Annotated in this window: 90 protein-coding genes (1 of these 90 cut by a window edge); 50 read left to right on the forward strand and 40 right to left on the reverse strand. The window is 35.7% G+C overall.

Going from position 1 to position 104,173, the window contains the following annotated elements; translation table 11 throughout:
- On the reverse strand, positions 1-462 hold the start of the coding sequence (locus ACHRV5_RS06225; RefSeq protein WP_230001745.1) for a PLP-dependent aminotransferase family protein. Its footprint begins 957 nt before the window's first position; 462 of the gene's 1,419 nt are visible here — the first part of the coding sequence; it begins with the start codon at positions 460-462; its stop codon lies off the left edge, out of view.
- Positions 463-564: 102 nt separating this feature from the next.
- Here ACHRV5_RS06225 and ACHRV5_RS06230 point away from each other — a divergent pair, with 102 nt between their 5' ends.
- The 7 genes from ACHRV5_RS06230 (at position 565) to ACHRV5_RS06260 (ending at position 11,795) form a co-directional block, all read left to right on the forward strand.
- Complete coding sequence (locus ACHRV5_RS06230; protein ID WP_395426139.1) at positions 565-1,479, forward strand: EamA family transporter; 915 nt, start codon at positions 565-567, stop codon at positions 1,477-1,479.
- Positions 1,480-2,007: 528 nt separating this feature from the next.
- Positions 2,008-4,272: an acyl-CoA dehydrogenase gene (locus ACHRV5_RS06235; protein WP_395426140.1), complete on the forward strand. Its 2,265-nt coding sequence runs from the start codon at positions 2,008-2,010 to the stop codon at positions 4,270-4,272.
- 393 nt (positions 4,273-4,665) lie between these two features.
- A complete protein-coding gene (locus ACHRV5_RS06240) occupies positions 4,666-6,309 on the forward strand; it encodes a DUF6377 domain-containing protein (protein ID WP_395426141.1) in 1,644 nt (547 codons plus the stop codon).
- Positions 6,310-6,713: 404 nt separating this feature from the next.
- On the forward strand, positions 6,714-8,930 hold the full coding sequence (locus tag ACHRV5_RS06245; RefSeq protein ID WP_395426142.1) for a glycoside hydrolase family 3 C-terminal domain-containing protein: 2,217 nt from the start codon (positions 6,714-6,716) through the stop codon (positions 8,928-8,930).
- Between the two features lie 138 nt (positions 8,931-9,068).
- Positions 9,069-9,725 carry a DUF1349 domain-containing protein gene (locus ACHRV5_RS06250; RefSeq protein ID WP_395426143.1) on the forward strand — a complete coding sequence of 219 codons (657 nt, stop codon included), beginning with the start codon at positions 9,069-9,071 and terminating at the stop codon, positions 9,723-9,725.
- 309 nt (positions 9,726-10,034) lie between these two features.
- Positions 10,035-11,177, forward strand: a complete 1,143-nt coding sequence (locus tag ACHRV5_RS06255) for an acyltransferase family protein (protein ID WP_395426144.1) — start codon at positions 10,035-10,037, stop codon at positions 11,175-11,177.
- 123 nt (positions 11,178-11,300) lie between these two features.
- On the forward strand, positions 11,301-11,795 hold the full coding sequence (locus ACHRV5_RS06260; RefSeq protein ID WP_395426145.1) for a hypothetical protein: 495 nt from the start codon (positions 11,301-11,303) through the stop codon (positions 11,793-11,795).
- 472 nt (positions 11,796-12,267) lie between these two features.
- Here the strand turns inward: ACHRV5_RS06260 and ACHRV5_RS06265 are convergent, their stop codons facing one another.
- The gene (locus tag ACHRV5_RS06265; protein ID WP_395426146.1) at positions 12,268-13,374 is read right to left on the reverse strand and encodes an NADH:flavin oxidoreductase; all 1,107 of its coding nucleotides are present in this window, start codon (positions 13,372-13,374) and stop codon (positions 12,268-12,270) included.
- 6 nt (positions 13,375-13,380) lie between these two features.
- A complete protein-coding gene (locus tag ACHRV5_RS06270) occupies positions 13,381-13,680 on the reverse strand; it encodes a helix-turn-helix transcriptional regulator (RefSeq protein WP_047776431.1) in 300 nt (99 codons plus the stop codon).
- Positions 13,681-14,151: 471 nt separating this feature from the next.
- Here ACHRV5_RS06270 and ACHRV5_RS06275 point away from each other — a divergent pair, with 471 nt between their 5' ends.
- Complete coding sequence (locus ACHRV5_RS06275; protein WP_395426147.1) at positions 14,152-14,646, forward strand: TlpA family protein disulfide reductase; 495 nt, start codon at positions 14,152-14,154, stop codon at positions 14,644-14,646.
- An 84-nt stretch (positions 14,647-14,730) separates the two neighbouring features.
- Here the strand turns inward: ACHRV5_RS06275 and ACHRV5_RS06280 are convergent, their stop codons facing one another.
- Positions 14,731-15,108, reverse strand: coding sequence for a hypothetical protein (locus ACHRV5_RS06280; RefSeq protein ID WP_395426148.1), 378 nt, complete (start codon positions 15,106-15,108; stop codon positions 14,731-14,733).
- 314 nt (positions 15,109-15,422) lie between these two features.
- Here ACHRV5_RS06280 and ACHRV5_RS06285 point away from each other — a divergent pair, with 314 nt between their 5' ends.
- Both ACHRV5_RS06285 and ACHRV5_RS06290 read left to right on the forward strand, forming a co-directional pair.
- A complete protein-coding gene (locus ACHRV5_RS06285; protein WP_230001755.1) occupies positions 15,423-16,295 on the forward strand; it encodes an AraC family transcriptional regulator in 873 nt (290 codons plus the stop codon).
- A 243-nt stretch (positions 16,296-16,538) separates the two neighbouring features.
- Positions 16,539-16,940 carry a cupin domain-containing protein gene (locus tag ACHRV5_RS06290; RefSeq protein WP_395426149.1) on the forward strand — a complete coding sequence of 134 codons (402 nt, stop codon included), beginning with the start codon at positions 16,539-16,541 and terminating at the stop codon, positions 16,938-16,940.
- A 306-nt stretch (positions 16,941-17,246) separates the two neighbouring features.
- Here ACHRV5_RS06290 and ACHRV5_RS06295 read toward each other — a convergent pair whose 3' ends face one another.
- The 15 genes from ACHRV5_RS06295 to ACHRV5_RS06365 form a co-directional block, all read right to left on the reverse strand.
- Positions 17,247-17,834, reverse strand: a complete 588-nt coding sequence (locus tag ACHRV5_RS06295; protein WP_395426150.1) for a DUF4142 domain-containing protein — start codon at positions 17,832-17,834, stop codon at positions 17,247-17,249.
- Positions 17,835-18,145: 311 nt separating this feature from the next.
- Entirely contained in the window at positions 18,146-18,910 is a 765-nt protein-coding gene (locus ACHRV5_RS06300; RefSeq protein ID WP_395426151.1) for a porin family protein, read from the reverse strand.
- Positions 18,911-18,920: 10 nt separating this feature from the next.
- Positions 18,921-20,042, reverse strand: a complete 1,122-nt coding sequence (locus ACHRV5_RS06305; RefSeq protein ID WP_395426152.1) for a hypothetical protein — start codon at positions 20,040-20,042, stop codon at positions 18,921-18,923.
- 303 nt (positions 20,043-20,345) lie between these two features.
- Positions 20,346-20,555, reverse strand: a complete 210-nt coding sequence (locus ACHRV5_RS06310; RefSeq protein WP_395426153.1) for a hypothetical protein — start codon at positions 20,553-20,555, stop codon at positions 20,346-20,348.
- Positions 20,556-20,579: 24 nt separating this feature from the next.
- Entirely contained in the window at positions 20,580-20,981 is a 402-nt protein-coding gene (locus ACHRV5_RS06315) for a hypothetical protein (protein ID WP_395426154.1), read from the reverse strand.
- 14 nt (positions 20,982-20,995) lie between these two features.
- Positions 20,996-22,054, reverse strand: a complete 1,059-nt coding sequence (locus tag ACHRV5_RS06320; protein ID WP_395426155.1) for a type I restriction endonuclease — start codon at positions 22,052-22,054, stop codon at positions 20,996-20,998.
- Between the two features lie 187 nt (positions 22,055-22,241).
- Positions 22,242-23,141 carry a hypothetical protein gene (locus ACHRV5_RS06325; RefSeq protein ID WP_395426156.1) on the reverse strand — a complete coding sequence of 300 codons (900 nt, stop codon included), beginning with the start codon at positions 23,139-23,141 and terminating at the stop codon, positions 22,242-22,244.
- Between the two features lie 4 nt (positions 23,142-23,145).
- On the reverse strand, positions 23,146-24,414 hold the full coding sequence (locus ACHRV5_RS06330; protein ID WP_047776446.1) for an ABC transporter permease: 1,269 nt from the start codon (positions 24,412-24,414) through the stop codon (positions 23,146-23,148).
- Positions 24,415-24,417: 3 nt separating this feature from the next.
- Positions 24,418-24,813: a hypothetical protein gene (locus ACHRV5_RS06335; RefSeq protein ID WP_230001764.1), complete on the reverse strand. Its 396-nt coding sequence runs from the start codon at positions 24,811-24,813 to the stop codon at positions 24,418-24,420.
- Between the two features lie 12 nt (positions 24,814-24,825).
- Positions 24,826-25,155: an excalibur calcium-binding domain-containing protein gene (locus tag ACHRV5_RS06340; protein WP_117610309.1), complete on the reverse strand. Its 330-nt coding sequence runs from the start codon at positions 25,153-25,155 to the stop codon at positions 24,826-24,828.
- Positions 25,156-25,157: 2 nt separating this feature from the next.
- Positions 25,158-25,388 carry a DUF4236 domain-containing protein gene (locus ACHRV5_RS06345; RefSeq protein ID WP_047776450.1) on the reverse strand — a complete coding sequence of 77 codons (231 nt, stop codon included), beginning with the start codon at positions 25,386-25,388 and terminating at the stop codon, positions 25,158-25,160.
- Positions 25,389-25,394: 6 nt separating this feature from the next.
- Positions 25,395-25,601 carry a hypothetical protein gene (locus ACHRV5_RS06350; protein ID WP_395426157.1) on the reverse strand — a complete coding sequence of 69 codons (207 nt, stop codon included), beginning with the start codon at positions 25,599-25,601 and terminating at the stop codon, positions 25,395-25,397.
- Positions 25,602-25,766: 165 nt separating this feature from the next.
- Positions 25,767-26,432: a response regulator gene (locus tag ACHRV5_RS06355; protein ID WP_395426158.1), complete on the reverse strand. Its 666-nt coding sequence runs from the start codon at positions 26,430-26,432 to the stop codon at positions 25,767-25,769.
- Positions 26,433-26,439: 7 nt separating this feature from the next.
- Positions 26,440-28,140, reverse strand: a complete 1,701-nt coding sequence (locus ACHRV5_RS06360) for an ATP-binding protein (protein WP_395426159.1) — start codon at positions 28,138-28,140, stop codon at positions 26,440-26,442.
- A 57-nt stretch (positions 28,141-28,197) separates the two neighbouring features.
- Positions 28,198-28,386, reverse strand: coding sequence for a hypothetical protein (locus ACHRV5_RS06365; protein WP_395426160.1), 189 nt, complete (start codon positions 28,384-28,386; stop codon positions 28,198-28,200).
- Positions 28,387-28,698: 312 nt separating this feature from the next.
- Between ACHRV5_RS06365 and ACHRV5_RS06370 the strand changes: the two genes are divergently transcribed.
- Positions 28,699-29,637, forward strand: coding sequence for a hypothetical protein (locus ACHRV5_RS06370; protein WP_395426161.1), 939 nt, complete (start codon positions 28,699-28,701; stop codon positions 29,635-29,637).
- Positions 29,638-29,727: 90 nt separating this feature from the next.
- On the opposite strand, the gene ACHRV5_RS06375 is transcribed toward ACHRV5_RS06370, so the two are convergent.
- Positions 29,728-29,997 (reverse strand): hypothetical protein, encoded by a 270-nt coding sequence (locus ACHRV5_RS06375; RefSeq protein WP_047776456.1) that lies wholly within the window; start codon positions 29,995-29,997, stop codon positions 29,728-29,730.
- Between the two features lie 138 nt (positions 29,998-30,135).
- Positions 30,136-30,330, reverse strand: a complete 195-nt coding sequence (locus tag ACHRV5_RS06380) for a hypothetical protein (protein WP_230001771.1) — start codon at positions 30,328-30,330, stop codon at positions 30,136-30,138.
- Between the two features lie 487 nt (positions 30,331-30,817).
- On the opposite strand from ACHRV5_RS06380, the gene ACHRV5_RS06385 reads away from it, so the two are divergent.
- Positions 30,818-31,654 carry a sulfite exporter TauE/SafE family protein gene (locus ACHRV5_RS06385; RefSeq protein ID WP_395426162.1) on the forward strand — a complete coding sequence of 279 codons (837 nt, stop codon included), beginning with the start codon at positions 30,818-30,820 and terminating at the stop codon, positions 31,652-31,654.
- Between the two features lie 4 nt (positions 31,655-31,658).
- Entirely contained in the window at positions 31,659-32,048 is a 390-nt protein-coding gene (locus ACHRV5_RS06390; protein ID WP_047776596.1) for a DUF1634 domain-containing protein, read from the forward strand.
- A gap of 354 nt (positions 32,049-32,402) precedes the next feature.
- Here the strand turns inward: ACHRV5_RS06390 and ACHRV5_RS06395 are convergent, their stop codons facing one another.
- Positions 32,403-33,683, reverse strand: coding sequence for an acetyl-CoA C-acetyltransferase (locus ACHRV5_RS06395; RefSeq protein WP_395426163.1), 1,281 nt, complete (start codon positions 33,681-33,683; stop codon positions 32,403-32,405).
- Positions 33,684-33,790: 107 nt separating this feature from the next.
- Positions 33,791-34,156 (reverse strand): winged helix-turn-helix transcriptional regulator, encoded by a 366-nt coding sequence (locus ACHRV5_RS06400; RefSeq protein ID WP_395426164.1) that lies wholly within the window; start codon positions 34,154-34,156, stop codon positions 33,791-33,793.
- 81 nt (positions 34,157-34,237) lie between these two features.
- Between ACHRV5_RS06400 and ACHRV5_RS06405 the strand changes: the two genes are divergently transcribed.
- Positions 34,238-35,116: an NAD(P)H-binding protein gene (locus ACHRV5_RS06405; protein WP_395426165.1), complete on the forward strand. Its 879-nt coding sequence runs from the start codon at positions 34,238-34,240 to the stop codon at positions 35,114-35,116.
- A 74-nt stretch (positions 35,117-35,190) separates the two neighbouring features.
- On the opposite strand, the gene ACHRV5_RS06410 is transcribed toward ACHRV5_RS06405, so the two are convergent.
- The 4 genes from ACHRV5_RS06410 to ACHRV5_RS06425 form a co-directional block, all read right to left on the reverse strand.
- The gene (locus ACHRV5_RS06410; RefSeq protein ID WP_395426166.1) at positions 35,191-37,539 is read right to left on the reverse strand and encodes a mechanosensitive ion channel family protein; all 2,349 of its coding nucleotides are present in this window, start codon (positions 37,537-37,539) and stop codon (positions 35,191-35,193) included.
- 317 nt (positions 37,540-37,856) lie between these two features.
- Positions 37,857-38,252, reverse strand: a complete 396-nt coding sequence (locus tag ACHRV5_RS06415) for a DUF5367 family protein (RefSeq protein ID WP_395426167.1) — start codon at positions 38,250-38,252, stop codon at positions 37,857-37,859.
- A gap of 10 nt (positions 38,253-38,262) precedes the next feature.
- On the reverse strand, positions 38,263-39,099 hold the full coding sequence (locus tag ACHRV5_RS06420; protein ID WP_395426168.1) for an SDR family oxidoreductase: 837 nt from the start codon (positions 39,097-39,099) through the stop codon (positions 38,263-38,265).
- A 71-nt stretch (positions 39,100-39,170) separates the two neighbouring features.
- Complete coding sequence (locus ACHRV5_RS06425; protein WP_395426169.1) at positions 39,171-40,049, reverse strand: helix-turn-helix domain-containing protein; 879 nt, start codon at positions 40,047-40,049, stop codon at positions 39,171-39,173.
- Positions 40,050-40,699: 650 nt separating this feature from the next.
- Between ACHRV5_RS06425 and ACHRV5_RS06430 the strand changes: the two genes are divergently transcribed.
- Complete coding sequence (locus ACHRV5_RS06430; protein ID WP_047776469.1) at positions 40,700-40,939, forward strand: hypothetical protein; 240 nt, start codon at positions 40,700-40,702, stop codon at positions 40,937-40,939.
- 79 nt (positions 40,940-41,018) lie between these two features.
- Here ACHRV5_RS06430 and ACHRV5_RS06435 read toward each other — a convergent pair whose 3' ends face one another.
- The gene (locus tag ACHRV5_RS06435) at positions 41,019-41,741 is read right to left on the reverse strand and encodes an AAA family ATPase (protein ID WP_395426170.1); all 723 of its coding nucleotides are present in this window, start codon (positions 41,739-41,741) and stop codon (positions 41,019-41,021) included.
- A gap of 390 nt (positions 41,742-42,131) precedes the next feature.
- Between ACHRV5_RS06435 and ACHRV5_RS06440 the strand changes: the two genes are divergently transcribed.
- Together ACHRV5_RS06440 and ACHRV5_RS06445 are read left to right on the forward strand one after the other, a co-directional pair.
- The gene (locus tag ACHRV5_RS06440) at positions 42,132-42,611 is read left to right on the forward strand and encodes a TlpA family protein disulfide reductase (RefSeq protein ID WP_395426171.1); all 480 of its coding nucleotides are present in this window, start codon (positions 42,132-42,134) and stop codon (positions 42,609-42,611) included.
- A 3-nt stretch (positions 42,612-42,614) separates the two neighbouring features.
- Positions 42,615-43,223, forward strand: a complete 609-nt coding sequence (locus tag ACHRV5_RS06445) for a thioredoxin family protein (RefSeq protein WP_047776475.1) — start codon at positions 42,615-42,617, stop codon at positions 43,221-43,223.
- A 98-nt stretch (positions 43,224-43,321) separates the two neighbouring features.
- Here ACHRV5_RS06445 and ACHRV5_RS06450 read toward each other — a convergent pair whose 3' ends face one another.
- Positions 43,322-43,564, reverse strand: a complete 243-nt coding sequence (locus ACHRV5_RS06450) for a hypothetical protein (RefSeq protein ID WP_082210621.1) — start codon at positions 43,562-43,564, stop codon at positions 43,322-43,324.
- A 346-nt stretch (positions 43,565-43,910) separates the two neighbouring features.
- Between ACHRV5_RS06450 and ACHRV5_RS06455 the strand changes: the two genes are divergently transcribed.
- Positions 43,911-44,255 carry a hypothetical protein gene (locus ACHRV5_RS06455; protein ID WP_047776477.1) on the forward strand — a complete coding sequence of 115 codons (345 nt, stop codon included), beginning with the start codon at positions 43,911-43,913 and terminating at the stop codon, positions 44,253-44,255.
- A 48-nt stretch (positions 44,256-44,303) separates the two neighbouring features.
- On the opposite strand, the gene ACHRV5_RS06460 is transcribed toward ACHRV5_RS06455, so the two are convergent.
- The 3 genes from ACHRV5_RS06460 to ACHRV5_RS06470 all read right to left on the reverse strand — a co-directional run bounded on the left by ACHRV5_RS06460 (position 44,304) and on the right by ACHRV5_RS06470 (position 46,520).
- Positions 44,304-45,551: an RNA polymerase sigma factor gene (locus ACHRV5_RS06460; protein ID WP_395426172.1), complete on the reverse strand. Its 1,248-nt coding sequence runs from the start codon at positions 45,549-45,551 to the stop codon at positions 44,304-44,306.
- 64 nt (positions 45,552-45,615) lie between these two features.
- Complete coding sequence (locus tag ACHRV5_RS06465; RefSeq protein WP_047776481.1) at positions 45,616-45,954, reverse strand: YciI family protein; 339 nt, start codon at positions 45,952-45,954, stop codon at positions 45,616-45,618.
- A 113-nt stretch (positions 45,955-46,067) separates the two neighbouring features.
- A complete protein-coding gene (locus tag ACHRV5_RS06470; protein ID WP_230001783.1) occupies positions 46,068-46,520 on the reverse strand; it encodes a carboxymuconolactone decarboxylase family protein in 453 nt (150 codons plus the stop codon).
- Between the two features lie 362 nt (positions 46,521-46,882).
- On the opposite strand from ACHRV5_RS06470, the gene ACHRV5_RS06475 reads away from it, so the two are divergent.
- Entirely contained in the window at positions 46,883-47,317 is a 435-nt protein-coding gene (locus ACHRV5_RS06475; RefSeq protein ID WP_230001784.1) for a PepSY-like domain-containing protein, read from the forward strand.
- A 465-nt stretch (positions 47,318-47,782) separates the two neighbouring features.
- A complete protein-coding gene (locus ACHRV5_RS06480) occupies positions 47,783-49,243 on the forward strand; it encodes a glycosyltransferase (protein WP_395426173.1) in 1,461 nt (486 codons plus the stop codon).
- A gap of 364 nt (positions 49,244-49,607) precedes the next feature.
- Here the strand turns inward: ACHRV5_RS06480 and ACHRV5_RS06485 are convergent, their stop codons facing one another.
- A complete protein-coding gene (locus ACHRV5_RS06485; protein ID WP_395426174.1) occupies positions 49,608-51,698 on the reverse strand; it encodes a M43 family zinc metalloprotease in 2,091 nt (696 codons plus the stop codon).
- Between the two features lie 616 nt (positions 51,699-52,314).
- Between ACHRV5_RS06485 and ACHRV5_RS06490 the strand changes: the two genes are divergently transcribed.
- The 6 genes from ACHRV5_RS06490 to ACHRV5_RS06515 all read left to right on the forward strand — a co-directional run bounded on the left by ACHRV5_RS06490 (position 52,315) and on the right by ACHRV5_RS06515 (position 61,615).
- The gene (locus ACHRV5_RS06490) at positions 52,315-54,699 is read left to right on the forward strand and encodes a TonB-dependent receptor (protein WP_395426175.1); all 2,385 of its coding nucleotides are present in this window, start codon (positions 52,315-52,317) and stop codon (positions 54,697-54,699) included.
- Between the two features lie 25 nt (positions 54,700-54,724).
- Positions 54,725-56,056 (forward strand): hypothetical protein, encoded by a 1,332-nt coding sequence (locus tag ACHRV5_RS06495; RefSeq protein ID WP_395426176.1) that lies wholly within the window; start codon positions 54,725-54,727, stop codon positions 56,054-56,056.
- A 135-nt stretch (positions 56,057-56,191) separates the two neighbouring features.
- Entirely contained in the window at positions 56,192-57,673 is a 1,482-nt protein-coding gene (locus ACHRV5_RS06500; protein WP_395426177.1) for an ankyrin repeat domain-containing protein, read from the forward strand.
- 13 nt (positions 57,674-57,686) lie between these two features.
- Positions 57,687-58,166: a DUF2271 domain-containing protein gene (locus ACHRV5_RS06505; RefSeq protein ID WP_047776494.1), complete on the forward strand. Its 480-nt coding sequence runs from the start codon at positions 57,687-57,689 to the stop codon at positions 58,164-58,166.
- A 5-nt stretch (positions 58,167-58,171) separates the two neighbouring features.
- On the forward strand, positions 58,172-60,373 hold the full coding sequence (locus ACHRV5_RS06510) for a PepSY domain-containing protein (RefSeq protein WP_395426178.1): 2,202 nt from the start codon (positions 58,172-58,174) through the stop codon (positions 60,371-60,373).
- A 261-nt stretch (positions 60,374-60,634) separates the two neighbouring features.
- Positions 60,635-61,615, forward strand: a complete 981-nt coding sequence (locus tag ACHRV5_RS06515) for an FAD:protein FMN transferase (protein WP_395426179.1) — start codon at positions 60,635-60,637, stop codon at positions 61,613-61,615.
- Between the two features lie 274 nt (positions 61,616-61,889).
- Here the strand turns inward: ACHRV5_RS06515 and ACHRV5_RS06520 are convergent, their stop codons facing one another.
- Positions 61,890-62,921, reverse strand: coding sequence for a LacI family DNA-binding transcriptional regulator (locus ACHRV5_RS06520; RefSeq protein ID WP_047776499.1), 1,032 nt, complete (start codon positions 62,919-62,921; stop codon positions 61,890-61,892).
- 735 nt (positions 62,922-63,656) lie between these two features.
- On the opposite strand from ACHRV5_RS06520, the gene ACHRV5_RS06525 reads away from it, so the two are divergent.
- The 3 genes from ACHRV5_RS06525 to ACHRV5_RS06535 all read left to right on the forward strand — a co-directional run bounded on the left by ACHRV5_RS06525 (position 63,657) and on the right by ACHRV5_RS06535 (position 69,792).
- A complete protein-coding gene (locus ACHRV5_RS06525; protein WP_395426180.1) occupies positions 63,657-66,296 on the forward strand; it encodes a TonB-dependent receptor in 2,640 nt (879 codons plus the stop codon).
- 420 nt (positions 66,297-66,716) lie between these two features.
- Positions 66,717-67,937 carry an MFS transporter gene (locus ACHRV5_RS06530; RefSeq protein ID WP_395426181.1) on the forward strand — a complete coding sequence of 407 codons (1,221 nt, stop codon included), beginning with the start codon at positions 66,717-66,719 and terminating at the stop codon, positions 67,935-67,937.
- A complete protein-coding gene (locus ACHRV5_RS06535) occupies positions 67,927-69,792 on the forward strand; it encodes a trehalase family glycosidase (protein ID WP_395426182.1) in 1,866 nt (621 codons plus the stop codon). The genes ACHRV5_RS06530 and ACHRV5_RS06535 overlap by 11 nt, the downstream gene beginning before the upstream one ends.
- A 42-nt stretch (positions 69,793-69,834) precedes the next feature.
- Here the strand turns inward: ACHRV5_RS06535 and ACHRV5_RS06540 are convergent, their stop codons facing one another.
- A complete protein-coding gene (locus ACHRV5_RS06540; RefSeq protein WP_395426183.1) occupies positions 69,835-70,650 on the reverse strand; it encodes a helix-turn-helix domain-containing protein in 816 nt (271 codons plus the stop codon).
- A 223-nt stretch (positions 70,651-70,873) separates the two neighbouring features.
- The gene (locus ACHRV5_RS06545; RefSeq protein ID WP_395426184.1) at positions 70,874-71,893 is read right to left on the reverse strand and encodes an SDR family NAD(P)-dependent oxidoreductase; all 1,020 of its coding nucleotides are present in this window, start codon (positions 71,891-71,893) and stop codon (positions 70,874-70,876) included.
- Positions 71,894-72,101: 208 nt separating this feature from the next.
- Between ACHRV5_RS06545 and ACHRV5_RS06550 the strand changes: the two genes are divergently transcribed.
- Together ACHRV5_RS06550 and ACHRV5_RS06555 are read left to right on the forward strand one after the other, a co-directional pair.
- Positions 72,102-72,662 (forward strand): Crp/Fnr family transcriptional regulator, encoded by a 561-nt coding sequence (locus ACHRV5_RS06550; protein WP_230001805.1) that lies wholly within the window; start codon positions 72,102-72,104, stop codon positions 72,660-72,662.
- Between the two features lie 69 nt (positions 72,663-72,731).
- Positions 72,732-73,061, forward strand: coding sequence for a multidrug efflux SMR transporter (locus tag ACHRV5_RS06555; protein WP_047776512.1), 330 nt, complete (start codon positions 72,732-72,734; stop codon positions 73,059-73,061).
- 80 nt (positions 73,062-73,141) lie between these two features.
- Here ACHRV5_RS06555 and ACHRV5_RS06560 read toward each other — a convergent pair whose 3' ends face one another.
- Complete coding sequence (locus tag ACHRV5_RS06560; protein ID WP_395426185.1) at positions 73,142-74,167, reverse strand: hypothetical protein; 1,026 nt, start codon at positions 74,165-74,167, stop codon at positions 73,142-73,144.
- Positions 74,158-75,390: a hypothetical protein gene (locus ACHRV5_RS06565; protein WP_395426186.1), complete on the reverse strand. Its 1,233-nt coding sequence runs from the start codon at positions 75,388-75,390 to the stop codon at positions 74,158-74,160. The genes ACHRV5_RS06560 and ACHRV5_RS06565 overlap by 10 nt, the downstream gene beginning before the upstream one ends.
- A gap of 347 nt (positions 75,391-75,737) precedes the next feature.
- Between ACHRV5_RS06565 and ACHRV5_RS06570 the strand changes: the two genes are divergently transcribed.
- From ACHRV5_RS06570 to ACHRV5_RS06620, 11 genes are all read left to right on the forward strand, one after another.
- Positions 75,738-76,334 carry a TetR/AcrR family transcriptional regulator gene (locus ACHRV5_RS06570; RefSeq protein ID WP_395426187.1) on the forward strand — a complete coding sequence of 199 codons (597 nt, stop codon included), beginning with the start codon at positions 75,738-75,740 and terminating at the stop codon, positions 76,332-76,334.
- A gap of 6 nt (positions 76,335-76,340) precedes the next feature.
- The gene (locus tag ACHRV5_RS06575) at positions 76,341-76,568 is read left to right on the forward strand and encodes a hypothetical protein (protein WP_395426188.1); all 228 of its coding nucleotides are present in this window, start codon (positions 76,341-76,343) and stop codon (positions 76,566-76,568) included.
- A 21-nt stretch (positions 76,569-76,589) separates the two neighbouring features.
- Entirely contained in the window at positions 76,590-77,828 is a 1,239-nt protein-coding gene (locus ACHRV5_RS06580; RefSeq protein ID WP_117610311.1) for an MFS transporter, read from the forward strand.
- 476 nt (positions 77,829-78,304) lie between these two features.
- Positions 78,305-79,315, forward strand: coding sequence for a LacI family DNA-binding transcriptional regulator (locus tag ACHRV5_RS06585; protein ID WP_047776518.1), 1,011 nt, complete (start codon positions 78,305-78,307; stop codon positions 79,313-79,315).
- Between the two features lie 305 nt (positions 79,316-79,620).
- Entirely contained in the window at positions 79,621-82,710 is a 3,090-nt protein-coding gene (locus ACHRV5_RS06590; protein ID WP_395426189.1) for a SusC/RagA family TonB-linked outer membrane protein, read from the forward strand.
- A gap of 16 nt (positions 82,711-82,726) precedes the next feature.
- The gene (locus ACHRV5_RS06595) at positions 82,727-84,241 is read left to right on the forward strand and encodes a SusD/RagB family nutrient-binding outer membrane lipoprotein (RefSeq protein ID WP_230001811.1); all 1,515 of its coding nucleotides are present in this window, start codon (positions 82,727-82,729) and stop codon (positions 84,239-84,241) included.
- A 463-nt stretch (positions 84,242-84,704) separates the two neighbouring features.
- Positions 84,705-86,696, forward strand: a complete 1,992-nt coding sequence (locus tag ACHRV5_RS06600; protein WP_395426190.1) for a glycosyl hydrolase 2 galactose-binding domain-containing protein — start codon at positions 84,705-84,707, stop codon at positions 86,694-86,696.
- A gap of 92 nt (positions 86,697-86,788) precedes the next feature.
- On the forward strand, positions 86,789-89,059 hold the full coding sequence (locus ACHRV5_RS06605) for a GH92 family glycosyl hydrolase (RefSeq protein WP_395426191.1): 2,271 nt from the start codon (positions 86,789-86,791) through the stop codon (positions 89,057-89,059).
- Positions 89,060-89,248: 189 nt separating this feature from the next.
- Positions 89,249-91,534, forward strand: coding sequence for a GH92 family glycosyl hydrolase (locus ACHRV5_RS06610; RefSeq protein WP_395426192.1), 2,286 nt, complete (start codon positions 89,249-89,251; stop codon positions 91,532-91,534).
- Positions 91,535-91,539: 5 nt separating this feature from the next.
- Complete coding sequence (locus ACHRV5_RS06615) at positions 91,540-93,003, forward strand: glycoside hydrolase family 125 protein (RefSeq protein WP_395426193.1); 1,464 nt, start codon at positions 91,540-91,542, stop codon at positions 93,001-93,003.
- 23 nt (positions 93,004-93,026) lie between these two features.
- Complete coding sequence (locus tag ACHRV5_RS06620) at positions 93,027-93,938, forward strand: ROK family protein (protein WP_395426194.1); 912 nt, start codon at positions 93,027-93,029, stop codon at positions 93,936-93,938.
- Positions 93,939-94,484: 546 nt separating this feature from the next.
- On the opposite strand, the gene ACHRV5_RS06625 is transcribed toward ACHRV5_RS06620, so the two are convergent.
- Positions 94,485-95,387: a DUF6268 family outer membrane beta-barrel protein gene (locus ACHRV5_RS06625; protein WP_395426195.1), complete on the reverse strand. Its 903-nt coding sequence runs from the start codon at positions 95,385-95,387 to the stop codon at positions 94,485-94,487.
- Between the two features lie 144 nt (positions 95,388-95,531).
- Between ACHRV5_RS06625 and ACHRV5_RS06630 the strand changes: the two genes are divergently transcribed.
- The 6 genes from ACHRV5_RS06630 to ACHRV5_RS06655 all read left to right on the forward strand — a co-directional run bounded on the left by ACHRV5_RS06630 (position 95,532) and on the right by ACHRV5_RS06655 (position 99,721).
- Positions 95,532-96,560 carry a sensor histidine kinase gene (locus tag ACHRV5_RS06630; protein WP_395426196.1) on the forward strand — a complete coding sequence of 343 codons (1,029 nt, stop codon included), beginning with the start codon at positions 95,532-95,534 and terminating at the stop codon, positions 96,558-96,560.
- A complete protein-coding gene (locus ACHRV5_RS06635) occupies positions 96,557-97,249 on the forward strand; it encodes a LytR/AlgR family response regulator transcription factor (RefSeq protein WP_395426197.1) in 693 nt (230 codons plus the stop codon). Before ACHRV5_RS06630 ends, ACHRV5_RS06635 begins: the two co-directional genes overlap by 4 nt.
- Positions 97,250-97,584: 335 nt before the next feature.
- Positions 97,585-98,379, forward strand: a complete 795-nt coding sequence (locus ACHRV5_RS06640) for a polysaccharide deacetylase family protein (protein WP_395426198.1) — start codon at positions 97,585-97,587, stop codon at positions 98,377-98,379.
- 88 nt (positions 98,380-98,467) lie between these two features.
- Complete coding sequence (locus ACHRV5_RS06645) at positions 98,468-98,791, forward strand: hypothetical protein (RefSeq protein ID WP_395426199.1); 324 nt, start codon at positions 98,468-98,470, stop codon at positions 98,789-98,791.
- 78 nt (positions 98,792-98,869) lie between these two features.
- Complete coding sequence (locus ACHRV5_RS06650; protein WP_395426200.1) at positions 98,870-99,385, forward strand: hypothetical protein; 516 nt, start codon at positions 98,870-98,872, stop codon at positions 99,383-99,385.
- Entirely contained in the window at positions 99,386-99,721 is a 336-nt protein-coding gene (locus ACHRV5_RS06655) for a DUF2085 domain-containing protein (RefSeq protein WP_395426201.1), read from the forward strand.
- A gap of 44 nt (positions 99,722-99,765) precedes the next feature.
- Here ACHRV5_RS06655 and ACHRV5_RS06660 read toward each other — a convergent pair whose 3' ends face one another.
- Positions 99,766-100,611 (reverse strand): AraC family transcriptional regulator, encoded by an 846-nt coding sequence (locus ACHRV5_RS06660; RefSeq protein WP_047776535.1) that lies wholly within the window; start codon positions 100,609-100,611, stop codon positions 99,766-99,768.
- A 180-nt stretch (positions 100,612-100,791) separates the two neighbouring features.
- Between ACHRV5_RS06660 and ACHRV5_RS06665 the strand changes: the two genes are divergently transcribed.
- Both ACHRV5_RS06665 and ACHRV5_RS06670 read left to right on the forward strand, forming a co-directional pair.
- Positions 100,792-101,706 carry a dihydrodipicolinate synthase family protein gene (locus ACHRV5_RS06665; RefSeq protein WP_047776536.1) on the forward strand — a complete coding sequence of 305 codons (915 nt, stop codon included), beginning with the start codon at positions 100,792-100,794 and terminating at the stop codon, positions 101,704-101,706.
- Positions 101,707-101,977: 271 nt separating this feature from the next.
- Positions 101,978-103,564, forward strand: coding sequence for an aldehyde dehydrogenase (NADP(+)) (locus ACHRV5_RS06670; protein WP_395426202.1), 1,587 nt, complete (start codon positions 101,978-101,980; stop codon positions 103,562-103,564).
- Positions 103,565-104,173 lie beyond the last annotated feature (609 nt).

Raw genomic sequence — 104,173 nt, forward strand, 5'->3', positions numbered from 1 at the left:
TAGATTTCCCTGTAGATCTTCATAACTGGTTCCACTATTGGGTAAAGACCGCATGGCTTGAATCATGCCTTTGTTCAGTTTAGCAATAGGAAGAAGTTCATTTGATGGAAAACCTAATGAAAACATCGTAACTCCTTTTGCTCTCATATCATTATAAACCAAATCGATTAAATCTTCACGCTCTACATTTTTTACGCTTAAAATAGGAGAACTGGCTGAAGGCTCAGGAACCGTTCGGGCAGAAATATTACTTACATAATAACCCGATTGCGGCCTTGATTCGATCAAAGAGCGACTTTCAACTTCATAGTAGGCCTTGCTCACCGTACTCATGCTGTAGCCGGTTTCTGAGCAGACTTCCCGAATCGAAGGTAATTTGTCTCCAACACTCAAAACGCCCGATTTTATTTGCTTTTCAATTCGATCAGCAAACTGTAGATATAAGTAATTTGAATTTTTCATAAAAGAAACTGTTATGGTGCAATTTACAAAAACTGTATCTGTATTGCTGTATTATTTTTAAGAAATTTGCTTCATCAGAAATCAAGCAAAAAAGAAGATTCCGTGAAAACAACAAAATATTACTTAGCAGCCATTACAGCTTATACGATTTGGGGATTTTTTAGCTTAGCGCTAAAGCCAATTCATGACTATCCTTCTTTAGATATTTTATTCAATCGCGTTTTTAGTTGTAGCATTCTAATGTTATTGATTGTCTTTATTTTTAAAAGAAAAAGAGTAAAAGAGACGATAGAAATTTTTAAAGCATTATCAAAAGCAGAAAAAAGAAAGACTATTTTGTTAAACTTCGGCGGTAGTACTTTTCTAATGGCCAACTGGTTTACGTTTATCTATGTAATGAATCATGTTAGTGTAAAAGCAACTTCGCTGGCGTATTTGGTGTGTCCGATTCTAACCACGTTGTTGGCTTATTTTCTTTTGCATGAAAAACTTTCTAAAGTACAGTGGGTTTCTGTTGGGCTAAGCGTTTCAGGCTGTTTGTTATTGTCTTATGCCGACATAATGGACATGTTTTTTAGTATTATAATTGGTTTGACCTATGCGGGCTATTTAGTAAGCCAACGAGTAAATAAAGGTTTTGATAAATTTATTACACTTACATTTCACATTACTTTTGCAGCAATTGTTTTACTGCCTTTCTACCCGTTTTACAGCGGACCGGTTCCAACAGAGTTTAAATTTTATTTGTGTATAGAGACAATAGCAGTTCTGTTTACCATTTTTCCGTTATTCTTAAATCTGTATGCGCTTTCCGGGATCAATTCCTCTACGGTTGGAATGCTTTTAAATATCAATCCAATGATTGCTTTTGGTCTGGCAAATTTTGTGTACCACGAAAAAATAAGCAGTTTACAGATTGGTGCGTACGGGATTATTTTTATGGCAGTATTGGTATTTAATTCACATCACCTTTTTGCAATGAGACAAAAATGGATTCTTGCATCGAAAAACACATAAGAAATAGTAGTTCAATAAAATTACCAGAATCTTAACAGGATTTATAAACAGGAATGAGTATTTTTCATTTCTGTTTTTTTGTTTACGGACAATTCAAAATCAGAAAATATTGTGCCACGAATTTGCACAAATTAAGGATTGAAATTTTTTGCCACGAAATAATGCCACAGATTAAAGGATTAAAATGATTTAGTCATGCAACATGCACAAATAATTCGCGAAAATTAGTGCAATTCGCGGCAAAAAAATCAGTGCAAATCCTTTGAATCTGTGGCAAAAAAAGATTTTCTGCTTTAGAATAAAATTAGCACAAGAAAAATGTTGCCACGAATTACACGAATTTACACAAATTAAGGATTGATTTTTTTGTGGAGAAATAATGCCACAGATTAAAAGGATTAAAATGATTTAGTGATGCACGATCAACAAATAATTCGCGAAAATTAGTGCAATTCGCGGCAAAAAAATAAGTGCAAATCCTTTGAATCTGTGGCAGAAAAATAAATACACTAACTGATTTAAGATGTTATGAAAAACACCAAGCTCCAAGCCTTTATACCGTTATTTTATCTAGTATGGTCCGATGATCTTTTGACCCAAAAAGAGTTTGCCACTTTAAAAGAATTTATAGTTGCAAAAACAGGAATTTCGCCCGAAGACCAAGAGTATCTTTTGTCTAAAATTGATATTTCAAATCCGCCTTCGCGAAATGAATTGGAACAATGGAAATCAGATATAGCGAAAACCATTCAAAACAAACCTGCCATTAAAACTATTTTTGAACTTGCCGGAGCGCTTTCAGAAAAAGATTCTACGATCTATGTAGCGGAGGCTGATTTTTTAAAATTAGAAAATGATCTTGGAATTTTGGGAGAAGAAGTAATTCAGAACTTTAAAACCAGAACAGGTTCTTTTACCGCCAGTTCTCAAACCACTTCTAATTTTGACATCCAAAAAATAACAACACTTCTGGATGGTAAAGAAGCGGCAATTATTAAAAAGGTAAAATCGATTATTTCAAAATCCGAATTTGCTTATGAAACTTCGACTGATATCAATGTTTATCGCGAAACCGTATACAATTGGTGTAAAATTTTAGCCGGTGAAAATCTCGGAAACATGGCCTATCCAAAACAATATGGAGGAGGAGAAAACATAGCCGACTATTTTGCCATAATGGAAACACTCAGTTATCACGATTTGAGTCTCGTAATTAAGTTTGGAGTCCAATTTGGACTTTGGGGGATGAGTGTTCAGTCGCTGGGAACAGAGAAACATTACGCAAAATATTTAAAAGATATCGGTTCCTTAAAGCTTCCGGGCTGTTTTGCCATGACCGAAACACATCACGGTTCCAATGTAAAAGGACTTGAAACTACAGCAACTTACCAGCATAATAATCAAACTTTTATCATTCATACGCCAAACAAAAATGCTCAAAAAGAATATATTGGTAACGCCGCAGTTCACGGTCAAATGGCAACCGTTTTCGCTAAACTGATTATTGACGATCATGATTATGGTGTAAATGCTTTTATAGTTCCTTTACGCGACACAAACGGAAATACCTTAAAAGGAGTTACCATCGGAGATTGCGGGCACAAAATGGGACTGAATGGTGTCGATAACGGAACAATTAGTTTTGATCAGGTTGAAATTCCAAAAGAAAATATGCTCGATCGTTTTGCCTCTGTAAATGACAAAGGCGAATTCGAAAGCCCGATTCCAAGTGATAACAGACGTTTTTTTACGATGTTGGGAACTTTGGTCGGAGGACGAATTGGTATTCCACGTTCGGCTTTGGCTGCTGCTAAATCGGGGCTCACGATTGCAATTCGGTATAGCGATCAACGTCGACAATTTGGTCCGGAAGGCGGTTCTGAAGTGCCGATTCTGAATTACCGTATGCACCAACGCAGGTTATTGCCTCATTTAGCCAAAACATACGCCGTGCATTTTGCTTTGCAATACCTGACCAGTCGTTTTCTGAACCGAACCGAATCAGAAATGCAGGAAATAGAAGCTTTAGCAGCGGGAATGAAATCCTATTCGACTTGGAGCACCAGAGATATTTTGCAGGAATGCCGCGAAGCTTGCGGTGGAAAAGGTTATTTATCTGAAAACAGAATTAATGCCTTAAAAAACGATACCGAAATTTACACCACTTTCGAAGGAGATAATACCGTCTTAATGCAATTGGTAGCTAAAAACCGTTTGTCTGAATTCAGAAAGGCATTTGGCGAAATGGGTTCTTTAGGAATCATTAATTATGTGTATGAAAATGCAAAATCAGCCATTGCCGAGAAAAATCCGATCGCAACGCGTAAAACAGATGAGGAGCATTTACTGGATGGAACCTTTCACTTACTGGCCTTTCAGCACAGAGAAAAAACAATTCTGGCATCGGCAGCAAAAAGGATCAAAAAATTGGTTGAAGAAGGCTTAGAAGCTTATGATGCTTTTAATGTCGTACAACATCAAATGATAGATGTAGCGCAAGCCTATTTGGAACGAGTAGTTTTGGAGCAATTTCAAACAGCGATTCAAACGGTAGAAGATGAAAATTCTAAAGCTATCCTGATAAAACTAAATCAATTGTATGCACTTTCACAAATAGAAAAAAATAAAGCCTGGTATCTTGAAGACGGTTATATGGAAGCAGTAAAAACGAAAGCAATTCGTAAAATGGTCAATCAGCTTTGCTGGGATATTCGTCCCGATGCTGTTGCTCTGGTAAATGCTTTTGATATTCCTGAGAGCTGTCTGGCTGCGCCAATTGCAGTAAAAAAGTAATTAATTAGAAGTACATTTCGATGCGGCTTTTTTGAATTGCCGTTGGTTTTAACCAACGGATTAAAAAAGGAGATGATAAAGGCTTTAGCCAAAATGCGATTCGTAAGGTTTTTGGCTAAAGCCTATCGACTCAAACATACACAACCATTGGTTAGGACCAACGATTATTCAAATTTGGTGTAATACCAAGACAAAGTTTTAGAAGCGATAAACGGTATCTGGAATAAAAAATTCTCGTAAACCAAATTAGAAATGAAATCAAAAACAGATTCCAATATAATAGTTTTCCTTAGGTTTGTCGCCCTAAAATTTTGATGTTTGTCACTCTTTTAATTTATCCTTTTATACTATCACTTTACTTATATTTGTAATTCTGTTTTATCTTTTATTAGTTTGAAAAAATATTTTCTGTTTGTTTTCACCCTTCTCATTTGTTTTCCGGTTTACTCATCGGATAGTACAGCTACTATTTTGAATAAACTGAATGATGCTCTGAAAAAGAAGCAGTATTACGTTAAACTTAAGGAAGAACGAATTCTGAACTTCAAAAAAATTAAGTCAGCTGATTTAACCAAAGAACAGGAGTACAATTATAATAAAGCTTTGTATGCAGAGTACCAGAAATTCAATTCAGATTCGGCTATTTTTTATGTGAAAAAGAACCTGCGAATAGCGGCTGAACTTCAAAATAAAGAACTTTCCGATTTGGCCAACCTGCAATTGGTATCGCTTTATTCCTCTTCCGGAAAATACCGTGAATCGGAAGGGATTTTAAAAAGTATCGACAAAAGAAAATTGTCGGTTACGTTGCTTCCGACCTATTACATTGCATATCGCGAGTTTTTTGAACATTATGCAGCCAACAGTTACAACAAAAGATACATAGAACAAATACAGCAGTACCGGGACTCTTTGTTGACTGTTTTAGATCCGAGCTCTTTAAATTATAAGATTAACAAAATTCAACAGGAGATTTACCAAAAAAAATATGCTGTTGCCCAAAAGAAATTAGTTGATCTATTGCAACATCAAAAAGAAGATAATCCTCAGTATGCTATGATTGCGTATCTTTTGGGGAGTATTTATGAAGGAACACATCAATTAGAATTAAGAAAAAAATACTACGCCCTTTCGGCTACCTCAGACATAAAAAATGCAAATAAAGACAATGCTTCCCTTCAGGAATTGGCATTGGTTTTTTATGAAGTAGGGGATGTAGATATGGCTTATAAACTAACACAATCGGCCATTGAAGATGCCTTGTATTGCAATGTGCAGTTTCGTACACTTTTGATGTCAGAAGTATATTCGATAATCAATACGGTTTATTTAGAAAAAGAAGCCAAGAGAAAAACAGAACTGCAACTTTATCTTTTATGCATCAGTTTACTCTCGGTATTTTTGATTGTCGCGGTGATTTACGTGTACAAACAAATGAAAAAAGTATCCAAAATCCGTGGAGAACTTTATGAAAGCGGTCAGAAATTAGCCGAATTAAACAAAGATATTACCGAAACCAACAATCAGTTGCAGGAACGTAATGCACAATTATCAGAATCAAATCATATTAAAGAAGAATATATTGCGCATTTTTTTAGTCTTTGTTCTACTTACATCAACAAATTAGAGAATTATCGAATCATTTTGAATAAAAAAGCTACGGCCAAACAATTTGATGAGATCTACAAAATGCTAAAATCGACCACATTGGTTGATACAGAATTGGAGGAATTATACAAAAACTTCGATAGTATTTTCTTAAACCTCTACCCAACCTTCGTAAAAGATTTTAATGAACTGCTTATTAAAGAGGAGCAAATTGTTTTAAAACAAGGAGAATTACTCAATACAGAACTCAGAATTTTTGCCTTAATCCGTCTTGGGATTACCGACAGTGTAAAAATTGCTGCTTTCCTGCGTTACTCTTTAAGCACGATTTATAATTACCGCACCAGAGCCCGAAATAAAGCCGCTGTTTCGCGAAATGATTTCGAAGAAATGGTCATGAAAATCGGTTTAATTTCCTTGAAAACCTAAGGATTTATTTTAAAAGTACTACTTTTTTTTGGCTTATTAATTTGTTAACTTGTTGTTTGTTAGTATTTTAATTTTTTAAATCACTACTTTTTTTCGTTTAGAAATGTAACGTGTACTATAACGTTTTAGCTTTACAATAGTATTAAAAGACACTTTTTAAAAGAATGCGTTGGGTATAATGGTGTCGCATACTATCTTATCACATAGAAAGATAAATTTAGAATTGACCATCTAAGACGCTTCAAGAAAATCACAATTTTTCCAAACAGCCTTATGCGATTTATTCGGAATAAAATGTCTTTTTTAAGCTTAGTAAGTCTATGCCTTGATGTGTTAAAACAACAATAAGCGGTAGACCAAAAGAGCCTCCTGACCAAAGTAAATGCTTTAATAAATTAATAATTATGTTTAAAAACGTTAAGACAATTGTTGTTTTAGTTTTATGGAGTTCGTTAGGACTTCAAGCGCAAAATAAAGTTCCGGTTTATCTGGATGATAAAAAGCCAATTCAGGAACGCGTAGAAGATGCGCTTCTGCGAATGACTACCGACGAGAAAATTGCCATGATTCATGCACAGTCTAAGTTTAGTTCGCCCGGCGTTCCTCGTTTGGGAATTCCTGAAAACTGGATGACAGACGGACCACACGGAATTCGTACAGAGGTTTTATGGGACGAGTGGGATCAAGCCGGCTGGACAAATGACTCCTGTATTGCTTTTCCTGCGCTTACCGCTCTTTCAGCTACCTGGAATAAGGAATTAGCTGCATTATACGGGAAATCAATAGGAGAAGAAGCCCGTTTTCGTAATAAAAATGTATTGTTAGGACCAGGTGTAAACATCTACAGAACGCCATTAAACGGTCGTAACTTCGAATACATGGGAGAAGATCCTTTTCTGACTTCAAAAATGGTAGTTCCTTATATCAAAGGAGTTCAGTCTAATGGAGTTGCTGCTTGTGTCAAACATTTCGCCCTAAACAATCAGGAAACCAACCGTAATGCGGTAAACGTAATTGTTGATGATCGTGCTTTATATGAAATTTATTTACCCGCTTTTAAAGCTGCCGTTCAAGAAGGTGATGCCTGGGCAATAATGGGCTCTTACAATAAATACAAAGGGCAACATTGCTGTCATAATGAGTTTTTATTGAATGATATTCTTCGCGGAGAATGGGGTTTCAAGGGTGTTGTAATTTCCGATTGGGGAGGAGTTCATGACACCAAACAAGCCATTCACAATGGTTTGGATATGGAGTTTGGCTCGTGGACAAACGGACTTTCGTGGGGAACAAGTAATGCTTACGACAACTATTATTTAGGGAAACCTTACTCAAACATGATTAAAAATGGTGAAGTAGGAACTAAAGAACTGGACGATAAAGTACGTCGTATTTTACGTTTATCTTTCTTAACTACTATGAATAAAGAAAGACCTTTCGGCTCTTTCGGAACCAAAGAACATGCTGATGCCGGATTAAAAATTGCCGAAGAAGGAATTGTATTACTTCAAAACAAAAATAATGTTTTGCCAATCGATCTTTCTAAAACCAAAAAAATTGCGGTAATCGGAGAAAATGCGATCAAAATGATGACCGTTGGCGGGGGAAGTTCTTCGCTTAAAGCGAAATACGAAGTTTTACCTTTAGACGGTTTGAAGAAGAGAGTAGGTTCACAAGCCGAAATTGTATACGCTCGTGGTTATGTGGGAGACCCAACCAGTAAGTACAACGGCGTAGTTGCAAAAGTTAGCTTAGAGGACAAACGTTCCCAGGAAGAGTTGACTGCCGAAGCTTTGAAGATAGCAAAAGACGCCGATATCGTATTGTTTTTTGGAGGATTGAACAAAAGTGATCATCAGGATGCAGAAGGACATGATCGAACAGAACTAGGACTTCCGTACCATCAGGATCAATTGATTTCTGAATTGCTTAAAGTGAATAAAAAAATCGTTTTTATAAATATTTCAGGTAATGCTGTAGCGATGCCGTGGGTAAAAGAAGTTCCCGGAATTGTTCAGGGATGGTTTTTAGGTACCGAGGCCGGAAATGCTTTGGCAGCTGTTTTAGTAGGAGATGTAAATCCTTCGGGAAAACTGACTTTTACTTTTCCTGTAAAATTATCGGATAACGGTGCTCATGCTTTAGGAGAATTTCCGGGTGGCGATGAGGTAACCTATAAAGAAAGCATTTTTGTCGGATACCGTTGGGCAGACAAGCAAAAAGCAAAACCCTTATTTGCTTTCGGACATGGTTTAAGCTACACTACTTTTGAATACGGAAAAGTTACAGCCGACAAAAAACAAATGACAGCCGGAGATCAGATCACGTTTTCTGTAAAAGTAAAAAATACAGGAAGCAGAGAAGGATCTGAAGTCGTTCAGCTGTATATCAGTGATTTGAAATCGTCTTTACCTCGTCCGATTAAGGAATTGAAAGGTTTCGAGAAAATTTCGCTTAAAGCGGGAGAAGAGAAAACAGTAACGTTTACAGTAGATAAAACAGCTTTAAGCTTTTTTGATGATAAAAAACACGACTGGGTGGCTGAACCCGGAGCTTTCGAAGCTATAATTGGAGCCTCGGCAGTAGATATAAAATCTAAAGTGAGTTTCTCGCTTCAATAATTTCTATTAATTTCTAAACTTTGGTTGGTTTGTAAAGCTGCAATGGTAAAAAGTTGCAGCTTTTTTTTAATCGACTACTTATGGAATGTGAAATAGGAGAGGTTTTATTTAAAATAATAATAATTTAAAAAGTATAGCATGAAACGAATAGTATTACTGACAGGAGTTTTTCTTTTGTTGCAAAATCTTTCTGCGCAAAGTCTTAACAAAATGCAATGGTTTAATGAACCTGAAAAATGGGAAATTAAGAATAATGCTTTGCTAATGAATGTTACGGCCAATAGTGATTACTGGCGTATTTCGCATTACGGATTTACGGTAGACGATGCCCCGTTTTATTATGCGAATTATGGTGGGGAATTTGAGGCAAAAGTAAAACTTACCGGAGATTATAAAGCCCGTTTTGACCAAATGGGATTAATGATTCGCGTTGATGAAAAAAACTACATCAAAACCGGAGTTGAATTTGTGGACGGAAAATTTAATATCAGCACCGTTGTAACACATGATAAAAGCGATTGGAGTGTTACAACTTTAGACAAGGCACCACCTTTTGTTTGGATAAAAGTAGTACGTCGTTTAGACGCGATTGAAGTGTTTTTCTCGTACGATGATAAAACCTATACCATGACCCGAAATGCACCGCTACAAGACAATACACCTGTGATGGTAGGTTTGATGGCAGCATCACCTGACGGAAAAGGATTTGAAGCTAAATTCGAAAATTTTACGGTAAAACAGCTGCCGGATCAGCGCAGGACGGAATGGCTTAACAGGCAAAATTCTAATAAATAAAAGGTTAAAATTCAAAATCCAAATTCCAAAATCCAAATTCCAAAATCCAAATTCCAAAATCCAAATTCCAAAATCCAAAATCCAAAATCCAAATTTCAAAACCTAAATTCCAAATGGGTTTTGTTTTATTTTTTGGATGTGGAATTTTAACGCGAAACTTTGTTTCGTTCTGATTGTTTAAGTTATTGAGATGTTTTTTTGAGTTGTAAAACAATGTCTTGATGTGTTAAAAAGATAAAATCGCTCTACTTGAAATTTTTAGTATTTTAGATTAAACCAAAACTAACCTTTTAACCACCAAAATATTTTATGAGTTCAGATTCATCAGTTATCAAACCTAAAAAGCATTACGAGATTCTTGACGGATTGCGCGGTGTTGCGGCAATTTTAGTAGTTGCTTTTCACATTTTTGAAACTTTCTCAGGCGGGAATCGTTTTATACAAATGATCAATCACGGTTATCTGGCTGTGGATTTCTTTTTTCTCTTATCGGGCTTTGTCGTTGCCTATGCGTACGACGATCGCTGGGAAAAGATGACCCAATGGGAGTTTTACAAACGACGTTTAATTCGTTTGCAACCTATGGTCATTATGGGAATGATCATTGGAGCCGCATTGTATTATTTTCAGGCTTCAGATGTTTTATTTCCGCAAATTGCAACTATGCCGGTTTGGAAACTGATTCTGGTGATGTTTGTTGGATTTACCTTAATTCCGTTGACACCATCAGCAGAGATTAGAGGTTGGGGCGAAATGCATCCGCTCAACGGGCCGGCCTGGTCTTTGTTTTTTGAATATATTGCCAATATACTCTACGCGGTACTCTTTCGCAGATTTTCAAATAAAGTGATGACACTATTTGTTGTGATATTTGCCGGAATGTTTATCAATTATACTGTTTTTGGACCAAAAGGGGATGTGATTGGGGGCTGGTCTTTAAACCTGGAACAAATGAATGTTGGTTTTACGCGTTTATTGTATCCGTTTTTTGCCGGAGTTTTACTTTCCCGTTTAGGAAAATTAATTCACATAAAAGGAGCATTCTGGATCTGTAGTTTGTTGATCACGATAGTATTAGCCATCCCAAGAATTGGAGACGAAAATACTTTATGGATGAATGGGATCTATGAATCCGTTTGTGTTATTTTATTATTTCCTTTAATTGTCTCTATTGGAGCCGGAGGAGAATTGAAAAATCCGTTTTCATTGAAAATCTGTAAACTTTTGGGAGCTATTTCATACCCAATTTACATTACACATTATCCGCTTATTTATTGGTATACAGCTTGGGTTGTAGATAATAAAGTTGCTTTAAAAGACGGTTATATGTTGGGAATCGGAGTTTTGATTGCCAGTATCGTATTGGCTTATGCCTGTTTGAAACTATACGATGAGCCGGTTAGGAATTGGTTGCAGAAGAAATTTCAAAAAAGAAGTGTGCCTGTTTTATAAAAGATAAAAATTTCATTTGTGATTTTGTTAGTTACAGATAAGTAAAAGGGATGAAAATTTAAGTTTTGTCCCTTTTTTAGTTTATATCTTTGATGAAAGTAGAACATACAAAGGATATCAGATATGGATGAAATTCATGAATTACCCATTTTTCAAAAAGCAGAACAAATTTTAAAACTTACCGAAGGATTTGTGCATATTGTGCCAGCTGAAAATGTTTTTTTACAGGAAACAACAGTTTGTTTTATGCTGGAAAATGCAATGCTTATTCCAGCTAAAATAGCAGCTGCGGAAGGTGGTGATCTATATGATTTACGCATGGAAAATGCTGCAATTATTCGAAAAGCTGCCAGAGAATTATATGTTCAGGCAGGGAGTTTGCGTTATGAAAAAGATATTACAGCTCTTGAGTATATTACGTTATTAAGAAATACAATTGATGAATTTCGTTTTTTATTTGTTGATTGGGTAGCAAGTTTTGATGTTTGGAATTATATCAAAGATGATTGGGGGCTATTTAATCCACCCGGAGTTAATGCCCATGATAAAGATCCCGACGATGATATTCCTTTTGATTCAAGTGACTTTTTTGAAACAGATGGAGATGATGATGAGTAATTTGTTGGAGTTAACCCATTTCCTGCAAGGCCTTTTTTTGACCTTGTAGGTATAATTTGAGTTATTAGTTATTAAAAACCTACAAGGTCAAAAAGACCTTGCAGGAGTATATAAGATGCTTTAATTAACTGTAAAAGAGATGTCTTTTTTAGATAGTAGAAAGAAAAATTATTCTAAAATCAAATTGTCATAGAGAAGGTAGTAAGCTACAACTAAACCTTGCTACTCTTGCACAAATCCTTGTGTACCTTGTTTTTACTTTGTGATTAAATAAAGTAAGGGTTCGCAAAGATTTTCTTTTGCACGCAGATTTAGCAGATTAGGCTGATCTTTTACCTCTTAAAAATCTGTTTAATCTGCTAAATCTGCGTGCAAAAAAAATTAGATGTGAAATTAAAAAGGAGTCATACTGCTATAATTAAACTTTGCGCTCCTTGTGGTTAAAATTGCCGCCATAAATCCGGAAAATAAATTACTCCAAAACCAATTGTCCTAAAGCTTCTTTACTAAAACCTTTTAATTGGTCTGTTTTTCCTGCTTTGATTTTCGCCACCCAATTCGGGTCAGATAAAAGAGGTCTTCCAACCGCAACCAAATCAAAATCGCCTCTGTCGAAACGTCTGTTTAATTCTTCTAATGAAGTTGGTTGAGAACTTTCGCCGGCAAAAGCACCAAAGAAATCTCCCGATAATCCAACAGAACCTACCGTAATAGTTGGTTTACCTGTAATTTTCTTAGCCCAACCCGCAAAATTCAAATCAGAATTTTCAAACTCAGGTTCCCAGAAACGGCGTTGTGAACAGTGTAAGATATCTACACCGGCATCCACAAGAGGAGTAAGCCAGGCTTCCATTTCCTGCGGATTTTTAGCCAGTTTATAATTGTAATCAGAAGGTTTAAATTGAGAAAATCTCATTATAACAGCGAAATCTTCTCCAACTTGCTTTCTGATTTCTTTAATTACTTCTATAGCAAAACGGTTACGTTCCGGCAATGTTTTTCCACCATAACCATCGGTACGCAAATTGGTTTCGGCTCTAAAGAATTGATCGATTAAATAACCGTGAGCGCCGTGAATTTCGATAGTATCAAAACCTAATCTTTTTGCATCTGCAGCGGCTTTTCCAAAAGCGATTATTGTATCCTCAATATCTTTTTCAGACATTGCATTTCCGTTACTAAAATCAGGTCGGTTTAATCCGGATGGCCCTTCAAAAGGAGTAGGAGGAACCCATCCCGAATGGTGGTTGTCCATAATTCCCATATGCCAGATTTGTGGCCCCATTTGTCCTCCGGCTGCATGAACTTCATCGATGACCTTTTTCCAGCCTTGCAGCGCTGCGTCTCCATGAAAACGAGGTACATTGGCATCATTCGAAGAAGAAGCTCTGTTGATTACGGTTCCTTCAGACAATATTAATCCAACTTCGCCTTCCGCTCTTTTTTGGTAGTAAGAAGCTACGTCGTTAGTTGGGATTCCGTTAGGAGAAAAAGAGCGCGTCATTGGCGCCATTACGATTCTATTTTTAAGACTTAAAGTTTTTAAGTGAAAGGGAGTAAATAAACTATTTGTACTCATAGTAATTTATAAATTAGATTTAATTATTTTACTGAGTGCTTCAAAGGCACCTTCGTTGCGTTTGTAGTATGTCCATTGTCCAACGCGTTTAGATTCGATAAAACCCGCACGTTGCAAAATCGACAAATATTCAGAAACTGTTGATTGTGTCAGGCCTGCCTTGGCTTGTATCTGCCCAACACAAACGCCATGTTCAAATCCTGCAGTGATTTGGCCTGGGAAGTTTATTTCAGGTTCTTTTAACCATTCCAGCATTTGTAATCTGGATTTATTAGACAATGCCTTGAATATTTCGATATGTTCCATGTGGCAAAGATATCGACTTTTCCCGATATACCTATTTAACGAAAAATATTTAGCATAACTTTAAGATGGAGCAGGGGGATATTAGAAGCTTAAATTTTGAAGGAGGTATTGAAATATTTCAGGAAGTCATTATATTTGTTTTGATTTAGGTCTTTTATTGCTATTTCCGGCAAGCCGCCAGAATACAGGTTTTTTGACTTACTTTGATGTGAATTTATCACGCAGATTTAACAGATTTATTTGGATTATTTTGACAATAGAATAAGAGAATAGATAGATAAGTGAGCGTTCCAATCATAAAGTTTAGTTTAAATGGACTTATATAACTTATAGGATTAAAAATTTCACACCCAGAAATGCAAAATAGCTAATTCTTTTACTAAGCCAATTAGTATGGAATACGAAAGATTTTGAATTAAAAATGATACAAAAGAAGATAGTCCCAAATTTATCTGATAAACACAATTACCTATGAAAAAAAGCTACTTTATTTTAGCCTTCGTATTCTTTGCTCTAATCCATGTCAACGCACAAGTTGTTGGAACTGATGTAGGAGATATTGCACCCGAAATAGACCTTCCGGACACCAAAGGAACGACAATTGCGCTTTCGTCTTTAAGAGGCGGATTGGTTTTAGTTGACTTTTGGGCAACCTGGTGTGGACCATGTCTAAAAGAACAACCGGAATTACTAAAACTTTATAATACGTATCCGGATAAACTTTCTATCTATGGTGTTTCATTAGACAATAAAAAAGCGAATTGGGTGGCAATGGTTGCAAAATTAAAACAACCTTGGTCTCAGGTTAGTGACATAAGGTATTGGAGCTCTCCTGTTGTGGGTGATTATATGATTCAAGCTTTACCATTTAATGTTTTACTGGATAAAAACGGAGTCGTATTAGCGAAGAACATTCACGGAAATGCATTGAATGAAATGGTCAAAAGCCTGGTAACAACAAAATAGGCGGGGAAATTCCAATAAAAAAAAATCCAAATTCCAATCTTATACGATAAAATTGGAATTTGGAATTTGAGATTTGGAATTTAATTAATCGTTCGGCGTTTTTTTAACCCCTCCAAAATTGGTTTTCAGCATTTCTCTGATTTGAAACTGTGTTTTACTTCGGGTACTGTTTTTCCATTCCTGAAAATCAAGAATATGAATCTGGCTGGCATACGGGTTGGTAACGAAGGCAAGCCTTGAAATCGAGTACTTATAGGATTTTAATTCATTAGACACATGGCGGTCGGGTACAATGATAAGTATGGTTTCCCATTGGAGGAAATTTTTAGGAATATCTTCTCTTTCATTTAGACCAAGCGACTCAAAAAAAGCAACTATTTTTTCATCATTCAGCGTATTAATCTTCTGATCAATGCTTTTCAGGGTGCTATGAAACGTGTCTACATCTTTTATAACACTCATAATTCATACAATTTATCTATTTGTAAGTAAAATTAAGTTAATTGAATAAGATTTGACAAATAAGAGCAGATAGAATGATTCTAAATTTTTTAAAACCCAATGATGATAGATGCAACTTTAAGAATGCTAGTGACTTAAGGGGGGTAAATCCCAATTCTCAAATTCCAAATTCCAAATTCCAAATTAAAAAAACAAATCCCAAAATCTACAATCTGCAATCTACAATCTACAATCTAAAATCTAAGATCTACAATCTAAAATCTTTTCACCTTTCCAAGAAGCAAATATCTGTTTGAATTTCATAACTTTGACGCATGAAGGAAACCCTTATTTCTGAAACTGTTGATTTTGCTGCTTCCGACTTGAAACTGAAGGGGTTTAAAGTGTATGAGGTGGGGAGTGATTGTAGTACCATACCCATTTATAATCGAAGAGATTTTTATAAGATCTGTATTACTACCGGCCAGAATATCATACAATACGCCGACAGAGGGATTGAAACGGACGGAACTATTTTGTTTTTCGGGAATCCGCATATTCCTTATTCCTGGGAAGTATTGTCTCCTTCTTATCATGGTTTTGCCTGTGTTTTTACAGAGGAGTTTCTAAAGGTAAACGATCGTTCTGAAAGTCTTCATGAATGTCCGTTGTTTAAAATCAGCGGAACTCCGATTTTTTATTTATCAGCTGAACAAAAGGTATTTGTAACGTCTCTTTTTCAGAAAATGATTGAAGAACAGGATACGGATTATGTTTTTAAAGACGACTTAATCCGAAATTATATCAATCTGATTATTCATGAATCCATGAAAATGCAGCCTTCGGAAAATTTTTATAAGCATAAAAATGCCTCTTCCAGAATAACGGCCTTATTTTTAGAGCTTTTAGAAAGACAATTTCCGATTGAGACTAAAAACCAGCCGCTTATCTTAAAGACACCGCAAGATTATGCGCAAAATTTGGCTGTTCACGTAAATCATTTAAATCGTTCGGTAAAGGAAATCACGGGAAAACCTACCACAGCCCATATTACAGAACGAATTATCAGTGAGGCAAAAGCATTACTGCAACACACCGATTGGAGTATTGCAGATATCGGATATTCGTTAGGATTTGAATACCCGAGTTACTTCAATAATTATTTTAAAAGACTTACTGGAACGATTCCGAAATCACTTAGGGGGTAAATTGTTTGATATTCTTAATTTTTTGTTTGATTTTTATTATTCGGAGTGACTTTACTAAAGTAAATTTGTGTTCGATTAATCGTAATACTCATTTACAAGTCCTTAGTGGTCGGTTAAAGCGCAGTTTTCAATAACGGATTGCTTTTTAATGATAACACCGCGGATAAATCGGGACTGAAGAGTGACACACCAGCATCCAACAGTTTTTGAATACTTAAAAAGAAACCCTTTAATACCTAATTTATGTCAACAAAATATAGTACCGTCACGGAAGAAGGAAAAGTTTCCAATATTTATATGACTGGTGATGTTTCTTATAAAAAACAAACCAGCGCTATTCACCCAAGAAATACAATGATAAAAGATGTTGCTTTTGAACCGGGTTCAAGATCCAATTGGCATATCAATTCAAGTTTGCAGCTGTTTATAGCTACAGCCGGAGTTGGTTATTATCAGGAAAGGGGTAAAGGAATACAAACGATTCAGAAAGGTCAGGTCATTACCGTATTGCCGGGAGTAGAGCATTGGTACGGTGCAACGCCGAATAGCCGATATTCTCATATCACAATTATCACAGAAATTGATAAAGGCAAAGGAGTCTGGTTAGCAAGTGTAACCGATGAAGAATACAATAGTTTTGAATAAAGTTTCTAAGGCACTAAGTTTCTAAGAAAAAACAGCAAACGTTAAACTTAGAAACTTAGCATCTCAGTACCTTAGAAACTCATCATATTTTTTATCTAAACCTTGTTTAAGCATTTTGGCATGCTTCAAATGTACCGTTAAACCGGCAATACTTTTAGATGGCCAAAGTTTTGAGTCTGGTTAGCAAGTGTAACCGACGAAGAATACAATAGTTTTGAATAAAGTTTCTAAGGCACTAAGTTTCTAAGAAAAAACAGCAAACGTTAAACTTAGAAACTTAGCATCTTAGTACCTTAGAAACTTACCTTATTTTTTATCTAAACCTTGTTTAAGCATTTTGGCATGCTCCAAATGTACCGTTAAACCGGCAATATTTTTAGAAGCCCAAAGTTTTATGTCTTGATCTTTTGCACTCTCAGAGGCTTTTCGTAGTTCATTAATTGCTTTTTCATGACCATCGATCATCATATCTGCGAATTTTTTATCAAAATCAACACCAGATTTTTCGTTTAATTTATTGTATGCTTCCTGACCCTCTTCGGTTAAAGAAGTTGGGATAGTGAAGTTTTTGGTTTTAGCCAAAGCGCTTACTTCAGAAGCAGATTTGGTATGTTGGTCAACAAGCATTTTTCCCAGTTTTTTTACTTCTGCATTGGTACTTTTGGTTTGAGCCAGTTTTCCGATTTCAATTTCAGCCAAATTTACCTCCGTGATATCTACTAAAAATTCAGAGTCATCTTGTTTATCTTCAATGGAGTCAAATTTGGCTTCATTTGTATCTTCAGCGGCCTCTTTAGGGTCTTCTTGTTTCGGTTCATTTTTGCAGGAATTTAGAAATATCAGAATTAATCCCGCGCCAAAAATTACTTTTACTGCCAGTGCTAACTTTTTCATAATGGTATGTTTTAAATGTTATAGTGTAAAACTATTCAGAATCTTAAAAAATATCTTACAGCATTTATAGATAATGTTACAGGATTTCTCTTTTTAGTAGTTTTATGGATCAATCGTATAAAAGCAAGAGTTATGCTTTCAATGTTAATTATGAAAAAAGAGGGGTGAAATGTTTAATCGATTAATTTTGGCCTTTCAATATAAAAATCCGTTTTTGTCAGCGTTTTTGCTATTGTAAATCCGCATAATCCGCGTCCAATGCTACATGATATTTATAGATGGATGGTTGGCCTGAATTTAATTTGGAAAGATTAAGGTTTTACTTCTTCAGGAAGCGGAATTTTGTTTAATTCTTCCTCTTTTTGAGCTCTTTTTTGAGCTGCTTTTCCTTTCCCGATAGGTATTCCGGCTGTTACATACAGCGATCTGTTGTATGAATTTGGGTTGATATCATTTTTCATAACCGGAACCAATCCGTAGTAATATTGAACGGTTAGGTTTAAACCATTTCCAACCTTCATATGATAACCGGTGCCAATAGCGATGCCGGCGTCAATGACGTGAATCTGGTCGCGGATGTTTTTTTTGTAGACAACATCCTCTTTGTCGTATTCCTGATGGAATTTATCAAAGGCTTTTGCTAATAAACCCAATTGTGGTCCGGCTTTGAAATAGATGCCGTTTTTAAGTTGGTACTTGATTAAAATAGGAACATTAAAATACCGAATTTCCCGATCAACACTTCCATTAGCAAAAGTTTTATCCAGGTTTTCATCGTTTAAAGAATAGACCGGCAATCCGTGTGCGCCCATGGGAGATTTTACAATTACTCCGGTATTGATCATCCAGGCCGGATTTTTTTTGGATCGGATATCAAAATAAAAACCTAGATTAAAACCGGGCTCTGTTCCTGAAGTATCCAGGTTAGAGATTGTCGAAAAATTGACACCTCCTTCTAAACCGAACTCCAGAAAAGGGGAGTTGAGTTTGTCTCCAAAGATTAGAGAGATTAAAACCTGAGAATGTACCGGAGCCATACTAAATAATAAAACGAGTAGTACTAATCCTTTTTTCATACAGTTGAAGTTAAAGTCCAAAACGATATTGCAGACCGCATAAAACCTGTGTGCGGCTGCCTAAAAAGCCAGTCTCTAATCGGAGCATAAAGTGTTTATTATATTGAAATTGAGTTCCAACAATAAAGTTCCACATATCTTTTGGGGCTTTCTGAAGCGAGTATTGCACAGTTGAAGAACCTGCGGTACTTAAAGCGCCGTCCAGGGTTGTCAAAATGTTCCCGGCAGATTCTAAGGCTCTGTTTGCGGTATTGTGTTTGGCAATATTGGCTGGATTTTTTTGTTGCGCAGGCGTTAATGCCCCCCACCAATTATCTACTTTTGTTTGATTTTCGGACACTTTTGCCAAACCGTTATCTACTTTTTCCTGAGCACCTTCCAGCGGGATTACATCAGATAAAGCTAAGTTTCCATTGGTATCACCGGAAATATGTACTCTAAATCCGCCAACCCATACCGCAATGTTTTGATCTTCTTTGTGAAATTTGAAAGTTTTACCCAATCGCGGTCCAAAAATATAGGAGAAGGCAGGTTTATCTAAAGCACTAATATCGGTCCAGGCCATATTCATATCAAGAGCCAGCCAGCCACCACCAATTCCTATTGTGGGAGTCATACCGATTCCAAATGTAGTGGCGTTAAAATGCTGTTGGGTTTTAAAACTGACAACTTCAGACCAGTTATTATCGGCATCCGGAACCCAGACACCGGCATTTATTTTGGTCGCTGTATTGGCTTTCCCAAAGATACCATATACATTCAGAAAGGGAAGCAGCCATACATCTGGTCGAATCGTAACAGAACTGGCCACAACAGAAGATTTATCAAAACGTATAATCTCGTCCAGATTGTATAAGGGACCATTATTAAATCCCACTTCTAAGCTATTGATGATAATATCAGACTCCTGCCAGAAGTAATTTACAGAAAGCCCTGCAGAATAAGGTAGTTTATACCCTTTTTGGGCTACTTTTTCTCCCCATATGGGTAGAGCGTACGGGTATTTTTCGACTTTGAGACTGTCTTTAAGTTCCTGGTTTTTTTCTCCAACAATTTTATCAGTATATACCTGTCCGAAAATTTGAATGCTAAAGAATAATAAAAAAGCGGATAGTAGTGTATTGCATTTCATTGGCTTAGTGTTTTTAAAATTAATTAATCAAACTGCGTAAAATAAATAGGTACTAATATTCTTTGTGGTTCTTTTTTAGAATTGTGGTAGTATAGATGGATTATTTTAAAGGATTGAATGGGGCTAATATGTTAATTAGTGTTAAAGTTAAATAATTTTTCTTACCAATTTTATATTATTTTCAATAAGATGAGTTTTTATAATAGGAATAATGTATTGAAAATGAATAGGATGTGGAGTTTAAAGCAAAAAAGACAAAAGAGAAAGCTTCTTTTGTCCTTATGGGGTAATAACGTTGAAAAATTAATCTTCCCAACCGCAAAGTGTTAATCCGTAGCCCTGAGCTTTAGAAACAGGTACTTTTGTAATTTCATGCCGACAGGCGGTTAATCCACGGCAATTTTCGGTGTAATGGTATTTTTTTGCTCCTACAGGCCCACAGATATAAACTTTGGTTTCCAGCGGACGAAAAGAAGCAAAAATGACAAAGAGCAGGATAATGACATGTTTCATTTGATGAGATTTGGGGTTAGGGTTTTAATCGACTAGTAAGAGGTATTCATTTTTTTGATTGTCAGTTGCTTTTAGTCTTCCACGGGAAATCCACTCTGTTTTAATTTCAATATCCGCGATGGTATCAAAAAGGAGTATTCCGGCTCCGTATTTTCCTTGAACATTAATATTCCCATGTACGGAATCTCCTTTAGAATTTACCCCTTTTACATCATAGTTATACTCGTAATGAGTCGGCGTACCCGTTCGGTATTCGTACTGATGTCCGGTATTTACCTGATAGGTTTTTGCTTCTTCGGGCGTAATAGTTTTTCGATCATCGGCTGTAACGACTTCTTGATAGAAGGAATTTATTTTTTGTGGGGGAGCGACTTTTTTGCAACTGACTAGTGTTGATAGCAATACTAAGAGTATATTTTTAATCATAGTTATACCTGAATTTAAGCCAGTTCGTAACTCTCAATAGTTTCTAACAGTTCTTTTTCAAATAAATATACATCATCTATAGTTTGTATGGGTTGACGAATTTCGCTTTTATTGTCATTAAAAAGACTGATGTATTTTTTACCTCCGTTAAGATGCAATCTGCAAATAGGTTTACGGTTATTATCATCAAGCAGTACTCCAAAATAGGATTGCGTATCACGATAGACAATGCGGTTTGTGGGAAGTTTTCGTCTCAGTATGGCCACAACAATTCTGTAACCTTCCAGTTCTTCCTCGCTGGTGATAATTTTGGTATCTTCGGGAATGACAATTTCTTCGGATTCTTCTTTTTGCTTTTGGTTTTCTTTATTAATTGCGGCGTTTAGACGGTCGTTTATCTTTTCGCTGATAAATTGATTAAACCCTTTTTGAACAAGATCTTTAAATTCATCCACCACTTTTTCGGTTAATCTTCCGGCATATACTTTATTAGCAAATAGTTTTATAAATTCATTGGAAGGGTTTTGTAATTCATTGTCGATTTGTTTTTTGATTTCGGTGGTGTATTTAAGTAAACTGGCATTGTTTACGATTTTATTCACATCAAAATTGGACTTGTGAAATTTAATGATCTCGTTTATTACATTCTCTTTTAAACTTGTGATATCAAATTCCAGAAATGGTTTTTCATCCATTTTATTTTTTTCATCCAAATCGGTAAAAAACTGATAGGTAATTCCATTCGTTAAAAGGGCAAATCGTGTTTTAGTAACATGAAAATAGCGGAATAACTGAGAATTATGAATCGTTAGTTTTTCTTTCCAGCTCTTGCATTCGATGATAAGAATGGGAGCACCATCCTGAAAAATCGCATAATCTACTTTTTCTCCCTTTTTCAAGCCCAGATCGGCAGTAAATTCAGGGACAACTTCCATCGGATTAAAAGTGTCATAACCCAATATGTTTATAAAAGGTAAAACAAAAGCATGTTTGGTTGACTCTTCTGTTTCAATTTTATCTTTTAGCAATATAATTTTATCTGCTAATGCTTTAAGTTGAATGTTAATTTCCATAATTGTGTAGTTTAGTAATACTTTGATTGTTTATTCAAATGTAAACCCAATAAAAATCAGTAGTTTATGGAAAACCGTAAACTGATTTTTTTTATATTTAGGGGAGTGTTAAATAGCAAAAAGAGGATCGATAAAATCCTCTTTGCGAAACGAATTAATAATTTTCTTTTAGTTGGAAGTAAAAAGACTACTGCTTTTCCAGTATAAAGTTTTTGATGATTTTTTCCATATTCGATGGTAAATCGGCATTTTTAATTTCAAAACGTTTTACTTTCATTTCAGTAAACCATTTGGTCCAATAGGCTTTTATGACTTTTTCTTCGTAAGGATTCGCACGACTGGGATTAATTCCTAAAACCAAAACTTCCAAATTTAACAGGTCATCATTGGCTTTGATAAAACCAAAATCGCCATTTTGTACTTTTTCCTCCCAGTCTTTTGTGTTCAGACTATTTTTTTTGATCAGTTCCGGTGTAATAAAAGAAGTTCGATTGCCTTCTTTCATTTTAGTACTTTCATAATACATATAACCATCGGTTAATATCACCAGTATATTACGGTCTCCATTTTCAATACACTGATCTTTCACTTTGGAATCAAAAAAACTCCATATATCCGAGCCAATAAAATTGTTGTCTTTTATAGCCGAATTATAAATTTTTGAGGTTTGTAAAGCGTAATTTGAGTTTATTGAATTTAATAACTCCTTTGAAGCATTATTTTTATCAATCGTAATTTTTAGCTTTTGAGAAATTGAATTAATTTCCGGATCTTGAGGCTCAGGATTAAAAAACAATTGCATTTTGTCCTTAATCTGTCTTATTCTTTTGGATTTTAAATGTTGGGTAAAAGCTTCTGAAACCCATTTTATGTATCCCAAATCTCTTTGATAGTATTCCATTGTTGGATTTGGATTCTTCTGAAGACTAATTCTGTCAGACAAGTCCAAAAGTATACTAATGTTATAATTTTCTGCGACTGTGTTTTTAGATAGTATTTCTTCATGAGTTGTATCAGAATCCTGTTTGCACGAAAATGTGGAAATCAATACTAGTAACAGGACGAATGTTTTTGTAAGGTTGTTCATAGAATTAGTTTTTAGAATAGACCAAATGCTGAAAGTCAGGATCTACTAAGTTTAATTTACTAAGATGTTCTTCGGAATGAAGTTCACAGTTTTCCAGCAGTTCTGTTTTTTCTTTATGAGCCAAAGCGATTTCGGTATTTATTGCTTGAAACCACCCTTCTTTGTACTGATGATGGTAGTGCAGGTATTCTTTGACAGGGAATACAAATCCATCGATTTTAGACTGTAGTTCTGAGATTTTCCCGGTTATGGCAATTAGCTGTTGTTTGAAATCATTTGTTTTATTGATGTAGTCTGTTTTTAGTTTTTCTAAATCAATAAGTTTTTCCTTTTTACCTCTTACGAAAGCTCTGATTTTATCTATGTTTTCAAACTCCTTCATGACAAAATCAAAAACAAGTCCCCAGATAATGTACACTACAAATCCGGCGAATATGATCATCCAGAATTCGGCTTCTCCCAATGCAATATTTAGATTATAAGGAGCAGAATCTGTTGTTTTATTAAACTCGTAAATCTTTTTCTCGATTTGGTAAGCCAATAAGGCATCAAATAAAAAGGTGGTAAGGAATAAAGCAATCATCCTGAAGGTATTTTTAATGCCTTTTCCTTTTTGTACCATATGAATTACATAACCTAACCCCATAAAAACAAAGGGTATAGTGACAACCAAAACGCCTTCTAACCAGCTTGCTTTAAAGGAATTGGTCAACGCATCGGCATCAAAAATGGCTGCAGTTAAACTATCATTTGAAAATTCTTTAAAAAAGGCAGAATAAGAAGCAGAAATGTAAAAAACCAGTACATAAAGTGTAATAGGCAGGAGCAAAAATAATCCGATGTAAAACTGGGCTTTCAAGCCCTTTCCATCCTCAATACCGTATTTATCAGGATTGCGTTTTACTTCGATAATTTCATTTTTTATTTGATCAACAGTAGCATCGATATCCAGTTCTTTTTTTTCATAAATGCCAATTGCCGCCTCGCATTTTTTAAGTTCTGTTCTGTTTTTCTCCTGTTCTTCGCGATAAGGCTGTTTTAGTTTATCTTGTTCGAGTTTTTGTTTCCGGCATTGATCTTCAAAACTCATATAAAGATTTTGTAAACATGCTTTTAGAACGATTGGTTTGCCAGTCGCTTTTATAGATGCTGCAAACCCGCTTTGATAATACGTAATTCTGATTTGTTCTCTGTCTTCTTCGTTTTCATCAATAGTTTCGACTGAAGAATCTTCCGTTTTTTTTATGCTGAACAGTTGGGTAAGTGATTTCATGATCTAAGTGTTTAATTGACTAATGATTTCTTCTTTTTGAATGTTTTTCTGAACGCAATCAATAAGGTAACTAGAGAGTTCCTCAATGTTTTCGTCCAGAAAATGAAATTTCCTGCAATACTTTTTCAGCATATTTAGTTCGTCATCGGTAACTTTTCCGTCAGCCCATATGATTCGTGCAAGATCATATAAGTACTCTATGCGTGTGTTTAGTGCCTCTGGTATAATTAGTTCAGAATTGATCGGGTTCAGGAAAAGTTTATCTAATTCCTCTCGTGGAATTCCTCGTTCATCAGCAAAATGATATAGCATTTGAAGTTCTAATACGTCAAATTGATCATCGGATAATGCCATTTGATACAATCTCAAAAAATGGCTTTTTAGTTCTAGTGTCATCATGTTTTGTACTGTTTATTTAGATAAGTTTTCGCAGGCAATTCCGTCTCCGTCCGCATCGAGATTCTTGTAACAGCTTTTATTACTATTAAAAGTTGCTTGTGCTTGTGCCTGAGTTGTAAAATCACCACAAGTTTTAGTTGGACAGTTGTTTTTTGCTGTTGTATCTGTTTTTTCTGATGAGGACGAATCTGAACATGCCATTGGCAATCCTAATAGCAATAGTGCTAAAAATAATATCAGACATCCGTTATTTTTATTCGAAAAAGATTTGGATCTGTTATTAGTATAATGTCCTTGAACATAAGTTCCATCTTTTTTAAAATATGCTTTTCTATATCCCATAGTTATAAATGTTTTAGTGTGTAAATTAAAAGTGTTGTAAATCCTGTAAAAGCAATAAGTACCATACAACCGCTATTTTGATATCTTAGCCCAGGTATTCCCGTCTTAACCGAATAGCTATTCTTGCTAAACGTCCCCATTTTTGTTCTTAAACTTGGAGAAATACCGGATTGACTTAGGTTTATGCCGAGCCCACCTCCGAGTTTTATTCTCTTTTGAAATCGAAATCCCATGGCAGTTTAATTGGTATGACAATCAGGACAGCAGATTTTGCAGCCATTGGATTGAGAATAGGTTTTCTTTGCTTCGATAATGGCAGGTTCACAGGAAGCATATTCACCTAAGTATTTTCTATTGGCAGAAATTGGTAAATGGCTGCAATCGCTTGTATGGACTTCATGATCTTTACTTTCTTGTGCATTTTTGTTTACGTAATAAATTTTCATAATTTTTCAGGTTTAATTAATAGTTTGATTTTTTAATTATTCAAATGTAAACCCAATAGAAACCAGTATTTTATGGAAAACCGTAAACCATAAGAATTTAAAATCGAACCATAAAAAAAGCTCCCGAAGGAGCTTGATAAATGATGGTGCGGACTATTAAAAGACTTAAATAATCCCCATATCTTTGGCAATAGAAACCAGATGAATCGTATTATTGGCCTTAAAAAAGTCTTTTAGTTTTGAGATTCTTTTTTCGATGGTGCTTTTGCTGTTTGGCTTTATCCCCAATTCTTTAAAAGTTTCAGTAAAATCGTCTTGTGGGGTTCCCAAAGACAAATGTTTTATGATTAACACATCAAAATCATCTATTTCGTAATTGTTATTTTCCTTAATTGCAGAAGCAATATCCGGCGAAATGTACTGTTGGTTGGACAGCACTAAATGAATTGCTTTCTTTAACTCTTCAATACTATTTCTGCCTTTCAATACAAAACCATCGATTCCGGATTTATCAAAAAGTGATTTTATGCGATAGCCTTTGTCTTCGACAGAGTAGGCAATGATCTTAATAGGTGGTTGTAAATTGCGAACCTCTTGTATGAGTTCATCTCCATTGGCAATTTTTACCTCGCGATGATCAGTTTTGAAAGACAAATCGCTAATTAGTAAATCATAAGGTTCGTTGTCCTGAACCGCTTTTCGTATTTTTAGAAAAGCATCATCACAATATTTAGCATGTTGATAATTGATAATGCCTAAATCATCAAGGGCTTGCTCGATTCCTAAATTGATGCTATCCAAATCCTCAGCAATTATTACTTTTTTAAACATATAAAGTTTATTTTGGCGTTGATATTTTAACTCTGAATCCATTGTCAGGTTCAGTGTCAAAAATAATAGTTCCTTTTATAGTCAGAATACGGTTTTCCATATTCTGCAAACCATTTTTGATGATTTTTTCTTTTGTGCATCCTTTTCCTTTATCTACATAATCAATAAGCAGTGCTTTTGCGTTACTGTCAAATTTTACCATCACCACAGGGGCCTGACTGTGTTTTTTCATATTGACCATCAATTCCTGTAAAACGCGATAAATAGTAACTTTTTTAATTTCGTCAACCGCTTCCCAGTTTATTTTTTCGATATTGTTTACGATGACGTTTGTGGTACTGCTGTTATAAGTAGAGAGCATCTCTTTTAAGGTTACCGAATAATTTGCACCTGTGTCGATATCATTATTTTCTCTCGAAATCCCTCTCACACGGGCATAAATATCGTCTAATTTTTGGAGTAGGTTTTCTTTGGTGTTTGCTGTAGCTAAAGGTTGTGTTTCTGCAAAAGTGATGGCATGAAAGACATCATTCGCTAATTCGTCATGGATTTTCTTCGAAATTCGTTTCTCCGTATCATAAGAAGTCTGAATTTTTTCTATTCTGTGTTTGTTCAGATAGTACCTTCTGTATACGATCACAAGTGGTATGAGAAGAGCAAAAATGATCAGGAGTACAAATTTTTGATATTCTGCTTTTTGTAAGGACACTAAATCCTCTGCTTTTTCTAAACGAAGTTTCTGGTTTTCGTCTTTTTCTTTTTTGGAATCGTATTTGATTTTGGCAAACTTATTTTTAAAGTTGTTTCGGATCTTGATGATACTATCGTTTAATGTAATATACTTTTGAGCATATTTTGTATCGGCATCATTTGATATTAGTAAGGATAAAGCTTTGAGACGCTCATCAATACTATTAAATTTTGTCGCTATCGCATAAGCACTTTGGGCATATTGATTAGATTTTTGACGATCAGTTTCAGCAAAATATTCCGCTAAATGAAGGTAACTTTCAATACTCCCATAAGAATCATCGATTTGTTTTCGGAGTTCCAGACTTTTATTCATTAGCAGAAGCCCTTTGTCATTGACTCCTTTTTTAAAATAGGCGTATCCCAGATTGTCAAGAACTCTGGCTTTTCCTTTTAGAAGTTCAGAATCGTCTAATATTTTTGAATCCAGAATTGACTTTAAAATAGTAATTGCCTGATCGTATTTCTTTTGTTTAATGTAAACAACCGCAATATTATTCAATGGGGATTGCTTTGATATGGAATCTTTGGCCTCTTTTATTGCTTCGTTATAATAGGAAGCAGCATCATCGTATAAGGAGAGTTCTTTGTCTGCAATTCCAAAAAAGTTATTTACAGCTACGATATAATTGTTGTCCTTTTTAATATAGGGGAGTGCCTCGGTTAAGGTTTCTTTGCTTCCGTAATAATCGCCATTTACCTGTTGGATATACGCCATCTGAATCAAGTTGAAAGTAACGTTAGCACTGTCTTTATAGGCTTCAAATGTTATTTTCGATTTGTTAAAGTAGTAAAAGGCACTATTAAAGTGGTTTTTCTCAAGATTTGCAGTAGCTTTTTTTTGCAAAATTTTGGCTTCTTTTTGCAGGGAATCAGATTTAACAGCTGTTGTTGTTTTCTCTTTGCAGGAAAGAAAAAACATAAAAAGAAGTAAACTAAAAAACGGGGAACGTAGCATAAAAGTTACTTTCCCCGAAAATACTGATTAATTTTTCATTATCAGACTATTACCGTATTATTTTTTTGGTGGTTTAATTGGAACCGGATCATCTCCGGGACCTTCATCAGTTGCTTGTGTTTCATATTTCAGATTTTCTTTTTTTAGATCTGTTTTTTTGTCGGCTGTTTCATAGTCGTCAGCTGTGCAAGAAAATAATGTAGTAGTCAATAGTGCAAATGTTCCCAAGTATATTAATTTTTTCATGATATTAAATTTTAAAAAATGACATGGGTATGGCCGTCCGGATTCTGTCCGGATCTTGTTAAAGCGATACCAATTGAGGTAGGGAAGTGGAGTGCGTAGAACAGTATGATTTTATTTATACTTCCCGGATAAAGTCCGTCTTACGGTTTTCCGCACTCTTTAATTGAACTAGTTTTGTACATTTGTTTTTGACCTGCAGATCAAATCGATAACTAATCTGAGGACAAAGGAATGGCAGTTTTACTTTTGAATTTATAGAAGATTCTTATATTTCCGATCATTCCAGTTTTTCTAATAATTCCGCAGAAACTTATGAGCAACATTACTATTGAAGATTATAAAAGAGCAATTAGAGCTAAGTATAAAATTGCTATTGCAGAAGATGTGTCCGGTATTTTGTCTAATCCAAAACCAGCTGAGATTAGAAATTTTTATTTTCGAATTTTTGAAAAAGGTGTGGGGAAAATTGATACGGAAATTATGGAAATATTTTTCGAAACCAGGGAAAGTTTTCCATTGAAAAGAGCCATTGAAAACTGTAACACTGGAAAGTTAAAGCCTATTATCTCTTTCTTGCAAGGTGGAAATACAGAGAATGGACCTAGAATAGAAATGGCAGCTATTTTAGTTGATTTTAGACCGCGTCCTTTCAGAAATTTTGAAGATAATAAAGGGATAAGTGAAGAAAATAAAACAATTGAAGATCTGAATGGATCAGAGCAATTTATTTTAGAAGTAGAAAAAGCGGAAGAAGTGGAAAAAGCGGAAGAAGGTGAAGATCAAAATGGAAAGCAAGTTTTATCAAAAGATAATTTAGTTAATACTGTACCATCTGGAAAAAGTATTAGAGAACGATTTAACAACAAAGTAAAATTGACGATAGCAGGAATTTCAATAGTTTTCTGTTTAGGTTTTTTAATAAGTTATTATTTATATCCTAAGAAGCAGTGCATGCAATGGACAGGAGATCATTATGAAAAAGTAGATTGCGTTCAGGAAGTAAAAAGTTTAGTAGGGTTTAATAGTATCAAATCTTTTGAAGAGCAGCAGTTTGAGCTAAAGAAAATTGAAGTTTGCGATACAACAACGTATCTTAAGAATGGCCAGCCGATTATCTGGTACGGAAAAATTAATAATAAAGTTGATTTCTTTAATATAGACGGGTGGAACCCCATAAATGGTAAACAATTAAGACCAGTAACAGATCATATATTTAATAAGTACAAAGAAGATTGTCAGTCCAAGAATTGAAAAAAATAGTTTGATGGACTTTGGTGAAACAAGGGCATAAAAAAAGCACTTCTTAATTACGGAAGTGCTTTTTTTATTGGGGATGACAGATTAATAATAATTTCCGGTAATGTCGGTACTCTTATTAAAATTCTCTGATTTTTTTTCCTTGATTTTTTTATAACAAGCAGATGTCAGCATTGGTATAGCCAGACCTGCAATAAAAGCCCCTGCTTTGTCATGTCCGGTTTTCTTTAAAGCTGCACCAACTAAAAGCGAACCTACTCCTGCACAAATCAATTGTTTGACAGAGATTTTCGATGTGTTATCTTCTAATAAAGGGGTATTTCCTGCTAGTAATGGATTAATGAAATTTGCCATATTCTGTTTTGTTTTTTTAATTAGACATTTTTAAAATCTGAAAATCAGTTCAGATTCGGTTTTCAGCTATAAACCTGTAATTGTAGAGGTTTATAGCTTTTTTATTAGTTCTTTTTAGTAAATCTTCTTTTTAGGATATTAATCTCTTGTGCGATCCGTATCCTTTTTTTGCCCGGATTCTTTCTCTTTGTCTTTAGAAAAATTTGGATGATCATTTATAAATTCTTCTACAGTCTGAGTATTACCATTATTTAGCTTCGATTTATGAAGATTTTCTACGGTGTCTTTTTCCGGACAATGATCGTTGTCGGGATCATAATTCTTTTCTACCATAACGCTTTTGATTTAAAAATTAACCTCAATAGGTTGTATGTATCAAAATTAAGGCCATAAACCGTTTTTACTTTATAGAATTTAGATTTCTAATTACATAATTTTCAGCGAAAAACGGTTACTGTTTTGGATATAACAGCTAAACCGGAAATTAGCGTAATACAATGACTGTAATAAGATGTTTTTGAAAAGGAATTGATAAAACGTAGACCCTTCATTAGAGCAGCTGTAGTTGGATTGTTTTAAAACAGGATACAAATAATGCAATTTGAGATTTCCAGTTATGACATAAAAATACTCAGTTGTGTGTAAAAAGTAAACCATTTTTGAGGAATAGAATTTTTAAGGTCTTTTTAAGTTTAGTATTAATTTATTGGTAGTTAATGTTTTATGTCCGTAAAAGTGGTTTCTGCCTGTTTGTCATAAAATATAATGTTCCAATAGCAGAATTGTATTTGTAAATTAGCTGTCAAATAAATAAATCCAAATGACAGTACTTACATTTACCCTGATTATGATTCTGGGTGCATTTTTAGCTGGTTTTATAGGTTCTTTATCAGGATTAGGCGGCGGGATCATTATCATACCCCTTTTGACGATTGTTCTTGGAGTCGATATTCATTATGCCATCGGTGCTGCTTTGGTTTCTGTAATTGCCACTTCATCGGGTTCGGCTGCTGCTTATGTAAAAGAAGGGATCACCAATATGCGTTTGGGGATTTTTCTTGAAATCGCAACCACAATCGGAGCGGTTTGTGGAGCATTACTCTCTACAATTGCGCCAACTTCCTTTATTGCAGTCTTATTTGGACTGACCTTAATTTTCTCTGCCATAAATTCATTAAGAAAAAAGACAGAACATATTGTTTTGGAATCAAGTCCATTAGCCAAAAAGTTAAAATTAGAAGGAAACTATCCCACGCACAATGGAGAGTTAGTGACTTACGGAACAAAAAATGTATTGGGAGGATTCAGTATGATGGGAATTGCGGGAATGATGTCAGGGTTATTAGGAATTGGTTCTGGCGCCTTTAAAGTAATTGCAATGGACAATATCATGCGGGTTCCATTTAAAGTGTCTACCACAACCAGTAATTTTATGATGGGCGTAACCGCAATGGCAAGTTCTGTTATTTACATTCAAAAAGGATATATCGAGCCGGGAATCTGTATGCCAGTTGTTATAGGAGTACTGTTTGGAGCCATGGCGGGAGCTAAAATTCTGGTGAGAACAGATCCTAAAAAACTACGTATCTTTTTTGCTTGTCTTATTTTTGTACTGGCCTTAAACATGATCTACAGTGGACTTAATGGAAAAATCTAAGACTATGACACAGGAAAAATTTGGAGAAAAAGATTTTCAGACTATTATAGGTAATTTATTGCGTTATGGGGTTTGGACTTCGTTATCCGTAGCATTTATTGGAGGTATTGTATATCTGTTGCATCACGGCAACGAGCTTGAAGACTACTCTGTTTTTAAAGAAAATGACCGAAATATTTTCGAAGTAATTACCGCAGTATACCAAGGTGTAATTCAGGGAAGGGGAGAATCGATAATATTTCTGGGCATTGTATTGCTTTTCCTGACGCCGGTTTTCAGAGTATTATTGTCATTGTTTTCATTCTTTTTAGAGAAAGATTACCTATATGTTGTCATTACCACAATCGTTATTGGAATAATTGTACTGAGTATTTCATTCGGTTTCTCGCACTAAAGAGGTTCAGAGATGCTGAGATGCTGAGATAATGAGATAATGAGGTTGTGGTAATGAGGTGCTGAGATAATGCGGTAATTACCACAATCGTTATTGTAATGATTGTACTGAGTATTTTATTTGGTTTCTCGCATTAAAGAGGTTTAAAGTTGCTGAAGTAATGAGATAATTAGATAATTAGATAATGAGGTTGTGGTAATGAGATAGTGAGATACAAAGGCGCACAGCTTTTTTGAATAGCCTCCAGCTTCAGCTGGAGGTATAAAAGAGGATATAAAAGGCTTTAGCCAAATCTCAGCATCTCAGTACCTTAGTGCCTTAGTACCTCAGAACCTTTTCAACTTTGAGCTAGAACTACTTCTCTAAAATCATTGTAATTCCTTGTCCACCTGCGGCACAAATAGAAATGAACCCTCTTCCGGAGCCTTTTTCGTTTAGTAATTTGGCCATTACACCAATTATTCTTCCTCCTGTAGCTGCAAACGGGTGAGCGGCAGCCAGACTGCTTCCTTTTACATTAAGTTTGCTCCGGTCTATGGCACCTAGATGTTTTTTAAGACCAATTTCTTTGCTTAGTTCGGGGCTCTCCCAAATTTTGAGCGTGGCTAAAACCTGAGCAGCAAAAGCTTCGTGAATTTCATAATAATCAAAATCCTGCAAAGTAAGATTGGCTTTCTCCAACATTCGCGATGCAGCAAATAAAGGAGCTAACAATAAATTTTGTTGGTTTTTGACATATTCAATAGCAGCTACTTCTGCGTGGGTGATGTAAGCCAAAATCGGTAAGCCGTGTTCTTTTGCCCATTCTTCACTGGCCAAGAGTATACTCGAAGCACCATCAGTAAGTGGAGTAGAGTTACCTGCCGTGAGCGTTCCGTTGATTTTATCAAAAGCAGGAGCTAATTTGGAGAGTTTCTCCAGTGTGCTGTCTTTTCTTAAATTGTTGTCTCTGTCAAGTCCGTTAAAAGGACTAATCATATCGGTAAAAAAGCCTTCATCATAAGCTTTTGCCATATTCAGATGACTTTGTAAGGCCAGTTTGTCCTGATCTTCTCTTGTGATTTGGTAATATTTAGCCGTGATTTCTGTGTGTCCACCCATAGAAAGTCCGGTTTGTGATTCTTCGTTTTTTGGTACTAAGGGCGTCAGATCCTTTGGTCGGATTTTCAGAAACAACTTGATTTTTTCCCCTAATGATTTTGCTTTTCTTGCCTGGAGCAATATTTTTCTGAGCTTTTCGCTCACCGCAATTGGCATGTCGCTGATTGAATCAACACCACAAGCAATTCCGGATTCTATTTGTCCAAGGGCAATTTTGTTGGCGATGTAGATGGCGCTTTCAATTCCTGTATCACAAGCTTGTTGCAAATCACAGGCAGGTGTTGCAGGATCAAGCGCAGTCTTCATCACACATTCTCTTATTAGATTATTATCTGCTGTGTGTTTAATTACAGCACCACCAACCACTTCTCCAAGTAATTGACCTTGTAGTTTGTATTTCTCGATAAGACCATCAAGTGTAGCCGTCATCATTTGTAAATTACTTACATCCGAATAGAAAGTATTAGCCCTGGCAAACGGAATTCGGTTATATCCAACAATGGCTACTTTTCTAATTTTATCCTGATTTTCCATAGTGATTGTATTAAGTTCTTATTGAGTAATAAAAGTACGACGATCTTGTTGTAAATCATAGGTAAGGTTTTGCAATTTAGTATCGAGATTTTTTTCGAGGAATCTTATTACTTTTTATAAACCCCATCTTTTTCTTTAAAAGCCCATTCTGCCATGGCATGAATTACAGGAATCAAACCATTTCCGGCATTGCTTAATTTGTAGGTTACAAACGGAGGTACAACCGGCTTGGCTTCTCTGATTATCAAACCATCGGCTTCCAGTTGTTTCAGGTGTTGAATAAGCATCTTTTCGGTTATGGCCGGGATCGCTCTTTTTAATTCGCTGTAACGCTTATTACCGGTTGATAAGTGGTAAAGGATTATGGGTTTCCAATATCCGCCAATTTTTTCCATTACATAAGTCACAGGACAGGTGTCTAATGCGTATTGTTTGTTTTCCTGTATTGTAGAGGCTTCTTTGATTGCTGTCATGATACATACTTTAGGGTAAGTACTTGTATAAAAGTAAGTACAAATATACCTTTGTTTTTATAAATTTAAAACAAATTAAAGATGAAAATTATACTTTCAGGTTCTTTAGGAAACATAGGAAAGCCATTGGCAAACAAACTGGTAGCTGCCGGACATGATATAACGGTAATCAGCAGTAATGCCGATAAAAAAGAAGCAATCGAAAAAATAGGGGCAAAAGCGGCTATTGGTTCGGTTAGTGACGTTGTTTTTTTGACTGATACTTTTATCGGAGCGGACGCTATTTTTGCAATGACACCACCCAATTTAGGAGGAAAAAATGTGATTTCTAATACCGTTGAAGCTGGAGAAGCTTTCGCGAAAGCAATACAAACCGCAAATATTAAGCGTGTGGTAATGCTAAGCAGTATCGGTGCAGATTTACCAGGTGGAACGGGGCCAATTGCAGGACTTCATCACATAGAGGCAGTTTACAATAAATTAGAAAGTGCAGCGGTTACCTTTCTGCGTGCCGGATTTTTCTATACCAATTTGTACAATGATGTTCCGATGATTAAAGGTGCCGGAATTATGGGCGCTAATTATCCTGTTGGTATTAAAATGCCGTTAGTACATCCCGAAGACATTGCAACCGCAGTGGCGGAAGAGTTGTTAAAAGAAGCTACAGGTAAAAATATCCGTTATATCATTAGCGATGTACGAACTCCAGGTGAAATCGCAAAAGCAATAGGATTAGCCATTGATAAAACCGATTTACCTTGGGTTGAGTTTACAGATGAACAATCTTTGCAGGGAATGATACAGGCGGGATTGCCCGAAGAAATTGCCGGTTTGTATACCGAAATGGGTTCAGGTTTGCGAAGTGGTAAAATTACAGAAGATTTTATAAAAGGAAATTTCTCTGTGGATGGAGAAATCAAATTGGAGGATTTTGCAAAAGAATTTGCTGAGAAATTTTAAGTCCAATAGAATATAAATTAAAAGCCGTCAAATGTATACTTGACGGCTTTTGGTTTTTTGAATCAGAACTGATTTTAGGCTGAAAAAGTCAGACCTTTTGCTTTAAAGTTGCTAAACAATACCTGACGGGCATTGCTGACAGTTTCCTCGGTTTTGTAAATGCTGCACCAGAATTTAATCTGGATTTTAAATTTCCCTTCAGAAATGGCGGTGTAATAAATTTGCGAAGGTTTTGTGTCGTTAACCAAAGGAATCGTTTGCAGGGATTCGTTTATGATGCTATTAATGGCTTCTGGAGAACTATCTCCTGTAATTTCAATAGAAACCTCGACCAACTTAAAATTGTCCGTGTACGTCCAGTTGGTGATGTTTTGAGACAATAAGTTTCCGTTTGGAATAATGATCTCGGCTCCATTTGAGGCATTAATTTTTGTGGTACGCAATCCCATAGATTTTACGCGGCCTGATTCAGAGCTGATATCTACTACATCTCCAATCTGTATCGGTTTATCGAAGATCAGGATAATACCCGAAACGAAGTTACTGACGATGTTTTGCAATCCAAGTCCGACTCCTACACCTAAAGCACCTAAAAGAATGCTTAACTTGTCTAAAGGCATACCCGAAGCTGCTACCGCCAGAAGATATCCCACAATTAAAACAACAAGTCGGGTGATCAGTAATCTGGAATGTTGCCTTTTGTTGATGTTTTCTTCGTTTTCATCATCAATCTCTCCAAAAAAGTAAGCGACGTATTTTTGCAGCAAATGCGCAACCCAGATAATGATAAAAAACAATAGAATGTTGCCTAAGGTAAAGGTAATACTACCAATGGTGTTAGGATGGCTAAGTAGCGATCCGAACGAAGCCCGAAGTGATTCCCAGATATTCAAATTAGAAGCGATCACAACCAGCCACATATAACTGATAATTATAATAAAGGGCTTTTTTAAAGTATCTGATAAACTTTCGTGATCGAAAATCTTCTCAATTCCGCGCTTAACCCTTGTCGTGTAGATTTGTAGAATAATAACTTCTAAGATTATTTTCAAAAGAACACTTAGGGCAATAATTTGAGTAAGGGAAATAAAAGCCGTTAAACTTAGCATATTAGAAAGCGAAACGCGTCCGAAAATATTGTAAAGTATCGACAAACCATTAAACCCAACAAAAAGAATACTGGCCCATTTAAAGAACCCTTTAATGTACAATTCGTCTTTCACACTTTTGATCTGAACCAGTCCATAGCGTATTCCACATAGGTTTATGATAATAAAGCAACAACGTTGCAATAGCCCGACACTGATAAATAAATCGAGGAAACAGAGAGCAAAAAACAGTCCCAAAAGAAAGGTCCAGTTTCTCATCGCATTTGTAGACCACTTGTTTTTGAAAAGGATAGTAAGAATTCCGAGTAGGATCAGCTGAAGTATTTCAATAAATAAAGCCGGAGCATACAGATTGCTCACCACAGCAATATTAAGGCCTATTACAGCTACAGGAATCAGAATGCCTCTGTTGAGGTATTTAAAATTAAAAAGAGACAAGTTCTCGGCATGGCCGTTGCTTTTCAGGTATTTAATATTGCGAGAGATGTACCAGCCCAATAAACCTATGAAAAAAGCTAAGGTAAATAAGCCACCGGCACAATAACCCAGATAGTAGATTGCGACATGTTCTTCGACAATTATTTTTGATTTGATGGTCTGGGCTACTTTCTTTTTGGGTACAGAATCGGTTACATTCCATAAAAAAGGATATTCTTTTTTAAGGATACTGATTCCGGTTTTTTCAAGTTTGCTTTCTACGGCGATAAGCGCATTAGAAACGGCAATTTTTCTTTGTACCGTCAGCCTTTTGTATTTGTTTAAAACCCCTTGGTTTTTAGTCATCAGACTGTCCGTGTTTTTGTATTTTTTTCTAAGATTGGCAAATTCATTCTTAAAATTTTTACGACGGATCGTATCTTTTAAAAGTCCTATTAATGTTTTGTCTTTGCGCAATTCGATAAATCGGTCTTTGATTTTTTCAAGATTTTTATTGCGTAAGTTGATGGCGTTATTCTGTTCGTCCAATTGTTGTTGGATTTCTTTTAAAACAACCCGATACATTTGTTGGTTGCGTACATTTGGATTGGCGTCTTTGAGACTTTCTAAAATTAAATCCAGTTTGCTTTGGGTTCCTTTAATCTCTCCAAAAAGGTGATGACTGGCTCCGTCAAAATCGGCATCGTTGTATGCTGTTTCCATCACCGTGCTGGCCTTTTCAATTGCCATCAGATAATCGCTGTCGGTTGCGGTTTCTTCAAATAATTTAGAACGGCCTTCTGTTTTTTTAGCCGGAGTTTGCGAGTAGGTAAGTGTGGTAAAAAACAACAACGTCAATAAACTCAGAAAACGCGTAAAACTTCTTTTTTGAATCATAAAATTTGGGAATGAATTAAGGGCTCAAATTTAATTTTTTTTGAGGAACTTTCGTTAAAATCAGTCATGATTTAAGAGAAAGTTTTGGTTAGAAAACTAAAATTTAAACGCCATAGCGGTTCGGAAATAAAAAGAGGCTTTTTTAGAGGTGTAAGACTTGCTTTTTTACTGAAATTATATTTTGTAGGAATTGATTTAATTATATTGTAATTCAGTTTGTTATGTTTTTTTATTTGAATTAATTGTTTATGCTTTTATACAGAAAACTCCAATTGTGATAAATTGGAGTTTTTGCCATTTTGTCATTAAATTTTGTGTTAAAAAGAGTGTTTTTTAGCTTTAATTTTCACCTTCCAATAACCATAAACGGTTATCGAATTTATGCAAGCCGATAGCCAAAGAACCGGACTTGCAAAAAAACTTTGATAGGTTCTTCCGTTTGGAATTTCGACCAAAGGAACCGTAATTAAAACATCTAGTAATAATGCTGTGACGGACATAATTAAACCAAGAGTTAAACCGTGCATTTTTGAACTGTTTTTATAGTGAAAAGAAGCTCCGATTATAGCATATAAAACAATCAGCATCATTACGATTAGGGCTTGCAGGTTAAAGTAATCTTTCACTATCGGAATTAGACCTAAAAGTGAAAAGGACAGACTAACACAAATCCACACAAAAATACCGGGCAGCAGAATTTTTGAATAAGCCATGATCTTTGTTTTAGACATTTACAGCATTCCAAATTCCGGTTTTTGCGATCTCTTTTGCATAAGTGCTAAAATCAGTGGCTTTGCGGTTCAGTACTTTTTCGATGTCGTTGGTGATACTTGAATTTCTGCCGTCCAATACGTGTTCAAAAAGGTAATTGATCAACCAGATATGGTCTTCCGGAACTTGATATTCCCGTAGTTGCTGCGTGTATTTTTCCAGAGTTAAAGATTGAAATTGAATCTCTCGGTCAGTTGCTTTGGCAATTTCTTTAACCGCTTCGGGGAAGGTTAACAATCTTGGTCCGGTAAGTTCATAGGTTTGACTGTTGTGTTTGTCATTCAAAAGACATGCTGTAACGACATCGGCAATATCATCAGCGTCGGTAAAAGGTTCGAGAGCCTCTGCTCGGGGTAAGGCAACAAAGCCAGCTAAAATGGGCTCTAGAAAGAAGCTTTCGCTAAAATTTTGATTGAACCAGCTCGCTCTTATAATAGTCCAGCTTTTTGCAGTAGATTGTACTATTTCTTCGCATACCTGTGCTTCTTTTTCGCCTCTTCCGGATAAGAGAACCATTTTTTCAACGCCATATTTATTTGCAAGACGTGTAAATTCGGTGATAATTTCCGGAGCGGAGGGAACTGCCAGGTCGGGTTGAAAAGTGATGTAAACCGAATGAACTCCTTCAATAACTGCTGGCCAGGTTTCAGGATTCTCCCAATCAAAAGGATGCTCCGCAGTACGCGATCCGATGATGATTTCTATATCGTTTAGGTGTTGTAAACGTTCTACGACTCTTCGTCCGGTTTTTCCGTTAGCACCAAGTACTAAAATTTTCTTTTTGCTCATATCAATATTTTTTAAGTGAATACTGATACAAAGGTGCCCGGTTTAAGGCTAAATCATTTGTTGCAAAAGAATTATGATTTGTTTGAAAAGTACTTTTGCTTTACATCATTCGGGCGGGTTGCGAATTTTTTATAAAAGGCATTCGAGAAAGAACTGATGCTTTCGTAACCCACTTCCCAAGCGGCTTCCTGAACCGTTTTATCCTCGTTTTGTAACAGCTCATAAGCTTTGTTTAGTCGTTCTTCCTGAACAAATTTGAATACCGGTATGCCGAATATTTCCTTAAAGTTCTTTTTTAACTTGTTGCTGTTAAGGCCAACCATTTTAGATAGTTGGGTGATAGAAGGAGGTTGGGAGTAATTGTGTGTGACAATTTCTTTGGCCTGAAAAATTTTGTCTTTGTCCTTATCAGAAAAGGCTTGTTTTTGATCACTTGCTAATAGCCCGAAAAAGTGCGCTAATAGTTCGTTGATCTGACTTTTCAGGAATAACAATCGGGTATTGTCGGTATAGTTGGTATTGAAAATTTTCTGAACGGCCAGTTGCATGTCCAAGGTCATATAAAAAGACGGGCCTTTTACAAAATGCTCCTGAGGATTGAGCAATTGAGGCAGGTATTTTTCAAAAACTTCTTTTTCTGCTTGCGGTAAAGAAGGCAGATTTTTTAGTTTAGTAAAGATGCTAATGGATTGTAAAGGTTTATCAGGTTCAATTTTATGCGCAAATTCTACTTTCTGATTTCCAAAAAAGCAAATGGCCAAACCCGTGGTGTTGGTTAAGTATTTCGTTTGACTGTTGTGTTTTATTTCCAGTTCAACATTGCCTGAACCATAAAAGGCAAATCCTACAGCGTCACCATCAATTTCACATTTCTGAACAAATGTTTTTGTTGCGTTGGATTGTTCAATCAAAACAATAAAGTCGTTTAATTCGATGATATCTGTTGTCATTGGTTTTTGCTTTAGAATTGGTTGGGGCAGGATGTCTTTTTCTGTTTTTTAATGAGTCAGTGTTATGAAATTTTGTTACGTCAAGATAGAAAAAGTTTTAGAATAAAGTGAATCAAGTTCAAAAGTTGTAGAATTTCTCTTTTGTTAGAAGTAGCAGATGTTATACTTTTTTTGCCATCGATTTTCAAAGGGGCATTTTCCAAATTTTCGCGTTGAGGGTCTCGCAAAGACACAAAGACGTCAAATTTTTCTTCTTATTTTTTAAGCTTTACTATTTTGTTTTCTAATTTCTCATTTTGGCTTTCTCGAAATGATAAGGGCTTTAAAGGTTTTTTACTTTTTTATTAAAACTTTGCGATTTTGCGACTTTGCGAGATTTTACTTCTTCACAACTTTTGGAATTGACTCAATAAAGGCTCAAAATTAGTTCAAAGAGAAAGACTTTTTTAATTTTTATGTGTTTCAAAACCGTATTATGTAGGATGTTCATGTTTCATTTTATAGAATGAAACCTCTTTGCAAGTTATTGTTTAATACTTCTTGTTAATTTAGTAGGTATCAAAACAATAGTAACGATTGATTATTAAAAAACGATTTCATTAAACAGCTGCTTATTTTTTTAATTTATTGTTTTATTTAAAAAGAGAAATATGTCCCTTCCCAACGAATTGTACAATACAAAATTTGCTGAATACATTGAATCGCTTAAGATTTTGTATTTGGTAGATGATAAATTTAAAACAATCTGTGATGAGTATTCGAAGAGTAGAATCAAAACAGAGAAGTACAGAAAGAAATTTGAAAAGGATTTTCGCAACCAGTTGGAGTTTGAAAACTTATCAAAAGAACTGGAAGAAGAGATATTGATTTATCTGATCCGGAAGGAATAAATAGCCCCTTGGACGCATTTTTTAACACATAGACTCAGATAACAAAGCCTAAAACAGGGCTGGGTTTAGCTTAATGGTTCTAAACCCTGTCTTTTTTGTGAGCAAGCTCTAATGCTGCAATAATTTGCTTTTTCATCAGCGTATGAATGTAATCTTTGGCCTCAGCATAAGAAATCTGATATTTTCGTAGAATATCCCGGAATTGAACAGGGAAAGTTTCTAAGATCGTATCGTAATAACGATCAAGTTCGTTTTCTTGAGGCATTTCAAATTTCAATTGCAACTGAAATCTTCTCAATAAAGCAGTGTCAATACTGTGGTAATGATTGGTGGCACAAATCAGTAAACTGTCTGCAGGAAAGTAATCAATTAACTGAATGATGGTATTTACGAGACGCCTCATTTCTCCCACATCTTTGTCTTCGCTATCGCGACTTTTTCCAATCTGATCAAATTCGTCCAAAAACAGCACTGCTTTTTCGCGAATCGCCTTGTCAAATAAGGCTTTTACATTTTTGGATGTCTCGCCAATGCGGGCATTTATTAAAGTACTAAGATTTAAAATGACAATGTTTTTTCCCAAAGCCGTCGCAATTGCTTTTGCAGTCGTGGTTTTACCGCAGCCCGAATGACCGTAAAGCAGTATTTTATGATCCACTTTTAGATTGTATTTTTTTAATTCCTCCAGATAGTAATGCTCTTTGATCGTCTGCGCTAAGGCAGCTTTATTCTCGGGGCTAAAAAACAGATCTTTCAACGCAATTTTTTCAGTATCATTTACGATAAGCTCGGACAAATTCATTTGCAGTTTTTATTTGGTGCAAAAATAAAGCTTATTCTGTAATATAACAGCTTAAAATTTACTTGAGGTATATTTTGATGTCAAGATCGCAATAAGGCTTCTATCGGGCTTAAAATACTGCGTTTAGGATAGGGATGATCTGTTGGGTGTGATTTTTTTAACACATAGAGACATAGCTAGCAAAGCCGCAAAAAAGACGTTTCACTTAAAATAATTTACATTAAGACTATGTGAAAAAAATGTAATTTTCTTAAAAAACTCTGGGAAAAGAACAACTCTAAATCTATGTTTCTATGTGTTAAAAAAAATATGCTCAACAGGTTAGATATAATATTTATATTTGTTACAGAGAATCCAAATAGTATAAAAGAAACCCAATTAGGTACTTAGATGAAGAAAATCAGCATTTTTATAATTTTCGCTTTTTTACTGACGTATTCAGCAACGTTTTACGGTCAGCAAGTCAAACTCATTACGGTTGATCAGCTTCAGGAAAGAATAAAAAAAGGAAATGACAGTACTTATGTGGTGAATTTCTGGGCGACCTGGTGTGCACCCTGTATTAAAGAATTACCGCATTTTGAAAAATTAAGTCAGGAGTATCAATCAGAAAAACTGGTTGTATTGTTGATTAGCGTGGATTTTAAATCGAAATTGAATTCGGCAGTCATTCCTTTTGTGAAAAGAAAAAAGATAAAAAATGAGGTTTTTCTTCTCAACGAAAGCAATCCACAGGAATATATCGATCGTATCGAACCATCGTGGTCGGGGAGTATTCCGGCAACACTATTTATTAAAAAGGAGAAACGAAAATTCACCGAAAGTGAACTTACCTACGAACAATTATTAACCGAGTATAAAAAACTATAAATTATGAAAAAGTACATCACCATTATGTTGTTTTTGACTGCCTTTCTTTCTCAGGCACAAAGCAAAACGTTAAAGGCCGGAGAGACGGCACCGGATTTTAAACTTAAAAATGTAGACAACAAAGACGTTTCTTTTGAAAGTTTTCCAAAAGCAAAAGGCTTTATTGTGGTTTTTACGTGCAATACCTGTCCGTACGCCAAAGCATATGAGCAAAGAATAATTGACTTGGACAAAAAATTTAAACCCGAAGGATATCCTGTAATTGCCATTAATCCAAATGATCCGGAAGCGTCAAAAGCTGATACGTTTGATAAAATGCAGGATTTGGCTAAAGATAAAAAATACGCTTTCCCTTATTTATTTGATAAAGGACAGCTAGTAACCGATCAATATGGAGCCAAACATACACCACATCTTTTTGTGGTGTCTAAAAGTGCAAAGGGGACTTTCGTAGAGTATACCGGTGCGATTGACAATGATCCAGAAGGAGACAAAGCAGAAAAAACAAAGTATGTCGAAGACGTAATTTCGGCCTTACAAAAGAATCAAAAGCCAACTATAACAGAAACGAAAGAAATTGGTTGTACCGTGAAAAGAAAAGCGAAAGCATAATTGGATTAATGCCACTAAAATAGTGTAAAAACGCCTCAAATTTTGAGGCGTTTTTTTATTTCACATTTTGTGTTTTTGGTCAGATCTTAAACACACCCCTAGGAGTTGGTCTCTATAATGTTTTTTACGATACTGATGAAAGTATCCGTATTTTCGATTTCCTGCTTGATATAAGAGTCAAAATCCAATAAATTGAACCGCTCTATCATATCCTTTTTTGTATATTTTATTATTGATTCGAGACTTCGGCTATCTGTTTCGTGCAGTCGGTTTAATTGACGCTGTTTGCTTTCCAGATAATTTAAAGATTCTTTTAATGTTTGAATGTTTATTTTTTCCACCTGTTACTTTGTTTAATGGCGAATAATCAGGAATGAGGTAAAGTTCAATAGCTCCAAAAAACGTATTATTCATTTGAATTCACCTCATTCAAGAGTATCCTTTCTTACAAATACGCTCAAATAGGTAATTTGGTTTTAGTAGAATTCTATTTTTTTTTTCGAATAGGGTTCAAGTCCAAAAGTTTTGTGGAAGTAAAAATCTTGCCAATTCGCAAAACCGAAAAGTATTTTTCAAATATAAGATGAAAACACTCAAATATCGATTTAAATCTATTTTACTGAGGGTTTGGTTGTTATTTTAATCGCGTGTAGTTTTTATGGAGCACAAAAAATAAGGACAGTATATATGGAAGTATTTGAAATCATTTCGTTTGCACCATCAGAAGGCCCGATTGGGACAATAATTAGATTGGTGTCTTCCGATAATAAGAATGTTGAACCGGAGTCTTTGGTATTGGAAGGTGTTGAGTTTGCCTGTAGTAACAATAGAAGATTAAATTCTGCTTTTACTACTTCCGGTGTAGTAAATGAATCCTATACTCATTTTTCAGTTAAAGTTCCCCCTGATGTTTCTGAGGGAGAATCGTATGTCATCATTTTCAGGTTTAAGAAAAAATCAGAATATGGAAGTAAAGTTTATTTTATTACCTATCCTTTTAACGATCTTTTCGTCGTTAAAGAAAAAGACTAAGGTATTCGTGCGATGCAATTTAATATTTTAGGAATAAGCATCGGGCCATTAGTGGTTGTTTTTTAAGTTCAATTTCTCGATATTTTTACTAATAACGTTTTGATCCGCTGTCGTTTTGGCTAACTCCAAAGCTGTTTCAAATTGTTTCAAGGCTTTTTTTGTGTCAAAATCCGCATATAGATTTCCAAGCAAAGAATAATAAAAATGATTGTCGGTCAAATTGAGTTTCTCGGCTTCTGCAATGGCTTCTTTTTTGCTTTTTACTTTTGATAAAGCATAGGTTCTGTTAAGTGCGACAATAGGAGAATATTCTAAAATAATCAGATTGTTGTATAATTCCAGAATATGTTGCCATTTTTCGGTTGTATCTTCTTTAATTGTATGCCAATAGGCAATTCCGGCTTCAAGATGGTATTTTGAAAGAGTATTCCCGGTAGAAGATTGGCTCAGAAAATACATTCCGCGCTCTATTAATTCCTGATTCCAAAGCGATTGATCCTGATCGACGTATAAGATAATTTCTCCATTTTCAGTTGTTCTGGCCTCAAATCGGGAAGAATGGAAACACATCAGAGCCATTAAAGCATTCGTTTCCGGTAAATTAGTGTTTTTGTTACTAATTAATAGATAAGTAAGACGCATGGCTTCGGCACACAGGTCTTCGCGTAGAGTTTTATTTTGTGAAGTAGAGTAGTAGCCTTCCGAGTAAAGCAGGTAAATGGTTTTCAAAACGGTACTTATTCGTTCCTTTATTTCCGAAATACTTGGGTTTTGAATTTTAATATCTTCTTCTTTAAGCTTTTCTTTGGCGCGGTTGATCCTCTTATAAATGACTTCTTTATTGGAAAGAAAAGCATCGGAAATTTCATTGATTCCAAAACCACACAGTAGATTTAGTGCCAGTGCAATCTGTGCTTCGTTGGAATTACAAGGATTGCAAACCGTAAAAATCATTGCCAATTGACTGTCGGCAATATTCTGATCCGATAAATCAATGTCGACTTCGGGATTGTTTAGTGGGGTGTTGTATTTTATTTCAGCGGCTACTTTGGTTTCAAAAAGACTGTTTCTTTTCAAATAGTTCTTGGTTTTGTTTTTGGCAACGGTATAAAGCCAGGCGGCCGGGTTTTCAGGTATTCCTTTTATAGCCCAGGTCTCTGAAGCAGACAAAAAGGTATCACTCACGATATCTTCGGCAATTTCGATATGATGAATACCAAACAGGTTACAAAGAACAGAAACAATTTTTTGATATTCGGTTCTGAATAAATGAGGTATAAGTTCTTTGTTCTCCATAGTGTAAAGTAAAAATGCCCAAGTAAAGATACAAAGGCATTTTTAATAGTTGTCATTTAAAAGTTTAAACGCCCATACGAATTTCAACGTTTCCACCGAAATTTAAAACCGGACATCCCTGTGCGATTTCGGCTGCTTCCTCATAATCTTTGGCTTTGATTATAATTAACCCTCCAATTGATTCTTTGATTTCTACAAAGGGACCATCGGTGATTCCTTTATTAGAAGAAACCAATTTACCTTGTCCGTCCCAACGTTGTAAGGGTCTTGCTAATTTGTCTTGTGCTGCAAGGCTGCCAAACCAGTTTTGCCATTGTTGTAAATGTTGTTGCAATTCTTCGGGTGAAGGCTGTGTCTCTTTGGTTATAAAATCTCTTCTGAAAATCAATAAAAATTCATTCATTTTTGTACGTTTTATAAGTTGTCAATTTGCGTTTGTAAAATAGTTTTGGCTATACACTGCTTTTATTCAAACAATAAAAATAGTGTTTTGCGGGATTAAAAAATCCAATTTAATTATCCAAATTGCCCTACTCTGTAAGTTCCTGGGGTATTAGCAAAAGCAATGTTAATGCGATTCCAGGTGTTTATTGTCGTGATGGCAAGCGTAAGATCTATTAATTCTTCTTCCGTAAATTCCTCTTGTGCAATATTGTAAATTTCATCGGGAACATCGCAGGCATTTACGGCTTCTGCGTAGGCAAGAGCAATTCTTTCACGTTTTGTAAAGTAAGGAGTTTCTTTCCAGGCGCTTAATCCAAATAAACGTTGTGTAGTTTCGCCATTGGCCAATGCTTCTTTGGAGTGCATATCTAAACAATAAGCACAATTGTTAATTTGAGATATTCTAAAATCGATTAGTTCCATAAGAGATCTATCGAGGCTTGATTTTTTCAAATAACCGGTAATTGCAAATAAAGTTCCGATTGCTTTTTGACCTTTTTCAAATACGTTAATTCTAGTTTCCATGTAGTGTGATTTTTAAATGTTTATACTCTAATAACAATTGAACTTTCAAAATTGGACAAAAAAAATAAAAAAAATGTAAAAAAAAATGAACGTGAGCGTAAAAGTGAATGTTTACGGGACTTACGAACTGAAATAAAAAGAATTATTTGCTGTGTGTTTTTATTTGAAAGTATTCCGGAAGACGAAATCGTGTTGGAAATGGAGTTAGTAATGAGCTGTAAACACATTTAGAAAAGTAAAAAAATACAAGATTAGCATTTTTAAAGAGACATTTTATAAGTGATAAAGGTTTCTTAAATTGATTTGGAAACATTTTTGCTTGTAGTAAATTAGTAAGGCAATAACCTTAAAACAGTTGAATCATGAAAATAAAAATCATTTTTGCCACAGTATTGCTGGGGTTTGCAATATCGGCTAACGCGCAAAAGAGAATCAAAATTACCGAGCTTCCCGAAGCATCACAAGATTTTCTAAAAAAACATTTTAGTTATACCACTGTTGAAGTAGTCAAAAAAGACGCGGAACACGGTGAAAAAGGATATGAAGTCATACTGAAAGACGGAACCGAAGTTGAGTTCTGGAAAGACGGTTCCTATCGGGAGGTTGACGGAGGTAAGAAGCCAATTCCGACTGCATTTATCCCGGCAGCTGTTAAAGACTATGTGGCAAAAAACTATCCGAACGAAAAAATAACCCACATTGATTACGGTCACAAAGACCTCGATGTAGATTTAACGAACAAAATTGATCTTGAGTTTACTAAAGAGGGCAAACTTCTAAAAGGAAAAAAAGAATAAATTAAACCGTGGAGTGTGATTCAGGGAAATTGCAATTTTTTCAGATGGTTTGATGTGACTTGTTTGTTGTGAAAGGTGGAATGTAAAACATGAAGCATAAAACATGAAACATGAAACATGAAAAGAGGAGTAGATAAATACTATTCCTCTTTTTTTTGCGTTAATACAGGAGCATTTTAAAATTCATTTTGAAGTACTTTTCAAAATTGATAGAATTGACGGTTGCAACACTTCAAAGCAATTGTATTTACTCGTAATCTTAGCTTCCGGATACACAAAACCTGTATAAACATTGTACAAGTGTATAAACTTTATACACACTAAATCGTATTGAATTATCGTAAATCCCTCAGAATCCATTTTATAGGATAATGGCACATGCATTGCTAAATGTGTTACTGTGAATTCCTGTTTTCGGGAAAATTTATTTAAAAGCCATAGGATAGAAATCAATAGAAGTACAATATGAAGAGTGAAACAATTATTTCAGAACAATTTTATACTACAAGCGACAATACAAACAATAACGAACATTCTGTAAGCAGTTCCATTTTTCGTTTTAAGAGTAAAACAGCAACCAATAACAGTGAAGAAAAGGCAAGTCCATTAGGTTTAATAGTCCTTGCAAGTACTTTTATACTGATGTTAACGGGCGCTTTTATGGTGCATCAATTTCAAACCGATTTTGATCAGTTTCAAATTGACCGAATAAATTCCAGTTGGGGATTTCCTTTTTTAATTTTAGCGATTGCTTTATTTGTCTTTCAAAGTGGTGTTTTTGCTTATAATTTATTTCTTTACCTGCGCTACAAACCAATCGAGTCCGTTTCGGATGATTTATTGCCAACCTGTACCGTTATCGTTCCTGCGTATAATGAAGGGAAATTGGTTTGGGATACTTTATTGAGTTTAGCCGAAAGTGATTTTCCGGAGCAAAAACTACAAATACTTGCTATTGATGATGGGAGTAAAGATGATACCTGGTACTGGATGCAACAGGCAAAAATAAAGTTAGGAGATCGTTTGACTATTTTTCAGCAACCTGAAAATGCCGGAAAACGACACGCACTTCACCGTGGATTTGAACTTGGTACGGGAGAAATTTTTGTAACGGTAGATAGCGATTCGATTGTAAAAAAGGATACTTTGAGAAATTTATTGAGTCCTTTTATAGTTGACGAAAAATGTGGTGCAGTTGCCGGGAATGTTCTTGTTTTGAACAATAAAAAAGCATTGCTTCCTAAAATGTTAAACGTAAGTTTTGTAATGAGTTTTGAATTTATGCGTTCTGCTGAAAGTAGTCTGGGATCGGTGCTTTGTACTCCGGGTGCAGCAGCGGCATACCGTAGAGATGCTGTTTTGGAGTGTCTTCCGGAATGGATCAATCAAACCTTTATGGGACAACCTTCTGACATTGGAGAAGATCGTGCGATGACCAATATGATTTTAAAACAAGGACTTCATGTGTTGTTTCAGCGAAATGCTTTAGTGTTAACAAATGTACCGGAAGAATATACCGGTTTATACAAAATGTTTATCAGATGGAGCAGGAGTAATGTGCGTGAGAATCTTATGATGGCACAATATGTTTTTAAAGATTTTAGAAAAGGATCTAAGTTTGGTACAAGACTTTTGTTTGTGAACCAATCTTTGCAAATCATTTTAGCATATCCGTTTCTGATTTTTATGCTGTTTTTTATACTGACACATCCGTTGTTGTTTTTAAGCTCGACTTTGTTAAGTATCTTGATAGTGTCTACTTTTCCGGTTTTGTTTTACGCCAAAAGATACAATTTTGCTGAGTCCCTATGGGCATATTCCTATAGTATATTCTACACCTTTAGTTTGTTCTGGATAACGCCTTATGCAATTGTTACAGCAAATAAAAGAGGATGGTTAACCCGTGGACTGTCGGATAAAAATTAAAAGTGAAAATTGAAGAGTAAAAAGTGAAAATTGTAATTTTGAATTGATTGAGATTAATTTGTTTGAAAAGCTCCTGTTCGACTGAACAGGAGCTTTCTTGTTTTATAACTTATTTAAATGGCAAACCTCTAAAAAGCTAAATTCTAATTAATTCAAGTTGCTAGCTAATTGTTTTTTTTTCAATCTGAATAGCCTCGAGCTTTAGCTCAATGTCATTAAGTTAAGAGCTTTTTCACGCAGATTTTGCAGATTTTGCGGATTTTTTTTATTACATCCTGCTAAAATCTGCAGATTTTGCGTGAGATTTTTTTAGACAATCTTATAACTTGTTTCATTTTAGTGATAAGAGAACTGGCAACTTGAATTAATTGATGACCTTTTTAGAATAAACAGTACCATTTGTATCTTTTAGTTTAATAATATACATCTGGTGATTGTTTAATACGGGTAAATCATAGTGGGCTGAATTTATTTTATCGAAATGAAATAAAACTTTACCGGTAATATCGTAAACATAGATTTCCTGTAATAGTATCTTATTGGCTTCAACCCTGAAAGAACCGCTGTTTTTATAGATAACATAAGATGGTAGCTCGCTTTCGAAATTTTCAACACCCAATGTTCCACTTTTGATTATTATACCATAGTCTTCAACATCAAAAACATTTGATGAACTTGGATAACAGCCGGAGTCTGATATTGCTGCATCAGAGTAAGGGTCTAAATCAGCAGAAGAAGATCTGTAAACGATACGCATCGTTAAAATTTTATTGCTTACAACCTGATTAGGAATTACAATATCGTGCGATAAAACAGTACGTAGCGTTTGGGTTTGGTCTCTCATTTGTTTACCGGCAAAGATGACTTCACTTTTATTAAAAGCCCCGTCATTATTATAGTCAATCCAAGCTTTAACATAACTATTACGACTTGTTATAGTAGAGATAGAGGCTTGTAATTTGTAACTTTTAGAGGTTTGAACTTCGGTAATTTTTGAACATTTAAAATCAGAGTATTGTTCATTTAGACTTACAGGAGTTGTGTTTTGTATGGTGTTGAATTCTACTTTACTTAATGCAGCTCCAAAGTTTCCGCTTTGGTACGTTCCAAATTTACAAGACGGAGCAGTTCCGGTCTCACCTATAGTAATAAGCTTTGATTTTGTTTTTGTAACAGTTCCTGCTGAAGTGGTAATGGCTAATGTTACATCATAAGTTCCGCCTTGTGTCAAAGCAAAACTTGGATTCTGCACAGTAGAGTTTAATGTTGTAGTGCCATTTGTAACAGTCCAAAGAAAACTAATGCCGGGATATTGGCTGTTTGGTAAAAGGCTGTTAGGGATACAGGTTGAGGCATCTCTTAGTGTAACGCTATTATTAGAAGGGCAGATTATAGTTTTATCTGCAACAAAATCAACTTCTGCTTGTTGTACCGGTACTAAAGATAAATTTCCGTTTTGAGCCAATAAACCTTTTCGGGTTGTTTCTAATGTAGCGATCATTCTGTCGATTTGGTCTTGTGTAAACATGAATTTACAAGAGTTCGGAGAATACGACATTATATTATTCATAAAGTATTTATTACTTTTTAACGATAATCCAGTTCTCGAATCAACATAATTTAGAGCACATGCATTAATATCTTCGTCTTTGTTTTTATCACAATCCTGATTTGTTTCGAGATGTGGCGGGGTATCTTCACAAAGATCCCCTGAAGCAGGGGCTAATGACGGACATGTAGTATCGGAACTTCCCTCAAAAGTATGACGTAGGCCTAATCCATGTCCTATTTCGTGTGCAATTGTTTTGTTATTGAGATCATAGGCAAGCGTTGCGTTAATAAAAGCCCCGTCTGTGCTTGTTCCGGGATAATAAGCATAACCGTTAACTCCTGGAACTTTTGCTAAATAAACATTGTAATATTTTTTTGGATCCCACTGCATGGCTGCTCTAATTTGGGAATCAGGTACTCCAGTCTTATCATTTATTCCGCCGCTAACGTAAGTAACGTTGTTTGAATAATCATATCTTTCAATACCGTTAGTACAATTTCCTTTTGGATCACGTACTGCCAAAACAAATTCGATTTTAGAATCTAAACCATAACGCTTATCAAAATTCACATCACCATTTAAATAGCGATAGTATAGATTTAATCTTTTTACATAGTTTAGGACCACCTCTTCAGATAAATTTAATCCTGTTCCTAAAGCTTCACCTGTATGTATAATATGTATCACAATTGGAATTTGATAAAGAACAGTCGCGTTGTTTTTTGAGGTTTTTGAAAACTCGTCGCGTTCTTTTATCTTTTGCTGTAATTGCATTTCCTGCATTTTAAGAACAGCAGGGTCAATTTTATTTAATTCAATCTTAAAGCCGCATTTGTTATCAATATCCTGCGCCAGAATTTTTAAAGAAAACAGTAAAAAGAGAATAAAGTAGTTTTTTTTCATAATAAAAGTGGGGTTAGTCGAATAGAGAATTATTTGGAAAAATAAGTCAAGTATTCATTAAAGTCAGCAAAAATGTAAAATATTTTGATATAAAGCATTATAAATAAGTAATAATTCTTATAATACTAAGATAGTTGTCAAAAAAAAGCATAACAGAAGTTATGCTTAAAACTAATAAAAAACTAAAAATTCATGAAACCTCTTTCTTTGTATTGGCACAAATATAAGAGGAGCAGTTTGAAAGAGTTTGTATTGATTCATATATGATTTATATGAGTTTATATTTGTAAATAATATTTATATTTACGTTACTAAAAGGATGAATATTCTTGTTTTTATATAAGAGGTAATTCTAAGATTATTGGATGTACGAACATAAGTCGTCTTTAAGATTTCGAAATTCTCGATGGCATAATTATTAAGCATGAGATAAATAGTACTACGCGCTCCCTTTCTGAGTATTTGTTTTGAAGGGTAAATTGAATGAATGTAACGACTCTTTTTTCATTAACATTAGAATCTCTAATGTAATTCTAATGATTTTCTAATCTGCTTATTTAGATTAAGTAAAAATAGATTGCTAGTTTTGCCTTCCTATTTTAAGAAATTCAAAAAAATGCGTTTACTATTGTTCATGTTCTTGCTGGTTAATTTTTCGGCCTGGTCTCAAAACGGAAATGTTGGTGGAAAAGTTACTTTTAATGACAAGGAACATGCTTTTGGTGCAACAGTAATGGTCATGGGGACTCAAAAATACGTTGTGGTAGACAATGAGGGCCGATTTGAAATTAAGGGACTTCCTTATGGAGCGCATACTTTAGAGGTTTCTTCTGCAGAAGCTCATACAAAAACAATGAATATCGTTTTAGACCGTCCTTCTTTGACGGTTGCCATTACAATAGAAAAGAAAGGGGCACAGGGTTTAAAGGAAGTTGTTATTCAAAAAACATCGGTTAAAAAAGAGATTATCAACAAGGGGTTTTCTGTAAATGTCATTGAGACTGAGGAAGCAGCCAAAAGAAATCTTCAAACAAACGATTTATTAGACCGATCCGTAGGGGTTAGAATTCGACAAAACGGGGGACTGGGTTCCAGAGTGGATTACAACCTAAACGGAATGTCAGGAAATGCAGTACGCGTATTTATTGACGGAATTTCGATTTCTACTTATGGCCCATCCTTCAGTTTAAATAGTATCCCACCGGCGCTAATAGAGCGTATCGAAGTGTACAAAGGCGTTATTCCCGCACACCTGGCTGATGATGCATTAGGTGGAGCCATCAACGTTATTCTTAAAAACGGAGCTAAAAATACTTTAAACGCTTCTGTTTCATACGGTTCATTCAATACTTTTCAAGCCAATCTAAATGCAAGTTATCGTGCTAAGTCCGGTTTTACGGTAAAAGCATCGGGATTTTCAAATTACTCCGACAACGATTATGAAGTATGGGGAAGATTTGTGTACAACATAAAGCCCAATGGAGAACAGATTCCGACCAGAGTCAAACGTTTTGAAAGTATGTACCGCTCTTATGGCGGACGAGTTGAGGCCGGTTTTACAAAAGTTAATTGGGCCGATGCTTTTCTGATCGGTTACAATGGTTCAGCAGATTACAATCAAATCCAACACGGACAATATATGACAAAACCGTATAAAGGTCGTTTTACAGAATCTGAGGCTCATGTGTTAAGTCTAAATTATGCCAAAAAAGACTTTTTGATAAAAGGGCTTGAATTTACAATGAATGCGGTTTACAGCCAAAGAAATGATATCGTAAATGATACCGTGAAATGGGTTTATAATTGGGACGGAAAGAAGTCGGTTAATCTAGATGGAAACCCATTTTTATCAAATACTGGAGCGCAACAAGGCCCGGCAACACTGCTTACGATAAAAAATAATATTCTCAATACAAGAGCCGGATTAAATTACAGTCTGAACGAAAATCATAAAATAATACTTGGTAGCATGTTTTATAATTTGGATCGAAGTGATTTAGATATAATGAAGCCTGAATTGCAAAGAACCTTTGAGCCTAGAAACGATTATCAAAAAAGCATCACTTCGTTGGGTTATGAAATGAGTGCTTTTGACAATCGTTTGAAAACAAATATTTTCGGTAAATTCTATGAGCAAAAATTTGCACACAGAAACTGGAGTGTGGTACAAAATGTTATAACGGAAAAGGTAATCAAAAACACCACCTCGGTTTATGGTTATGGATTCGCAGGATCTTATTACGTGACACCAAAAGTGATGGTTTCGGCCTCTGCAGAGAAAGCATACCGATTACCGGCTGATGATGAGATATTTGGAAGACCTGGATCTAATATTTTAGCGAACCTTGATTTAAGACCGGAGCTGAGTAATAACCTGAATGTAGGGTTGAGATTCGGACCTTATAAATACAATGAACATAAAATTTCTTGGGGTGGATCTTATTTCTGGAGAAATTCTGAAGATAAAATTGTTCAAAGAATTAGCGAAAAATTAAATGAAGCAATCGAGGCATCGCCTTTTGTAAATATAGGAAGAGCACAGTCAGTAGGTTTTGAAGCCTCAGCAGAGTATGTTTACGATAACAGATTGTTTGTATCGCTGAACATGTCAAAATTTAACTCCCTATTTAAAATGAAGTACGATAGTAATGGTACTGTCCTGGAGCGATACAATCAACAGTTGCCAAACGAGCCCTTTTTTACAGTGAATGGAAGTGTTCAATACAATTTTAAAGATTTTATACAACATAAATCAGAACTAAATCTGTATTACAATTGTGGTTATGTAGCTCCATTTTACACTGGATGGCTTGAAATAGATTATGCGCCGGCACAGTTTCCACAAGATTTAGGAGCTAGTTACACCTTACCTAATAAGAACTTTGTAATAAGTTTTGATGCCAGAAACATTTTTGACGAACAGATATACGACAATTTCGGTGCCCAAAAACCAGGAAGAGCCTTTTATGTGAAGTTGAACTATACAATCAGTAAATTTTAATAATTAAATTTTTAATACAATAGATATGAAAAAGAGTACCTTTAAATTACTTGCATGTGGTTTGGTTCTAACCACATTTGGACTAGTAACTAGCTGCAGTAGTGACGATAAAAAAGAAGAGGTTATTGTTGCTCCGCCAGCAGCAGATAGTCGTTGGATTACCCTTGCTGGAGCTTTAATGCAAACATTGCCAGGTGATGGTGATGGTGGGACCAGAGTATTTTCGATAAGTAAAGAAAATGCAAAAGATCCAGGTTTCTCTGTTAATGTTTTTGACGATGGTGCTCCTGTACAATCAAATAGAACAGCACGTTTACAATCGTCTGTAGATGGTAATACACTTTTTAATATTACCTACACAGGAGCAAATGGAGGTGAATTTATGACTTATGCCGTAGGTGGGGGAAAAAACTTTTTGCAATCAGGAAACACGGTAAACATTTCGCAATATGCGGGAACAGCACCAAGATGGAACAAACTTTTTGACGGAGATAAAACAGGTGTAGCGGTAAATATAACAGCTCCGGTTGTGGTTACTAATGAAGACAAGACTTATAAGCACACCAGAGGTAGTGCTACCGTATTGTCTTTAGATTTAAAGGGAATTGCAATCTCTGCAGCTAAACAATACCAAATTCCATTGTCTGATGCAGAGGAAGTTTTAGGACATCATATTTTTCGTTTAGATGCTCCAACACTTAACAAAGCAGGAGATAAATTGATTATCGGTACCTGGATGCGTAAGACAAATCCGGCTACAGCGCAAAACGAAACTACATTTGAACGTTTAGGTTCTAAATCTGTAGTAGTAGATTATCCTTCATTAACAAATCCTCAGATTATTACTTCTACAGTAGCTTTTGGAGACACAAGTGGTTTTAGAAGTTTTAACAGTTTTCTTGCTACTGACGGAAACATTTATCAGGCAACTCAGAGAGATTTAATTAAAGGTTCTTATATCTTAAAAATCAATCAAAACAATCAATACGATAACACTTATGACTTTAGTTTAGATACTGCTTTAGGAGTAAAAGGATCTTATGTGGAAGCTTGGAGATATGTTGGTAATGCTATTGCGTATGCAGTATACAGAGTTGGAGCTAGCAAGCAAAGTTTTGTGGCCAGAATTGATCTTACTGCAAAAACAGCTAAGTTAGTAGAAGGTATTGCATATGATGCTGATTTAAGTTTTGAGCAGTATCAAGGTTTCGTAGTAGATAAGAATGAACTTTTTATTGCAGTTACTCCTGTTGGTAAAGATGGTAATATCTATATTATTGACGGTAAAACCGGAGCCGTTACAAAAGGTGCTAAATTAATCAATAAAGCTGGAAATCGCTATATTGGAGTGTTCTAGGATTTTTGTTGAAAAATTAGAACAGATTCATTAATTCTTATTTTGAAATATTCTAAATAAGAACTAACTTTCCGCCTCGAAATCACGGGGCGGATTGTTTCGTTTCATACACTACCATTTGTTATTATTTAAATTATGAAAAAAATACTTTTTACTGCCATAATCGCAGCGACATTGCAGGTTAACGCTCAGGAAAATAAACTTTTAGATGCAAATTTCTGGAAAGCTGCTCCAAATTTAGCGACTTTAAAAGCTGAAATAGAAAAAGGAAATAATCCTGCAGAATTAAATGCAAATGCTTTCGATCCGGTTGTTTTGGCCATTAATAATAGCGCACCTTTGGAGGATATTAAATATTTGTTAGAGCTCCCAGGTAATGCAACTAATAAAATGACACACGATAATCGTATTTATTTGCATTGGGCGGCTTACAAAGGAAACACAGAACTGGTACAACATCTTATTGCCAAAGGTTCTGATATTAATCTGGAAGACAGCCATGGCACAACACCAATTGCATTTGCTGCTTCGGCAGGGGTAAATAATCCAACGACATATGATGCTTTTTTTAAGGCAGGAATTGATCCTAAGAAAAAATACAGTGAGGGAGCAACCCTTTTATTACTTGCGATTCCCGGAGATAAAGATTTAACCATTACAGATTATTTAGTATCAAAAGGGTTGTCTCTTAAAGAGGTTGATAGTCATGGAAATACTGCTTTTGACTATGCAGCAAGATCAGGAAATGTTGATTTATTGAAAAAATTAGCTGCCAAAGGAGTAAAATATACAGATAATGCTTTAATAACGGCAGCTCAAGGAATGAGAAGAAGTGCAAATTCTATCGAGGTGTTTAAATACTTGGTAGATGATTTAAAGTTAAAACCAACTGCAACTGCTTCAAATGGGCAAACAGTACTTCATATCATTGCTTATAAAGAAAAGCAAGCTGAGATTGTAAAGTATTTTATAGACAAAGGAGTAGACGTAAACAAAGCCGATAAAGAAGGAAATACTGCTTTAATCATTGCAGCAGCAGGAAAAGATATTGAGTTAATACAAACGTTGTTGCCAAAAGTAAAAAATATCAATGCAGTAAATACTAAAGGAGAGTCTGCATTAACTGCGGCCGTAAAAGGAAGTTCTACAGAAGTGATCTCGTTGCTTTTAAGCAAAGGAGCTGACATCAATGTTAAGGACACTGCAGGAAACAATTTGGCATTCTATCTGATTGAATCTTACAAAGGTTCAAGAGGCGGAGCACAAAAAGACGATTTTGACGATAAATTGAATTTATTAAAGGGTAAAGGAATTAACTTTGCAGCGCAACAAAAAGACGGAAGCACCCTGTATTATACTGCTGCCGCCAAAAACAATATCGCTTTGTTGAAAAAACTGGACGGATTAAACATTGATGTCAATGCTAAAAATAAAGAAGGTTTAACAGCATTACACAAAGCTGCTATGATTGCAAAAGATGATAGTGTTTTGAAGTATTTGTTGTCGATCGGGGCTAAAAAAGAGATTAAGACTGAATTTGACGAAACAGCTTATAATCTGGCACAAGAGAATGAATTGTTAACAAAGAATAATATAGCAATTGACTTTTTAAAATAGTAAATAAATATAAATGAAATCAGTATCTAAAATCTGCCTGATGGCAGTACTTGTATCCCTATTTTCTTTTCAGGCTTCGGCACAAACCACCAAATACAAATGTCTTTTGCAAATGTCAAACTATGTAGGTGAAGGAGCTTATGTAGCTGTATCGCTTATTAATGCTAAAGGAGAATATGAAAAAACCCTGTATGTAATGGGTGATGATAAAAAATGGTATACAAGTTTAAAAGAATGGCATAAATTCAGTTCTAAAAAGGCAGATGTAAGCGCAAAAACAGGTGCTTCTGTAACTGGAGGAGACCGCAGTGTGACGATGTTTGAAATCGAAACCGCTAAAATAGACAAAGGGTATAAAATACGTTTTGAATCAGCAGTTGAAGATCAAAAATATCACGTGACTGACGCAGAAATACCTTTAACAACAGCTGGTATTACTGAAAAAGTGGAAGGTAAAGGCTACATTAGATATGTAAAACTTAGCAATATATAAGGCATATGACATTATCCGTTTGGAGATATGCTCATTTAACTTTGGCGGTATTTTCTTCACTCTTTCTTGTTTTGGCATCGCTTACCGGAGTGGTACTTGCTGTCGACGCAATAGGGGAGAAAATACCGCCTTATCGTGTAGCTAATTTTGAGAATTTGTCAGTAGCGGAGGTTCTTCCTGCGTTGACTAAAAATTATCTGGAAGTTAGTGAAATCAGCGTAGATCACAATCAATTTACAACATTAAAAGGTCTTGATGAAGACGGAAACGATGTTGATGCATACATTAATCCTGTTACCGGCAAAGTAGTAGGAAAAAACCAAAAGAAAAGCGATTTTATACAATGGGTTACCTCACTTCACCGTTCTCTTTTTTTACATGAAGCCGGAAGACTTTTTGTGGGCGTTAATTCTTTTTTACTTTTTCTGATTGCTATTTCGGGTTCCGTATTAGTGATACAGAGACAAAAAGGATTACGACGTTTTTTCTCTAAAATTATTAAAGACAGTTTTGTACAATATTACCACGTTATCTTAGGAAGACTGATGTTAATTCCTATTTTGATCATGGCACTTTCGGGTACGTATCTTTCGATGCAAAGATTTAAACTTTTCCCTGAAAACAAAAGCGATCAGAAAGAAGTACAAGTTGAAAATAAGGCTCTTAAACAGCAGAGTATTGCCGATTTTGAAATTTTCAAAAAGACTAAACTTGCTGAAGTTCAAAAAATAGAATTTCCTTTTGATACAGAAGATCCCGAAGAAGTTTATGTACTGAAATTAACAGACCGTGAAATACAGGTAAACCAGTTTACAGGGCAAATTAGTAGTGAAGTACACTATCCAACTACAGTTTTGCTCGAAAACCTGAGCCTTGATCTGCATACCGGAAGAGCAAGTGCCATTTGGGCAATCGTTTTGGCAATAGCAGCACTAAACATCTTATTTTTTATTTATTCCGGATTTGCAATGACTTTACGTCGCAGGGAAACCCGAATTAAAAACAAACACAAAGCAAAAGACAGTCAATTTATTTTATTGGCAGGCTCAGAAAACGGAAGTACATTACGTTTTACCAATGCGGTTCATACGCAATTACTGACGAACGGTTTTTCTTCTTATTTGGGAGGTTTAAATGAATATGCTCAATTTTCAAAAGCAGAACATATTATTATTTTTACTTCTACACACGGACTAGGGGATGCACCTTCAAATGGAACCAAATTTTTGTCCTTGATTGAACAATACCCGCAAGAACAAAAAGTTAATGTTTCTGTAATCGGATTTGGTTCAAAATCATATCCTGATTTCTGCGGTTTTGCTAGAAAAACAGATGAAATTTTGACCGCTCAAACCTGGAGCAACCGCTTTTTGGATTTGCATACGATCGATGATAAATCCCCCGTACAATTTGCGGGCTGGGTTAAAAAATGGAATACAAAATCTGAAATTACTTTAGCTACAACGCCAGCAACTTATGCTCAAAAGCCAAAAGGAGTAGAAAAAATGATTGTGTTGGAAAAAACGACAATTTCAGAAACCGATCATACCTTTATGTTGATCTTGCGTGCCGGAATGAGAACAAAGTTCACTTCAGGAGATTTGCTCGCTGTTTATCCTGCAGGAGATGGCAGAGATCGTTTGTATTCGATTGGAAAAAGTAATGGCAATATAAGTCTCGTGGTAAAATTGCATCCACATGGACTGGGTTCAGAATATTTGTACAATCTTCAGCCGGGTTCGGTTATCAAAGCTCGCGTGATGAAAAACGAAGCCTTCCATTTTCCAAAGAAAGCTAATGCTGTGGCTATGATTTCAAACGGAACTGGAATTGCCCCATTTCTGGGAATGATAGAACAAAATAAGAGCAAGGTAGCCTGTCATTTGTATACAGGTTTTCGAAATGAAACTGAAACCGTTACCAAACACAAACAGTTTGCAGAAAACCAGATTGAGAAGCAACAGTTAAAAGATTTTCATATTGCCTTTTCACGCGAACAAAATCAATGTTATGTGATGGATTTAATACAAAAAGAGGCTGAGTTCTTTGCTACTTTATTGCAACAAGGTGGAGTTGTTATGATCTGCGGTTCACTGGTAATGCAACAAGATGTTGAAAAAGTACTGGACGCCATTTGCATAGAGAAAAACGGAAATAATCTCGCCTATTATAAAGCAAATAAGCAGGTGCTGGCAGATTGTTATTAACCGGAACTCGTTTAATATTTAAATTATTGTTTGTTAGTATTTAATATCCGTTGGGTGCAATTAATTGTAACACATAGAGACATAGTTAACAAAGCTTAGAAAGACGTTTTACTTTAAATAAATTGCATGACACTATGTGAAAAAAGTGTGATTTTCTTAAAATTTATCGAATTATAATTTCCAAATCTATGTTTCTATGTGTTAAAAAAAAATCAGTAACTTAATCATTCAACTCAGGTTATAAGGTTATAAAATACGATTATGAAATTTAAAAATACTATTCTAATTTCCTTGATCCTGTTTAGTTTCTGCTGTACAGGGCAAGAGGTAATGCGAAAAAGAACCACTTTATTGATGGGAAGTCGTTTTGATATTACCATCGTAGCGCAGGATTCTTTGACCGCCGAAACCCGAATAAACGAAACCATTGCAGAAATTACACGCATAGAAAATCTTATCTCAGATTGGAAATCAGATTCTCAAGTTTCCGAAGTCAATCATAATGCCGGTATTCGTGCCGTAAAAGTAGACAAGGAAGTGTTTGATCTTACCAAACGGGCCATTGCAATTTCAAAAATGACAAAAGGTGCTTTTGACATTAGTTTTGCCGCAATGGAAAAGGTGTGGAAATTTGACGGTTCAATGACCGAAATCCCAACTCCTGAACAAATTAAAAAGTCGGTAGAGAAGGTGGGGTATAAAAACATAGTTTTGGACAGCATTCAATCGACTATTTTCCTCCAATTGCCTGGAATGAAAATCGGTTTTGGATCAATTGGAAAAGGATATGCAGCCGACAAAGCCCGTGAAGTTATGGAAGCTAAAGGCATAAAAGCCGGAATTGTAAATGCATCCGGTGATTTGACAACCTGGGGAAAACAACCCAACGGAAAAGAATGGACTATTGGCATTACAAACCCTTTTGATACCGAGAAGTTTGTTAAAATAGTTCCGTTAAAAAGAGAAGCCGTAACGACATCGGGTGATTACGAAAAGTTTGTAGAATTAAAAGGTAAACGCTATTCTCACATTATAAATCCAATTACGGGTTATCCCGCTACCGGATTGGTAAGTGTTACCGTTTTTGGTCCCAGCGCAGAAATGGCAAATGGATTTAGTACTTCCTTAATTGTTCTAGGAAAAGAAGCAGGACTTCAATTAATCAATCAGTACCCGGAGTATAGTTGTATGATGATTACAGACAAAGGGAAGATTTTCAAATCAAAGAAGTTTAAGCGTTAAAAGGCTTTTGAGTCTAGAGAACAATGCTGGTTTATCAATATAATAATCGAATTTTGTCATTTCGAAGAATGAGAAATCACACAAGAGAAGCCAGACAGTAAGTCGCTAATCTTTGTGGAATTACTAGTGTGATTTCTCATTCTTCGAAATGACAATAAAAGAAAAAAATGGGGTATTAATGACCTCATTTTTTTTTAGTTAAGTAAGTTGATCCAGCCTTTTTTATATTTCGCTAACTTAGTGTAAGTGTTTGATTTTTTTTATTTAACGTAGATTACAAAGTTCTCTGCGTAGACTCCCTTTCAATAATATAAGTAGGCAATACAACTGTCTGATGCACTACCGGAAGATGTTCTTTGAGTTGTGTGATTTCATCAATTAATATTGCGGCGGCACGATATCCGATATCATAGCCGGGTTGGTCGATAGTAGTTAGTTTAGGCGAAATTACCGTACTCATGAACCAGTTGCTGAATCCAAAAACTGCAACTTGCTCCGGGGTTTTTATTTTGTTGTCGTTAAAATATTTAATAATTCCGATAGCAACCAAATCTGTAATGGCAAAAACGGCATCTACATCATCGTGGTCTTCTATTAATTTTTTGGCATTCTCATAACCATCTTCAAAATCTGTATTGTGATCACAAACGTAAACCAAAGAAGGATCGTATACTATATTATGATCTTCTAATGCCTTTTTATATCCTAGAAAGCGATCGATGGAATTCTGAGGAACATAAGAACCGCGAAAATGAGCGATCTTTTTATATCCTTTTTCTATTAAATAGGTTACCGCATCATATGCGGCCTTCATGTCATTAATTACAACCTTTGAACAATCAACCCTTTTAGCAATTTTATCAAATAAAACCACAGGAGTCTTTTTTCGAATAGCTTCATTGATATGCGAAAAATCATCGGTTTCGTTTGAAAGAGACATCAGAATACCATCTACTCTTTTTTGAAGCAATAAGGCGACTTGCTTTTTCTCTAACTCATATTTTTCACTTGACTGCAGAATAATAACCATGTAGCCTCTTTCTTCGGCTTCTTCTAAAATTCCGTTGAGAACGCTCGAAAAAAAGTGATGCACGGTCGCAGGAACGATGACTCCGATAGTTTTGGTTTCATTAGTCCTGAGGTTTACGGCAACAGAGTTAGGCATATAGTTCATCTTATCTGCCATCTCAATTACTTTTGCGCGAGTACTTTGGCTAATGTCTGTATAACCTTTCAGGGCTTTCGAAACGGTGGTGACAGAAATTCCTAATGCCGAAGCAATATCAATTAATTTTGTATCATTCATGAACTAAATATACTAAAAAATCTTAACCGCAAGATCTGGAGAGATTTTTTAATTCTTTATAATAGTGTAAGTCAGTAAAGACAGGGAGATATAATGGTACTAAGTTTTTTGTGCACGCAGATTTTGCAGATTAGGCTGATTTTCTCCACTCTCCAAAATAATTGCGATCGTTTGATTTGTAAGTTTTGATAAGAGAACAACCCAAATAAATTCAAAGCGCCCAAATAAATCCGCTCAATCTGCAAAATCTGTGTGAAAATTTTTCGGCAAAACATAACGACACAATTTAATACCCCTTTGCATATAAACTCTTTAAAGCATAATAGTTAGAAATACCAACACAAAAGTTAAATTAAGTTTTTTGTGCACGCAGATTTTGCAGATTAGGCTGATTTCTTCCGATTCTGTAAAAAAATATGTAATCGTTCGATTTGTACATTTTAACAATAGAACAATCCAAATAAATCATAAGCAACCAAATTAATCCGCTCAATCTGCAAAATCTGCGTGAAAATTTTTCCGCAAAGACATAAAAACATAAAATAACAGGCTATAGCGTTGCCCCTTGTGAACTTAGCGGTTAAAAAAACTAACTTTATACTTAAATAAAATAAAATCGAAAACGTTTTAGGTGTTTTCGAAAACGTTTTCGATTTTATTTTCATAGTCAGGGTATAATTAGTTGTATAAGTTTACAGTAACAATCATAAGATTTACTAACCAAACCAATACCAAATGAAACCAATTAATGCGTATCTAGGCAGACTATTTTTAATGTTGTGCCTAATTTCTGTTCCCAACCATTTGTTGGCACAGGAGAAGAATACTGTTTCCGGAAAAGTATTCGACGAAACCGGACAAACTATTCCGGGAGCAAATGTATCCTTAAAGGGAAGCGATCAAAATGTGATTACAGATGTAAACGGAAGTTATTTATTTTCGAATGTAGCTGCCGGGAGTTATACCATTTCAGCAACAAATGTGGGGTATAAAAGCTTCGAGAAAAAAATTACTGTAAAAGAAGGAGAGTCAGTAAAGGAAGACCTGTTCTTAGAAACGGAATCACAGAGCCTGAAAGAAGTAGTGGTTACAGGATCATCCAGTCCACGATCTAAATTAGAATCAAGTGTGGCAATTACAACGATGGGAGCAAAGGCTATTGAAGACCGAGCCCCAATAAGTACCGCAGCTTTACTTCAAACCATTCCGGGATTCGTAGTAGAAGCCTCGGGAGGAGAAATTGGAAACAACCTTTTTGCAAGAGGGATTCCATCAGCTGGAGCTTATGAATATGTACAAATTCAGGAAGACGGATTGCCGGTTTTTGAAGACGGAGCTTTGCAGTTTGCCAATGCCGATACTTTTTATAGGTTAGATGAGACCGTTAGTAAAATGGAAGCAGTACGTGGAGGATCAGCTTCGATATTTGCGAACAATGCTCCGGGTGGAATTATCAATTTTATCTCAAAAACAGGGCAAAATGAGTTTCAGGGAAGAGCTAAATTTTCGACCTCAGATTACGGGATGTTCAGAACCGACCTTAATTTATCAGGTGCTTTAATTCAGGATAAATTATTCTTTAATGTCGGCGGTTTTTACAGAGCTGATAATGGAGTAAGAAATACAGGTTTCACTGCTAATAAAGGAGGTCAGATCAAAGGAAATTTGACTTATAAATTTGATGATGGAGATTATTTAAGAGTTAATTTCAAACATCTTAATGACAGAAATACGTTTTATCTGCCAATACCCTTAAAAAGTAATAACGGAAAAATTGAAGGCATAGACGGTTTCAATCCAAATTATGGAACGCTGACTTCTGCAAATTTTAGTCATTTGAATGTTCCGCAATACGGTGGTGGCACTTTTACTGCCGATTTAGAAGATGGTTCTCATCCTGTTATCAACTCAATCGGAGCGGAGTTTAAAAAGAAAATATCTGATAAAGTAACATTCAAAAATGCATTCAAACAAACGGCAATCGATTTGAATTACAACGCCATTTTTCCTAACGGAGGTCCGTGGACACAAGATTTTTATGCGACCGATATTCAAAAAACCACTGCCGGTAATTTAGCTTATACTTATGTAGATAATGGAGCTGCTGTTGATCCAAATGCACTAATTATGAGAGCAGATCATTGGTACATTCAGAAAAAAATGAACAATTTTGCGAATAATTTCTCTTTCTCATTTGATTTAGACCCTGTGAAGTTGACCGCAGGATACTATTATTCGAATTGGAAATCGAATCAATACTGGAACTGGAATTCGTATCTGGTAAATGTTTCTGACAATCCGCGACTTTTAAATGTAAAAGACAATACAACCGGAGTAGACCACACGTGGAATGGAGTTGAAAGAATCACTTGGCTAGAAAGAGATGCGCAAACCAAAGGTGTTTTAAATGACATATATGCCGACGCAGAAATTAAAGCCACTGATAATCTTACTTTTAATGCCGGTTTACGCTACAATAAAGACAAATATTCAGGTTATAGAGACAATGCCCGATTCTTTGCCGAAAACTTAGGGGTTTTAGACAACAATACCGCCGATGATGCCGTGACAACCGTAAAAGGAAATCCGTATACCTATTGGAGATATGATGTGAGTGAATGGTCCTATACTGCCGCCGGAAATTATAAGTTCAATGATAATATGGCTTCTTATGTTCGATATAGCCACGGTTTCAGATCTCCAATTGAAGAATCGTTTTATGACAACGCTGCTGATTTAAGCAAGTTGGAGAATACAAAAGTGAATCAGTTAGAACTAGGTTACAAATATTCCGGTTCGTTTTTCACTGTGAATGCCAATGTATTCCATATGAATTTGAAAAATGTTGCCTTTACCGATATTTTATCGGATGGAAGTTCTGAAAACAAGTTTGCTGACGTGAACAATATTGGACTTGAAGTAGAAACCAATGCCAGATACGAGATGGTAAAACTGAATTTTACATTCACCGTTCAAAAACCGGAATATGATAAGTTTACGGGTACAAATGCAGACGGTTCTACCTTTGATTTTAATGGGAATACAGCCCGAAGAATCCCTAAATTCTTCTGTAATCTAAGACCGGAAGTAGATATCACAAAAGATTTTACAGCTTATGTACAATTCTCTTATTATGATAAAAAATTCACCAATCAGGATAATAAGCAGGTTTTACCAGCCTATAAAGAAGTTGGGGCAGGTTTAAATTATACGTACAACAACCTTCGTTTTGCGGTTGATGCATCGAATTTATTCAATGAAATCGGTTTAACAGAAGGCGATCCGAGACAAACCACGTCAGCAGCAAGCGATGTGTTTATGGCAAGACCAATTTTGGGGCGCGCTTTTAGATTCTCAGTAGCCGTTAATTTTTAATTAGTTGTTAGTTTAGATGGATGGTGACCAAATGCTGTTGTGAAAAACGGCATTTGGTATTTTTGTAACTTTAGAGAAAGAACCGTAATGCAATATCTTTCGTTAGATTATAAAACTCTGTTGCGGTAAAATAAAATAGTTTTTTGCCACAGATTACACAGATTAACACAGATTAATTTATACACAGAAAAAAATCCTTTTAATCTGTGTAATCAGTGGCAAGAAAAAAATATTCGTGGCAATTGGTGAAATTGCTTCGCCTGTTCGCTATCGCTCGAGTCATGGCAAAATATGCATGATCATAAAAGAACAAGAAATACTTAGTTACAAGTGTTCTATTAAACGAAAATATAGAATTATAGCAACCAAAAACAAGCATATTCAAACTAATGTACTGGTTTAAAAAAAAGAAATCCACGAATGAAAAACCTGGGAATTAAAATATCACTTTATCTGAACTACTTTGTCTTTGCTATTTTATTGAATAGCGTAGGGATTGTAATTCTTAAATCACAAAAAAATTACGGAGTAGACGAAGTACAGGCCAGTATTCTAGAGGCTTTTAAGGATATGCCTATAGCTATTGTCTCTTTTTTTATAGCCTCATTTCTGCCTCGGATCGGTTACAAAAAAGCAATGCTGACAGGTTTGGCATTGGTAACTCTGGCCTGTATTTCAATGTATTTCGGAAATTCGTTTGACAACGCCAAAATACTATTTGCAACGGTAGGTGTCTCTTTTGCATTGATAAAAGTTTCGGTGTATTCGTTAATTGGTACCATTACCGAAAGTCAGAAGGAACATAATGCCTTAATGAGCAGTATTGAAGGCGTTTTTATGATCGGAATTGCGTTGGCTTATTTTTTGTTTCCGGCTTTTAATGACGAAAGTAATCCGGATTCCTGGTTAAATGTCTATTGGTTTCTGGCCGGATTATCATTGCTTTCTTTTTTGTTTCTGTTTTTTACCAAATTTGAAGAAACTAAGGTAACTGCGGGAGCAAATTTTACAGATGATTTTCTACAAATGTTTAAATTGATCGCAAAAACACTTACAGTCATTTTTGTAATCAGCGTTTTTCTATTTGTAATGATCGAGCAGGGAATACTTTCCTGGCTGCCAACCTTTAATACCAAAGTACTTCATTTACCCGAAAACATCAGCATAATGATGGCCAGTATTCTGGCGATATCATTGGCGATCGGGAGGCTTGTTGCCGGAATCGTTACCAAAAAGATTAATTGGATTTGGGTACTAAGTTTTTGCGTGATAGCAGCCATGTTGATTGTCTATTTTGTGCTGCCAAATGTGGTTGGACTTGAAGTAAAAAATATTAATTCACTTTCAGATATTCCGCTTATTGGATTTGCTTTTCCGCTTATTGGGTTGTTTATAGCACCAATTTATCCTTTACTGAATTCAATTGTACTCAGTTCATTACCCAAAAATCTGCAAAGTTCAATGACAGGATTAATTGTTATTTTTTCTGCTCTTGGAGGTACATTAGGTTCGCGTATAACAGGTTGGTTATTTAAAAATGAAGGTCCGGAGAAAGCCTTTTATTTCACGTTGATCCCGATGTTTTTATTATTGATCTCCTTTTTTATTCTCAAAAAAATTACTTCGAAAAATGAAATTTAAAATACATATCAATCAGACCCTTAGTCAATTATTGGCTCAGGAAGACACTGATGGCGACAAGAAGATAACCATTGATGATAAGGGACCAAAAAGCTTTTCATTACAAGATGATAAAGGAAATTCGATTGCCATTAAAGGAACGTATCAGCTTTCAAATTTGTTACAGGAATTGGCATTGTCCAAAAAGACGAATGTTGAATTTGCGGAAATCAACTTAGCCGATATAACAGAAGATCCGGTAAAAAGAATCTCCCGAAAAATTAAGGATTTATATTGGAACGGGCTTACCAGAACGATTGATGCTGCCGGAGTAAAAAAGATTTTGGAGGATGATAAAATAGAAAATGCGATTTCGTATTTATATGTACCGGCCGGAGACACAACAGCTTTTACTTATTTCAAAAATTTAGAAGCAGCAAACCCTACCTTAAAAGTGGTTCAGTTGCCTGAGGTTATTTCGCCGGAATATGTTTTATCATTGAATAAAAAACCCGGTATTTTAGCCTTAGCGCTCCAAACTAAGAACGATACAACCGATGGAGTCCCTTTTGTAGTTCCCGGTGGCAGGTTTAATGAAATGTATGGTTGGGACAGTTATTTTATTGCCATGGGACTCTTGATTGATGACAAAATTGATTTGGCACTTGGCATGGCCGAAAACTTCAAATACCAGATTGATCATTATGGGAAAATCTTAAATGCCAATCGCAGTTATTATTTAACCCGAACCCAACCACCTTTATATACCTCATTGATTGTTGACATTATCCAAAAGTCCAATCCTGGGATTTCATGGGTTGAAAGGCACTTAAAAACAGCCATAAAAGAATACCAAACAGTTTGGATGGAAGAAGGGAAAAGGCTTACTCCAAATGGATTAAACCGTTACAAAGCAGAAGGAATTGGACTCCCGTTTGAGGTCGAGGAAGGGCATTTTGATGATATATTAGAAAAGTACGCTCCAAAATACAAGCTTTCGACCAGAGAATTTGAGAAAAAATACCTGGAAAGAGAAATTTTAGACGCCGATTTGGACCATTATTTCACCCATGACAGAAGCATGCGCGAAAGTGGTCACGACACCACAAATCGATTGGTTGGGATTTGTGCCGATTTAAATACGGTAGCCATAAACAGTCTTCTCTATAAATATGAAACTGATATTGCCTTTTTGATCGAATCTGTTTTTAAAAATGATTTCCAGTACAACGAAAACACCCGTTATTCCAGTGATTATTGGAGAAAAAAAGCAGCACAAAGAAAAGAAAAGATCAACGAATTGTGTTGGAATGAAGCTAATGGTCTTTATCTTGACTATAATTTCGAGTTAAAAGAGCAACACTATTTTGAAGCTGCAACAACTTTTTATCCCTTGTGGGCCAAAATCTGTACGCAGGAACAAGCCGCCACGTTGGTTCAAAAGACATTGCCTAAATTTAAAATGAAGGGCGGAATTGCCGGAAGTACAAAATCATCTATTGCTGCGGTAACCGAAAATGATCCTACAAGGCAATGGGATTATCCTTTTGGCTGGGCTCCGCATCAAATATTATTATGGAAAGGGTTATTGAATTACAATTTTCAGGAAGAAACACAAGAGATGGTCTATCGCTGGTTGTGGCTGATCACGCGAAATGCGGTTGATTACAATGGAACAATTCCCGAAAAATTTGATTTGTCTATAAGTTCCCATAAGATTTTTGCGGAGTACGGAAATGTGGGAACAGAATTTAATTACATCACCGAAGAAGGATTTGGCTGGATGAATGCCTCTTACCAATTTGGACTGACACTTTTAAAACCACATTTAAAAGAGAAATTATCCGATTTAGTGGATCCTGATTTGTTATTTTAAAATATAAACCTAACAGGTTTTTAAAACCTGTTAGGTTGGTTTTTAATTTTCAAGACAAACCAATTGATTTGGAGAAACGCCATACTTCTTTTTGAAAACAAAAGAAAAATGAGAGAGATCCTCAAAACCTACTTCAAGATAAATTTCAGTTGGCTTTTTCTTTTTCTGAATGAGATAATAATGAGCCAGTTCCAATCTTTTTTCAGTTAACCACTTTTGAGGGGTGGTATTAAAATGTTTTTTAAAATCTCTGTTGAAGGTAGACAAACTGCGCCCCGTAAGATAGCCCAATTTTTCCATGGGCATATTAAACATAAAATTGCGTTCCATAAAACGGATTAAATCAATTTTGCCGGGTTGGTCAAAATTAGCTAAGACACGATCAATATTTTTATCGATTGTTCTTAGTATGCTGATTGCTTCCGTTATTTTGAGAGAGGCGAGGTCTTCGGGAAAATCGCCTTCCAAATCAAAGTAAGGAATCACAGAAGCCATACAACTTTCTAATAGTGGGTGATTGTTAAAATGATAGATTTTATTTTCAAAAGGAAGGTTGGAATTAATATCGATTTTCTGATAGAATTTCTTAAGTCGTTCAACCGATAAATGCATGACCACGGTTTTATGCGGAAGGCCATTTTTAGGATAATTGATAATTGTGGCCAACTGATTTCTCGGAATCAGAAAGATATCACCGGTCTTAAAAATAGAGGTCGTATCGGCCTGTATGATTTTTGTTTCGCCCGAAATAAACCAGATCAACATATGATCTTCAAAAATCAAATCGGATTTAAAAAGTTTGTCCTCATAACAGGAAAGCTTAATGTCCCAGGTTAAATATTTAGAGATATGTTCCATCGCAATAGGATTATACAAAATGATTTAGATTGATCTAAGGTACTATAAAATAGGCTTGGAAGGGGTTTTTTGTTTCAAGTTTCATGTTTCAGGTTTCAAGTTAGATGGGTGACGGTCTTACTATACACTTTAGACCCAAGCCGAGAATGCAACCTGAAACCTGAAACCTGAAACATGAAACATGAAACATGAAACTTGAAGATTCCAAAACCCCCTCACAACATTACAACACCTGAAACACCACCCCAGTCATTTGTTCACTTAAATCCCAGAGTCTTTTTGCGTTGATTTCGTCAAGCGAATAGGGTTGTACACCGCGTATTGTAGATGGTTCGTCAAAACGATGTTCTATTTGACCTAAATCTAATTCGGCAATATTGGCATCTTCGCAATATACACCTCCAATATGGTCTAGTAATGAACTTGTTGCACACCAAATGGTGGTTGCCGCACCTTGAGGAATTGTTTTAAGTTTAGCCGCTACTTCCGGTTTTATTGCGCCCGAAGCATCGTGAGTACCCAATTGTTTGAATAATTCTATTGGTTCCTCGCGACCTAAATCAGTACCCAAAACACTTCCGGGATGTAAAGAATAAGCTCTGACTTTAAAATCTTTACCACGATTGTCTAATTCAAGTGCAAATAAATTGCTGGCGGTTTTAGATTGTCCATAACCCTGTAAAGTCTCATAATCACGATAAAGAAAATTGGGATCCTCAAAGTTAAATGGTGCCATCTGATGACCGTAAGAGGATACATTTAAAACTCTTGCTCCGTTGGCTTTTTTAAGGCTGGGCCACAATCTTGCCGTAAGTTGAAATTGCCCCAGATAATTAGTTGCTAATTGTGATTCATGACCAAGATTATTTCTGCGCAACGGAACCCACATGATTCCGGCATTATTGATTAATAAATGAAGCGGTCTTTTTGAAGCGATAAATTGCTGGGAAAAAGCATCAACAGATTCAGGATCCATTAAATCCATACTTTCAATTTCTACGTTAGCAATATTTTGGAGATTTTTTATGGCTTTGTTCAGATCCCTTGCCGGTACAATCACAGTCGCACCCGCTGCAGAAAGAATTTTGGTAGTTTCTAATCCTATTCCGGTATGACCGCCTGTTACAATCGCAATTTTGCCTGTAAGATCAATTCCCTTAATTACTTCGCTTGCCGTTGATGTAGCGTTAAAACCTGAATTGACAGGCTGTTGTAATGCACCCTGATAATTATTGTTTTCCATTTTTTTTAATGTTAATGTTATGGGACAAAATTAGAAGGATAAGAGAATGGCTATTTTGTTTAAAATGTCATTTTACTTTGTTGTGAATGTCAATTTGTAACTAACGAAGGCTATTGAATAACTTTAGATTTTCAGAAAACAAGATTTCTTTGTCGATTATTTTGTAGCTTACACATTCTATAACGAATAAGAATCTCTTTTTGAAAATATGAATCCATTAATAGAAAAACTAAAGACCTATGGCGATTTAACCGTCGAAGCAGAACGAGAGCTTGCCGGGAAAATCAATTATTTCAGCAAAAAGAAAAATGATTTTCTGTTAAAACAAGGACAAATAATGGCCAGTCTTTTTATGCTTGAAAAAGGTCTGGTAAGAGCCTATTTTATTAAAAATGATAAAGAAGTCAATTCCTGGTTTGGTGTTGAGAATGTAATAATAGGTTCAATTCTTCCTTTGTATGCGGGAAAACCGTCTTTCGAAAATATCGAATTTTTAGAGGACTCTGTGGTATATTCTATTGCAATCAATGACCTGAATGAACTTTATAAAACCTATCCGGAACTCAACACTATCGGTAGAAAACTGGCAGAAGAACTTTGTATTATTCTGGAGGAAAGAATCAATTCGTTGCATACAGAAGCTGCTGAAGAACGCTACCTGTCCCTAATTACGGAGTTTCCCGACCTTTTGCAAAGAATAAATTTGGGACACATTGCTTCTTATGTTGGAGTCACTCAGGAAACGTTAAGCAGAATCAGAAAGAGATAGATGATTTTGATGTACATCAAAAAAGCGTTTTGAATTGTTCGCTTTCTTTGTACTTTAAAATCAAAAAAAATGAAATACGTATTCTTGGGCTTAGCCATTATATTAGAAATTGTGGGTTCCAGCTTTCTTAAAAAATCGGAAGGATTTACAAAACTGGTACCAAGTATTGTAACAGTTGTGGCTTTTGTAACTTGTTTTTACTTTTTTTCGCACGCTTTAAAATCGATTCCACTTGGGTTTGCCTATGCGATCTGGGCAGGTTTTGGGATTGTGTTGACGGCGATTATTTCGGTAATTCTTTTTAAACAAAGTCTGGATCTACCGGCAATTATTGGTATACTACTTATTGTTTCGGGAGTGGTTATAATGAATGTATTTTCGAAATCGGCCACACATTAATTGAAATATTTCAGAGAAAGATATGGTCTTTGTTTGAATAAAAAAAAGCTGCTTCAATTTTTTGAAGCAGCTTTTTACTATTATTTTTGTTCGCTAATGTTAGATTTCTTTAGCTTAAGTATTCTAATTTGTTTGTTGGTCTTATCCGATAAGAAGATGCGATCCTCCAATTGTGTAATTCCCATAATCGTACCGAAAGAATTTTTTCCCATAATATCAGTAGCATTTATTCTGGCCGTATAGGTTTGATTTAAAAACTCTTCTTTTGGGTAAAATCTTAGATAATCAACCGAATCAACATTCTCAGAAGTTATGGCCCAATCAGCACCTAAAGATACTGTTGTTGGTTCGCTCTTCGAAATTGGCTTTGCCGAAGGCTGTAACGGTGTAACAAGAGAAGCTGCTGCATTGGCGCGAATGGCTGCAATATTGTAAAGCAAATAGGCTTTGGAATCTCTTCCAGCAACAACCAGATTTCCACCCGCCACATCCATAGAATACATTTCATCAAAACCGCTTAGGGTGTTTAGTTTTGCAATAGGAGTAAGGTTCCAATTACTGCTTTCTGTAATTTGAGAGGTCTCAAAAACTTTTATAGAGGCATGTTTTTCTTTTACAAAAACCAATCCGTCCTTTACGGTAACTCCAAAAACGTGAACAAAAGTGTTCCACCATTGACCGTTACCAACCGTATTGATTCCCAGATTAGTGTTTTCGTCTAATACAAAAAGACGTGAATCAACACTTCCTAAATAAATTCTGTTATTGTCAACAGAAACAGAAGAAAGGTTGGTAAAAGGAATCGTCGTACTTCCTTTGGTATAAGCCGTTAGAGACTTGATGTATTTCAGGCTTTTTGCATCAAAAATTTCAAGAACATCACCGTTGCAAACGTATAATTTACCGTTGGCGATGGTTATTCCTCTTGGATCTAAAGCTCCGGTTCCGTCTCCAATTTGTTTGGCAGTTATCGTTGCCTCTTCAGTTGGATAATAATAGGAGTAGTCTGTAGGGGCATTATTTTCATCCTTATCGCTACAACTTGTTAATGCTAAAAGCAGTACGAAAACCAGTTTAGGTATATTGAATAGTCTTGTTAGTTCCATTTTCCTTCTCCTTTATATTTTAATAAAAATGTATTTTTTGGATCGATTTTAAAAACCGGTTTTTTATAAGTTCCTTTCAGATACTGTGTTTTAGTGTAGGTTTTTAATATATCAGGGTCCGTAAATGGAAGATCGTCTAAGTAAATCAAGTATTTGTAAAACTGCGTCAGCATTTCCTGTTGTCCGCCACCTTCGCCACTATTGGCAAAATTACTGTCATGATTGTAACCGGTGTGGTGCGAATATTCATGAGACCAAAGCGACATTTCTCCGTTCCAGTGTCCTGTTACGTATCCGCCTTCGTATTGTGAAGCCAGTGCTCCGCCGCCCCATGCAGCATCACCGCCAACCATTGCCATGTAGAGCGTTCTTCCGTCAACATAGTCCCAGTAACGCTTCTCAATTTCGGCTTTTGTAAAATAGTCGTACTGGCCATTTGCATCAGCAGTATTGCCATGCCAATCTGTAGCACCCACTACCGCTGTTCCGGCAAGTGCGGCTTGTTCTTTTTTATAAACATCAAAGTTATTATGTGTTTTATAATAAATAGGATGACTCAACGCATAAGAGTAGTTAATGATCATGGTAATAGCTTCCTTGGCTAATACCGGATTCATTGGTAAAAACTTCCCAAGTTCTTCGATATGATACCCGTCGTGAAACTGAACCAATTGTGAAGATTTAATTTTCTTGAATTTTGCTAATAAAGGATCAGAGGATTCGATTGAAAATTCAATGCCTCCGGATGAGAATCCATCTATTTTGTCGATAGTAACGGTTTTTCCGTCTTCTAATTGATAATCATTTTTGGCCGCTACCAGTGGAATTTGGTGAACAGAACGATGAAAAGCAGGAATTTGTGTAAAATGATACAGTGCAAAACGTTTGCTGTAATTCGGTAATTTGGCATAGACCACCACATCTTTAAGACCAACTGGTGAATAAAGAGATAGTTGTATAGAGTCCTTTCCTTTTTGTATGATCTGTAAAGGTTGATTCACTCTAAACCATCGGTCTTTTTTGTCGTACATTCTTGCCGGATCTTCATTATCGGCAAACATGATCATCGGATGATTCGCAGCAGGTAGTTTCTCTGCATCAATTTGGGCTAAATAATGCGGTTCATAAGCATCTGGCTCACTGTCGCTACAACTTGTCTGTAGCGTAATGGCTAAAAATAAGGAGCCTATTGTGAATAGACTTCTGGAAAAGGTAGGTTTCATTGTCGTTAAAATTTTGGGGTTAAATGTGGGGTTTTGTAGTATGTTGCTTAAATAATTTCTATAGGCTTGTAATTAAATAATTAAGAATAATAGGTTTAATTTATTTGCCGGCAAAATAACGGAATTATAATAGCTCTACTGCAATTTTGAAGCAATAAATTAAAAATTATTTCGCAAGGCTTGCTTTTATTAGGGTTGAGGATTTAAGAGTGCCCACATGAGTTTTATGCAGCACTATTTTTTTTGTTAAAAGAGCTTTCAAAATTGATAGTTAAGGTTTTGGAAAAAAATATTTAAATAAAAGAACGTTCATTCACTTATTATTTTATCTTTGCTAAAAAAATGGCATGAGAATAAGAGATATTGATAAAGAAAAACTGGTTGTTGCAAGAGCAATAGATCAAATCGTGCAGGATGGATTTCAGGGTTTCAGTATGAACAAGCTTGCAAAAGCCTGCAATATTTCGGTAGCGACATTATATATTTACTACAAGGACAAAGATGATTTAATTCAGAAAATAGGGGCAACCGTTGCGATTGATTTTTTTTCAAGTACAATTAAAGACTTCTCACCTGAAATGTCTTTTGAAGAAGGATTGTGGATACAATGGGTAAACAGGGCTGGTTTTACCATGAAATATCCCAAGCAAGTTGCTTTTTTTGAGATCATTAAACACTCACCGCATGGGGAAATAATATTGAACTCTACCACCAAATTCTCAGATTTCAGAATGATAATGAAACAGTTTATTGATAATAGTTTGCAGAATAATGAACTTATTCCAATGTCTTTTGAAGTTTTTTGGGCTATTGCCTATGGACCATTATATACTTTGTTGAACTTCCATACTGAGGGTAAGAGTTTGGGAGGGAAGCCGTTTGTTCTTACCGATACAATGATGAAAGAAGCTTTTACCGCAACCATAAAAGCTCTAAAACCATGAAAAATTATGGAAACAGATTTAAACACAGTACATGTTTTTAAAACAAATATTGATAAAATTAGCTCAGCAGCTATTTTATCTGAAACACTAGATAATCATGTAGAGATACAGCAATGGAGTATCGATTACGAAGATATTGATTGCGTGCTTCGCATCGTGTCAGAAACCCTTAATCCGGATACAATAAAGAGTATCATTAAAAGACTTGGCTATGAGTGCCAGGACTTGCCTTAACCTAAAGAACAACCTGTTAAAATGGAAAAAAATACTATAGAAGCTCCTGCTTTTACCACACATCAAAAAATTATTATTGCCATATTGGCGCTTTTACAATTTACTGTTATACTTGATTTTATGGTGATCTCTCCGTTAGGGGATATCCTGATGAAAACACTTGATATGACACCCTCAAAGTTCGGTTTTGCAGTTTCCGGATATGCTTTTAGTGCCGGAATTTCGGGATTACTTGCCGCTGGTTTTGCAGATAAATTTGACCGAAAAAAATTACTGATTTTCTTTTATACGGGATTCATTATAGGGACCGTTTTCTGTGCGCTGGCCTCAACTTACGAGATGTTGCTTTTGGCGAGAATCGTGACAGGGCTTTTTGGCGGTGTAATCGGTTCTGTTTCACTAGCAATTGTGACGGATTTGTTTGTAATTCATCAAAGAGGCAGGGTGATGGGTTTTATACAAATGGCCTTTGCAACCAGTCAGATTTTGGGAATACCGGTCGGACTCTATTTTGCCAATAACTGGGGATGGCATTCCGCCTTTATTATGATTGCTGTTTTAGGTCTGTTGATTCTTGCAGCGATTATAACACAAATGCAACCGATCACAAAACATTTGGAATTACAATCAGACAAAAGTCCTTTTCTGCACCTTTGGCATACCTTAAGTAACAAACATTATCAGGTTGGTTTTACTGCTATTGCATTCCTTTCTGTGGGAGGTTTTATGTTACAGCCTTTTGGGACAGCCTTTTTGGTTAATAACATTCATATCAGTCACCTGGAGTTACCATTGGTCTTTTTCTTTACGGGACTTTCTGTACTTTTTATCATGCCTTTAGTTGGAAAATTAAGCGATAAAGTCAGCAAGTTTAAGTTGTTTGCAGTTGGATCAGTCATCTCGGTAATTATGATTTTAATTTATACCAATCTTAACCCGATCCCTATGTGGGAAGTAGTAGTGATTAATATGGTATTGTTTATGGGAATCATGAGCCGTATGATTCCGGCAACGACACTAAACACTGCTATTCCGGAGATGAAAGACCGTGGCGCTTATATGTCTATAACGTCATCGCTACAACAGATTGCCGGTGGTATTGCGGCTGTTTGTGCGGGTTTTATTGTGCATCAGGAAACCAAAACGTCTCCTTTAGAAAACTACGATATATTGGGCTATGTAATTGCGGTTATTACCCTATGTACAGTGTTTTTAATGTGGAGAGTAAATCAATTGGCAAAAGCAAAAGATAAAGTTTAACTGTAAAAAGAAGATTTTCTGGATCGTTTACGTAAGAAGATTTTCGAACAGATTTTATAAAGAACCAAACAAAAAAAAGACAATCCTTTGATTGTCTTTTTTTGTTTTTAGTATTAAAAAAACTGAAAGTAAAAACATTTAAGTAAGAAGATATGTGCAAAATCTATTCGGATTAAACAGTAATAAGGCTGCTGTCAAAATAAATTTTTCAGCGATAAAGTAAGAACTTAACTCCAATTTAACTTTTCTTTATTTTATGGGCAACAGAGGTAAAAACAAAGTTAAAAAACGATGAATATTCTGTAAAATTAAAAATGAGAATTATAGGTAAAAACTTTATAATTACTGATTATTATACTTTAATTTGGCTTTAAAATAACGATTTGTTTAAAAAATATTTTACTAAAACGATTTTGTAAACCCTATTTATATATATTTGTCCAAAGCATTATAAAGCCATTTAATAAAAAACGTTAATGAGAAGAATCACTATTAAAGATATTGCCACCGAGGCCCAAGTGTCTATATCTACTGTATCTTTTGTTATTAACGGAAAAGGCGAGAAGATGGCAATTAGTCCGGCTGTTATAAAAAAGGTTCAAGAGGTTGCCGAAAAGCTTCAGTACCGACCAAGTATGATTGCCAGTAGTCTGAGAACGGGAAAAACGAGATCAATTGGTCTTATTGTAGAAGATATTTCCAATCAGTTTTTTGCTGATTTAGCGAGGGTAATAGAAGACGAAGCGAAAAATATTGATTACAGAGTTTTTTATTGCAGTACCGGAGATGATGATCAACGTTGTGAGGAATTAGTGCAAAGTCTTTTGCAGGCCAATGTGGAGGGGTTTATTATTACACCGACAAAAAATTTAGAAAAAAGTATTGATTTGCTTTTAAAATTGCAAAAGCCGGTAGTTTTAATCGATAGGTATTTTGCCAATCAGGAAGTAAGTCACGTTGTGATGGATAATTATGAAGGTTCTTACTCAGCTACGAAATTTCTAATTAATAAAGGGCGCAAAAATATTGCCGTTGTCAATACTAAATCTGAAATGATTCAGATGAAATTAAGGGAAAAGGGTTATACAGATGCCCTGAAAGAAGAAGGGATTTATGATGAAGCCCTTACGCTTCACTTAGATTACCATACTGATGAACAAAGCAGAATCGATTCGATTGCGCATTTTTTTCAGCAAAATCCCAAGATTGACGGTGTTTTATTTTTGGCCAACTATATGGGACTTGCCGGCCTTCAGGCCTTTAGAGGAATGGGGTACAGAATCCCGGATGATCTTTCGGTGATCAGTTTTGATGATCATGATAGTTTCAAATTGCATACGCCAACCATTTCTGTCGTAGCGCAGCCCATAAATGATATTGGGATTAAATCGATTGAACTCTTAATGAGTCAGATGACAGATTTTGATTCCTTTACCGTAGAGAAAGTACTTAAAAAAGGTACATTGATTGTTAGAGAATCGGTTTAGATAACCTATAATTTTTGAAGTTAAAAGTAAAAGAAAAAGATAAATTATTGCAGTAGTTTTTTTTTAGTCATTTTACTAAATCGTTTTAGTAAAATTAGTAAACAAAAAGAATCGCTTTTAGTTGCTTCTTTTGAGAAAGAGATAAATAGAAAAAACAGTCTTACAGCTTTATTTTTCGGGCTATTCCGAGAGTTAAACTTGCCGCTTTTTTTCTTGAAATGGAGTTCAAAATTTTTATTAATATTTAAAAACAAACGCGTTAGAAACAAACAATAATCAAAACAATTAAACCAAAAAAAATGCTTATGAAACGAATTTTAGCAGTGTTAGGAATGATATTGTTCAGCAGCTTAGGTGTTGTTGCGCAAAATCGATTAATAACAGGCATAGTGGTAGATGCAGAGAACAAGGGAGTTGTTGGTGCATCGGTTGAAGTACAAGGAAAACCGTTTAATGCCATTACTGACTTTGACGGTCAGTTTAAATTAAATGTTCCTGAAGGTAAAGTTACTTTAAAAATAACTTCTTTAGGTTTTGTATCAAAATCAGTGGTACTTCAAGAAAATGAAAGCAAAATTTCTGTTGTATTGTCAGAGAGCAATCAGGAATTAAATGAGGTGGTAATTACTTCTTTCGGTGTTAAAAAACAAAAGAAAAGTATAGGATATGCCGTTGGAGAATTAAAAGGGGATGAACTGACGAAAAACAAAGAAATTAACCTAGGTAATGCCCTTCAGGGGAAAATTGCAGGGGTTAACGTTTCTGCACCGGTTACTGGGCCTTCAGGTTCCAGTCGTGTGGTGATTCGTGGTGCTACTTCGGCTTCAGGGTTTAACCAGCCTTTGTATGTGGTAGACGGTATTCCGATTGACAATACACAGCAAGGAAACGCAGGAATGTGGGGAGGTGCTGATAAAGGTGATGGTATGTCTTCTTTCAATCCGGATGATATTGCTTCGATGTCGGTTTTAAAAGGAAGTGCCGCTTCTGCTCTTTACGGGTACAGAGGATCAAATGGTGTTATCTTAATTACGACTAAAAAAGGAAAAAACGGAACAGGTTTAGGAGTAGATTTTAGCTCAAATGCAACGTTTAATACCCCTGCAAGTCTTTTGAATTGGCAGGATCAATACGGAGCAGGAGCTCCTGTAAATGGGGTTTATACGAGGTTTAGCGATTTGCAGGAACTAAGAGATTCGTACTATTTTGCCTGGGGTGATAAATACGACGGAACAAATTCACTTTCCATAGATGGTGCTACAAGACCTTACAAAGCCTATGGAAAAAACAATGTGGAAAATTTCTACAGAACCGGATTTTCTTTCAGTAATACTTTAGCTATTTCGGGTGGAAATGAAACTACTAATTTCAGATTATCTTTCGGAAACACAAAAGACGAATCTATTTTACCGGGAACAGATTTTGGTAGAAATAACTTGTCTTTGAGTTTAAACTCGTCTCCAAATAAGAAGATCAATGTAGAGGCAAATGCGCAGTATATTTCAGAGAAGAGCGATAACAGACCTTACTTGAACGATTCTCCAAGAAATCCTTCTTTCCCGACTGTTTTCCTGACTCCGGGAACAGACATCAGATGGCTTAAAAATGCTTACGATCAAAATGGAGGTGAAGCAGATTATTTTGGTGCGAATGTGTATCATACCAATCCATATTATACTACAGAACAGCCTTTAAACGAGGATCTTAGAAAACGTTTTATCGGTTCGACAAAAGTAACGTATAATATTACAGACAAATTTTATGCAAAAGCGGTTATTGGTGTTGATGATATTAATTATGAATATACTGAAATTGAGCCAACAGGAATCAATTACAATCCTGGAGGATCTTATGAAAACAGAATTGAAAATCGTTCAGAAGTTAATGCCTCCGGTTTTTTAGGTTATAGAGGAGACATCGTTAAAAACCTGTCACTAGATGCTTTTGTTGGTGCTAACCGTCAACATAACAGATACAGTGGTATTAAAATGAAAGGAAATAACTTTATTGTACCATTTGAATATTTCTATGGAAATACACAACCGGACAAAACAGAAAAATTGTTTTCTGAACGTGAAGTGAACTCTCTTTTTTACTCAGCAGATTTGGGATACAAAGATTTTTTATATGTTAGTTTAACAGGTCGTCGAGATTGGTTTTCTACTTTAGATCCAAAAGACAATAGTATTTTTTACCCATCAGTAAGTACCAGTTTTATTTATTCTGAAGTGATAAAATTACCAGAGTGGATGTCTTATGGTAAGCTTAGAGCAGGTTGGGGTAATGTAGGAGGTGGATTGCAAGATGCCTATGCTTTAGACTTAACGTATACAACACCGGACGGACAAACCGATTCGCAAGGACAACCGATTTTAGGTGTTAACGGGGAGACTGTTCCAAATAGAAACTTAAAGCCTTATAATGTAAGTACAATTGAATTTGGTTTTGAAAATACATTTTTCAACAACAGAGTAAGTACAGATTTGACTTTCTACAGCAAAAAAACGACTAAAGATATTGCTGATGCCGACATTTCTCAGGCAGCAGGATACAGAACAACCAAAATTAACGTGGGACAAATCCTGAACAAAGGGGTGGAGTTTGCAATCAACGTAAAAGCGATTAAAACGCCAAGTTTTTCTTGGAGTGTTGGATATAATTTTGCTTATAATGACAGTGAGGTTATTAGTCTTTCTGATAAGATTAACACCAAATCATTGGAAGGAAACAGAGACTCAAGAGCTTCTGTAGTTTTAGAAAAAGGACAGCCTTTCGGAGTAATCAAAGCATATGATTATTTAAGAGACAAAAACGGAAACATCGTATTAGGAACTGATGGTAAATTTTTGAGAGGTGATTTAATTATTGCTGGACAGGGAGTAGCACCAACTTCAATGGGACTTTCAAATGATTTTACCTATAAAAACTTCACATTATCTGTTTTTGTAGATGCTAAATTTGGAGGAGAGATTTATTCGGCGACTAACCAATTGGGAACACGTTACGGATTAGCTCAAAGCACACTTGAAGGTCGTGAAGGAGGAGTTGCCGTATCGGGTACAGATGTAAATGGTAATCCGGTTAACAAACAAGTATCTGCATACGATTACTGGAGAAGTTATAGTGATGTAACCTCAAACTTTGTATACGATGCTGATTTTGTAAAGCTTAGAGCAATTTCTTTTAGTTATAATTTTCCAAGCTCTTTTATCAAGAAATCACCATTTCAATCCATTAGTTTAGCTTTCTCTGCTCATAATTTATGGACGATCTATGATAAAGTTCCGAACATTGATCCGGAATCTAACTATTCTAACAGTAATGCACAAGGACTTGAAAGAGCATCTATGCCTTTGACAAGAAATTACGGTGTAACGCTTAATGTTAAATTCTAATACTAAAAAGTAAAAAATGAAAAATAAATATATAAAAATATTTTGCGTTGCAATAGTTAGTACACTGGCATTAACATCATGCGACAAAGGATTTGAGGAAATGAATACCAACCCAAATGCCTTGACAAAACCTGCGGTAAAATCAATGTTTACCCTGGCTGAAATTTATGTAGACGGACAAGATTTTTCTAATACAAGAGGGAACAATGCTTATGCAGCACAAATTGTTCAGCATTTTTCTTCATTGGGTGGGCCAGGATCAAAATATACCTATTCTCCCGAATATTCAGGTTCTCTTTTTGGAGAATCGTATGGAAAAGGATTGAATCAGATCATGCAATTGTTATCAGTATTAGAAAATACGCCTGAAAACTCTAATATGATTCAGGCTTGCAGAATCATGAAAGTATTGATGTTTCAGAAATTGACCGATACTTATGGTGAGATTCCTTATTTCGAAGCAGGAAAAGGATATAACGGAAATATCTTTTCGCCAAAATACGATACACAAGAAGCCATTTACAATGATCTTTTAAAAGAATTAGACGAAGCAGGAACAGCTTTAGATGCGAATAAACCGTTTGTTGGTAATGCCGATTTGTATTATCAAAGTGATGTGGCAAGATGGAAAAAATTAGCCAATTCATTAATGTTGAGAGTCGCCATGCGTTTGTCTAAAGTAAACCCTGCGAAAGCCAGAGAATTTGTTGAAAAAGCAGCTGCAAAAGGTGTTTTTACTTCAAATAATGACAGTGTTGTACTAAAACATGATGCAGGCCCTCCAGGTGTTAAAACGAATCCAATTACTTCTTCATGGGTTAGAAATGACTTGAACGGAGGAGAAGCAAACATTAAATACAGCAAAACTTTCATAGACGCATTGAAAAATACAAATGATCCGCGTTTAAGAATTTATGCCAAATTGGAAGCAACCGGAGATAACTCTCCTGCAAGTCAGCAAGGTCTTGCTAATGATGCTAAAGAATTTCCGGGTGGGGATAAAAAGCTTTTTTCAGACCCGAACACTTCAACAGTATTGCGTTTAGATGCACCAACTTTAATTTTGTCGTATGCCGAAGTAGAATTTATATTGGCAGAAGCAGCAGTTAAAGGCTGGAGTGTTGGCGGAACAGCTCAAAAACACTATGAAGACGGAGTAAAAGCAGCCATGGAGATTCTGACTATTTTTGGAGATAAAGTACCGGCAGTTTCAACTACAGAATACAATGCATATATCGCTGCTTTCCCTTTTAAATCTGCTGGGACAGAAGCGCAAAAAATAGAGCAAATTATTGGTCAAAAATGGATTGTTCTATTGTTTAATGGTTTTGAAGCTTTTTCTGAGTACAGAAGAACAGGTTATCCGGCGCTGGTTCCTGTTAATGATGTAAACGGAGAAACTCAAGGTACTATTCCAAGAAGATTAGTTTACGACCAGTCGGAGTTGATAACAAATGCTGACAATTATAAAGCAGCAATTCAACGTCAGGGGCTTGATGTTATGACAACCAGAATCTGGTGGGACAAATAGTTTAAAATATATATTGGTTGGTTTGTTAGAATAAGTCGGGTAATTTCCTTTTACCCGGCTTATCTTTAAATCGTTTATTGATTAAGTTCCAAATAGAATTCTTATGGTATGGATTGGATGTATTGCTCTAATGTCTTTTTTTTCGCAGCCGCTAAAATTGCTTTTGCTGAAAAAAAAGGGATTCTTTTTTAATACCCTTATAGCAATCACAGCACCAAAAAGAATAGCTTTTAGAACTGTTAATAAGTTGATTTAATATACTGTTACTACAGTTAAATTGATTAAATTGTAGTACAAATTCCCGTTAAATTATGCGCAGTATAGGAAAATGATTTCTGAATATTTTGTTAGTTATTCGTTGACATGTACCTCTAATGAGGAGGGATAATGGTGTAGCGCTTTATTCCTTCTCCTACTGCCAATAATTAAAAATTCATATACTATTAATTTATTCCGAAATAAAATGAATTTAAAAAAGCACTTTTATAGCATAATCTGCCTTGGTCTTATCCACTTTTCATCGGTAGTTACGGCTCAGAATATTGATTTAAAAAAGGATTGGAAATATCGTGAAGAAAAAACACAAAAATGGTATCCGGCGACTGTTCCCGGAGAGATACATACCGATTTGTTGAATAATAAAACAATCCCCGACCCATTTTACAGGGACAATGAAAAGAAAGTGGTTTGGGTAGAACGCAAAAACTGGGAGTACAAAACGACTTTTCAGGTAGCTGCAGCAACGCTAAAAAAGAAAAACACCGAACTGGTTTTTGACGGACTGGATACTTATGCCACCGTTTATCTTAACAATCAGTTGGTTCTTAAAGCCGACAATATGTTCCGTCAATGGCGTGTAGACGTTAAAAAGGTGCTAAAGTCAGGAAACAATGATTTGGTGATTGTATTTCAGTCCGCACAAAATGTGGTTGATTCTCTTGCTAAAAAAGACCTGCCTTTTGTAATTCCCGATAATCCTCGTGCCTATGTTCGTAAAGCACAATATCATTTTGGATGGGATTGGGGACCAAAATTCACAACTTGTGGAATATGGAAAACGCCACGATTAGAAGCCTACGATAAAAAAGAGGCAGAGAAACCGTATGTCCTAAACCGTAAAATCGAATTGGTACAACAGCCCGATAGTCTAGGTAAATCATTTTACTTCAAAATTGATGGCAAACCGGTATACATGAAAGGAGCCAATTATATTCCTTCGGATGCTTTTCTTTCCAGAGTAACCAAAAAAGAGTACGAAAAGGTAATTGCGATGGCAAAAGACGCCAATATGAATATGCTTCGTGTTTGGGGTGGCGGAATTTATGAAGACGACTATTTTTATGATTTATGCGATAAGAACGGAATTTATGTCTGGCAAGATTTTATGTTTGCCGGTACAATGGTTCCGGGCGACAAAGCCTTTTTTGAGAATGTAAAAGAAGAAGTGAAATACCAGGTGAAACGTTTGCGCCACCATCCAAGTATCGTTTTGTGGTGCGGTAACAACGAAGCCGACGAAGCCTTTAAAAATTGGGGATGGCAAAAAAGTATGAACATGTCGAAAAAAGATTCCACCCGTTTGTGGCACGATTATGTTCGGTTGTTTCAGGACAGTATCCCGAAATGGGTAAAAGAAGTAGACAATAAGCGCCCTTATATTAGTTCTTCACCTTTATTTCATTGGTCTAAAGAAAAAAGTATTACCGAAGGAGACAGTCATTACTGGGGAACTTGGTGGGGACTGGAAGATGTTGAAGTCGTAAAGAATAAAACAGGTCGTTTTGTGAGTGAATACGGTATGCAGGCCATGCCCAACTATTCGTCTATAGAAACCTTTACGTTACCCGAAGACCGATATTTGTATTCAGACATTTTACAAGCCCATCAAAAAGCAGGGAAAGGTTTTATAAAATTAGATTCCTATTTAAACCGGTATTTTATAGACTCCACTAAAATAAAAAAGATGAACGTGGAAGATTATACCTATCTGACCCAATGTTTACAGTATTATTCGCTTAAAAATATTATAGGTATTCACCGTTCTAAAGCCCCTTACAATATGGGAACTTTAGTTTGGCAGCTAAACGATTGCTGGCCAGTAGCAAGTTGGAGTGTGACCGATTATTACAACCGCCAACCCAAAGCAGCCTGGTATGCCATGCGCGAAGCTTACAGGGATGATATTACGCCTCAAATTGATTTGACCCGTCCAATTGACTTGCAGTTGGATGACCCAAAAATAAGTTGGCAGGTCAAAGGAAATAAGGTGGTTTTAAAAGCGACAAAGGCCGCAAAGTACGTATACATTTCTGTAAAAGGATACACCGGAAAATGGAGTGATAATTATATAGACCTGACCGCCGGAGAAGAGAAAACGCTTTCATTTGAAGGTAAAATAGCAAATCCCGATATTAAGGTTGTTTCTTTATACGATGTTTTGAAAAAATACAAATAATGTAGAGACGCACTGCTGTGCGTCTCCACACACGGTAGAGACGCACTGCTGTGCGTCTCTACGGGAACGTGTCAACCAAAAAACAAATAAAAATGAATAAAAGATACCAACACATTGTTTTCTCAATAATGATGCTGATTAATTTATCGGCATTCGCACAAGAAATTAAAAATAAAACCACCAATCACCCTACTGATTATACCGGTTATGTGAATCCCCTCATAGGATCTGCCGGCCATGGGCACGTATTTGTTGGAGCAAATGTTCCTTTTGGGGCGGTACAGTTAGGACCGGTAAACGTTTTTGAAGGCTGGGATTGGTGCAGTGGTTACAACTATGCGAGTAATACGATTTTAGGTTTTACACATACCCATTTGAGCGGAACAGGAATTGGAGATTTAAACGATATTCTTTTGCTTCCCGTATCCGGTAAAGTTGCCCTTACCAAAGGAACAAAAGAAGATATGGTAAACGGTTACGGTTCGTACTTCTCACACAAAAACGAAGTAAGCAAACCCGGATATTACAGCGTTTTATTAGACAAATACAAAATCAAAGCAGAACTAACCGCCAGCGAAAGAGTAGGTTTTCATAAATATACTTTTGATTCCGCTACCGATTCACACGTGTTACTGGACCTTGCGGACGGAATCGGATGGGACAAACCGGTTAAAACATTCATAAAGAAAATAAACGAAACAACACTTGCAGGATATCGTTATTCTAAAGGCTGGGCCAATGATCAGCGCATTTATTTTACAATCGAATTTTCAGAGCCAATGTCGGCTGTTACTTTATATGACAGTATTTCGCCTGTAAAAGGAAATGAAGGCGAAGGTTTGAAAATGAAAGCCATACTAGATTTTAATAGCTTAAAAAACAAACAGGTTTTGGTAAAAGTGGGGATTTCTCCTGTAAGTTACGAAAATGCTGCTGCCAATATAAAAGCAGAGATTCCAAATTGGGATTTTGATCAAGTAGTAAAAGAAGCAAATGACAAATGGAATAAGGAACTGCATAAAATTCAGATAAAAGCAGACGATAAAACCATGAAAGTTTTTTATACGGCATTGTATCACACTATGTTTGCACCGTCCATTTTTAATGATGTCAACGGAGATTACCGCGGAACCGATAAAAAAGTATACGAAAAAGCCAATTTTACCAATTACACGACTTTCTCACTTTGGGATACGTACCGTGCTTTACACCCTTTGTATACCATTACGCAACCGGATAAGATCAATGACATTGTTAAATCGTTTTTAGCTATTTATAAACAACAAGGCAGACTACCGGTTTGGCATTTAATGGGGAATGAAACCAATACCATGAATGGGAATCATTCCATAGCGGTAATTGCAGACGCTTATCTCAAAGGATACAGAGACTACGATACAGCATTGGCTTACGAGGCCATTAGAAAAACCGCCATGCAAACACGCGACGGAATGGATTACATTCAAAAACTGGAATATATTCCCGCAGATAAAATGTTAGAATCCGTTGGAAATGCTTTAGAATACGCCATCGACGATTACTGTGTGGCACAAATGGCAAAGGCACTAAACAAAACAGAAGACTATGTTTATTTTACCAAAAGAGCCAATTTGTACCGACTTTATTTCGATAAAGAAACCACATTTATGAGAGGTAAATTAACAGATGGAAATTGGAGAACGCCTTTTAATCCGCTTTCTTCAGCACATCGCAAGGATGATTATGTAGAAGGAAATGCCTGGCAATATACTTGGTTAGTTCCTCAGGATCCTTATGGTTTGATTGCTTTATTTGGCAGTGAAAAACAGTTTTTAGATAAGTTAGATGCTTTATTTTTAATTACAGATAAAGTAGAAGGCGAAGAAATTTCTCCCGACATCAGTGGTCTAATCGGACAATATGCACAAGGAAATGAACCCAATCACCATATTCCGTATTTGTATGCCTACGCCGGACAACCTTGGAAAACAGCAAAATTAATTCGTGAAATCGACGATAAATTTTATTCAACCAAACCCGATGGTTTATGTGGTAATGAAGATTTAGGTCAGATGTCGGCTTGGTATGTTTTCTCTGCGATGGGATTCTATTCTGTTAATCCTGCCAACGGAATTTATGTTTTGGGAAGTCCATTAGTAAATAATGCCGTAATCCATCATAAAGAAGGAGTTTCCTTTACTTTAAATGCCGTAAACAACAGCAATATCAATATGTACATCCAAAAAGCGGAATACAACGGAAAGCCCTACACCAAATCGTACATCACACACGATATGATCGTAAAAGGAGGAGAACTGAAATTGTACATGGGCAATAAGCCTTCAGCAACTTTTGGAGTAAATAAAGAAGACAGACCTATGTAAATAAAAGTACCTAACAGGTTTTTAAAACCTGTTAGGTATAACGGTTATCAGTCGCAGTCGCAGTCACAGTTTGCAGTCGCAGTTTGCAGTTTCTTCAAACTGATACTTAAAAGTCTTTAAAACCCTTGCAGTTATATAAAAATAGAGCCCACAGCTTACATTTTACAATTCACATTTAACAATACTACCATGAAAATAAAGAGTTTAATTTTTTTAGGATTAGTGCAATGCAGCCTTTTTGTAAGCGCACAGGTGAAGACCTTAGATCCTGTAGAATATGTAAATCCTTTAATGGGAACCCAATCTTTACCCAATCTTTCTAACGGAAATACCTATCCAGCGGTTTGCAGACCATGGGGAATGAATTTCTGGACACCACAAACCGGAAAAATGGGTGACGGATGGGCTTATACCTATACAGCAGAAAAAATCAGAGGATTTAAACAAACCCACCAGCCATCGCCTTGGATGAACGATTACGGACAATTCTCGATTATGCCGGTTACCGGTAAATCAGCTTTTACCGAAGACGAACGTGCCAGTTGGTTCAGTCATAAAGCAGAGGTTTCAAAACCGTATTATTACAGCGTTTATCTGGCTGACTATGATGTTACAACAGAAATTACCACCACAGAAAGAGCGGCTCATTTTCAGATTACATTCCCGGATAACGAAAATTCGTCTATTGTAGTGGATGCTTTTGATAAAGGCTCTTATATTAAAATTATTCCATCCGAAAATAAAATTGTTGGTTACACAACCCGCAACAGTGGGGGTGTTCCGGAGAATTTCAAGAACTATTTTGTTTTGCAGTTCGACAAACCTTTTTTGACTAATGCCACTTGGAATGAAAAAAAACTCGAAAAAGGAAAGTTAGAATTTTCGGGAACTCACGTAGGAGCAGTAGTTGGTTTTAAAACTAAAAAAGGAGAAAAAGTAAATGTAAAAGTAGCGTCTTCCTTTATCAGTTTAGCTCAGGCTGAATTGAATTTAAAAAATGAATTAGGTACCGCTTCTTTTGATGAAACCGTAGCAGAATCTAAAAAAGAATGGAATAAAATTTTAGGAAAAATAGCAGTAGAAGATAACAACGAAGACCAATTAAGAACTTTCTACTCTTGTTTGTACCGTACAGTTTGTTTCCCTCAAAAACAATATGAAATTGACACAGAAGGAAAAACAGTGCATTACAGCCCCTACAACGGAAAAGTAGTACCGGGTTATATGTTTGCAGGAACCGGATTTTGGGATACTTTTCGCGCCTTATACCCTTTATTGAATTTAGTATATCCTTCTATAAACAAAGAAATGCAGGAAGGTTTGCTAAACGATTACAAAGAAGGCGGTTTTTTGCCGGAATGGTCCAGTCCCGGTTTTAGAAATGTGATGGTTGGAAACAATTCAGCTTCTGTAGTTTCGGATGCTTATATGAAAGGATTGCGAGGTTATGACATCAATACGTTGTACGAAGCTTTATTGCATGGCGCCAATAATGAAGGCCCAATGGATGCAGTAGGAAGAAAAGGCGTGAACTATTACAATACTTTAGGTTACGTTCCTTACGATGTAAAAATTAATGAAAATGCCGCCAGAACACTGGAATATGCCTATGATGATTTTGCGATCTGGAAATTAGCGCAAGCATTAAATCGTCCGAAGAAAGAGATTAAGTTACTCGAAAAACGAATGATGAATTATAAGAACCTGTACAATCCTGCTATTGGACTAATGAGCGGAAGAAACAAAGACGGAAGTTTTCCGGCGAATTTCAATCCGTTCAAATGGGGAGATGCTTTTACTGAAGGCAACAGTTGGCACTACAGCTGGAGTGTATTTCATGATGTTCAAGGTTTAATTGATCTCATGGGAGGAGCAAAATCTTTTACAGCCAAGCTGGATGCAGTTTTTACTACACCTCCGGTTTTTGATGATAGTTACTACGGATCGGTAATCCATGAAATTCGTGAAATGCAAATTATGAATATGGGACAATATGCACACGGAAATCAACCAATTCAACACATGATTTACCTGTACAATTATGCCGGAGAACCTTGGAAAACCCAATATTGGTCCAGAGAAGTCATGAATCGTTTGTACAAACCAACTCCGGATGGTTATTGTGGTGATGAAGACAACGGACAAACTTCGGCCTGGTACATTTTCTCGGCAATGGGATTTTATCCGGTATGCCCTGGTACAGAAGAATATGTTCTTGGTGCACCCTTATTCAAGAAAACAACCTTACAGTTAGAAAACGGAAAACAGCTTATTATAGAAGCTCCAGGTAATTCGGCAAACAATAAATATGTAAACGAATTAAAGTGGGACAATACAACCTACACAAAAAATTACATCAATCACTTTGATGTATTGAAAGGTGGAGAATTAAACTTTGAGATGAGCAGTTCTCCTAATTTGCAAAGAGGCACAGCCGCCGGAGCGTATCCCTATTCTTATTCAACCTCAAAATAAAATTTATGCAATCACGTAGAAAATTTATAAAAAATACAGGAATTTTTTCAGCAGGACTATTGGCCATTCAAGCAAATGCTTTTGGACTAAATTCGGATGATTTTCAGTTTACGGTTAAAGATTTTGTGAGTAAAAGACCTCCGTTAGCAGAAAGAAAATTTACCAGTGAAGCAGTCGAAGCGGCAATTGTCAGAATCAAAAAACAAATCGCAAATCCCGAATTGGCTTGGTTGTTTGAAAACTGCTTTCCCAATACATTAGATACGACAGTCGATTTTGAAATCATTGACGGAAAACCCGATACCTATGTAATTACAGGTGACATTGATGCGATGTGGTTGCGAGACAGTACAGCGCAAATCTGGCCTTATATTCCGTTTGTAAAAGAAGACCCTAAATTGGCCGAATTGGTCAAAGGGGTAATCAATCGTCAGGCAAAATGTATCTTGTTAGATCCGTATGCCAATGCTTTTTATAAAGATTTTACTAAAGAAAGCGAATGGAAAAATGACCTGACCAAAATGCAACCCGGTATTCACGAAAGAAAATGGGAGATTGACAGTTTGTGCTATCCCGTTCGATTGGCGCATGGCTATTGGAAAGAAACCGGAGACATCAGTTTGTTCGACGACCAATGGAAAAAAGCGATGTTATTGATACTGCAAACTTTTAAAGAGCAACAACGTTTAGACGGAAAAGGAGGCCCATACAGTTTTCAACGTCAAACGGCCTGGGCTACAGATGGGGTTCCATTAGCCGGTTACGGTTATCCGGTAAAACCTTGTGGATTGATTGTGTCAACGTTCAGACCAAGTGATGATTGTACTTTGTTGCCTTATTTAATTCCAAGCAATATGTTTGCGATTGAAATATTGAGTTATCTGATCGAGATATTCTCTTTGCCGGCACTTAAAGACACTGATTTAGTGGCCAAAGCAAAAGAACTAAGAGAGCAGGTAAAAAAAGGATTAAAAGAAAATGGAATCATAGACCATCCGAAATTCGGAAAAATTATTGCTTTTGAAGTGAACGGATACGGTAGTTTTCACATGATGGACGATGCCAACGTTCCTTCTTTACTGTCATTGCCTTATTTGGGAGCAATCGCACCAAACGATCCTTTATATCTTAACACCCGAAAAGTGGTGCTTTCAGAAAACAATCCTTTTTTCTACAAAGGAAAAGCAGGAGAGGGGATTGGGGGTCCGCATACAGGAGTAGATACAATTTGGCCGATGAGTATTGTGCTGAGAGCGATTACAAGTGTTGACGAGAAAGAAATACAAGCCTGCATTAGCAATCTGATCAAAACAAATGCAGATACCGGATTTATGCACGAATCTTTTCATAAAGATGATGTTGCAAAATTTACCCGAAAATGGTTTGCTTGGGCAAATACCTTATTTGGCGAGATGATTGTTCACACCAGTAACAAATATCCACAAATTTTAAAGAATAAAAATATTTAAAGAAGCAAGTTAAACGAGGAAAAATGAATACACCACACGCCATTGGGCTAGATATAGGGGGGACACATATTACAGCAGCAGTTATCGATATAACAGAGATGAAAGTTATCGACTACTCTCTGCAAAAAGAATCTTTTGACTCTAATTTACCGGTTGATCAGGTTATGACCATTTGGGAAAAAGCAATTTCTGCCGCAATAGAAAATTCTAAAATTGAAAGTATGGCTGGTTTGGCAGTGTGTATGCCCGGTCCGTTTGATTATCAGGAAGGGGTTTGTTGGATAAAAGGACAATCCAAATACGAACATTTTTACGGATTGAATGTTAGAAATCTGCTTTTGGACAGTCTTAGTCTCTCAGCCGATTTTCCGGTACTTTTTGAAAATGATGCCGTTTGTTTTGGAAAAGGAGAGGTTTTCAAACAGAAAGAAAACTTGTCCAAAAAAGTAATTGCAATTACGCTGGGTACAGGCTTAGGGGCTTGTTTTATTGACAAAGGAGTTTCGGTAACCACAGGAGATTTGGTACCCTTAGACGGAGAAATATACAATCTGCCTTATAAAGAAGGTATTGCCGAAGACTATGTTTCGGTACGTGGGCTTTTATCCCATTATCATGCTTTAAGTGGTACAACACTAAATAATGGGTTAGAATTGTATAATTTGGCAATAAAAGGAGATCAATTAGCAATCAGCGTATTCGAAAAAATGGGTACTGATTTAGCAGCAATTGTTATTCCGTGGATACAAAATTTCAGTGCGGATCACATTATTATCGGTGGTAAAATAGCCAATGCCGGTGCTTTATTTTTGCCATCCTTTACGAAAAGTGTAAAAGAAGTCGGTATCGAAGTTCAGGTTTCTGTTTCGAATGACAATGAAGCCGCTGCATTGTTAGGAGCGGTAAGTTTGCTTTGTACATCGCATTCTAAATAATAACAAGAGGACTAAAAAGAAATCAATAGAGCGCAATAACGAAACGCATTTATAGGCAATTGCGACTAATGAATAAGTGGTTTAATTCTTATTTGACGTTTGTGTCTGAAAATTAATCGATTCAGGAAAATGGATTGAATTGTTTAAAGGATTACTCGGAATAACCGAAAGCGACGTAAGCAAATAAGTAAAAAGTGCTGTTAGAAAAGAAATCATAATACTACTGATAATTTAAGGTGATGGGCAGTAAGACTATACTGCCCTTATTTTTTTTAAGTTTAAAACAGTTGCGGAATAATTTTTAGAAACTCTCTTTTGTTAGAAGTCGCAGATCTTATACTTTTCATCAGAGCTTTTTGAGTTCCTGTTTTCCGACTTCTATCTTTGATGATCTCGCCAAGTCGCCAAGCCGCTAAGTTTTGTCTTCTTATTTTTAAGCTTTCCCCTTTCTCATTAAAACTTTGCGATTTTGCGACTCTGCGAGATTTTTACTCCCTCCACAACTTTTGAATTTGATGCATAGATTTGAACGCTTTATAAAAGCCATTAAAAATTATAATTGACTTGTACAGCAGCATAAGGAGCAGATTTAAACTGAAATTTATCCTTAGTACTAAACATACTTTTTAAAGATTTCTCTGCATAATAGGCTGGACGTGCTCCGCTAATTCCCACTGTAATAGGGATCGTAATGTGTTTGTTAATCTTAAACTCCGGTCTTAATCCTCCGACCATATATTGATGGGTAAAGATGACCTCTTTTCCTGCTCTTTGAGTAAGTGCCATTTGCCCATTCATCAATCCAACAATACTTAGTGTAAAGTAGTCTGTCAGTTGATATCCTGCTGACGCTCGTACACCATCTAAAAGTGAAACATTAAAGACGTATCTCCCGGGAGAATTATAGCTAAGATATAAAGCCGGGAATACCATAGGGAACCCAAATGAATTGTTGAAAGCAAGTCCACCACCCAGATCTAATTTAGTATTGATTTTTTTGATAAAAATGACACCCGCGTTTCCAAGAATATTTCTGGCGCCCATTTTAGAGATTTGGGTTTGATCTGTAAATACTCCCGCTCCAACTGCTGTCAGAAGACTCCATTTTTTGCTAATCGGACGCATATTATACAACGAAAAGGATGCATTCACAATATCGGATACAACAAGTTCTTCGGTAAAATTTTTATTGTCCAAAGAAGCGTAAGCACCCGCTAGGGATACGCCCCAAACAACAGGAAGATTGTCTTTGTTCGTTTTCATTGAAATCGGAATATTGGCAGTGGCCTGATAAACGATTGCGGATCCTTTACCGTTTCCAATATTGTTATTCTCTTCATCGCCGTAGCGTGATTCCCCAATATATTCGGTTTGAATAGATATTTGTGCTTTAGCCTGCGTGATTCCCATTAGTAAAACTAACAAAGTAAGTAAGGAAGATGTTCTCATGATTTAATTTTTTTATTTGACAGGGCAAAACTATTCCAAGAGTTAAAAGTTTTTTTTTGGTTTTGACCAATGGCTTGCATTTGTTGACCAGTGGTTCTTGATATGATAGAAAATGCATTAAATTTACAATCAAACTTTATCAGTATGTTTACAATCAAAAGAATCAGCCTTCTTTTTTGGATCTTTTTATTCCTTGTTATTTTTTTGCAGTTAATGCTTTCCGGTATTCCAAAATTTAGTTTTCCGTGTGCTTTTTTAACTGCAGGTTGTAATGTGCTGACCCTGCGTTTGCATGTATGTTTTCTGAATGTATTTATAAGAAAATATATGGAAACACATGATACGGGAAAATTCGTGTTTTCGGTACTTTTTATTAGTTCCATCACGGCCTTTTTTATTACAATAGAATGTTATTTAATAATTCGCTTTATGATGCCTGAAGCTGTTTATACGAAAAACGATATGATTTCCATGTTTTTTGGAACGTTTATGGCCAGTATCTTAGTTTCGGGTATGTGTTATTCTATCGAAATGTTTCGAAAGAATGTCGTCGCAGAGAAAAGACACCAGGAACTAAGAAATAGTGTGCTGGAAATGGAAATCGATCATTTAAGAACCCAACTTAGCCCGCATTTTACCTTTAACATACTCAATAACCTTCAGTTTTTGATTCGTAAGGACCAGGATGAAGCCTTAGAATTGTTGTCGGCCTACAGTAAAATATTGCGTTATTACGTCTACGAATCTCAGAATAAATGGATCAGATTAGACAGCGAGATTACTTTTCTAAAACATTATTTTGAGTTAGAAAAAGGCCGCTCGGAGGAAGATCTTGAGATTTCCTGTCAATGGGACATACCCGAAAATACACTTTTGGTAATTCCTTTTCTCTTATCGACATTTGTAGAAAATGCGTTCAAACACGTTTCTTCTTTCAGCGAAAAAAAGAACTACATAGAACTGCATGTTTTTTTAAAAGAGGGAAATCAATTGTTTTTGAAGATAAAAAATTCATTCGATTCAGAAGTGTTAAATCGCAAGAAGGCGGGAGTAGGGTTGACTTATGCTAAGAAAAGATTAGAACTTTCCTATAAAGACAATTATGATTTAGAGTTTGTTTCTGAAGCAGACTCTTATAGTGTAAGCCTTAAATTAAACTTGACTAACGAATGAAATGTATCGTAATTGACGACGAAAGAATTGCCAGAGAAGGTCTGGATTCTTTTATAAAAGAGATTGATTTTCTAAGTAATGAAGGGGTATTTTCTAATGCACATCTGGCTCTCGAAAAACTAAAAACAGAAACCATTGACCTGATCTTTCTGGATATAGAAATGCCATTGCTTAACGGACTGGAATTTGCAAAACGAATTGCAGACAAACCTTCGATGATTGTTTTTACAACAGCCTATTCGGAGTATGCCCTCAAAGGCTATAAGGTAAATGCTGTAGACTATTTGTTAAAGCCGATCTTTTTTGAAGACTTTAAAGCCGCGGTTTTTAAAGCCAAAAAGCTGTATGATTTAATGTATCAGCAGGAGCTGATTTCGAAACCTTTGTTTTTTAAAGAAAACGGGACGACTGTAAAAGTGCATCCAAGGCAAATAATGTATATCAAAAGTATGCAGAATTATATTGAAATATATACAGAGAACAGTAAAAAAATCATCATTCATCAAACCTTAAAAGGCATTATGGATGAGCTTTCCAATGCTGACTTTTTACAGATTCATCGCTGTTATATTGTGAATGCAAAATACATAACACATATTGACGGTTTCAAACTCTCCGTAAAGGACACCGTTTTGCCGATTGCAAGAAACAGAAAGAGGATAGTGATGGAGCATTTCAAAAACGAATAATAATGATTTTTAAAAGATCAAAAAGATTCTAAGTATCTAAGGTACAGAGTAAAAAATAATGATTTTAATAATTAAAATCGAAAGCTTTTTGAATAACCTCTCGCTTTACCTCAATGTCATTAAGTTAAGGATTATCAAAAAAAGTCGCACGCAGATTTTAGCGGATTAAAATGAAAAAATCCGCAGAATCTGCAAAATCTGCGTGAAAAAACAGCATTAACTTAGTTTAGCTGGAGCTAAATTGTCAACAGAACAACAGGCAGCCTGAATTAATTATTTAACAAGGTTATTCATTTGATTTAATGATTATATTTGAGAGTATAATTGTAATTTATATGAAACGATTAAAAATTGTAGCGGTGTTGGTATTGATTAGTTTGGTGTTAATCCTCTTTGTGGATTTTGATGTCAAAGGTGACATTCCCGCTGCACCAAAAAAGAAACTCCCTAACCAACCCGGGATTGTATTAACTTTTGATGACGATTATGTAGATACCTGGTACAATGCCGAAAAAGAACTGCGTGCCTACAATTGGAAAGCTACTTTTTTTATCTGTAAGTATAGTGCCTTTACACCGGAACAAAAAGAAAAGCTGCATTATCTTCAGAATATGGGACATGATATAGCCGGACATGGTTACAATCATGAAAATGCCGTTAAATATGCCGCTCAATATGGACTCGACGCTTATATAAAAAACGAAATCCTTCCGCTAAAAGAAATCATGCGCAAAGATGGATTTGATATAAAGTCTTTTGCCTATCCCGACGGAGCCAGAAACAGTCAGTTGGATAAAAGGCTACTCAAATATTTTGACTTTATAAGAGGTACAACTTACGGCGAACTTAGACCGGAAGCTCAGTATTGTTATTATGAGAACAAACGTGTGATCTACGGTTTAGGAATAGACGAAGACTACGAACAGTTTAATCTGGAATATTACAAAAGCCTTTTACTTTACGCAAAAAAGCACAATAAGATTGTCATTTTCTACGGACATAAAACAGTAGACAAAGTAAACGACAGGTTAGAAACTCCGATCGGATTACTGAAACAGCTTTGTGCATTCGCAATAGAAAATAACCTTAAATTTTATTCGGTTGATGATTTAAAGAACTTAGAAAAGTGATTGATTTCATTGGACCGCAAGGAACTTTGCTTTTAAGTTTAAAAACCTAATCTAGATCTATAAGTAGTATAACATAAAACCCACCATTATGAAATCAGATTTTTACACCAAGTTTATTTTGACCGTTATCGCAATTTGTCTAAGCATTCTTACGCTTAAAAGTATTGACTTTATTCCAAAAGCTTATGGAGGAAGTTTAAAATCTGAAGATAAGAAACCGTTTTTAAATACGAATTACGCTTTAGTGCCTGTAAATTCTAATGGCACAATAGATGTCAACATAAAAAGTAGTTCAATGCTTGATGTCAATGTTAGTAAGGTCACTACATCAGATGAATTAGAAGTTAATATTACTGAAGTAGCAGGTTCTTCTCTACTATATGGGGCAGTGCCGGTAAAAATAAAACAATAGCGTTTGTGCCAATGGCAAGTAATATGATATTGTACTAGAATAATTAAGGAAAATCTAATCTAAATAACAAAGTAAATTATGTCAAAATGCAGTAATTGTGGCGTTAAAATTGGTTTTGTAAACAGACCAACTTTTGGCCAGGGAAAACAAAAAGACGGAACTGAAATTTGTCTAAAATGTTTTTCAAATAAAGCCAAAGGAATATATCAGCAACCAGTAGAAAATACAGTAGTAGATTTAGAACTGGATACCATGCAGAAATTACAATTTAAAAAATTCATTTCAGAACAAAGCGGAATGAATTTGCAAGATGTTGATAATTATTTAGAAACACTTTCAGGTACGGAAAAAGAGGAACTAATTAGAAGTTTCAAGAAAAAAAATACAACAGTTACTGCACAGTCCACTGGGAATAATGACGGCCTCATTTGTCCAAAATGCAGATCCAATCAGGTTTATGCGGACAAAAAAGGATTTAGTGGAAAAAAAGCTTGTTGTGGTGCCATACTAGCAGGTCCTTTTGGACTTTTATGCGGTACACATAAATCAAATAAAGTTAGATTGACCTGTTTAAATTGTAAACATTCCTGGTAAATGAAGTTAAGCGAATATACATTAGGCTGTCACGGAATTCCTGAAAGATGCTTCTCCATTAATAAAAAACACATGCCTTTTTGTGCCAGATGTTTAGGCGCCAGTATTGGACATATTTCAAGTGCCTTATGTTTTTTTTGGTATTATTTGCCGTCGTTTTATATTGCTGTTCTTGGATTAGGTGTAATGTTTGCCGATTGGTATTTACAAAACACACTCAAGAAATACCACAGTAATTTGATGCGACTTGCTACAGGAATAATTGGCGGATTTTCAATGGGAATTATACTTTGGAGTAGCATAGGTTTTATACTAAAGTCTCTCAGTTTCATTTAGAGTGAAACGGAGAGACTATTATAGAAAGCGTAAAATTTATCCTTTTACAAATTAAGTTTTCGGTATTGCAAGGGCGAAAGTTGCTTTAATTCTTTGAATTTTCGGTTAAAATTAGAGATGTTATTAAACCCGCATAACTCTGCAATTTCTAATACAGAGAGCTCTCCGCTACTCGATAATAGTTTTGCCGCCCGCTCAATCCGGACTTCGATGAGAAACTGAAAAAAAGATTTGTTGGTCCGGACTTTAAAATACCGGCAAAAGGCATTTTTAGTCATACTCGCTATGGAGGCGATTTCATCAAGAGTAATGTTTTTTTGAAAATTGGTCATTACATATTCAAAAACGGTTTGCATTCTCTTGCCTTCATTATCCGTTATTTTTTTATGATACAAGTAATTAGAGAGCGAGTTGTTCTCTGAGACCGAAAGCCATTTTACAATATCCAGAAACAATATAAAACGAGAATAGCTGTCCGCTTTTTTGAGCTTCTTAAAATATTTAGTGACTTTTTTGGGAGCATTGTGAATGATGAATCCATTTTTGCTGCTTTCTAAGATCGGATGAATGTTTTTGAAGGTAGGCAATTCAAAAAAATCCTTTCCAAAAGAATTAAAAGTAAAAAATAAAGTTCGCATAATAGAAGTTTCGTTTTCCTGAACGTCGCTTCTAAAAACGTGGGGTAAATTACTGCCAATCACTAATACATCGCCTTCGCGATATTGTGAAATGGTGTCTCCGGCAAAAATGGCTCCTTCTCCTTTTTCGATAAAGCTGATCTGAATTTCTTCGTGTTGGTGTAATTTGTCGTAAAAAGAGATTTCTATATCTTCTTGATAGATAAGGGGTTCTTCTCCAGATTTGGGGATCTTAAATGGAAAAACTTTCATGGTTTGGTTGGTTAGTTATAATCAAATATATTGCATTTTAACAAAAAAATGATGATATAGTGATCAGTTTTTTATGTTTATTGACTATACAGGGTAATATAGTATTGTTTTGAGGTAATTATTTGCCTGAATGCTCTGTTGTTTCTAGATAATTTTGGTCTATAATAAAAAATCAATAGTATGAGTATTCAATGGAACGGCGTTATGCCGGCAGTAACTACAAAATTTACTGCAGATGATAAGTTAGACTTCAATATGTTTGAAGTTAATATGAAGGCACAATTAGAGGCCGGTGTATCAGGAATTATTTTAGGTGGAACATTGGGGGAAGCCAGTACACTTTTGGAAGACGAGAAAAGAGAGTTGGTCAAACATACTGTTGCACTTACTAATGGTAAAGTACCTGTGATTATGAATATTGCAGAACAAACTACAAGAGGAGCAATTTTGGCAGCCAATAAAGCGGAGCAAGATGGAGCAAAAGGTTTGATGATGTTGCCTCCAATGCGCTACAAAGCTTCTGATCACGAAACGGTAGTTTACTTTTCTGAAGTAGCCAAAAATACTTCTCTTCCGATTATGGTCTATAACAATCCTGTCGATTATAAAATCGAAGTGACCTTAGACATGTTTGAAGAATTATTAAAATACGATAACATTCAGGCCGTAAAAGAATCTACAAGAGATATCTCAAATGTGACGCGACTGATTAATCGTTTTGGAGATCGTTTAAAAATCTTATCAGGCGTTGATACATTAGCATTAGAAAGTATATTGATGGGGTCTGACGGATGGGTATCAGGTTTGGTTTGTGCCTTTCCGGCAGAAACTGTCGCGATTTTTAACTTGGCTAAAGCAGGAAGAATTGATGAAGCTTTAAAAATTTACAGATGGTTTTTACCTTTATTAGAGTTGGACATTAATTCTTTTTTAGTGCAAAACATCAAACTGGCAGAAGTGGCTACAGGAATAGGCAGCGAGCACGTTCGTGCCCCAAGATTACCACTTCAGGGTTCAGAAAGAGAGAAAGTTTTGGGTATCATAGCCGAGGGATTGCGTACCAGACCAACATTACCGGATTATAAAAACTTATAGGAATGTTGCTCAACGAGTAATTATTTTTAACACATAGGAAAATAGAAAAAAAGCAGGAAGAAGTATATGGCAAATCATAATTTGACGCGTAGCTTATGTGATTTTAAACAAAGTGAAACGCCTTTTCAGAGAAATGAAACTATGTCTCTATGTGTTTAAAAAAAAAGATTTTTAGGAAGGTAGCCTATCAAAATAGTACAATCATTAGAATCGATTTTATAGGTTACATTCTTTTAAGTAGGCATAATATTTATTTATAATACCAACAAACATGATTACAGGAAAAAATTATATAGGAAGTCAACTCAAAGCTGGGGGAACAAAAACCGTAAAAACGTTTAATCCGCAATTAAATATCGAAAATCCTTGGGTTTTTACAGAAGCAACTCCTGATGAAATTGAAGAGGCTGTTGCTTTAGCCAATCAGGCATTTACCAGTTATAAAAAATGTTCCGGTTTAGAAAAAGCGCAGTTTTTAAATGCTATAGCAGATGAAATTTTAGCGTTAGGGGACGAATTGTTGGTTCAATATTGTAGCGAATCCGGTTTTCCAAGGGGAAGAGCAGAAGGAGAACGAGGCAGGATGATCGGACAATTGCGTTCGTTTGCTGTTATGCTTACCGAGGGAAGCTGGGTTCAGGCTACAATAGACACTGCAATACCGGACCGACAACCGGCTCCAAAAGAAGATTTACGCAAGATGTTGGTACCATTAGGACCAATTGTAGTTTTTGGCTCCAGTAACTTTCCTTTTGCATTTTCAACCGCAGGAGGAGATACCGCTTCGGCTTTAGCTTCGGGTTGTCCGGTGATTGTAAAAAGCCATTCCATGCATATTGGAACCGGAGAAATGGTTGCTTCGGCTATTATTAAAGCAGCACAAAAAACAAATATGCCCGAAGGTGTTTTTTCAAATCTGGTAGGAGGTGGAAGAACTTTAGGTACCAGTTTGGTAAAACATCCACTAGTAAAAGGAGTTGGATTTACAGGCAGTATTAGCGGAGGTCGTGCTTTGTGCGATTTGGCAGCGCAACGTCCCGAACCAATTCCGGTTTTTGCCGAAATGGGAAGTGTTAATCCTGTTGTATTGTTGCCTGAAGCTTTGAAAGTAAACAGTCAGAAATGGGCAGCTGCTTATGCGGGTTCTATTACTTTAGGAGCGGGTCAGTTTTGTACCAATCCCGGTTTATTACTGGCAGTTAAAGGAGCTGAATTAAATGATTTTGAGACCGAATTAACAACAGCCATCGAAAAAATAGAGCCTTTGTGTATGTTGCACTCCTCGATGCAAGCTGATTTTGAAAAAGGAATTGCAGAAAAGGAAAGCCAAAAAGGGGTTTCTAAAGTCGCTCAGTTTAAAGGAGAAGTATCACCCAATTACGGTCGTCAGACTATTTTGAAAGTAAGCGGAGAAGATTTCTTAAAAAACGAATCATTAAGTCATGAGGTTTTTGGACCTTTTTCGATTCTCGTGGAATGTGAGGATGAGGTACAGTTGATCCAAATAATTAATAAATTAGATGGACAGTTAACCGGAACAATTATCAGTGAGGAGAAGGAATTACAAAAACACCAAGCCGTAATTTTTGCCTTGCAAAATCGCGTTGGACGTTTGATTTTTAACGGAGTTCCAACAGGAGTTGAAGTATGCGCGTCTATGTTACACGGCGGACCGTATCCAGCCTCTTCAGATTCGAGGTTTACGGCAGTAGGAACACATGCTGTTTACAGATGGGTGCGTCCTTTGAGCTATCAGAACTGGCCGGACGATTTGTTGCCAGCCGAGTTGCAAAACAATAACCCGCTGCAAATTGCACGAACAGTAAATAATAAACTAACACTAGCCGGTTGTGACTAATTTTTTAACACATAGAGACATAGCTTTAAAAGCTTAAAAAGAGGGATTTTACTTATTCGTAAATCATATAGAAATCTATGTGAAGGATATGTGTTTCTTTTTTGTATTCCTCATTATGTTAAAGAAAATCTATGTGTCTATGTGTTAAATAAAATTTTATAAATAAAAACTAACACTAGTCAGTTGTGACTAATTTTTTAACACATAGACACATAGATTTAAAAGCTTAAAAAGAGGGGTTTCACTTATTCATAGATCATATAGAAATCTATGTGAAGAAATGTATTTCTTTTTTTGTATTCTTCATTATGTTAAAGAAAATCTATGTCTCTATGTGTTAAATAAAATTTTATAAATAAAAACTAACACTAGTCAGTTGTGACTAATTTTTTAACACATAGAGACATAGCTTTAAAAGCTTAAAAAGAGGGGTTTCACTTATTGATAAATCATATAGAAATCTATGTGAAGAAATGTATTTCTTTTTTGTATTCTTCATTATGTTAAAGAAAATCTATGTCTCTATGTGTTAAATAAAATTTTATAAATAAAAACTAACACTAGTCAGTTGTGACTAATTTTTTAACACATAGAGACATAGCTTTAAAA

Source organism: Flavobacterium sp. FlaQc-52, from assembly GCF_044007495.1.
GTDB classification, from domain to species: Bacteria; Bacteroidota; Bacteroidia; order Flavobacteriales; family Flavobacteriaceae; genus Flavobacterium; species Flavobacterium cupriresistens.

Excerpts from the sequence above, each read along its gene's own strand:
- ACHRV5_RS06235 (WP_395426140.1), top strand. The coding sequence starts at position 2,008 with ATGAAAAACACCAAGCTCCAAGCCTTTATACCGTTATTTTATCTAGTA.
- ACHRV5_RS06245 (WP_395426142.1), top strand. The coding sequence starts at position 6,714 with ATGTTTAAAAACGTTAAGACAATTGTTGTTTTAGTTTTATGGAGTTCG.
- ACHRV5_RS06250 (WP_395426143.1), top strand. The coding sequence starts at position 9,069 with ATGAAACGAATAGTATTACTGACAGGAGTTTTTCTTTTGTTGCAAAAT.
- ACHRV5_RS06255 (WP_395426144.1), top strand. The coding sequence starts at position 10,035 with ATGAGTTCAGATTCATCAGTTATCAAACCTAAAAAGCATTACGAGATT.
- ACHRV5_RS06260 (WP_395426145.1), top strand. The coding sequence starts at position 11,301 with ATGGATGAAATTCATGAATTACCCATTTTTCAAAAAGCAGAACAAATT.
- ACHRV5_RS06265 (WP_395426146.1), bottom strand. The coding sequence starts at position 13,374 with ATGAGTACAAATAGTTTATTTACTCCCTTTCACTTAAAAACTTTAAGT.
- ACHRV5_RS06270 (WP_047776431.1), bottom strand. The coding sequence starts at position 13,680 with ATGGAACATATCGAAATATTCAAGGCATTGTCTAATAAATCCAGATTA.
- ACHRV5_RS06275 (WP_395426147.1), top strand. The coding sequence starts at position 14,152 with ATGAAAAAAAGCTACTTTATTTTAGCCTTCGTATTCTTTGCTCTAATC.
- ACHRV5_RS06280 (WP_395426148.1), bottom strand. The coding sequence starts at position 15,108 with ATGAGTGTTATAAAAGATGTAGACACGTTTCATAGCACCCTGAAAAGC.
- ACHRV5_RS06285 (WP_230001755.1), top strand. The coding sequence starts at position 15,423 with ATGAAGGAAACCCTTATTTCTGAAACTGTTGATTTTGCTGCTTCCGAC.
- ACHRV5_RS06290 (WP_395426149.1), top strand. The coding sequence starts at position 16,539 with ATGTCAACAAAATATAGTACCGTCACGGAAGAAGGAAAAGTTTCCAAT.
- ACHRV5_RS06295 (WP_395426150.1), bottom strand. The coding sequence starts at position 17,834 with ATGAAAAAGTTAGCACTGGCAGTAAAAGTAATTTTTGGCGCGGGATTA.
- ACHRV5_RS06300 (WP_395426151.1), bottom strand. The coding sequence starts at position 18,910 with ATGAAAAAAGGATTAGTACTACTCGTTTTATTATTTAGTATGGCTCCG.
- ACHRV5_RS06305 (WP_395426152.1), bottom strand. The coding sequence starts at position 20,042 with ATGAAATGCAATACACTACTATCCGCTTTTTTATTATTCTTTAGCATT.
- ACHRV5_RS06310 (WP_395426153.1), bottom strand. The coding sequence starts at position 20,555 with ATGAAACATGTCATTATCCTGCTCTTTGTCATTTTTGCTTCTTTTCGT.
- ACHRV5_RS06315 (WP_395426154.1), bottom strand. The coding sequence starts at position 20,981 with ATGATTAAAAATATACTCTTAGTATTGCTATCAACACTAGTCAGTTGC.
- ACHRV5_RS06320 (WP_395426155.1), bottom strand. The coding sequence starts at position 22,054 with ATGGAAATTAACATTCAACTTAAAGCATTAGCAGATAAAATTATATTG.
- ACHRV5_RS06325 (WP_395426156.1), bottom strand. The coding sequence starts at position 23,141 with ATGAACAACCTTACAAAAACATTCGTCCTGTTACTAGTATTGATTTCC.
- ACHRV5_RS06330 (WP_047776446.1), bottom strand. The coding sequence starts at position 24,414 with ATGAAATCACTTACCCAACTGTTCAGCATAAAAAAAACGGAAGATTCT.
- ACHRV5_RS06335 (WP_230001764.1), bottom strand. The coding sequence starts at position 24,813 with ATGATGACACTAGAACTAAAAAGCCATTTTTTGAGATTGTATCAAATG.
- ACHRV5_RS06340 (WP_117610309.1), bottom strand. The coding sequence starts at position 25,155 with ATGGGATATAGAAAAGCATATTTTAAAAAAGATGGAACTTATGTTCAA.
- ACHRV5_RS06345 (WP_047776450.1), bottom strand. The coding sequence starts at position 25,388 with ATGGGATTTCGATTTCAAAAGAGAATAAAACTCGGAGGTGGGCTCGGC.
- ACHRV5_RS06350 (WP_395426157.1), bottom strand. The coding sequence starts at position 25,601 with ATGAAAATTTATTACGTAAACAAAAATGCACAAGAAAGTAAAGATCAT.
- ACHRV5_RS06355 (WP_395426158.1), bottom strand. The coding sequence starts at position 26,432 with ATGTTTAAAAAAGTAATAATTGCTGAGGATTTGGATAGCATCAATTTA.
- ACHRV5_RS06360 (WP_395426159.1), bottom strand. The coding sequence starts at position 28,140 with ATGCTACGTTCCCCGTTTTTTAGTTTACTTCTTTTTATGTTTTTTCTT.
- ACHRV5_RS06365 (WP_395426160.1), bottom strand. The coding sequence starts at position 28,386 with ATGAAAAAATTAATATACTTGGGAACATTTGCACTATTGACTACTACA.
- ACHRV5_RS06370 (WP_395426161.1), top strand. The coding sequence starts at position 28,699 with ATGAGCAACATTACTATTGAAGATTATAAAAGAGCAATTAGAGCTAAG.
- ACHRV5_RS06375 (WP_047776456.1), bottom strand. The coding sequence starts at position 29,997 with ATGGCAAATTTCATTAATCCATTACTAGCAGGAAATACCCCTTTATTA.
- ACHRV5_RS06380 (WP_230001771.1), bottom strand. The coding sequence starts at position 30,330 with ATGGTAGAAAAGAATTATGATCCCGACAACGATCATTGTCCGGAAAAA.
- ACHRV5_RS06385 (WP_395426162.1), top strand. The coding sequence starts at position 30,818 with ATGACAGTACTTACATTTACCCTGATTATGATTCTGGGTGCATTTTTA.
- ACHRV5_RS06390 (WP_047776596.1), top strand. The coding sequence starts at position 31,659 with ATGACACAGGAAAAATTTGGAGAAAAAGATTTTCAGACTATTATAGGT.
- ACHRV5_RS06395 (WP_395426163.1), bottom strand. The coding sequence starts at position 33,683 with ATGGAAAATCAGGATAAAATTAGAAAAGTAGCCATTGTTGGATATAAC.
- ACHRV5_RS06400 (WP_395426164.1), bottom strand. The coding sequence starts at position 34,156 with ATGACAGCAATCAAAGAAGCCTCTACAATACAGGAAAACAAACAATAC.
- ACHRV5_RS06405 (WP_395426165.1), top strand. The coding sequence starts at position 34,238 with ATGAAAATTATACTTTCAGGTTCTTTAGGAAACATAGGAAAGCCATTG.
- ACHRV5_RS06410 (WP_395426166.1), bottom strand. The coding sequence starts at position 37,539 with ATGATTCAAAAAAGAAGTTTTACGCGTTTTCTGAGTTTATTGACGTTG.
- ACHRV5_RS06415 (WP_395426167.1), bottom strand. The coding sequence starts at position 38,252 with ATGGCTTATTCAAAAATTCTGCTGCCCGGTATTTTTGTGTGGATTTGT.
- ACHRV5_RS06420 (WP_395426168.1), bottom strand. The coding sequence starts at position 39,099 with ATGAGCAAAAAGAAAATTTTAGTACTTGGTGCTAACGGAAAAACCGGA.
- ACHRV5_RS06425 (WP_395426169.1), bottom strand. The coding sequence starts at position 40,049 with ATGACAACAGATATCATCGAATTAAACGACTTTATTGTTTTGATTGAA.
- ACHRV5_RS06430 (WP_047776469.1), top strand. The coding sequence starts at position 40,700 with ATGTCCCTTCCCAACGAATTGTACAATACAAAATTTGCTGAATACATT.
- ACHRV5_RS06435 (WP_395426170.1), bottom strand. The coding sequence starts at position 41,741 with ATGAATTTGTCCGAGCTTATCGTAAATGATACTGAAAAAATTGCGTTG.
- ACHRV5_RS06440 (WP_395426171.1), top strand. The coding sequence starts at position 42,132 with ATGAAGAAAATCAGCATTTTTATAATTTTCGCTTTTTTACTGACGTAT.
- ACHRV5_RS06445 (WP_047776475.1), top strand. The coding sequence starts at position 42,615 with ATGAAAAAGTACATCACCATTATGTTGTTTTTGACTGCCTTTCTTTCT.
- ACHRV5_RS06455 (WP_047776477.1), top strand. The coding sequence starts at position 43,911 with ATGGAAGTATTTGAAATCATTTCGTTTGCACCATCAGAAGGCCCGATT.
- ACHRV5_RS06460 (WP_395426172.1), bottom strand. The coding sequence starts at position 45,551 with ATGGAGAACAAAGAACTTATACCTCATTTATTCAGAACCGAATATCAA.
- ACHRV5_RS06465 (WP_047776481.1), bottom strand. The coding sequence starts at position 45,954 with ATGAATGAATTTTTATTGATTTTCAGAAGAGATTTTATAACCAAAGAG.
- ACHRV5_RS06470 (WP_230001783.1), bottom strand. The coding sequence starts at position 46,520 with ATGGAAACTAGAATTAACGTATTTGAAAAAGGTCAAAAAGCAATCGGA.
- ACHRV5_RS06475 (WP_230001784.1), top strand. The coding sequence starts at position 46,883 with ATGAAAATAAAAATCATTTTTGCCACAGTATTGCTGGGGTTTGCAATA.
- ACHRV5_RS06480 (WP_395426173.1), top strand. The coding sequence starts at position 47,783 with ATGAAGAGTGAAACAATTATTTCAGAACAATTTTATACTACAAGCGAC.
- ACHRV5_RS06485 (WP_395426174.1), bottom strand. The coding sequence starts at position 51,698 with ATGAAAAAAAACTACTTTATTCTCTTTTTACTGTTTTCTTTAAAAATT.
- ACHRV5_RS06490 (WP_395426175.1), top strand. The coding sequence starts at position 52,315 with ATGCGTTTACTATTGTTCATGTTCTTGCTGGTTAATTTTTCGGCCTGG.
- ACHRV5_RS06495 (WP_395426176.1), top strand. The coding sequence starts at position 54,725 with ATGAAAAAGAGTACCTTTAAATTACTTGCATGTGGTTTGGTTCTAACC.
- ACHRV5_RS06500 (WP_395426177.1), top strand. The coding sequence starts at position 56,192 with ATGAAAAAAATACTTTTTACTGCCATAATCGCAGCGACATTGCAGGTT.
- ACHRV5_RS06505 (WP_047776494.1), top strand. The coding sequence starts at position 57,687 with ATGAAATCAGTATCTAAAATCTGCCTGATGGCAGTACTTGTATCCCTA.
- ACHRV5_RS06510 (WP_395426178.1), top strand. The coding sequence starts at position 58,172 with ATGACATTATCCGTTTGGAGATATGCTCATTTAACTTTGGCGGTATTT.
- ACHRV5_RS06515 (WP_395426179.1), top strand. The coding sequence starts at position 60,635 with ATGAAATTTAAAAATACTATTCTAATTTCCTTGATCCTGTTTAGTTTC.
- ACHRV5_RS06520 (WP_047776499.1), bottom strand. The coding sequence starts at position 62,921 with ATGAATGATACAAAATTAATTGATATTGCTTCGGCATTAGGAATTTCT.
- ACHRV5_RS06525 (WP_395426180.1), top strand. The coding sequence starts at position 63,657 with ATGAAACCAATTAATGCGTATCTAGGCAGACTATTTTTAATGTTGTGC.
- ACHRV5_RS06530 (WP_395426181.1), top strand. The coding sequence starts at position 66,717 with ATGAAAAACCTGGGAATTAAAATATCACTTTATCTGAACTACTTTGTC.
- ACHRV5_RS06535 (WP_395426182.1), top strand. The coding sequence starts at position 67,927 with ATGAAATTTAAAATACATATCAATCAGACCCTTAGTCAATTATTGGCT.
- ACHRV5_RS06540 (WP_395426183.1), bottom strand. The coding sequence starts at position 70,650 with ATGGAACATATCTCTAAATATTTAACCTGGGACATTAAGCTTTCCTGT.
- ACHRV5_RS06545 (WP_395426184.1), bottom strand. The coding sequence starts at position 71,893 with ATGGAAAACAATAATTATCAGGGTGCATTACAACAGCCTGTCAATTCA.
- ACHRV5_RS06550 (WP_230001805.1), top strand. The coding sequence starts at position 72,102 with ATGAATCCATTAATAGAAAAACTAAAGACCTATGGCGATTTAACCGTC.
- ACHRV5_RS06555 (WP_047776512.1), top strand. The coding sequence starts at position 72,732 with ATGAAATACGTATTCTTGGGCTTAGCCATTATATTAGAAATTGTGGGT.
- ACHRV5_RS06560 (WP_395426185.1), bottom strand. The coding sequence starts at position 74,167 with ATGGAACTAACAAGACTATTCAATATACCTAAACTGGTTTTCGTACTG.
- ACHRV5_RS06565 (WP_395426186.1), bottom strand. The coding sequence starts at position 75,390 with ATGAAACCTACCTTTTCCAGAAGTCTATTCACAATAGGCTCCTTATTT.
- ACHRV5_RS06570 (WP_395426187.1), top strand. The coding sequence starts at position 75,738 with ATGAGAATAAGAGATATTGATAAAGAAAAACTGGTTGTTGCAAGAGCA.
- ACHRV5_RS06575 (WP_395426188.1), top strand. The coding sequence starts at position 76,341 with ATGGAAACAGATTTAAACACAGTACATGTTTTTAAAACAAATATTGAT.
- ACHRV5_RS06580 (WP_117610311.1), top strand. The coding sequence starts at position 76,590 with ATGGAAAAAAATACTATAGAAGCTCCTGCTTTTACCACACATCAAAAA.
- ACHRV5_RS06585 (WP_047776518.1), top strand. The coding sequence starts at position 78,305 with ATGAGAAGAATCACTATTAAAGATATTGCCACCGAGGCCCAAGTGTCT.
- ACHRV5_RS06590 (WP_395426189.1), top strand. The coding sequence starts at position 79,621 with ATGAAACGAATTTTAGCAGTGTTAGGAATGATATTGTTCAGCAGCTTA.
- ACHRV5_RS06595 (WP_230001811.1), top strand. The coding sequence starts at position 82,727 with ATGAAAAATAAATATATAAAAATATTTTGCGTTGCAATAGTTAGTACA.
- ACHRV5_RS06600 (WP_395426190.1), top strand. The coding sequence starts at position 84,705 with ATGAATTTAAAAAAGCACTTTTATAGCATAATCTGCCTTGGTCTTATC.
- ACHRV5_RS06605 (WP_395426191.1), top strand. The coding sequence starts at position 86,789 with ATGAATAAAAGATACCAACACATTGTTTTCTCAATAATGATGCTGATT.
- ACHRV5_RS06610 (WP_395426192.1), top strand. The coding sequence starts at position 89,249 with ATGAAAATAAAGAGTTTAATTTTTTTAGGATTAGTGCAATGCAGCCTT.
- ACHRV5_RS06615 (WP_395426193.1), top strand. The coding sequence starts at position 91,540 with ATGCAATCACGTAGAAAATTTATAAAAAATACAGGAATTTTTTCAGCA.
- ACHRV5_RS06620 (WP_395426194.1), top strand. The coding sequence starts at position 93,027 with ATGAATACACCACACGCCATTGGGCTAGATATAGGGGGGACACATATT.
- ACHRV5_RS06625 (WP_395426195.1), bottom strand. The coding sequence starts at position 95,387 with ATGAGAACATCTTCCTTACTTACTTTGTTAGTTTTACTAATGGGAATC.
- ACHRV5_RS06630 (WP_395426196.1), top strand. The coding sequence starts at position 95,532 with ATGTTTACAATCAAAAGAATCAGCCTTCTTTTTTGGATCTTTTTATTC.
- ACHRV5_RS06635 (WP_395426197.1), top strand. The coding sequence starts at position 96,557 with ATGAAATGTATCGTAATTGACGACGAAAGAATTGCCAGAGAAGGTCTG.
- ACHRV5_RS06640 (WP_395426198.1), top strand. The coding sequence starts at position 97,585 with ATGAAACGATTAAAAATTGTAGCGGTGTTGGTATTGATTAGTTTGGTG.
- ACHRV5_RS06645 (WP_395426199.1), top strand. The coding sequence starts at position 98,468 with ATGAAATCAGATTTTTACACCAAGTTTATTTTGACCGTTATCGCAATT.
- ACHRV5_RS06650 (WP_395426200.1), top strand. The coding sequence starts at position 98,870 with ATGTCAAAATGCAGTAATTGTGGCGTTAAAATTGGTTTTGTAAACAGA.
- ACHRV5_RS06655 (WP_395426201.1), top strand. The coding sequence starts at position 99,386 with ATGAAGTTAAGCGAATATACATTAGGCTGTCACGGAATTCCTGAAAGA.
- ACHRV5_RS06660 (WP_047776535.1), bottom strand. The coding sequence starts at position 100,611 with ATGAAAGTTTTTCCATTTAAGATCCCCAAATCTGGAGAAGAACCCCTT.
- ACHRV5_RS06665 (WP_047776536.1), top strand. The coding sequence starts at position 100,792 with ATGAGTATTCAATGGAACGGCGTTATGCCGGCAGTAACTACAAAATTT.
- ACHRV5_RS06670 (WP_395426202.1), top strand. The coding sequence starts at position 101,978 with ATGATTACAGGAAAAAATTATATAGGAAGTCAACTCAAAGCTGGGGGA.